Here is a 112,881-nt window from a genome sequence, read left to right as displayed (position 1 = left end):
GGTGCGATCCAGCGGCGGCTTCTTGTGCTGGAGAACCAGGGTGGCGCCGGCTTCTTCGGCGAGCCGGCGCTTGATCTGGCCGATCTGATGACCGTGTCTCCCGACGGGATGGGACGGATCAGCATCCTTGCCGCCGACCGGCTTATGAATGCACCGCGGCTTTACGCGACCTTCCTGCTGTGGCTGCTGTCGGAACTGTTCGAGGCGTTGCCGGAAGTTGGCGATCCCGAAAAGCCTAGGCTGGTCTTCTTCTTCGACGAGGCGCATCTTCTTTTCAACGATGCACCCAAGGCATTGATCTCGCGGGTCGAGCAGGTTGCGCGGCTGATCCGTTCCAAGGGGGTGGGGGTATATTTCATTACGCAGAACCCGGCAGACGTGCCCGATACGATCCTCAGCCAGCTAGGCAACCGAGTGCAGCATGCGCTGCGTGCGTTCACGGCGAAGGATCAGAAGGATCTGGCCAAGGCGGCCGAAACCTACCGCCCGAACCCGGCCTTCAGGATCGATGAGGCGATCCGCGACCTTGCCACCGGTGAGGCGGTGACCTCTTTCCTGGAGGCGAAGGGCATTCCCGGAATTGCGCAGCGCACCTTGATCCGGCCGCCTTCCAGCATGCTGGGCCCGATCGGGGATGATGTTCGGGCCTCGATCATCGCTGCGTCGCCGGTACGGGGAAAATATGACACGCCGCTGGACCGGGACAGCGCCTACGAGCGGTTGCGCGCCCGCACCGAAGCGGCTGCTGCCGAGGCCGCCCGTGCCAGGGAACGGATGGAGGAAGAAAAGCGCGAGTTCGAGCGAGCCCGGCGCTACGACGGCAGGAACAATGGCGAAGCTGGCGCAAAGCCGCGCACGTCGGGCGGGGGAAGCCGGTCGGATTCCATCAGCACGGCCTTCGCCAAGAGCTTTGCGCGTCAGCTGGGCACACGGTCGGGCCAGGCCCTGGTTCGCGGCATCCTCGGCTCGCTGTTCGGGAAACGCTAGACCGGCGGGCCGTCATGCCCTGATGGCAGGACGGGGCAGTGCGGTTCCTTCGCTATTCGGCAGCAATCCGGATGACCGGCTCCATCGTCGCCAGCACCTCGCGGCTGAGGTGGCACTTGATCTGGTGCCCCTCGGCAAGCGTCTGCACAGGCGGCACTTCGCGCTCGCACAGGCCGCCGGGCACCTGGGATTTCCAGCGGCAGCGTGTCTGGAACGGACAGCCCGGAGGCGGGTTCATGGCGCTGGGAATATCGCCTTCCAGAACGATCCGCTTGCGCGTCACGTGGGTGTCGGCAATCGGCACGGCTGAAAGCAGCGCCTCGGTATAGGGATGGTAGGGGGGCGAAAAGACCTGGTCGGTCGTACCCATTTCCACCACATGGCCGAGATACATCACCATCACCCGGTCAGACAGGTAGCGGACGATGCTGAGGTCGTGGCTGATGAACAGAAGCGTCGTGCGGTTTTCCCGCTGGATATCCATCAGAAGGTCGGTCACCGCGGCCTGCACGCTGACATCCAGTGCGCTCACGGGTTCATCGGCCACCACGACCTTGGCGCCACCGGCGAAGGCGCGGGCGATGCCCACGCGCTGCTTCTGCCCGCCGGACAGCTGGCGGGGCATCCGGTCGGCAAAGGCACGGGGCAGCTTCACAAGGTCGAGAAGCTCCAGCATGCGCTGGTGGCGTTCGGCATCGGACTTGCCGTACTTGAAGATCTCCAGCGCGCGGATGATCTGGCGGCCCACCGTCATCGAGGGGTTCAGCGTGTCGAACGGATTCTGGAAGACCATCTGCACCGAAGACACCGTGTCGGTATTGCGCTTCTGGATCGGGGTCGATTGCACATTCTCGTCAAACAGCATGATCGAGCCGGAGGTCGCGGTTTCCAGACCCATCAGCACCTTGGCGAAGGTGGACTTTCCGCAACCGGATTCGCCCACGATGGCCAGCGTTTCGCCTTCATGCGCCTCGAAGGACAGCGTTTCGTTGGCCTTGACGACCTTTCTTGCGCCGCCTCCGAAGGCGCCGGTCGAGACGGCGTAGTATTTCTTCAGATCCTGCATCTTCAGCACGACGCGACCGATCGGGGCCCGCTCCTTGACGTCGCGCTTTGCCGGCGGGGCGTCCCAGTCGATTTCCTGCCAGCGCAGGCAGCGGGTTTCGTGGCGGTCGTCACCGGGGACGGGGAACATCGGCACATCGGCTGCGTCGCAACGGCCCTTCTGGAAATAGTCGCAGCGCGGCCCGAAGTTGCAGCCCGGCGGGCGTTCGTGAGGCAGGGGGAAATTCCCCGGAATGCTGATCAGGGGCCTTGCGTTCTTGTCGGCGCCGGGCAGGGGGATGGAGCGGAAAAGCGCCTGGGTGTAGGGGTGGCGCATCTTGTCGAAGACCTCGGTCACGCTGCCGGTCTCGACCGCCTCGCCGGAATACATCACGCAGATCCGGTCGCAGACATCCAGGACGAGGCCGAGGTTGTGGCTGATGAACAGCATCGATGTGCCGTATTTCTCGCCCAGTTCCTTGACCAGATCGACGATGCCTGCCTCGACCGTCACGTCAAGCGCGGTGGTGGGTTCGTCAAGGATCAGCAGCGCAGGCTTGGCCATCAGCGCCATGGCGATGACAATGCGCTGCTGCTGGCCGCCGGACAGCTGATGAGGGTAGGAATGGATGATCCGGTCAGGGTCGGGCAGGCGCACGTCGGCGACGATCTGGCGGGCAAGCTTCCAGGCCTCGTCCTTCGGCATGCCGGAGTGGATCATCGGCACCTCGGCCAGCTGCGCGCCGATCTTCATAGCCGGGTTCAGGCTGGCCATGGGTTCCTGATAGATCATCGCGATTTCCGAGCCGCGGATATGCCGCAGTTCCTCGTCGCTCATCCTGGTCAGATCGCGGCCCTTGAACCTGATGCTTCCGCCGGTGATGCGGCCGGTCTTGCCCAGTTCGCGCATCACGGCCAGCGCCACGGTGGATTTTCCGCAGCCGGATTCGCCCACCAGCCCCATCGCCTCGCCGGCCATGACGGTGCAGGAGAAATCCATCACCGCGGGGATTTCGCGCAGGCGGGTGAAGAAGGAAATCGAGAGATGGTCGATTTCCAGGATCGGTTGCGAGGGGTCCCAGTCAGGCATGGCATACTCCTGTGACGGGCGGCAGAGCGAGGGTTTCACACCCCCGCACCCCCGTGGGATATTTGAGCAGAGAGGAAGACATCAGTCCCTCAGGCTTTCTTCGCGCAGGCCATCGGCCAGAAGGTTCAGGCCAAGCACAAGGCTCATCAACGCCAGCGCGGGCACCAGGGCGGCGTGGGGGAACATGGAAAGGGTCTTGCGCCCGTCGTCGATGGTCGAGCCCCAGTCAGGGCTGTCGGGCGCGACACCGAGGCCGAAGAAGCCCAGCGTGCCCAGCAGGATCGTTGTATAGCCGATGCGCAGGCAGAAATCGACGATGAGGGGGCCGCGCGCGTTGGGAAGGATTTCCCACAGCATGATGTACCAGGGGCCCTCGCCCCGGGTCTGGCCGGCGGCGACGTAATCGCGGGATTTGAGATCCATCACGATGCCGCGCACGATGCGGAAGACAGTGGGGGCGTTGACGAAAACGACCGAGACGAAGACGTTCAGCATGTTGGGCGACATGGTCCAGACGCCCAGCGGGTCGGCGTTGAAGGCAAGGCCCGAATAGGCCCAGGCACCGATGATCAGCACCGCTCCGACATACAGGTTGCGTTTCATCGGGTCGGTGAAGAAGCGCGCGTTCAGAAGCACCGTCAGGAAAATGATCGGGAACAGGAACAGCAGCGCCGCCAGCACCACCGGTATGCCGGTCTGGCGGATCTCGGGCGTCACGAGGAGGTAGAAGAGCAGGATCACCGGGAAGGCCAGGACGAGGTTGGCCAGGAAGGACAGACCCGTGTCCAGCCTGCCGCCGAAATAGCCCGCCGGAAGGCCAAGTGTGATCCCGACCATGAAGGCGAAAAGTGTGGCTGCGGGGGCGATCTTCAGCACCTCGCGCGCGCCCATCACCATGCGGCTGAACACGTCGCGCGCCAGATGGTCGCCGCCGAAGAGGAAGTGGCTGTATTGCCCCTCGGCCGCGTTGGCGAGAACGGTGCCCATAGGCTTGTTCTTCATGCCCGAGATCTGCAGATAGGGGTCGAAGGTGATGATGTGGTCGGCCAGAAGCGCCGTGAATACCCAAAACATCACGATGCCGAAACCGATCATCCCCACCGGACTGTCGAACAGTTTGCCGTAAAGCCCCAGCCTGCGCTTGAAGGCGATCGAGACGGCGAAGGTCACCACCAGCGCGATCCAGACCGGCAGGAACTGCGCGATCACGCGGCCAAGGATTGCGGTATAGGTCAGGTCTTCCATCTTGCCCCCTACGACAGCCGGATGCGCGGGTTCAGGAACACATAGCCGATGTCCGAGATCAGCTGGGTCACCAGCACCACGAACACCGCCACGACTGAACAGCCGAGCAGGAGGTTGATGTCGTTGTTGCCCGCGGCCTGAACCAGCGTCCAGCCGAAGCCCTTGTAGTTGAACAGGGTTTCCACGATGACGACACCGTTCAGAAGCCAGGGGAACTGCAGCATGATCACCGTGAAGGGTGCGATCAGCGCGTTTCTCAGCGCGTGTTTCAGCACCACCTGGCGGAAACTGGCACCCTTCAGCCGGGCCGTGCGGATGTATTGCGCGGTCATCACCTCGGTCATGCTCGCCCGCGTCATCCGGGCAATGTAGCCAATGCCGTAAAGCGCAATGGTCATCACCGGCAGCGTGAAGCTCCAGAAAGTGATGCGGTCGGGCGAGGCGGCGCCTTGGAACAGCACCTTGCCCTCGATCAGACCCCAGTCGGCCAGAAGCGGCGACAGGCCCGTGACCGGCGAGGCAAGGAGCGCGACCAGAATCACGCCCGAGACGTATTCCGGCGTCGCCGTGGTGGCGATGGAGAAAGTGGACAGCACGCGGTCGGTCCGGCTGCCCTCGCGCATTCCGGCCACCACCCCGATGATGAGGGATGAGGGGATCATCACGATCATCACCCAGAGCATCAGCCAGCCGGTTGCCGACAGCTTTTCGGCAAGGTTCGGCAGGACGGGGCCGCGGAAGAAGGTGGAATGTCCCCAGTTGCCCTGAAGGATGCCGCAATAGCGCGGCGCAGCGGTCGGGTCGGTGCCCGCGGCAAAGCAGCGGCCCCGGGGCACGCCCTTGTCATCGACCCGTGTCCAGCCGGGCACCACGCCCAGCCACTGGCCATAGCGCAGCAGCACCGATCCGCCGTGGCCATTCTGTTCGATCCAGGCGGCAACCGATTCGTCAGTCATCCGGACCGAGCCTTCGCTGCGGGCCAGTTTTTCCAGGTTCGGCGGCAGGTTGGTCAGGTAGAAGACGATAAATGTCAGCACAAAGGCCGTAAGGAGCATCAGTCCCAGGCGGCGGAGGATGAAGATGAGCATGTGTCTGGCTCTGCTCCCTGCGGGCTGGGCGGCCGACAGCGCGGGCGCACGGGCGGGAATGGGCTGGCCGGCGCGCCGGGCGCACCCGAAGGCGCGCCCGGACGGTCACCGGATCAGGCGAGCGACCACTTGTAGTGCTGGTGCTCGTTCGAGGGGTGCCGCTCGACGTTCACGCCCGGCCGGGCATGGGCGAAGAGCGAACGCCAGTACGGCTGGATGATGTAGCCTTCGTCCTGAAGGATTGCTTCCAGCTTGGCCATCACCTCGCGGCGGGCGTCGGCATCTGCCAGGGCCAGCGCCTCGACCATGAGCGCGTCGAACTCGGGGTTCGCCATTCCCGTCTCGTTCCACGATCCTGTCGAGGTATAGGCCAGCGACATGTTCTGCACCGCCAGCGGGCGGTGGTTCCAGGTCGTCGAGGAGAAGGGATACTTCTGCCAGTCGTTCCAGAAGGTCGAGCCCGGCATGACCGTGTGCTTGACGTTCAGCCCGGCATCCTTCAGCTGCGCAACCACGGCGGCGGTGGTCGCCGCCTCGAAGCCGTCGTCAAGCGAGATGATCTCGAATTCGGCATTGGCCAGACCGGCGGCCTCGATCGCGGGTTTCAGCCCAGCGGGGTTGATCACCTGCGGCGGCAGCTTGGCATATTCCGGGTGCACAGGGCAGGCATGGTGGTTTTCCGCCGTGGTGCCCAGGTTGTTGTAGCCCAGTTCCAGGACGACCGCCGGATCGACGGCCAGCTGGATCGCCTGGCGCACGGCCTTGTCCTTGTAGAGGTCGGACGTGGCCGAGTTCATCCGCACGACGATCGTTGCAGCCGTCACCACCTCAAGCTTGTTCCAGCCCAGCGCGTCGAGCTGTTCGATGAAGTCGCCGGTGGTTTCGTAGTTGCAGTCGATCTCGTCCGAACCGGCCAGCGCGACCATGGTCGAAGGGTCGGTGCCGAAGTCGATGTAGTGGATCTCGTCCAGGGGGGCGGTGCCGCCCCACCACTGATGGTTCGGTGCGCGCACCAGCACGGCCTTCTGGCCGACCGAAACTTCCTGCGGCACATAGGGGCCGGTGCCGATCGGGTTTTCGGCCGGATCCTGCCCGTCGATGAAGCTGGAATGCACCACGGCGCAGGGATAGTCGGCGACGTTGGGCACGATCGCCACGTCGGACTGCGAAAGGTTCAGCTGAACCGTGTAATCGTCAAGCTTGACCACGGCGCCCTCGCGCAGCTGCTTGGTCTCCGGGTCGGCAAGCGCCACGAAGCGGCTGGCGGTGGCGTTGCCTTCCACAGTGCCATCGGCCCAGCGGGCAAAGTTGCGCACAACGTCGTCTGCGGTGAAATCGTCGCCGTTGTTCCATTTCACGCCCTGACGGACCTTCAGCGTGTATTGGGTTGCGTCGGCATTGGCTTCCCAGCTTTCCAGCAGGCGCCCCTCGAAGGTTCCGTCGGCGTTGTACTGGATCAGGTATTCCAGCCAGCCGCGATAGATGTTGGAAATCTGCGGCCAGTCCGCCAGGCGCGGATCCTTGGTGCCTTTGACTTCCATCGCGCAGCGGATGATGCCGCCGATCTTCGGCTCTTGCGCCTTTGCCGGAGCCGAAAGCCCGATCAGACCGTAGGCGGCGGCGGCCGACACGCCAAGCGCGGTGGAACGGGTCAGGAATTCGCGCCGGCTGATCTTGCCGGCCCTGTACTCCTCGGCATGCATCAGGGCCCCCGGGTGCAGTCCGGCCTTGGCCTTGGTCGTGGTCATTTTGTGTCTCCCTGTAAGGTCTTTTTTAGGTTCTTGTTCCGGCCGCGACGGAACCCGTTCTGCCTCTGGCGACCATCTGACGGCCACCCAGGGCAGTGCTGCGTTCCCCGCGCCCCCGTCTGCCATTGCGCAACTTTTTGCGCCGCGCGTCAACGACTGCTTTCGTCGCATTGCACAACATTTGCGACATGAATCCGTCGAAAAACATTTGCCTGCTGTCGCAATCTGACAACACATGGGACCGGTTGCACCCGGAAGGCAGGTCTGCTCAAGGCATTCGGCGGAAAGCGGTCGGCGACTTGCCCGTCAGGTGCTGGAAGGCGCGGGTGAAATAGGCCGGCGAATTGAAGCCCAACTGTTCGGCGATACGCGCCACGGGCAGCTTCGTCTCGGTCAAAAGCTTGCGTGCCTCGAAGATTCGCCGATCCTGCAGGAGCGCGATGGCGGGGCGGCCGCAGGCGATGTTGCAGCAGCGCGTAAGGTGCGTGGGCGTCACCCCCAGAGCGGCGGCAAAATCTGCCACGCCCATGCCGGTGCGGAAGTTCCGTTCCAGCAGCGCCGTGTAGCGTGCGACAAGGCGCCGGGTGGCATCAGGCCGGGCGGATTCGGGTTCGGCCTTCTTCGCCTGGCGTTCCAGCCATACGCCCAGAAGTCCGACATAGGCCTCGGCGGCACGGTCATTAGCGGGGGTATCGCTTTCCAGTTCCCGCAGGATCGAATCGAGCAGGACGTTCACCTCCTGCTGGGCGTGAACCTCGCGGATGCGCAGGTGCAGGGGCGCCTTCGGCAGGGTGACCTTCGGATCGCGCCCGAAGAAGACGGCCGTACCGAAGACCTGCGGCCCGGCCTCGAATCCGTGCATCACCCCGGCGGGGATGAAGATCGCGTTGTGCGCGGTGTATCCGCGCGTCACCCCGGAAATGGTGATGCGGCCCTGACCCTTGGTGAACCACAGCAGGCAGGGTTCGGAAAGCGAGCGCATTGCTTCGACCCGCCAGCGCCCGCCGGCGGCAAGGCGCGGGATGGCGACAAGACGCAACTGGGACACGGGGCGTTCGATCGGGACGGGCGCGGGCTTGTTCATGGCAACGGGTCCGGCGGTGGATGACCGCAAAAGTAAAGCAGCCGTGCGGGCACAACCCAAGCGAAATTCTGGGCAAGACGCTCAAGTTATCCACAGGTGTTGCAGGTTCCTGTGGGTAAGCCTGTGGATCGCCTTCAGTTCGCGTCAAGTTCGCCCCGCAACCCATGATCAGGGAAGGGAAAGAACCGTCCAGTCCTTCATGTTCGATCTGAACCATGTCCTTTGCCGCTTCGCATATTGCCGGCTGGCCAGAGCAGCAGCAGCGACGGCTTGCTCCAGCGTCAGGTGACCTTGCAGGTGCGCAATCAGCTCTGGCCCTCCGATCGCCTTCGACGACGGTCGGCGGGCATCCCAACCGGCCAGGTTCGCCCGCGCCTCTTCCAGGGCGCCGGCCGCCATCATCTGCGCAAAACGGCGGTCGATGCGGTCGTTCAACCATGTTGTTTCGGGCATCAGGACAAGGGCTTCGGCCGACCTTCGCGGCAGCAGGGGCGGTGGCGTCTCGTTCTGCCAGGAGGCCAGCCCCCGGCCTGTGGCCCGCCAGACCTCCCAGGCGCGCTGGACACGGACCCCGTTCAGCGGGTCGATCCGGGCGGCTGTTTCGGGGTCAAGCTCGGCCAGCAGCGCCGCCCGCCCCTCGGCGGCCATCCGCGCGTCGGCCTCGGCGCGTATCGCGCGCGGGATCTCGGGGATCTCGGCCAGCCCGCGGGTCAGCGCGGTGAAGTTCAGCCCCGTTCCGCCGACGATCACCACCGGTCTTGCGAGCAGCGGCTTCAGCTCGCGCAGCCAGTGGCCGACCGAATAGGGCTGATCGCGCGCAACATGGCCGTACAGCGCGTGGGGCAGGGCGCTTTCATCCGCGGGCGAGGGGCGTGCGGTCAGGATGCGCCAGTTGGCGTAGACCTGCAACGCATCGGCATTGACTATCGTTCGGCCGTCGCGCGCGGCAATTTCCATCGCCAGCGCAGACTTGCCGCTGGCGGTCGGCCCTGCGATCAGCACGGGAGCCTCGCGCGAAATCCGGTCGATCAACATCGGAACCCCGGTTGAACCCGCCGCGGTTTTGCGACATTTTGCGCGCCAGTCCAAACACAAAACGAAATGCAGGGGGCGCCATGTCCGACACAGCCGGGGCCGCGGTCAGATACAGCCGCGTGATGCTGAAGATCTCGGGCGAGGCGCTGATGGGCGACCAGGGCTATGGCCTGCATCCGCCGACGGTGAACCGGATCGCCGAAGAGGTGAAGTCGGTCCGCGACATGGGTGTGGAAATCTGCATGGTGATCGGCGGCGGCAACATCTTTCGCGGCCTGCAGGGCAGCGCTCAGGGGATGGAGCGGACGACGGCCGATTACATGGGGATGCTGGCCACGGTGATGAACGCGCTGGCCATGCAGTCGGCGCTGGAGGCGATGGGGGTCTTCACCCGCGTCATCTCGGCCATACCGATGGATCAGGTCTGCGAGCCCTACATCCGCCGCCGCGCCGTGCGGCATCTGGAAAAGAAGCGGGTGTGCATCTTCGCGGCCGGAACCGGGAACCCGTATTTTACCACGGACACGGCGGCAACGCTCAGGGCCAGCGAAATGGCCTGCCAGGCGATCTTCAAGGGCACCAAGGTCGATGGCGTTTATGACAAGGATCCGAAGAAGCACCCTGATGCACGGCGCTACGACCATGTGACCTACGACGAAGTGCTTGAGAAGCACCTGGGCGTCATGGATGCGACCGCGATCGCGCTGGCCCGCGACAATGACCTGCCGATCATCGTCTTTTCGCTGGACGAACCCGGCGGTTTCCGGGGAATTCTGGCCGGGGAGGGCACCTATACCCGCGTTCAGGGCTGAGGCCCGCCCCCGCCGCTTAGGCCTATTCCCCGGCCCGGTGGCTCTGCTATAAGCCGGAAGCCCCGATGCGCCCAGGGGGCCCACGAAGTGAAGGACATGACCTATGGCTCATGAAGAGATCGAGATCGACACCGACGACCTGCAGCGCCGGATGGATGGCGCCATGACTGCGCTGAAGCAGGAATTCGCCTCGCTGCGCACGGGTCGCGCCAGTGCCTCGATCGTCGATCCGATCCAGGTGGAAGCCTACGGTCAGATGACCCCGATCAACCAGCTTGGCACGGTGAACGTGCCCGAGCCGCGGATGGTGGTGATCAACGTCTGGGACAGGGCCCTGGTCGGCAAGGTGGAAAAGGCGATCCGCGAATCCGGGATCGGCATCAACCCGGTCACCGACGGGCCGCTGATCCGCCTGCCGATCCCGGAACTGAATGAGGAGCGCCGGCGCGAACTGTCGAAGGTCGCGGCGCAGTATGCCGAACAGGCCAAGATCGCCATCCGCAACGTCCGCCGCGACGGGATGGACCAGATCAAGAAGGCCAAGGCCCTGGGCATGAGCGAGGATGATCAGAAGATGTGGGCCGACGAGGTGCAGGAAATGACCGACCGCGCCATCGCCGCCGTAGACAAGGCGCTGGAGATCAAGCAGGCCGAAATCATGCAGGTCTGACGGAGGGACGGGCCGGTGTCGAAGGATCTGGCGGGCGAAGTCGGGCTGAGGCCGGTCAATCACCTTGCAATCATCATGGACGGCAACGGCCGCTGGGCCACTAACCGGGGCTGGCCGCGTCTTGTCGGTCATCGCCGCGGTGCGGAACGGGTGCGCGACATTGTCAAGGCTGCCCCCGACCTGGGCATCCGCTGGCTGACGCTGTACGCCTTCTCGACCGAGAACTGGAAGCGGTCGACCGAAGAAGTGCTTGGCCTGATGGCAATCTTCGCCCGCTACATCGAGCGCGAGGCCGAGCGCCTTGCCAAGGCGGGGGTCCGGGTCCGGTTCATCGGCGAACGCGGGCGCCTTGATCTGAAGCTGCAGCGCCTGATGGCCGGGATCGAGGCGCGCACGGCTGGCTGCGATCGGCTGAACCTGACCATCGCGGTCAACTACGGTGGCCGTGACGAGATTGTGCGCGCAGCGCGCAAGCTGGCCGAGCAGGTGGCGGCTGGCCTGCTGGATCCGCGCGATCTGACCGAAGGGGCCTTCGCTGGGGCGCTGGATACGGGCGGCCTGCCTGACCCCGACCTTGTGATCCGCACCAGCGGAGAGACAAGGACAAGCAATTTCCTGCCCTGGCAGGCGGCCTATGCCGAATACGAATTCACCGGCACGCTCTGGCCCGATTTCACGGCCGAGGAACTGGCCGGGATCATCGCGCGGTTCGGCAATCGCGAGCGGCGGTTCGGGGGCGTGCTGCGGTGAGTGGGGTGCCGGCGCCTTCCGGCCGATGGTCTGACCTGCGGACCCGAATCCTTTCGGCCATATTCATGGTGTCGGTCGGTGCGGTCGAGATCTGGCTGGGCGGCACTGCCTTTGCCGCTCTTGTCATCGTGCTGACGGCGCTGATGGTCTGGGAACTGGCAACCATCACGGCCCCCCTGCGACGCCGGACGCCGGTGACGCTGGCGGTGGCGACCGGTGGGGCGCTGGCGGCCGCACTGGTCCTGCGCAGCGAAGTGGCGGTGCTGTTCCTTGTGGCGCCGACGCTGATGCTGGTGCTGACCCCGCGCCGCGACCGTCGCCTTGCAGGGGGCTATGCGCTGGCGATCATGCTGGCGGGCTACGGCCTGGTCACCCTGCGCCAGGAGGCCGGAACAATCGCCATCCTGTGGCTTGTCGCGGTGGTCGTAGCCTCCGACGTTCTGGGCTATTTCGCCGGGCGTCTGCTGGGCGGGCCGAAGTTCTGGGAACGGATCAGCCCCAAGAAGACCTGGTCGGGCACGGCGGCGGGCTGGATCGGTGCCGGGCTGGTGGGGCTTGCCTTTTGGCAGGCCGGCTATGGTGGCTGGCCGCTGGTGCCCTTGTCGATGCTGGTGGCCTTTGCCGGGCAGATGGGCGACATCCTGGAAAGCTGGGTCAAGCGGCGCGCTGGGGTCAAGGATGCCTCGCGGCTGATTCCCGGACACGGCGGCGTACTGGACCGCTTTGATGCGCTGATCGGCGCCGTGGTTCTGGTGATGCTGCTGCAACTGGTCGTTCCGGTCACGCCGATGATCGGGGGGCCGGGCTGATGCGAAGCATTTCGATCTTCGGGGTCACGGGCTCGATCGGAGAGCAGACGGTGGATCTTGTCCGCCGCGCTGGCGGGGCCGAGGCCTACCGGGTGGTTGCACTGACCGGCGGGCGCAACATCGCGCGGCTGGCCGAACTGGCGCGAGAGCTGCGCGCCGAGGTCGCGGTCTGCGCCGACCCGTCGGGCCTTGCCGAACTGCGCGACAGGTTGGCAGGTTCGGGTGTGGCGGCGGCGGCCGGGGCCGAGGCGATCGCCGAAGCCGCCGACCGCCCGGCAGACTGGGTGATGAGCGCGATCGTCGGTGCGGCGGGACTGGTGCCCGGGTTCCGGGCGCTGCGTCACGGGAAAAGCCTGGCCCTCGCCAACAAGGAAAGTCTGGTGACCGCAGGGCCGTTGCTGATGGCCGAGGCAGAGGCGCGAGGCGCGCGCATCCTGCCGGTTGACAGCGAACATTCGGCGATCTTTCAGGCCCTTGCGGGCGAAGACATCGCGACGGTAGAGCGGATCATCCTGACCGCTTCGGGCGGTGCGCTGCGCGACTGGCCGTTGGAGGCCCTGGCACGCGCCACGGTGCAGGAGGCGCTGGCCCATCCCAACTGGGCCATGGGCCAGAGGATCACCATCGATTCGGCCAGCATGTTCAACAAGGCGCTCGAGGTGATCGAGACGCGCGAGTTCTTCGGGGTGGAACCCGAACGGGTCGAGGTCATCATCCACCCGGAATCGCTGATCCATTCCATGGTCGGCTTCCGTGACGGGGCCATCATGGCGCATATGGGCGCACCGGACATGCGCCATTCCATCGGCTATGCGCTGAACTGGCCGGTGCGGGCCGACCTGCCGGTCGCCCGGCTGGATCTGGCGCAGATCTCTACGCTCACCTTCCGCGCGCCCGACCTTACGCGATACCCGGCGCTGCGTCTTGCGCGTGCGGTGATGGAACGGCGCGGGCTTGCAGGCGCGGCCTTCAATGCGGCGAAGGAAGTGGCCCTTGACCATTTCCTGGCCGGTGGAATCGGCTTCATGGACATGGCCGGGGTGGTCGAGGCTTCGCTGGATGCGCTGGAGCCCGACCTTGGCCGCACAAATGCGGCACCCGCCCTTGATGATATCCTGCAGATGGACCATCTGGCACGGACGAAGGCGGATGAAATCGCGCGCCGCAGGGCGGGTTCGAGGTAGGCATGGAAATCTTCGCGGCACTCGGCGGCACCGCCTGGACGGTGTTCTTTTTCATCGTTGCGCTGTCGATCATCGTCTTCGTCCATGAATACGGCCATTACATCGTCGGCCGATGGTCGGGCATACATGCCGAGGTGTTCTCGATCGGCTTCGGTCCCGTGCTCTTCAGCCACCGCGACCGCCGCGGCACGCGCTGGCAGATTGCGGCGATTCCCTTCGGCGGCTATGTGAAGTTCCTTGGCGATGCCGACGCATCGTCGGTGCGCCCTGTGAACATGCCCGGCCTGTCGCCGGCCGAACGGCGCCACACGATGGCGGGGGCGCCGCTCTGGGCGCGGTCTGCGACCGTGGCGGCGGGACCGGTGGCGAACTTCATCCTGACCTTCGTGTTGCTTGCCGGGATCCTGATGGTTGCCGGCCTGCCGCGGGAAGAACCGACGGTGGGCGAACTGCGCGCCCTTCCCTTCGGGGGAGCGGAGCTGCAGACAGGTGACGTCATCCTTGCCATCGAGGGACAGCCGACACCGGACTTGCCCAGCCTGGGCGCGCTGGCCGGGGTTCTTCCGGACAAGCTGACGGTGACCTACACCATCCGCCGCGGAGACCGCCAGATGGACGTCGGAGGTCCGCATCCCTTCCCGGCTGTCGTGGGGCAGGTGATCATCCGGTCGGCGGCCATGGACGCCGGCCTTCAGGCCGGGGATGTGATCCTGCGGGCCGGCGGGCAGGAGGTCACCACCTTCCGCCAGCTTCCCGACATCGTCGCCCAAAGCAAGGGTGCGCCGGTGCCGCTGACCGTCTGGCGCAATGGGCAGACCTTCGAACTGACGCTGGTCCCGCGCATCCGCAGCGTGGCGGATGAAACCGGCGCCTTCGTCGAGCGCTATCAGATCGGGATTGCCTCTGGCATGGCCTTCGTTCCGGCCACGCGGTCGCCCGGCCTGATCGAATCGATGTCCCTGGCCGTGGCGCAGATGTGGGGCATGACTGTCACTACCTTTTCGGGTCTTTGGCACATCATCACCGGTGCCATAAGTTCCTGCAACTTTTCGGGTGCGATCGGTATTGCCGAGACGATGGGCGATGCGGCGCGCAACGGGACGGAAAGCTTTGTCGGCATGCTTGCCGTGCTTTCGCTGGGTATCGGCATCATCAACCTGTTTCCGATTCCGGTTCTGGATGGCGGACATCTGGTGTTTCACGCCTACGAAGCGGTCATGCGCCGCCCTCCGTCAGAGCGTGCGCTGCGCGTGCTGATGACGATCGGGCTGACCATTGTGCTGTCGCTGATGCTGTTCGCGCTAAGCCGCGATATCCTTTGCATGTAAGCCGCCGCACCGCCGCAGGGTCGGTTTTCCCTGATCCGATGGCGCGGCACAGCGGGCACAATATGTGGGAAAGTTATCCACAAGGACCGCAGGCTTTTGACAAAGCTTGCCTTTCCAGCTAGTCAGAAAAAAAACAGGAACGGGCGAGGACGCAGGATGCAAGGGACCTTCCGTACGACCAGGGAACGGTCATCCGGGACGCGTGCGCGCGCCCGTCTTCTGGCAACGGCGGTTTTTCTTGGCACCGCAATGCTTTCGGCCCCGTTCCTGATGCCGGCCTATGCTCAGGTCTTTTCCTTTTCGAACGTCGTGATCGAAGGGAACAGCCGGGTAGATGCCGCCACGATCCTCAACTATGCCGGAATCAGGCGTGGCGAACAGGTGTCGGCTTCCGCGCTGAACGATGCCTATCAGCGCATCGTGAACTCCGGCCTGTTCGAAACGGTCGAGCTGATCCCCCAGGGCTCCACCTTGCTGATCCGGGTCGTCGAATACCCGATCATCAACGTGATCAGCATCGAGGGGAACCGCCGCCTGAAGGACGAACGTCTTGCCGAGGTTATCAAGTCGCAACCTCGTCGTGTCTATTCCCCCAGCCAGGCCGAGGCCGATGCCGCAGCCATCGCGGAAGCCTATCGCGCAGCGGGGCGCCTGGCCGCCAGCGTGACGCCCAAGATCATCCGCCGCTCGGAAAACCGCGTGGATCTGGTCTTCGAGATCACCGAAGGCCGTGTGGTCGAGAACGAGCGGATCGATTTCGTCGGGAACCGTGCCTTCTCGGATCGGCGCTTGCGCCAGGTGTTGCAGACCAAGCAGGCGGGGCTTCTGCGTACCTTCATCCAGCGCGACAGTTTCGTGGCCGAGCGGCTGGAACTGGACAAGCGCCTGCTGACAGAATTCTACCTGTCGCGTGGGTTCATCGACTTTCAGATCCTGGACGCCAGCGCCGAACTGACGCGTGAACGGGATGCGACCTTCATCACCTTTACCGTGCGTGAAGGGTTGCCGCATACCATCGGCAAGGTCACCGTCGTATCCGAGGTTGAGGGGTTGGATGCGGCCGAATTTCAGGCGGTCACGCGGATCCGCACCGGGCAGACCTACAGCCCGCTGCTGATCGATAACAACGTGACGCGGATGGAAACGCTGGCGCTGAAGAAAGGCCTCAATTTCATCCGTGTCGAACCGCGGATCACCCGTGACCAGCGCGGCCAGGCAGTTGACGTCGAATTCGCCATCGTTCGCGGCCAGCGTATTTTTGTCGAACGCATCGACATCGAAGGCAACCAGACCACGCTGGACGAGGTCATCCGCCGTCAGTTCCGCACCGTTGAGGGCGACCCCTTCAACCCGCGCGAGATCCGGCAGTCGGCCGAACGGATTCGCGCTCTGGGCTTCTTCTCGGACGCACAGGTGAACACCGAGCAGGGGTCCGGCCCGGATCAGGTGGTGGTGAATGTCGATGTCGAGGAACAGCCGACCGGCTCGCTCAGCTTCGGGGTCAGCTATTCGGTGGCCAACGGTACGGGGTTCAACATTGGGTTCTCGGAAACGAACTTCCTGGGCCGCGGCCAGCGCCTGTCGCTTAGCCTGAGTTCGGGGACGGACAATCAGAATTCAAGCTTCAGCTTCACCGAGCCTGCCTTCCTGGGGCGCGACCTCAGCTTCAGCCTGGGTGCCTATTACCGCACCTCGACCAGCGATTTCGCGGTCTACGATACGCGCAACATCGGCTTGACTGCCGGGCTTGGCTTCCCGATCGGGGAACAGTCTAGGCTGAACCTTCGCATGCGCTATTCGGATGACCTGCTGGAGAACTACACCGGCGATTCGCCGATCATCCAGAGTGAAGTTGACCTTGGCGCGCTGCGCACGCTGTCGCTGGGTTACAATTACGAGTATGACACTCGGATTACTGGCCTGAATCCGAAGGGTGGGGTTCTGCTGCGCTTTGGCCAAGATTTTGCGGGTCTTGCGGGCGATACAGAATATATCGAGACGACCGCGCTGGCCTTGGCCGAGACCAAGGTCTGGAACGAGGAAGTGACGATCCGTGCCGTGTTCGAGGGCGGGGCCATCACGACACTGGGTGACGGCACCAGCCGCGTGACTGAACGCTACTTCGGTGGCGGCAAGATCAGGGGCTTCGAACCCAAGGGGATCGGTCCGCGCGACCTTGGGGCTGACGATCAGGATGCCTTGGGCGGCAACATGTTCGCTGTGGCGCGCTTCGAGGCCGAATTCCCCCTTGGCCTGCCCGAGGAATATGGCATCACCGGCGGCGCCTTCTTCGATGTCGGTTCGGTCTGGAGCCTCGACAACGTGAACGGCACTCCTTCGCCTGACCAACCGGGTGGCATCGTCGATGACAGCTTCAATCCGCGGGCGGTGGTCGGCCTTTCGGTGTTCTGGACAACGCCGATCGGTCCGCTGCGGTTCAACTTCAGCAAGGCGCTGAAGAAGGAAGACTACGACAGGGAACAGACCTTCGACCTGACGATCTCGACGAGGTTCTGACGATGCGGGCGTGGCGCGCCCTGTGCGCCGTTGTCGTCCTGCTTTTCCTTGGCCAGCCTGTGCCTGCACAAGATGCGCCGATTCCGGGCGGCATCATCCTGACGCTGGATCAGGACCGGCTTTTCCTGGATTCGGCCTATGGCAAGGCAAGTGTCGAACGCGAACGCGCCGCCACCAAGGCGCTGGAAGCAGAGAACGCACGGATCGAGGCCGAACTTGTCGCCGAAGAGCAGGAACTGACCCGCAAGCGCGGCACCTTGCCTGCCGAGGAATTCTCGGCCCTCGCGGCCGAGTTCGATGCGAAGGTCGAACGCATCCGCGCCGAGCAGGATGAAAAGTCCCGCGATCTCGTTCGCGCCCGCGAGGCTGATCGTCAGGCGTTCCTGCGGGCGGCCATTCCCGCCCTGGCCGAGCTGATGGGCGAACTTGGCGCGGTGGCGATCCTGGACAAGAGTCAGGTGTTCCTGTCGCTGTCCGCAATCGACGTCACCGACGAGGCGATCGTGAAGGTCGATGCCGTGCTGCCGGCAGAGACCGCGCCCTGAACCGGCGGAAAACTTGTCACTTGCGACGCGAGTTGGTAGCTACGGCGAAAAGGCCGGGGACGACGGTCGCAAGGCAACGCAAGGGGACCAGTATGGATGCAGCCGCTACGACAACAGCCGATCTGGAGCTGATCCAGCGGATCATCCCGCATCGCTATCCCTTTCTGCTGATCGACAAGGTACGCGACATCGTGCTGAACGAAAGCTGCGTCGGCATAAAGTGCGTCACCCTGAACGAGCCGCAGTTCCAGGGCCACTTTCCGGGCATGCCCATCTTTCCCGGCGTGATGATCATCGAGGCTATGGCGCAGACGTCCGGCGTTCTGGTCGGGCTGTCGATGAACCTGGTGGACAAGGCGGCCAAGGTCTTCTTCATGGGCGTCGATGGTGTGAAGTTCCGCCGCAAGGTGGTGCCGGGCGACGTGATGGAGCTGCATGTGAAGGCGCTGCGCGGCGGTGGCCGCGTCTGGAAATTCGAAGGCAAGGCCTATGTCGAGGGCGAGCTGGCCTGCGAAGCGACCTTCATGGCGATGTTTGACGTTCCGAAAGAATGACCGTTCACCCCACAGCCCGCATCCACGCCTCGGCCGTGGTCGAGCCCGGCGCGGTGATCGGCGAGGGTTGCGAGATCGGCCCCTTTGCGGTGATCGGCCCCGAGGTGACGCTTGGCGCGCGCGTCACGGTCAAGAGCCACGCCGTCCTTACCGGCTGGACCGATATCGGCGAGGACAGCACGATCTTTCCCTTCGCCACGGTCGGCGAGGTGCCGCAGGACCTGAAATACCGTGGCGAACGTACGCGGCTGATCGTGGGCCGGCGCTGCCGGATCCGTGAGGGGGCAACGCTGAACACCGGGACCGAAGGTGGTGGCGGGGTGACGCGCGTCGGCGATGACGTGCTGATCATGACCGGCGCCCACGTCGGGCACGACGCCCAGATCGGCAACCGGGTGATCCTGGTGAATCATGTGGCGATCGCCGGCCATGTGGTGCTGGGTGACGATGTGATAGTCGGCGGGCTGTCCGGCATACACCAGTGGGTCCGGGTCGGGCAGGGTGCGATCATCGGGGCGGTGACGATGGTCACCAATGACGTCATACCCTACGGTCTGGTTCAGGCGCCGCGCGGCGAACTTGACGGGCTGAACCTGGTCGGGCTGAAGCGGCGCGGTGTGGACCGCTCCGAGATCACCGCGTTGCGCGCCGCCTATCAGACGCTGGCGCAGGAAGAGGGCAGCTTCCAGGACCGCGCCCGCAAGCTGGCCGAAGAGAGCGACAGCCCGCTTGTCCGTGAAATCGCCGACTTCATCCTGTCGAAGTCCGACCGCAGCTTCCTGACCCCGAAGGGCGGGCGGTGAGGACGGCGCTGATCGCGGGGCGCGGGCGCCTGCCGGCGGCGCTGGCGCAGGCGATGGCGGAACCACCTTTCGTCGCCGCGCCCGAGGGTTTCGTGCCCGCGGGTCTGGCAGTCGATCTGACCTTCCGCCTGGAGCGTCTGGTGCCTTTCCTGCGCGCGTTGGCCGATGCGGGCGTCAGCCGCGTGGTCCTGGCCGGCGCGGTCCAGCGCCCGCGTCTGGACCCTGCGCTGCTTGATCCGGCCACGGCCGAACTGCTGCCGCGGCTGATGCAGGCGATGCAGGCCGGCGACGACGCGACGCTGCGGGCGGTGCTGGAGATCTTCGACGAGTTCGGGTTTGCAGTGGCCGGGGTGGAAGAGGTGGCGCCGACGCTGTTGCCGGGCCCGGGGGTGCTTGCAGGAACCGTGACCCCGCGTGACGAGGCCGATGCAGCCCGCGCGGCAGAGATCGTGGCGGCCCTTGGCGCGGTTGATGTGGGACAAGGCGCGGTGGTGGCCCAGGGCCTGTGCCTGGCGGTCGAGGCTTTGCCGGGAACCGATGCCATGCTGGCCGAGGTCGCGCGGATCGGGGCCTTGCGGCCAGATCCGGCGCGGGGGCGGGGCGTGTTCTACAAGGCGGCGAAACCGGGGCAGGACCGGCGGATCGACTTGCCCACGATCGGCCCCGACACGCTGCGGGCCGTTGCGGCGGCCGGGCTGGGCGGCGTGGCCTTTCAGGCGGGCTCGGTGATCTGCCTGGATCATGCGGAGATGCGGCTTCTGGCCGGGGAGCTGGGCCTGTTCCTGTGGGCGCGCGCATGATGCGGGGCGGGAAGGCGCGAAGAGTGAACGAAGTCCAACGATGAGCAGCCCGCTGAAGCTGTTCCTGATCGCGGGCGAACCTTCGGGCGACCGTCTGGGCGCGGCGCTGATGGCGGGGCTCAAGTCACTTGCGCCGGTGGAGTTCTCCGGGGTCGGTGGGCCGCTGATGCAGGCAGAGGGGATGCAAAGCCTGTTCCCGATGGAAGAGCTGTCGGTGATGGGCATCGCCGAGGTTCTGCCGAAATACCTGCACCTGAAACGCCGCATCCGCGAGGCAGCCCAGGCGGTGCTTTCCAGCGGGGCGGATGCGCTGGTCACCATCGACAGCCCGGATTTCTGCCTGCGCGTGGCGAAGATGGTCAAGACTGCACGCCCGGGCTTGCGCACCATCCACTATGTCGCGCCCTCGGTCTGGGCCTGGCGGCCGGGCCGGGCGCGGAAGATGGCGCGGGTGATCGACCATGTGCTGGCGCTTCTGCCCTTCGAGCCGCCCTACATGACCGCCGCCGGCATGACATGCGATTTCGTCGGCCACCCGGTGGTGGCCGAGCCGCTTGCCTCAGAGGCCGAACGCGCCGCCTTTGCGGGCGAGGGGCCGCTTCTTCTGGCCCTGCCGGGCTCTCGGAGGGGAGAGGTCGCGCGACTGGCGCCCGTCTTCGGCGAGGTCGTCGGGCGGCTGAAGGCGGCCCATCCGGCGCTGCGTGTCGTTCTGCCCACGGTGCGCGGTGTGGCGCCTTTGGTCAGGGATCTGACGGCGGGCTGGCCGGTCGTGCCCGAGATCATAGAGGATCCGGCTGCCAAGCGTGGCGCCTTTGCCGCAGCTGATGTGGCACTGGCGGCCTCGGGGACGGTGTCGCTGGAACTGGCTGCCAATGGCTGCCCCATGGTCATCGCCTATGACATGCATCCGCTGACGCTGTGGCTGATGCGGCGGGCGGCGCTGATCGACACGGTCACGCTGGTCAACCTGGTCAGCGAGACACGGGCGGTGCCCGAATTCATCGGGCCGGACTGCCGGGCCGACAGAATTGCCCCGGCGCTGAAGGCGGTCCTGGCTGACCCGGCATCACAAAAGGCGGCGATGGCCCTGACGATGGAGCGGCTGGGGCGCGGGGGCGAGGCACCCGGCCTCAGGGCTGCGCGGTCGGTGCTGGCGGCGCTTCGTCGTTGATGATCGCCAGAACCTGCGGCATCACCGCGCCGGTCCTGTCGTTGATCAACGCGATCACCCCCGGCTCTTGCGCAGCGGTCAGCTGCGGCAGCTTTGCCATGGCCGAGCGCCCCTCTGGCGTGGCGTAGAAGTCGCGCAGCGCGGTGATTTCGCCAAGGGTCATGATGTCGGCCATGATTTCGGCCTGATCGCGCATCAGCGCCATCATCGGGTCGGTGAACGTGTCCAGATACAGGGCCCGGATCGCCGCCACCTGTTCGTCGCTGAGCGTCTGCCCGGCGGCGGCGACCTGTTGCAGAATCGGCTGATACATCGTCTCGATCACCGCTGCCATGTCGAAACCCTGAAGCGCCAGATCGACATAGTCGCGCGCGACGGCCACCCGGGCGTCGCGCGTTTCGGCAGGGGCGGGCAGCGGCATGGCCAGAAGTGCGGCCAGGATCAGCAGTCTCACCGGGCCTGCCCTTTCCAGATCCAGCCCCCGCCGAAGATGCGGCTGCCTTCGAGGGCGTAGAACACGCAGGCCTGACCGGGGCTTACGCCGTCCTCGGGCGACAGCAGTTCCACCTCGGCGGTCGTGAGGCCGGTCGGACGGATGATGGCCTCGCTTGGCGGGCGGGTCGATCGGACCTTGACCTTCAGCTGCCATTCGGCGCGGCTGTCGAAAGGCGCATCGCCCAGCCAGTTGATTTCCCGGACGGGAATGATCCGGGTGGACAGCGCCGACTTGGGCCCGACGATCACGCGCCGCGTTTCGGGGTCGAGCTTCACCACATACAGCGGCTCGCCCAGACCGCCGATGCCCAGACCCTTGCGCTGGCCGATCGTGTAATGGATCACGCCGCGGTGCTGACCCAGCACATTGCCGTCGAGGTTCACGATCTCGCCCGGGTCGGCGGCGCCGGGGCGCAGCTTCTCGATCACCGCGGCATAGTTGCCGTTCGGCACGAAGCAGATGTCCTGGCTGTCGGGCTTGTCCGCGACCGGCAGCCCGTATTTTGCCGCCAGCGCCCGGGTCTCGGCCTTGGATTTCAGGTGGCCCAGCGGAAAGCGCAGATAGGCCAGCTGTTCCGGCGTGGTCGAGAACAGGAAATAGCTTTGGTCCCGCGCCGGGTCGGCCGCCTGGTGAAGTTCGGGACCATGATCGCCCAGCTTGCGCTGGATGTAATGGCCGGTTGCCATGCAGTCGGCATCCAGATCCTTCGCCGTGGCCAGAAGATCCTTGAACTTCACCCGCTCGTTGCAGCGAATGCAGGGCACGGGGGTTGCGCCCGCCAGGTAGGCATCGGCGAATTCCTCGATCACCGCCTCGCGGAAGGTGTTCTCGTAGTCGAGGACATAGTGCGGAAACCCCATCGTCTCGGCCACGCGGCGCGCATCGTGGATGTCGCGGCCCGCGCAGCAGGCCCCTTTCTTCGCCAAGGCGGCCCCGTGATCGTAAAGCTGCAGTGTCACGCCGACGACATCATAGCCTTCTTCGGCCAACATGGCGGCGACGACGCTGGAATCGACGCCGCCCGACATGGCGACGACGACCCGCGTTTCGGACGGGGGCTTCGGCAGGCCGAGAGAATTGAGCGCCAGGTCGCGCGGCATGGGACAAATCCGGGGTCAGGGAATGTCAGGCAATATATGAAAATGCTCTGCACTCTCAATCCCCAGTTTCAGCATTGATTAAGCCTGTTCCGGCATCCTTCCTGTGCACGAAGGGGGATTGCCGATGTTTCTGAAACGTGTCGATGGTCCGCGGCAGGTCACCTTGCCTGACGGCAGCATCCTGACCCGGGCCGACCTGCCGCCTGCGGATACCCGGCGCTGGGTCGCCAGTCGCAAGGCGGTTGTGGTAAAGGCGGTGGTCCACGGTCTGCTTCCCCTGTCCGAGGCGCTGGAACGTTACGCCCTGTCCGAGGAAGAGTTCGCGCTATGGCGCGCGGCGGTCGAACGGCATGGCGACGCGGGGCTGAAGGTCACGTCGATCCAGAAATACAAACAACTTTAGATTGTTTTCTGCTCGCGCTCTGGCAAAGTAACCGTCGATTAACCAATGCCGCCCACAGTCGTTAACGATGACGGCACTGGAGCGGAGATTCCGATAAATGCGCATCCTGCTTGTGGAAGACGACCCGACGACTTCGAAAAGCATCGAGCTTATGCTGACACATGCCAACCTGAACGTCTATTGCACCGACATGGGCGAGGACGGGATCGATCTGGCAAAGCTTTACGATTACGATCTGATTCTTCTGGACCTGAACCTGCCGGACATGAGCGGGCATGAGGTGCTGCGTCAGGTGCGCCAGGCCCGGGTGGAAACGCCGATCCTGATCCTGTCGGGCGCGGATGACACGGAAAGCAAGTTGAAGGGCTTCGGCTTCGGTGCCGACGACTATCTGACCAAGCCCTTCCACCGCGAGGAACTGGTCGCCCGCATCCATGCAATCATCCGCCGGTCCAAGGGGCATAGCCAGTCCGTGATCCGCACGGGCAGGGTTGCGGTCAATCTTGATGCAAAGACCGTCGAGGTGGATGGCAAGGGCGTGCATCTGACCGGCAAGGAATACCAGATGCTTGAGCTGCTATCCCTGCGCAAGGGAACGACGCTGACCAAGGAGATGTTCCTGAACCACCTTTACGGCGGGATGGACGAGCCGGAGCTGAAGATCATTGATGTCTTCATCTGCAAGCTGCGCAAGAAACTGGCCGAGGCGACGGGTGGCGACAACTACATCGAAACCGTCTGGGGCCGCGGCTATGTGCTGCGCGACCCGGCTGCCGGAACCGGTGCAAGGCTTGCCGCCAGCGCCTGATCTTTACCTTGACCGCCCCCGGGCCTAACCTTCCGGCCGCATGGCATGGCGGGTGCGGATCGGGGGGCGGCAATGAAGGAAAAGCCGGTCGAGGCGCTGACGGAACGTGAAGCAGCTGAAGAGCTTGCGCGTCTTGCCGCTGCGATTGCGGCGGCGAACCGGGCCTATCATACGCTTGATGCCCCCGAGATTTCGGATGCCGAGTATGACGCGCTGAAACGCCGCAATGCCGCCATTGAAGCGCGCTTTCCGGCGCTGAAGCGGGCGGATTCCCCCAGCGACCAGGTGGGCGCCGCCTTGGCCGAAGGCTTCGGTAAGGTCGTGCATCGGGTACGGATGCTGTCGCTGGAAAACGCCTTTTCTGCGGAAGAGGTGACCGAGTTCGACGAACGCGTGCGCAAGTTCCTGAACCATTCCGGAGCTTTGGCCTACACGGCCGAGCCGAAGATCGATGGCCTTTCGCTCAGCCTGCGTTACGAGGAGGGAGAGCTGGTCGTGGCTGCGACGCGCGGCGATGGCGAGGTGGGTGAGAATGTCACCGAAAACGCCCTCACGATTGCCGACATTCCCCGGCGCCTGACCGGCGCGCCCCGGGTGCTGGAGGTGCGGGGCGAGGTCTACATGTCGCATGCGGATTTCGCCGCCCTGAACGACAGGCAGGCTGCCGCGGGAGAAAAGACCTTTGCCAACCCGCGCAACGCCGCCGCCGGCAGTTTGCGCCAGCTTGACGCCCGGATCACCGCCAGCCGGCCGCTTAAGTTCTTCGCCTATTCCTGGGGCGAACTTTCGGAACCGCTTGCCAAGACGCAATTTACGGCAATTGCGCGGCTCAAGTCATTGGGATTTCCGACGAATCCCCTGACAGTCCTGTGTGATGGGCCAGAGGCGATGCTGGCCCACTACCGGCTGGTCGAGGCGCAGCGCGCGACTCTGGGCTATGACATCGACGGCGTCGTGTACAAGGTGGACGATCTCGCGCTTCAGGCGCGCTTGGGGTTCCGCTCTTCCACGCCGCGCTGGGCCCTGGCGCACAAGTTCCCGGCGGAACTGGCCTGGACCGAGCTTCTGGGCATCGACATTCAGGTTGGCCGTACCGGGGCCCTGTCGCCTGTGGCGCGGTTGCGGCCGGTGACGGTAGGTGGCGTGGTGGTGTCAAACGCCACGCTGCACAACGAGGATTACATCGCCGGTCGCGACAGCAAGGGTCAGCCGATCCGCGGCGGCAAGGATATCCGCGTGGGTGACTGGGTGCAGGTCTACCGCGCGGGCGACGTCATTCCGAAGGTCGCGGACGTGGATCTTTCGCGTAGAAAGAGCGACTCAAAACCTTTTGTTTTTCCGGATAGATGCCCGGAATGCGGCAGCCCCGCCAACCGTGAGGAGGGCGACAGTGTCCGCCGCTGCACCGGCGGGCTGATCTGCCCGGCGCAGGCTGTCGAGCGTCTCAAGCATTTCGTCAGCCGCGGCGCCTTCGATATCGAGGGGCTGGGGGCAAAGCAGGTCGAGATGTTCTTCAACGATCCGATCCTGCCCGTGAAGACCCCGGCAGACATCTTCACCCTTGCAGCAAGAGATGCCGCCAACCCATTGCAGAAACTGAAGAACCGCGAAGGCTTCGGAGAGGTTTCCGTCGCCAAGCTGTTTGCCGCCATCGAGGCGCGGCGGACGATCCCGCTTGATCGGCTGATCTTCGCCCTCGGCATCCGGCATGTGGGCGAGGTGGCGGCCGGCCTTCTGGCGCGCCACTATGGCACCTGGGAAGCGTTCGAGACCGCCGTCACTCGTGCCGCGCCGGGCAACCCGGAGTGGCAGGAACTGACCTCGATCAACGGTATCGGTGCGGTGATGGCCCAAAGCCTGGCAGATGCCTTTCAGAACCCTGCCGAACGCGCGGCCATTGATGCGCTGGTCGCGCAACTGAGTGTACAGCCGGTCCAGGCCAGGGTTGCGACCGACAGCCCCGTGGCCGGAAAGACGGTTGTCTTCACCGGCACGCTGGAGAAGATGACCCGCGCCGAGGCCAAGGCGCGGGCAGAGGCGCTGGGGGCCAAGGTTGCCGGCAGCGTCAGTGCCAGGACCGACCTGGTGGTGGCCGGGCCCGGCGCCGGATCAAAGGCCAAAGAGGCCGAGCGCCTGGGGGTGCCGATCATCGACGAGGACGCCTGGCTGCGGCTGATCGGCGCATGACGCGGCCCGAGGCCCTGTTCCCGCTGTTTGCGGAACTTGAGACCCTGCCCGGCGTTGGCCCCAAGGCAGCGCAGGCCTTCAGGACGCTGGGGGTAGAGCGGCCCAAGGATCTGCTTTACCTGATGCCCCATTCGGTGGTGGACCGGGCGTTGCGCGCCTCGGTTCGTGATGTGACCCCGCCAGCCACGCTGACCGTCGAGGTAGAGGTCGGCCAGCATGTGCCGCCCCGCCGGAAGGGCGGGCCTTACCGGGTGCATGTCCGCGACCGGAAGCTGGAATTCACGCTCGTCTTCTTCCACGCCCGCACCGACTATCTGCAGAAGCTCTTGCCCACCGGCCAGCGGCGGCTGGTTTCGGGCAAGGTCGAGTTGTTCGACGGCATGGCGCAGATCGTGCATCCTGATCATGTGCTGCGACCCGACGAGGCAGACGAGATCCCGGCCTATGAGCCGGTCTATCCGCTGGCCGCCGGTCTGACGCAGAAGCTGGTGCAGAAGGCCGTGGCCGGCACTTTGGCGCGGGTTCCGGACCTGGGAGAGTGGATCGATGCCGGACTCAAGTCGCGCGAAGGATGGCCGGACTGGACAAGGGCGCTGCACATGGTGCACGCGCCTGATGGCCCGGCCGGGCTGGCCCCGGATCATCCCGCGCGCCAGCGTCTGGCCTATGACGAATTGTTCGCGCATCAGCTGATGCTGTCGATCGCGCGGGCAAGGCTGCGGCGCGGCAAGGGAATCGAGACGCGCGGCGATGGGCATCTGCGGGCAAGGGTTCTGAAGAGCCTGCCCTATGCGCCCACCGGCGCGCAGGTCCGGGCCGTTGCCGAGATAGAGGCCGACATGGCCCGCCCAGTGCGCATGAACCGCCTGTTGCAGGGTGACGTGGGGGCGGGAAAGACGCTGGTTGCCTTCCAGGCGCTCTTGATCGCGGTCGAGGCTGGCGGGCAGGGCGTGATGATGGCGCCGACGGAAATTCTGGCGCGGCAACATTTCGAGGGGCTGGAGCCGCTGGCCCGCGCCGCCGGGGTGCGGCTGGAGCTGCTGACGGGCCGCGACCGGGGGGCAGAGCGGGCGGCAAAGCTGGCCGACCTGGCAGCGGGGCGGATTCCGATCCTGGTCGGCACGCATGCGGTCTTCCAGAAGGACGTGGCGTTCCATGATCTGCGGTTGGCGGTCGTGGACGAACAGCACCGCTTTGGTGTGGCGCAGCGGATGGAACTGGCCGCCAAGGGCAGGGCGGTGGATGTGCTGGTGATGACTGCTACCCCCATTCCGCGCAGCCTGGCCCTGGCCACGCATGGCGACATGGATGTGTCCGTGCTGGATGAAAAGCCTGCAGGGCGCAAGCCAATCCGCACCGCCATGGTCTCGGCCGAGCGGCTGGACGAGGTGGTGGATCATCTGCGCAAGGCCGTGGCAGAAGGACGGCAGGCCTATTGGGTTTGCCCGCTGGTCGAGGAATCCGAAGTGGTGGATTACGCCAGCGCGGAAGAGCGGTTCCGTTCGCTGCGCGCGGCCTTGGGCGACCGGGTGGGCCTGGTCCACGGCCAGATGCCTCTGGCCGAAAAGGACGCGGCCATGGCGCGCTTCGTGGCCGGTGAGACCTCGGTGCTGGTGGCGACCACGGTGATCGAGGTGGGGGTGAACGTGCCCAACGCGACGATCATGGTGATCGAACGGGCCGAGACCTTCGGCCTTGCGCAGCTGCACCAGTTGCGAGGCCGCGTCGGTCGGGGCGAGGCGCAGTCGACCTGCCTGCTGCTTTACCAGCCACCGCTGAGCGAAACCGGCCGGCGGCGGCTGAAAACGATCCGCGACACCGAGGACGGATTCCGCATCGCCGAGGAAGACCTTGCGATGCGGGGCGCCGGCGATCTGATCGGCACGGCACAATCCGGCCTGCCACGGTTCCGCGTGGCGGATCTGGAGCGCCAGGCGGGCCTGATGGGGCTTGCCCAGTCCGATGCGCGCAAGCTGTTGCACGACGACCCGGGGCTGTCCGGCCCGCGTGGCGAGGCAGCGCGGGCACTTTTGTGGCTGATGGATCAGGACCGGGCCCTGCGCCTGATCTCTGTCGGCTAGGGGGCGTTCATCCCACGCTTCCGCCTGGCCTTAGCGGGCTTAGGCCTTGGATACGCCGGACTGGAAGATCTTTTTTCCGAAATGTTCGCTAATGTTCTTAAAAAGTTCTTTACAGCCGCGATCAGGTGTGAGAACAATTCGGCAACTTTCATGGAGGACGCGATGAAAGACGCCATGAAGATGCTTATCGCCCAGCCCCCGCGCGGCGCGATGGAGGATGTGGCTGGTCTTGCCGCACTGTTCGTGCTGCTTATTGCCGTGCTGGCCTTCCCGGGCCTTGCCTGACCCTTTCTGCCCCGCGCTCTGCCCCCATGGGTGACGGCCTCGCCGCTGCCTGGCCAGCCGTCCGCCGTATCCAGACGCGCCACTAACGCCGCCATCCCCGGATGCGCGGCGTCTTTTTTTCGGGGCTGGCCTAGGCTGCGGCCTGTGCGGCCTCTGCCGCCTCGCAGATCGCCTCCAGCGCCAGCAGGATCGAGGCGTGGCGGTTCTTGTAGTCGCGTGCCGGCAGCAGCACCTCGTAGCCGTCGAACGGTGCGGGCGGCACGGGGCCGTCTTCCTTCAGCATGGCCTTCAGCGCGTCGCGGGCGGCCTGAAGTTCGGGCAGCGTGCGGCCAATGGCGACCTGTCCGAGGATCGCCGCCGAGGCCTGGCCAAGGGCACAGGCCTTCACGTCCTGGGCAAATTCGGCGACACGCCCGTCGCGTAGCACGACGTCGGCCGTGACGGTCGAGCCGCAGAGCGGCGACCGGCGCCGGGCGCTGCCCTGCGGTTTCGTCAGACGTCCGTAATGCGGGATGTCAGCCGCCAGCGCCAGGATGCGGGCAGAGTATAGCTTGATCAGATCGCTGTCGCTCATGGAAATCCCCGGGCTGACCCCGTATGTAGACCCGCAACGCGCGCCTGCCAAGGAGAAGCCCATGCCCTTCGATCCGGCCACACTGAAGTATGATGCTGCGGGGCTGGTGCCTTGCGTGGCGCAGGACGCGGTTTCGGGCGAGGTGCTGATGGTCGCCTGGATGAACGCAGCCGCCGTCGCGCGCACCCTGGAGACTGGGCGGGTGACCTATTGGTCGCGCTCGCGCGCGGCCTTCTGGGTGAAGGGAGAAACCTCGGGGCATCATCAGCGGCTGGTCGAGCTGCGGGTGGACTGCGACCGCGACTGCCTCTTGGCGCTGGTCGAGCAGGAGGGGCCGGCCTGTCATACGAACCGGCGGTCCTGTTTCTACACGGCGGTCCGGGCGGGCGAGGAGGTCATCCTGTCCGAACCCATGGCCTGACGCCCCCCACCCCCATCCCCTCCCCACGAGGGGGAGGGGAGGCGCCTAGAGCCCGACCATGCGGCGGATGTCGGCGGGGGTGGCGCCTTCGGCCCGGTATTTCAAGATCGCGCGGGCATCGTCGCGCTTGGCCAGGCGCTTGCCCTGTTCGTCGCGGATCAGGCGGTGGTGGTGGTAAATCGGTGTCGGCAGGCCGAAGAGGTGTTGCAGGATCACCTGGACGGGCGTGAAGTCGAACAGATCCTCGCCCCGGATGACATGGGTGATGCCCTGGTCGGCATCGTCGAAGGCGGAGGCGAGGAAGTAGGCGACGACGCCCTCTCCCTTCCGCGCCAGGACCACATCGCCGATCTCGGCCAGCGCGCGGCCGGGGTCGATGCGGTGCCGCCCGGCATGGGCGGGGCCGGTTTCGGTGAAGGCGAGGTCGGCGCCCGAAAGCCGGTCGAGCGCGGCGGCGAGGTTCAGCCGCAGGGCGTCGCCCGGACGGCGGTCGGACATCGGGCGGCCGCGGCAGGTGCCGGGATAGACGGCGAAGGCCACGCCTTCCTGCGGGGCTGCAAGTGCCGCCCGGATGTCGGCGCGGGTGCAGGAGCAGGGATAGAGAAGTCCTGTATCGGCAAGGGCTTCGAGGCGGATGTTGTAGTCCTCGATCCTGGTGGACTGGCGCAGGATCGGGCCGTCCCAGGAAAGGCCGAGCCAGCGCAGATCCTCCTGGATCAGGGCGTCCCATTCGGGGCGGCAGCGGTCGAGGTCGGTATCCTCCATCCGCAACAGGAACCGGCCGCATTCGGCGCGGGCCATGTCATGGGCGAGGATCGCGGAAAAGGCGTGGCCGAGATGCAGCGGGCCGGTAGGGCTGGGGGCGAAGCGGGTTACGAAAGCCATTCCGTGAAAGCCTGCTTCGCCCGGTCGGTATAGGCCTTGTAGCGGTCGTGCCGCCCCCGCCGGCCGCCGCGCGCTTCGATCGGCGGGAAGAGGCCGAAGTTGACATTCATCGGCTGGAAGGTCTTCGCCTCGGCCCCGCCGGTGATGTGGGTCACCAGCGCCCCCATCGCGGTTTCCGGCGGCGGCGGGGGAAGCGTGCGCCCGAGCAGTTCATGCGCGGCCATGCGTCCGGCCAGCAGCCCCATGGCGGCGGATTCGACATAGCCCTCGACCCCGGTGATCTGGCCGGCAAAGCGGATATGCGGCCGTGACTTCAGCCGCATCTGTGTATCCAGCAGCGTGGGCGAATTGATGAAGGTGTTTCGATGGATTCCGCCGAGGCGGGCGAAGCTGGCGTTTTCCAGTCCTGGAATCATACGAAAAACAGTAGTTTGCGCGCCATACTTCATCTTCGTCTGGAAGCCGACCATGTTGTAGAGCGTGCCGAGCCGGTTGTCGCGGCGGAGCTGGACCACGGCATAGGGCTTTTCATCCGGGCGATGCGCGTTCGTCAGGCCCACGGGTTTCATCGGACCATGACGGAGCGTGTCGCGGCCGCGTTCGGCCATGACCTCGATCGGCAGGCAGCCGTCGAAGTAGCCGGCGGTCTCGCCTTCGTGGAACTCGGTCTTTTCGGCGGCGAGGAGGGCGTCGATGAAGGCCTCGTACTGGTCGCGGTTCATCGGACAGTTGATGTAGGCGCGGCGTTCATCCTCGGTCTCGCCCTTGTCGTAGCGCGACTGCATCCAGGCCACGGACATGTCGATCGTCTCGGCATAGACGATGGGGGCGATGGCGTCGAAGAAGGCCAGAGCCTCGGCCCCGGTCGCGCTGCGGATGCTTTCGGCAAGGGCCGGGCTGGTCAGCGGGCCGGTGGCGACGATCCAGCGACCGGCTGAAGGAAGTTCGGTAACTTCCGCATGTGACGTCGAAATCAGGGGGTGAGACTTCAGCCGCTCGGTGACGGCGCGGGCGAAGGGTTCGCGGTCCACCGCCAGCGCCCCGCCAGCGGGCAGGCGGTGGCGGTCGGCCATCTCCATTACCAGACTGCCGGCCTGGCGCATTTCCCAGTGGATCAGCCCCACGGCATTGCGTTCGTGGTCGTCCGACCGGAAGGAGTTCGAGCACACCATTTCGGCGAAATCGCCGGTCCGGTGGGCGAAGGTGGCGACCTTGGGGCGCATCTCGTGGATGACGACGGGCACGCCGAGATTCGCGGCGGCCCAGGCGGCCTCGGATCCGGCCATGCCGCCGCCGATGATGTGCAGGGGTTCCATGCGGGCGGATGTAGCTGCGCGGGGCAGGCGTTGCAAGCAGGGGCGCTGCCCCTCTGGGCCCTTCGGGCCCATTCACCCCGGGATATTTGGGAACGGAAGAAGGGCATGGCGTTCGGCGCGTGTGAAGGCCAGCGGGTCCTGGGCCGGGCGTCCAAGGATGGCGGCCTTGAGAAAGAAGCCGGGCGCGGGAAGGCCCTCGGGCGAAAGGCGCTGGCGGAGGACGGCGGCGCGGAAGGGGCGGCCGGCTGCTGCGTCTTCCTCCATCAGTCTTTCTAGCGCGTTTGTCAGCTCTTCCATGCGCAGGCCGAGGTCGCGGGCAAGTTTGCCATAGGTGATGGTCTGCCCCGCGGCGGCGAGCGCCGCGAGGCGGGCCTCAAGCGTCATCACCCTGATCGGCGACGCGGGCGACAGAGACAACCTCTTCATCCGCAGCGATGGAAAAGACCTTGACCCCTCCGGCGCTGCGCGAGCGGAAGCTGATCTGGTCCACGGGCACGCGGATCGACTGGCCGGTCGAGGTGGCGAGCATGATCTGGTCGGAGAGTTCGACCGGGAAGGAGGCGACGATCCGCCCGCCGCGGGGGCCAGGGGAGATGGCCTTGACGCCCATGCCGCCACGGCCGCGCACGGGGTAGTCGTGGCTGGAGGACAGTTTCCCCGAACCGCCCTTGGTGACGGTGAGGATCAGATCCTCGGCCGCCGACATCTCGGCATAGCGTTCGGGGGAAAGCTGGCCCGCGACGACGATCTCTTCCTCGTCGTCGGCGGTATCCTCCTCGGTCACGCCGGCCATCAGGCGGCGCTGTTTCAGATAGGCGGCGCGTTCCTCGGGCGTGGCCTCGAAATGGCGGATGATCGACATGCTGACCACATGGTCGCCCTCGGCCAGGCGGATGCCGCGCACGCCGGTCGATTCGCGCGAGCGGAAGACGCGGATTTCCGTGGTCGGGAAGCGGATGGCGCGACCGCCTTCGGTGACGAGCATCACGTCATCGTTCTCGTCGGCGATGGCAGCGTTCACGAGGCTTACGCCTTCGGGCAGCTTCATCGCGATCTTGCCGTTGCGCATCACGTTGGTGAAGTCGGAGAGATCGTTCTGCCGCACGTCGCCGTCCGACGTGGCGAAGACGATCTGAAGCTTACCCCAGTCCTCTTCGGGCACGTCCACCGGCATCAGCGCTGCGATGGTGATGCCGCTCTGGATCGGCAGGATGTTGACCAGGGCCTTGCCCTTCGCGGTGCGCCCCGCAAGCGGCAGGCGCCAGCATTTCAGCTTGTAGACCATGCCGTCGGTGGTGAAGAACAGAAGCGGCGTGTGGGTGTTGGCGACGAAGAGCGTGGTGACCACGTCGTCGTCCTTGGTCTGCATGCTGGCGAGGCCCTTGCCGCCGCGGTTCTGGGCGCGGAATTCGGCCAGCGGCGTGCGCTTTATGTAGCCGCCCGAGGTGATGGTCACCACCATGTCCTCGCGCTCGATCAGATCCTCGTCCTCCATGTCGCCGGACCAGTCGGCAATCTCGGTCCTTCGGGGAACGGCGAAGAGGGCCTTCACCTCGCGCAGTTCGTCCGAGATGATGCCCATGATCCGGTCGCGCGAGGAAAGTATGTCGAGGAAGTCCTTGATTTTCGACGCCAATTCTTCAAGCTCGTCGGTGACTTCCTTCACCCCCATCGCTGTCAGCCGCTGAAGCCGCAGGTCGAGGATCGCGCGCGCCTGGGCCTCGGACAGGTTGTAGGTGCCGTCGTCGTTCACCTTGTGGCTGGGGTCGTCGATCAGGCGGATGTAGTCGGCGATGTCATGGGCGGGCCAGCGGCGGGTCATCAGCCGGTCGCGCGCCTCGGCCGGGTCGGCAGAGGCGCGGATCGTTGCCACCACCTCGTCCACGTTCGACACAGCAACCGCGAGGCCGCAAAGGATATGGCTGCGCTCGCGCGCCTTGCGGAGTTCAAAGGCGGTGCGGCGCGCAACGACTTCCTCGCGGAAAGTAATGAAATGGCTGAGGAAATCGCGAAGGGTCAGCTGTTCGGGCCGGCCGCCGTTCAGGGCCAGCATGTTGCAGCCGAAGCTGACCTGCATGGTCGAGAACCGGAAGAGCTGGTTCAGCACCACGTCGGGCGTCGCGTCGCGCTTCAGCTCGATCACGACGCGCACGCCGACACGGTCGGATTCGTCCGCAATGCCGGCGATGCCCTCGATCTTCTTCTCGCGCACGAGTTCGGCGATCTTCTCGATCATCGCGGCCTTGTTCACCTGGTAGGGGATCTCGTCCACGACAATGGCCCAGCGGTCCTTGCGGATCTCCTCGACATGGGTCCTTGCGCGGATGATGACGCTGCCGCGCCCTTCCAGATAGGCCTTGCGCGCGCCGGAGCGGCCGAGGATCACCCCGCCGGTCGGGAAATCGGGGGCGGGGATGATCTCCATCAGCTGTTCGGTAGAGATGTCGGGGTTTTCGATCAGCGCGAGCGTGCCGTCGATCACCTCGCCCAGGTTGTGCGGCGGGATGTTGGTGGCCATGCCCACCGCGATGCCGCCCGCGCCGTTGACGAGCATGTTCGGGAAACGCGCCGGAAGGACGGTGGGTTCCTTGTCCTTGCCGTCGTAATTGTCCTGGAAATCGACGGTGTCCTTGTCGATGTCGGCCAGAAGAAAGGCGGCCGGCTTGTCCATCCGCACTTCGGTGTAGCGCATGGCTGCGGCATTGTCCCCGTCCATGCTTCCGAAATTTCCTTGCCCATCAAGGAGTTTCAGCGACATGCTGAAGGGCTGCGCCATGCGTACGAGGGCATCGTAGATCGCGCTGTCGCCGTGCGGGTGATATTTCCCCATCGTGTCGCCGACAGGTCTGGCCGACTTGCGGTAGGGCTTGTCATGCGTGTTGCCGCTTTCGTGCATCGCAAACAGGATGCGCCGATGGACGGGCTTCAACCCGTCGCGCAGGTCGGGGATCGCACGGCTGACGATCACGCTCATCGCGTAATCGAGGTAGGCCGTCTTCATTTCGGCGGCGATGTCGATCTGGGGGCCGTGATGCTCCGGGCGTTCTGCTTTGTTTTCAGTGTCTTCCGGGATATCGGCCATGTGGCGCGCGCCTTCCGTGCGGTCTCAAGATCTAGCAGGCGGAACGATACACCATTCAAGCTGTGGGGTGCAATGGCGGGCTGGCCGGTGCTGGCAGCCGGAAGTGGTGAGTGACAACATATTGTTTTCATTGATTTTTGAACCAGCTTTGTCATGATTCCGTCATGTGCCACGGGAAAGGAGGCATGCATGACCGGGCGCGAGACGGAACTGATGCTGAAGGGCTATGGGCTGACAACGGCCGAACTTTTCTACCGGATGCCGGATTATCGCAGTGTTCTCAACAGCTTCATCTGGCAGGAGTATGACCTTGCGCCGGATTATCCCGCGCTCTTCAGGTTCATCGAATTCTGGCAGGAAAAGATCGAGGGGCCGCTTCATTCGGTTCGCTTCACGCACAGGAAGCTGATCGCGCCGGGCGAATGGCGCAACGTCGTGGGCGAGTTCCGGCTGCATTAGGCAGGACACGTCCTGCGCCCGGCAGGGCCTTGCAGGCGGGGCGGACCGGGGGTAGGTCGCCAGTCATGACCAAGACCGGCCCGATCCCCGCTGCCCTTGTCAGCCTTGACGCCCTGGAGCGTGCCGGGCTTGCCGACCCTGCCGACCGATCAACACTGGAGGCGGTGGCGGAAGAGTTCCGGGTACGGATCAGCCCCGCAATGGCTGCCGTGGGCAGTGCCGGGGTCAGGGCGCAATTCGTGCCCGATGTGCGCGAGTTGCGTGTTGTTCCGGAAGAGCTGGCCGACCCGATCGGCGACGGTGCGCACAGCCCTGTTGCGGGGCTGACGCATCGCTATTCCGACCGTGCGATCCTGCACGCGACGCAGACCTGCGAGGTTTACTGCCGCTTCTGCTTCCGGCGGGAAACTGTGGGCGAGACCGGACATCTGGCCGAGGCAGAGTTCGGTCGGGTGCTGGAGTATCTGCGTTCGACCCCTGCGGTGCGCGAGGTGATCTTCACCGGTGGCGATCCGCTTGTCCTGTCGGCGCGGCGGCTTGCGTCGATGCTTGACCGGCTTGAGGGCCTTGGGACACTGGAGGTGCTGCGCTTTCACACCCGTGTACCGGTCGTTGCGCCAGAGAAGGTGACCGAGGCACTTGTCGCGGTGCTGGACCGCGCGCTGCCGGTCTGGCTGGTGATCCACACCAACCATCCGGACGAGATCACGCCCGGGGCAGCGGCGGCGCTGCGGCGGCTCAGCCGCGCCGGGGTGCCCCTTCTGTCGCAGACCGTGCTCCTGAAGGGCGTGAATGCCGATGTCGACACGCTGGAGGCGCTGTTCCGGGCGCTGATTCGGAACCGCGTGAAGCCCTATTATCTGCACCATCCCGACCTTGCGAAGGGAACCGGGCATTTCCGGGTCACGCTGGAAGAGGGGCAGGCAATCGCGGCGGCCCTGCGCGGGCGGCTGACGGGGATTGCGCAGCCGGTCTATGTGCTGGACATCCCGGGCGGGCACGGCAAGGTGCCGGTCGGCCCCGGCTATCTGCGCCGCGCGCAAGAACACTGGATCGTCACCGATCCGCAAGGGTGTGATCACGTCTACCGCGACCTTTAGTGCACCCCTTATCGTTTACTTGCTGGCGCTCTTCGCTGGCGGTCGGCCTGGGGAAGACTGCCAGCACCGGCTGGATGAGCGTCACTTGGCGCGGGTCGGGCGGTCGAACACCTTCTTGCCCATCAGGCTGCCCACCAGATCCACCATCAGCCGCGCCGTCATCCCGCGGTCGTCGAGGAACGGGTTCAGTTCCACAAGGTCAAGGCTGGTCACAAGCCCGCTTTCGTGCAGAAGCTCCATCACGAGATGTGCCTCGCGGAACGTCGTGCCGCCGGGAACGGTGGTGCCGACGGCCGGGGCGATCGAGGGGTCGAGGAAGTCAACGTCGAGGCTGACGTGCAGCATGCCTGCCTCCCTGCGCACGAGGTCCAGGAATTCGCGCAGCGGGGCCACCAGGCCGCGCTCGTCGATTACCCGCATGTCGTTGACCTGGATGTCGCGTTCAAGCATCGCGGCCTTTTCGGCCGGATCGACGGACCGGATACCGAACATGCAGATGCGGTGCGCCGGGACGGGTGCGGGAAAGGGCGGAAAGGCGTCAAACCCCTCACGCCCGTTGATATAGGCCAGCGGTGTGCCGTGCAGATTGCCGCTGGTGGTGGTCAGGGGCGTATGGAAATCGGAATGCGCGTCTAGCCAGAGCAGGAACAGCGGCCTGTTCTGGCGCCGGGCAAAGGCTGCGGCGCCTGCGACCGACCCGAGCGCCAGCGAATGATCGCCGCCCATGATGATTGGGAAGCCGCCCTCGGACAGGGCGTCATCCACGCGGTCCATCAGGATTTCCGTCCAGCCAACGGTTTCAGCCAGGGAATGGACAACAGGGTTCGGGCAGGTCACCTCGGGCAACTCTGGCAGGGACAGGTCGCCCCAGTCCTCGACCCCGTGGCCCTCGGCGGCGATCTCGCGCGCAAGGCCGGCTACGCGGTAGGCTGCGGGCCCCATCAGGCAGCCGGGGCGTCGTTGCCCGGTATCGATGGGCGCACCGATCAGGATGGTTCTGGGCATGGGGGCCTCCGTCTGTTCCTTCCTCGGTGTAACGGGCCGGATCCGCCGGTGGCAACGGTCAATCCGGCGACATCGACGGGGCGTCACGGGCGAAGTGCCAGGCTGGCGCGGCGAAGGGGCGCAGGGGATTTCCCCCTTCGCCCCAAGCGCCTATGATGAGACAAACACAGGGGGCGAACCGTGATCGTCGAATTCGGGCATTTCGCGCTGATCCTGGCGCTGATGGTGGCGCTGGTGCAATCGACGCTGCCGCTTTGGGGCGCGCAGCGGGGCGACGCGCGGCTGATGGCGCTGGCGGAACCGGCTGCGCTGATGCAGCTGGTTCTGGTCGCGGTGTCCTTTGCGGTGCTGACATGGGCCTTCGTCGTTTCGGATTTCTCGCTGGCAGTGGTGGTCGCCAATTCGCATACCGACAAGCCCATGCTCTACAAGGTAGCGGGCGTGTGGGGTAACCATGAAGGCTCGTTGCTTTTGTGGGTGCTGATCCTGGCCGTGTATGGCGCGGCTGTGGCGCTGTTCGGCGGCAATCTGCCGGCCAGGCTGAAGGCTCGGGTGCTGGCGGTGCAGGGCATGATCGGGGTCGCGTTCCTGCTGTTCATGCTGCTTACCTCTAACCCGTTCTGGCGCCTGGCGGCGCCGCCGCTGAACGGACAGGATCTGAACCCGCTGTTGCAGGATCCCGGGCTCGCCTTCCATCCGCCCTTCCTTTACCTGGGTTATGTCGGCCTGAGCATCGCCTACAGCTTTGCCGTGGCCGCCCTGATCGAAGGCCGGGTCGATGCCGCCTGGGGGCGTTGGGTGCGCCCCTGGACGCTGGCAGCGTGGATCTTCCTGACCATCGGCATCGCGCTGGGGTCGTGGTGGGCCTACTACGAACTTGGCTGGGGGGGCTTCTGGTTCTGGGATCCGGTGGAAAACGCCAGTTTCATGCCTTGGCTTCTGGCTGCCGCGCTTCTGCATTCTGCGATCGTGGTGGAAAAGCGCGAAAGCCTGAAGGCCTGGACGATCCTGCTGGCGATCATGGCCTTCGGGTTCAGTCTGATCGGCACCTTCATCGTGCGATCGGGGGTCATCACATCCGTCCACGCCTTTGCCAATGACCCGGAGCGGGGCGTGTTCATCCTGATCATTCTGGCGGTCTTTACCGGCGGAGCGTTGATGCTGTTCGCCCTGCGGGCAGGGGTGATGGAGGCGAAGGGCGTCTTTGCCCTGGTCAGCCGTGAAAGCGCGCTGGTGGCGAACAACATCATTCTTGCGGTTTCCGCCTTTGTCGTCTTCATCGGGACAATCTGGCCTTTGGTTGCGGAACTGTTGCTGGGGCGCACCCTGAGCGTGGGCGAGCCCTTCTTCAACGCGGCCTTTACCCCCTTCATGGTGGCACTGGCGGTGATCCTGCCGCCGGGCGCGATGCTGGCGTGGAAACGCGGGGCGCTGGGGCGCAGCCTGCGGGCCCTGTTGCCCGCACTGGTCCTGGCCCTGGCGCTTGGGGCGTTGGCCTGGACAATGCAGACGAACCGGACGGCGCTGGGGCCGATCGGGGTGGTCCTGGGCGCGTGGGTTCTGTTCGGTGCGCTGACCGACCTTTGGTCGCGGACCGGGCGCGAGGGGGTCGGCACGCGGATGGCGCGTCTGACGCGTCTGCCGCGCGCCGACTGGGGCAAGGCGGTGGCGCATGGCGGCCTGGGAATTACGATCTTCGCGGTGTCGGCAATGTTGGCCTGGAAGATCGAGGATATCCGCGTGGTGCAGGTCGGCGAGACCTTCCCCCTCGGCACCTACGAGGTGCGCCTCGATGACGTGCGCGAGGTCGAGGGGCCGAACTATGTGTCCACCATGGGCTTCATGACGGTGACCCGCAATGGTGCGCTGGTCGCCAGGTTGCAGCCAGAGAAGCGGGTCTATCCGGTGGCCGGGATGCCCACGACCGAGGCCGCCATAGATTACGGCTTGCTGCGCGACGTCTATCTGGTGCTGGGCGACCGGCAGCAGTCGGGTGGCTGGGCCGTGCGGAGCTATATCGAGCCCTTCGCCAACTGGCTGTGGGCCGGCTCGATCCTGATGGCGCTGGGGGGGCTGCTCAGCCTGTCCGACCGGCGCTACCGCGTGGCGGCCGGGGCGCGGAAGGTTCCGCTCGGGGTTCCTGCGGAATGATCGCGGCTTTCAACCGGTGGTGGGCGGGGTGTGCAGGCTGCGCCCTGGCGCTGCTGCTGCTGGCGACCCCGGCCCTTGCGGTTCAGCCCGACGAGATGCTGGCCGACCCGGTGCTCGAGGCGCGGGCGCGGGCGATCAGCCGCGAGATCCGCTGCCCGGTCTGTCAGGGAGAATCGATCGACGATTCGAACGCACCGATCAGCCGCGACCTGCGGATCATCATCCGCGAAAGGCTGGTGGCCGGCGATACCGACCGCGAGGTGGTGGATTACATCGTCGCCCGATACGGCGAGTTCGTCCTGTTCAATCCCCGGCCCGAAGGATCGAACCTGATCCTGTGGCTGGCGGGGCCGGTCCTGTTCCTGGTCGGGGTCGGGGTGGCGGTCACAGCGGCGCGCCGGCGCAAGGCCCCGGAGGCCACGCTGAGCGAGGCTGAAGAGGCGCGCCTGCGCGAACTCCTGAAGGAGTGACGCGGCGTTGGGGCTTTGGCCTGGCGCGCTCTGAGGCTAGCCTTTCTCCAGCGACAGGAGGGGCGCATGGCTTATGACTGGATCACGGTGACCGAGGATGCGGGCGTGACATGGATCACGCTGAACCGGCCCGAGGTGATGAACGCGCTGAATCGCGGGCTGCGACGCGAACTGACCATCGCACTGCGGCTGGGGCATCGTGGCCGGGTGATCGTACTGACCGGGGCGGGGCGGGCCTTCTGTTCCGGTCAGGATCTGACCGACGCGACCGGTCTGGAGGATGCCGGGTTCGAGGCCACGCTGAACGACGAATATGTTCCGATGATCCGGGCGATAACCGAGGCTCCGGTTCCCGTGATCGCTGCGGTCAACGGGGTTGCGGCAGGGGCGGGGGCCAATCTGGCGCTGGCCTGCGATCTGGTGATCGCGGCGGAAAGCGCGAGCTTCATTCAGGCCTTCACCCGGATCGGGCTGATCCCGGATGCGGGGGGCACCAGCTTCCTGCCGCGCCGGGTAGGCTTGCAGCGCGCGATGGGGGCTGCACTGCTGGCCGAGCCAGTGCCCGCGCGGCAGGCCGCCGACTGGGGGATGATCTGGGAGGCGGTACCGGACGCGTGGTTCACAGAGGTGGTGGCGGCGCGGGCGGCTAAGCTCTCCTCCGGGCCGACGTTGGCCTATGCCGCGTTGAAGCAGGCCCTGCGCGGCAGCTTCGATCAGCCGCTGGAGGCACAGCTGGCACTGGAAGCGCGCTTGCAGGGGGCCTGCGGGGCAAGCGATGATTTCCGCGAAGGGGTGGCGGCCTTTCTGGAAAAGCGCCCGCCACGATTCACGGGGGCATAAGCGCCACTCATCGCTTCCTTTCGGCCGCTCTTCGCCGGGGGGCGGCAGCGAAGAGCGACGGGACGGAGCGATGATCGCCCCGGTCAGACCCCGCGGGCCAGCGCGGCCACGCCGGTGCGGGCGATTTCCACCAGGCCCAGCGGGCGCATCAGTTCGACGAAGGCGTCGATCTTCTCGGGCGTGCCGGTCATCTCGAAAACGAAGCTTTCCAAAGTCGAATCGACCACGTTCGCCCTGAAGATCTCGGCCAGGCGCAGGGCTTCGATCCGGTGTTCGCCCTTGCCCCTGACCTTGACCAGGGCAAGTTCGCGCTGGACGCTTGGGCCTTCCACGGTCAGGTCATGCACGGCATGCACCGGCACCATGCGGGACAGCTGCGCCTCGATCTGGTCGATGACAGCCGGGGTTCCGCGCGTCACGATGGTGATCCGCGACCGGTGCCCGGTGTGATCCACCTCTGCCACCGTCAGGCTGTCGATGTTGTAGCCACGGCCCGAAAACAGGCCGATGACGCGCGCCAGGACGCCCGGTTCGTTTTCCACGATCACTGCAAGGGTGTGGCTTTCCTCGACCTCGCTCAAGGCCGAGCGGAGGTCATAGGCCGAGTGGCTGGACGAGCCCTTCTTGATGTTCAGTGCGGACATGATTGCCTTCTGTTCTGTTGCGCTGTCCCGGGTCGTCGGTAACAGCCGTAGGTTCCATTTTCGGGCCCGACCCCCTGCAAGGTTCAGACCGGACGAGCGGGCGCGCGCCTCGCCGAGGCGAGGTGCGCAAGACACAGGATCAGACAGACGCCAAGAAGCGGGGTCAGAACGACAGCTCCCAGAAGCGATTGATCAACCAGTTTCAGGAAGACATTCATCGCCAGCAGTCCACCGCCAAGCCACAGCGCAACAAAGACCGCAAGCGGCAGCGGCGCGGCCTTCAGAAGTCCGGCGCGCATCAGGAAAAGGGCGATGCCCGCCATCAGCGCCGCTTCGTAATACCACATGTAAACCGACGACAGCAGCATTGCCGTCAGAAGGCCGGCCGCCTTGGCATCGAAGCTGATGTTCCGGGACCGCCACAGCAGAAGGACGCAGACCGCGCAGGCCGCCGTGATGGCCCATTGCAGGCGCAGCGCAAGCCGGGGTTCGACCCCCGACATGGTCAGCAACGACAGCGGACCAACCATCAGCTCGACGCCGGCGATGCTTTGCAGCATCACCGCGCCCTGTTCGGCAATGGCCTGTGCCAACAGCGGCCAGTAGCCCGTGCCATACACCAGGGTCGGCAGGCCCGCGACCAGGGCTGCAGTCACGGCGGCCGCAACGATGCTGCGCCAGGCGCCCGCCCCAAGCAGAGCAAACGGGATCATCAGCCCCAGTTGCGGCTTCAGCGTGAGGCAGCCGATGCAGATGCCGGCCAGAACCCACCGCTGTGCACGCAGCGCCGCAAGGGCCGCAAGCAGGCCGGCCATCCAGAAAAGGCTGTTCTGGCCGATCATCAGCGCGGGCAGAAAGGCTGGCGCAAAGGTCAGCGCCATCCAGAGCGGCGGGACTCCTGCCACGAATGGCCGAAACGCCAGCGCCATGCAGATGAGCGAAAGCGCCGTCGAAAGGATGAGAGCATGGGCAAAGCTGAAGGCGCCGAGCGGGGCGATCAGCAGCAGATAGCCCGGTGGATATAGCCAGGGCATCCGTGCATCGGTCTTGGTGGCATGCAGGGCATTCAGCTGATCCTGATCGAATGCGGCCAGCCCGTCGCCCGAAAGTGCAAGCTGCGCGGCCGCCCAGAACACCTTGAAGTCGATCGCCAGCGCCGGCTGTTCCGGTGTGCCCGTCGTTGTCAGCGCCGAGGTCAGAACGGCCAGGACGAAGGTCATGGTCAGCAGCACCGACACCGCGGCGAACCAGAACCCGCCCCGGCCGGCGAAAACCGCCAGCCGGGCGTCCGCAGCCTGACGCGAGGCGGCATCCTGCATGGGTCAGACCAGCACTGCGCCCGACCGGAAGGCCTCGGCATCGGCCGACAGCAGCATCTCGTTGTGCGGCTTCCCGCTGGGGATCATCGGGAAGCAGTTCTCGTGCTTTTCCACCAGGCAGTCGAAGATCACCGGGCCGTCGTGGCGGATCATTTCCATGATCGCGTCATCCAGATCCTTCGGGTCGTCGCACTTGATGCCCTTGCAACCGAAGGCCTCGGCCAGTTTCACGAAATCGGGCAGGCTTTCGCTCCAGGACGAGGAATAGCGTTCGCCATGCAGCAGCTCCTGCCACTGGCGCACCATGCCAAGTCGTTCGTTGTTCAGGATGAACTGTTTCACCGGCGCGCGGAACTGCATGGCGGTGCCCATTTCCTGCATGTTCATTAGCCAGGATGCCTCGCCCGCGACGTTGATGACCAGCGCGTCGGGATGTGCGATCTGCACGCCGATGCTTGCCGGCAGGCCGTAGCCCATGGTGCCTAGGCCGCCGGACGTCATCCAGCGGTTCGGCTCCTCGAAGCCCAGGAACTGGGCGGCCCACATCTGGTGCTGGCCGACCTCGGTGCAGATGTAGCGGTCCATCCCCTTGGTCAGGGCCTCCAGCCGTTCCAGCGCATACTGAGGCTTGATCGTGGTGCTAGAGGGCTTGTAGCTCAGGCACTTGACCGCGCGCCACTCGTCGATCTGCTTCCACCACTTGGCCAGCCCGCGCTGGTCGGTGCGCGAGCCGCGGGCGCGCCACTGGCGCAGCAGTTCCTCCAGCACCTTCGTCACGTCACCGACGATCGGCACATCGACATGGATGACCTTGTTGATCGAGGAGGGATCGATGTCGATATGAGCCTTCTTCGAGCGAGGAGAGAAGTCCTTGACACGGCCGGTGATGCGGTCGTCGAACCGTGCGCCGATGTTGATCATCAGGTCGCAGCCGTGCATGGCAAGGTTGGCCTCATAAAGGCCATGCATACCCAGCATGCCGATCCAGTTCTTTCCACTGGCGGGGTAGGCGCCAAGGCCCATCAGGGTAGAGGTCACCGGAAAACCGGTTTCCGCCGCCAGTTCGCGCAGAAGCTGGCTGGCACGGGGGCCAGAGTTGATGACCCCGCCGCCGGTATAGAGGATCGGGCGTTCAGCCTGCTCCATCAGCTCTACCAGCCGGGCGATCTGGCCCGGATCGCCCTCGGTCCGAGGCTGGTAGTGGCTGACTTTCGCCTTCTCGGCGGGCGTGTATTCCGCGGTGGCGAACTGCACATCCTTGGGGATGTCGATCAGAACCGGGCCGGGGCGGCCGTGGGTGGCGACGTGAAAGGCTTGATGGATGGTTTCCGAGAGTTTCGCGGTGTCCTTCACCAGCCAGTTCATCTTGGTGCAGGGGCGGGTGATGCCCACCGTGTCTGCCTCCTGGAAGCCGTCGGTGCCGATCATGAAAGTCGGCACCTGTCCGGTCAGGACAACGATCGGGATCGAATCCATCAGCGCGTCGGTCAGGCCCGTGACAGCGTTCGTGGCCCCGGGCCCCGAGGTCACCAGCGCCACCCCCGGCTTGCCGGTGGACCGCGCATAGCCTTCCGCCATGTGCACCGCGCCCTGTTCGTGGCGCACCAGGATGTGGCGGATGTCGTTTTGCAGGAACAGCTCGTCATAGATCGGAAGCACCGCGCCGCCCGGGTAGCCGAAGACGACCTCGACGCCCTGATCCTTCAGCGCCTGGACCACCATCTTCGCACCGGTCATCTGCTTCGACATCTTTCGCGTCTCCTTACCGCAACAAAAAGCCCCCGGAAGTTTCCTTCGGGGGCGCATGGGAACCGTTATGGTCAACCGTCACCGGCCCATGCGCGTCCTTCCTACGATGACAAGAAGTCTGGCCATCGGCCCATCCCCTTCACGTTCGGTCGGAACAGTAGGGCGCGGTATGCCGGGCGTCAACGGGATTTGCAATACGAAAATGTCGCATTGGCAGGGCATTCTTGAACGAAAGTTACGATCTGACTGGTCGGGGCGCAACTTTCTCCAAGGCGCCGCCCCGCAGGCCCATCGGGCGGCCGCAGGGCGGGGTCAGGCCATGGCCCAGAGATAGCCGCCATACAGTGCCAGCAGGATCACCCCGGCGATCCGCGGCAAGCCGTTCAGCAGGATGGCGGCCACCGCCAGACCGACGGCGACGGCGGTCGCCACGGGCATGTCGATCACCGCAAAGCGCGGATCGACGGGAATGGGGGTGATCAGGGCGGTGATGCCGATGATCGAGAAGATGTTGAAGATGTTCGACCCGATCACGTTGCCGACCGCAATCTCTGTCTGGCGGCGCAGGGCGGCAATCACGCTGGTCGCAAGTTCGGGCAGCGAAGTCCCGACAGCGACGATCGTCAGGCCGATCACGGCCTCCGGGACGCCGAAAGTCTTGGCGATGATGACAGCATTATCCACCAGTAGCCGCGCCCCGATCACCAGCACGACAAGCCCGCCCAGCGTGAAACCCCACGCCAGAAGCTGGTTTTCGACCGGCGCATCTTCATCGGCGTCGATCTTGCCGTATAGGAAGGCCACCGCCAAGAAGGCCAAGAGGCCCAGCACGAGGATTGCCCCATAAAGTCGGGTGATCTCGGATCCGGAGAGCATGGCCCAGAAGATCGCCGTCGCCGCCAGCATGAAGGCCAGATCGCGCCAAAGCCGGCGAGCGGGGATGAAGAGCGGCGCGATGGCGGTCGAGACGCCCAGGATCAGCAGGATGTTGGCGATGTTGGAACCCACGACGTTGCCGATGGCAATGCCCGGCTGGCCTGCCAGGGCCGCCTGGACCGACACCAGAAGTTCGGGCGCCGATGTCCCGAAGCCGACGATGGTCAGGCCGATCAGCATCGGAGAAAAGTTGAAATGCCGCGCAACCGATGAGGCGCCCCGCACCAGGCCCTCGCCTCCGACAAACAGCATGACAAGGCCGAGCGAGAACAGAAGATAGGTCAAGATGGCTCCCCGATTTCCGTTTGGGGGGAGGTTTGGTCGCGGTCGCGTGATTGCAAGGGGGCGGTTGCGGAAAATCGCACGCGTCCGTGATCGTGCGGCGGCTCTGTGCCTATTGCGCCGCTTGAGCGACCGCGTTCTCGCTGTTGCCGTCCGGGCTGCCGACCCGGGGGCGCCCGGAAATGTACGCAATCCGTGACTGCCGGCCGCAGTCCTTCGGCCCCGAGGCGCCCGAGCGGCCCCCGTGGCCGCAGTCGGCGATCCCGGCATGTCCAAGGGACAAGGGCCCTGTTTCATTCCGGTGCTGCGCGGCCACGATTGACGGTGACGGCCAGACACGCCCGAACCCGGGGTAGAGCCTGTCACCGGGCGATTCCCGGCCTGTCATGAGCACTCTGCCTGACAAATGGGCAGTCTGGCGGGCCAAGGGCAGGGCACGCTTGCGATGGTAGCGCCATCATCGGGCATGGCATGCGCCAAGGCGGTAAGCTTTTCTGACCAGAAGCAGCCGACCAGCGCAGTTTCGGGTTCTCATCTTGCACGGGCTTCTTTAGGGTCTATCTCACATATGCGCGATGGGGCCACCGACCCCTGGTGCGCCAACAGTGGAGGAGATTGCATGGATCGTCGCTCGTTTCTGACCAAGGCTTCCTTCGGCGGGGTGGCCGCTGCCGGTGCGGCTGCGCTGGCCGCGCCCGCCATCGCCCAGGATATGCCGACCGTGACCTGGCGGGTCACGTCGTCCTTCCCGAAGTCGCTCGACACCATCTTTGGGGCGGCCGAGGTCATGTCGAAGTATGTCTCGGAAGCGACGGACGGCAAGTTCACGCTTCAGGTCTTTCCGGCCGGCGAACTGGTCCCGGGGCTCGAGGCTGCGGATGCCGTCGCCAATGGCACGGTCGAGGCCTGCCACACGGTGCCCTACTACTACTGGGGCAAGGATCCGACCTATGCGCTGGGTGCCGCGGTACCCTTCGGGCTGAACGCCCGGATGATGAACGCCTGGTTCTACTATGGCGGCGGCATCGACATGATGAACGAATTCTACGCCACGCAGAACCTGATCGCCTTCCCCGCCGGCAACACCGGGGTGCAGATGGCCGGCTGGTATCGCAAGGAGATCAACAGCCTAGCCGATCTTCAGGGTCTGAAGATGCGGATCGGAGGTTTTGCCGGCAAGGTGATCGAGAAGATCGGCGTCGTGCCGCAGCAGATCGCGGGCGGCGACATCTATCCGTCGCTGGAAAAGGGCACCATCGACGCCGCCGAATGGGTCGGCCCCTATGACGACGAGAAGCTGGGCTTCTACAAGGTTGCGCCCTACTACTACTATCCCGGCTGGTGGGAAGGTGGCCCGGCGATCGCGACCATGATCAACCTGGCCAAGTGGAACGAGCTGCCGAAATCATACCAGGCGCTGCTGAAGGCAGCCTGCGCAGTGGCCAACCTGGACATGCTGGCCAGCTACGACTGGAAGAACCCCACGGCGCTGAAGTCGCTCGTGGCGAACGGCGCCCAGCTGCGGCCCCTGCCGCAAGACGTGCTGTCGGCGGCCTTCGACGCGGCAAATGCCACCTATGCCGAGGTCTCGGCCACCAACGAGACCTTCAAGAAGATCAAGGAAAGCCAGGATGCGTTCCGCCGGGATGCTTACCTGAACGCCCAGATCGCCGAATACAACTACGACGTATTCATGATGACGCAGCAGCAGGCAGGCAAGCTGTAGTCCCCTGCCGATCGACAAAGGGATAGCCCCGGGGAGTGTCTCTCCGGGGCTTTTCTGTTCCGCCTTGCGGCCCTCAGGGGGTGACCACGGGTGGGCCTAGCTGCGGTGCGCCCGGCAGGCCTGGCAAGGCGCCGGGGGCTGGCGGCGCGGCGTCGGGTGCGGGCTCGGGGGTGGGCGTGCCGAAGTTCGGGGTGCCCAGGTTCGGGGCCCCGAGATTGGGTGCTCCGATCGAGGGCGCCCCTGGCAGTCCCGGCAGGCCGCCCGGGGCAGGCGGGGCGCTGGTGCCGCCAGGCGCCATAGGCTGGAAGCCCGGCACGGTGATCTGCACGGTCGATGGGTCCACCACCGGCCCCTTGTAGTGCATCACCATCTGCGGGAAGGCCACCACGGCCAGGATCATCAGCAGCTGGATGACAATGAAGGGGATGGCGCCCCGGTAGATCTCTCCCGTCCTGATCCCATCCATCTTCCTGCCGGTGATCTTGTCGATGTAGGGCACCCGGGCTGCGACGGACCGCAGGTAGAACAGCGCAAAGCCGAAGGGTGGAGTCAGGAAGCTGGTCTGCAGGTTTACCCCGATGATGACGCCCAGCCAGATCAGGTCGATCCCCAGCGTCTGCGCCGGGGCGATCAACAGCGGGATCAGGATGAAGGCGATCTCGAAGAAGTCGAGGAAGAAGCCCAGCACGAAGATGATGAGGTTCACCACCACGAGGAAGCCGTACTGCCCCCCCGGCACGGCAGTCAGCAGTTCTTCCACCCAGATATGCCCGTTGACGCCGTAGAAGGTCAGCGAGAATACCCGCGCGCCGATCAGCACGAACAGGACGAAGGCCGAAAGCCGCGTCGTGGCGGCCAGCGCCGATTGCACCATGGGAAAGTTGAAGCGCCGCTTGGCGAAGGCCAGGATCATCGCGCCGACCGCGCCCATGGCGCCGCCCTCGGTCGGGGTGGCCAGGCCGATGAAGATCGTGCCAAGCACCAGGAAGATCAGCGCAAGCGGCGGGATCAGCACCATGATCACCTGCTGTGCAAGCCGCGACAGCAGGTCAAGGCCCAGATAGCGGTCGATCAGCGCATATATGTAGACCGCCACTGTCCCGACTGCCGCGCCGGCCACGTCGGCATTGGCACCCCAGGCATCATAGTAAAGGTAGTGCGCCCCGTAGCCGATGGCCGCGCCTGCGACAAGCGCGACCAGAAGCGAGGTCACGCCGCCGCCCAGCGTCCGCGCCTCGGGCGGAAGCGCCGGCACCTTGTGCGGCTGGAAGATCGCGATCATCGCCACATAGCCCAGATACATGCCGGTCAGCACCAGCCCCGGCACAAGCGCGCCGCGATACATGTCGCCGACCGACCGGCCCAGCTGATCGGCCAGAATGATAAGCACCAGCGAGGGCGGGATGATCTGTGCCAGCGTGCCCGAGGCCGCAATCACCCCGGTTGCCGTGCGCCGGTCATAGCCATAGCGCAGCATGATCGGCAGCGAGATCAGACCCATGGCGATCACGCTTGCCGCGACGACCCCGGTCGTGGCCGCCAAGAGCGCGCCGACGAGGACCACGGCAAAGGCGAGGCCCCCGCGGATCGGCCCAAAAAGCTGGCCGATCGTGTCCAGCAGATCCTCGGCCATGCCGCTTCGTTCCAGGATGATCCCCATGAAGGTGAAGAAGGGGATGGCCAGCAATGTCTCGTTCGAGATGATGCCCCACAATCGTTGCGGCATTGTGCCCAGAAGCGGCCAGTCCAGCGTGATCTCGCCGTTGGAATAGGGGGCAAGCCAGACGCCGATCACGAAGAAGATCAGCCCGTTCGCCGCCAGCGAGAAGGCCACGGGGTAGCCCATCAGCAGGAAGAAGACCAGGCTGACGAAGATGATCGGCGCCATGTTGTGGGCGATGAGCTCGATCATTTGCGCACCTCGCCGGCATGGGCCTGCACGTCGGCCTTGATTTCTTCCACCTCTTGCAGCGCGTGATCCTGCGCCGAGACGAAGGGATGGGGATCCTCGATCAGCCCGCGCATGACGGCAATCTTCTTGATGATCTCGGCAAGGGCCTGGGCTGCCAGCATCACGAACCCTGCAAGAAGGATCGCGCGCGCCGGCCAGATGATCAGCCCGCCCGCGTTGGTCGAGACCTGCCCCGACCGCCAGGCCTGCATCGTGTAGGGCCAGAGATACCAGGCCATCAGCGCGGCGAAGGGAAGAAGGAAGAAGATGTGGCCGAGAAGGTCGATCCAGTGCTGCGTCCGGCGCGAGCGCGTGGCGTAGAAGACGTCGATGCGGATGTGCTCGTTCTGCTGCAGGGTGTAGGCGGCCGCGCCCATGAAGGCCGCGCCGAACAGATACCACTGCAATTCCAGCCAGGCGTTGGATGACAGGTTGAAGAACTTGCGGCTGACCGCATTGCCCGCGCTGACGAGGACCGCCAGCAGGATCAGCCACATGACACCCTTTCCTATGAACGCGTTCACGCGGTCGATTCCGCGCGAAATGGCAAGCAAGGCCTGCATCCGGCAAAGTCCTCCCCTGGATGGCCACCGGTTGATCCGGCAGGCCTTGTGTTCAGTCCGGCCTGGTCTGGCAAGCCAGTCGGGCCAGTTACAGTAGGTCGCAGCGACGGGTCAATCCCGACCCTTCGCATTCCGAAAACGTCATGGCGCCCGTCCCATGCCCGCAGGATGAAGCGGGCCACCGGGTCACGCAAGCCCCGGTTGGTCAGATGGGGTGGGCGCGGGCCGGATCAAGTCCGCGCGTCTGGTGCATTGGTGCGTTCCCCTGGTCACCCTGAGGCCCGGCTTTTCGGAATGGATCAGGATCATGGCGTGGCAGCCGGGCAGGGCCATCGCCAGGTCGGCATGGCGCGCCGTCATCAGGTGCGGGTATCGGGCAGGCTGATCCGCGCGACCTGTTCTGCGATGGGGTCCACCGAAAGTGGATGCAGGTCGGCGGTATGGTCCTCGGGGTTGCCGACGGGCTGCCAGACACCGCCCTTGTAGATTTCCAGCGCCGAGAAGCCGGCCTTGTAACCCATCTTGCGGCTGCCCGGCACCCAGTAACCCAGATAGACGTATGGCAACCCCGCCTCGCGCGCGATGGCAACGTGGTCAAGAATGACGTAGGTGCCCAGCGACAGGTCAGAGAGGTCGGGGTCGTAGAAGCTGTAGACCATGCTGAGGCCGTCATCAAAGACATCGGTCAGACAGACGGCGGCGAGGGGCCGCGAGCGTTCGCCCTCGGCCGGGGGGCGGGTATATTCGATCACGCGGCTCTTGATCGGAGTTTCCTCGATCATCGCGGCGAATTCGAAGATGTCCATGTCGGCCATGCCGCCGTCGGCATGGCGGTGGTCCAGATAGCGGCGGAACAGGGAGAACTGGTCCTCGGTCGCCCAGGGGCTGGTGGCATTGCGGCGCAGATCGGCATTCCGCCGGAGGATCCGCCGCTGGGTGCGAGATGGCTGGAAATCGGCCACCCGGATGCGCGCGGAAAGGCAGGCGGAACATTCGGCGCATGAGGGGCGGTAAAGCACGTTCTGGCTGCGACGGAAGCCCTGTTTCGACAACGTGTCATTCAGTTTCTGCGCATGTTCGCCTTGCAGCGCGGTGAACAGCTTCCGTTCCATCCTGCCCGGCAGATAGGGGCAGGGCTGCGGAGCCGTCACATAGAACTGGGGCGCAAGGGGCAGCGTGTGTCGCATGAGAACTGGAGAAGGCAAGGCGAACCGAGCCTAGCAAGCCTCGCGCCATCCGCCAAGCATGTAGTGCAGCGGCTTGCGCCGGACTGCCCCGCCCCGATTGCGGGGCAGGGCAAAGGGCCTCAGTACTCGCCGCGGCGCGTTCCGGGGTCAGGAGGTGGTGCATCGGCCCCGGTCGCATCTTGCGCGTCGGTGGTGCGGGCACGCTCCTCCATGAAGGCATCGAATTCGGCCTTGTCCTTGGAATTGCGCAGCCGCTGGAGGAAGGTCTCGAAGGCCTCCTGCTCTTCTTCCAGCCGGCGCAGCGCCTCTGCCTTGTAGCTGTCGAAGGCGTGGTTGCCGGTGGGCTGGCCCGCACGCATCGCGTGGCGCCCCCAGGCATGGTCGCGGTGGCGGCGCTGGCCGCAGGAACGTGCGAACATCTGTTTTCCCCAGATCATGTAGGCAAGAAGCGCAAGGCCTACCGGCCAGAACAGGACGAAGCCCAGGACCATTGCGGCGATCCAGGCCCATTTGCCGCGCTCGTCCAGCCAGTCCTCGCCACGGCGCAGCGCAGAGCGGATCCCGCCAGGCCGGGCGGTGTCGGTGGTGGTCATCATCGGCGGGTCTCCTCTTGGAATGTGAATTGAATTCACATCGCGAAGATGTGGCCTGATGAAGGGCGCTTCAAGGGGCAATGTGAAAGATTTTGACATTGCTCGGGTGGTCTGACGGGATGGCGCCGGCATGGGCGCTTCACCCTGCCGGGTGCCTTGCCGGCGGCGAAACAGCGCCCTGCCTTGGCGTTGCCCGGGTCTGCCTGCCGGATCCTTCCAAGGATTTTTCAGCCCGCGGCATCGGCAGCCGTTGACCCCCCGCCGGGTTGCCGCGCAAGGTCTGCGCCATGACCCTTGCCGCCCGCATCACCCGCACGCCCTTCGCCTTCGATCCCACCGCAGCATCCCACCTGCGCGCCAGTCTGCCCGACCTCGGCCCCGAGGTCATGGAGCTTGTGTCCGCAACCGCCGGGTGCAGCCCCTATCTGCGCGGGCTGATGGAGCGCGAAGCCGGATGGATGCCCGAGGCCGTGGCTGATCCCGAGGCGGCCCTCGCGGCCGTGCTGGCCGCGCCAGAGGCTGCGGCGCTTGATGCCCTGCCGGACGCACTGCGGCAGGCCAAGCGGCGCGTGGCGTTGCTGGTTGCGCTGTGCGATCTGGGCGGCGTCTGGCCGCTGGAGCAGGTGACCGGGGCGCTGACCACGCTTGCCGACCGGGCGGTGCATCTGGCGCTGACCCGCTTGGTGGCCGATGAGATCCGCCGCGGCAGGCTGCCCGGTGCCACGCCCGACGCTGTGCCCACCGCAGGCGGGATGGTGGCGCTGGCCATGGGCAAGATGGGCGCGGGAGAGCTGAATTATTCCTCGGACATCGACCTGATCTGCCTGTTCGACGAAACCCTCTATCCCGGCGAGGAACATGAGGCGCGCGCAAGCTTCATAAAGGTCGTGCGCCGCATGACGGCGATCCTGTCGGATGTGACCGACGGCTATGTGTTCCGCACCGATCTTCGGTTGCGCCCCGATGCCAGCGTGACGCCGGTCTGCCTGTCGATGGCCGCCGCCGAAGCCTATTACGAGGCCGAGGGCCGCACCTGGGAACGCGCTGCCTACATCAAGGCTCGCCCCTGCGGGGGCGACCTTGCGGCGGGCGAGAGGTTCCTGAAGGCGCTAACCCCCTTCGTCTGGCGCAAGCATCTGGATTTCGTGGCAATCCAGGATGCCCATGACATGCGCCTTCGCATCCGTGACCACCGGGGCCTGCACGGGCCGATCACGGTGGAAGGCCACAACATGAAACTTGGCGCCGGCGGGATCCGCGAGATCGAGTTCTTCACCCAGACCCGCCAGCTGATTGCCGGGGGCCGCGACCCTGACCTTCGCGATCGCACCACGGTCGGGGGGCTCGCCGCGCTGGCCGCCAAGGGCTGGGTGCCACCCGATGTCGCCAAGGAGCTGACCCAGCTTTACCGTGCCCACCGCGAGGTGGAGCATCGGCTGCAGATGGTGAACGACGCCCAGACCCATTCCCTGCCGACCACCCCCGAAGGCGTGGCACGCATTGCTGCCTTCTGCGGCCAGACAGAGGCCGAATTTCGCCGCGACCTGCTGGACCGGCTGCACCGGACCGACCGGCTGACCGAAGGCTTCTTCTCTCCCGCCGATATCGAGGAGGGGCCGGAACTTTCCGAAACCGCGCGCGAGATCACGCGGCGCTGGGAAAGCTACCCGGCGCTGAGAACGGACCGCGCGCAGGCGATCTTCCGCCGGTTGCGGCCCCGCTTCCTGAAGGGGCTGGCCCGGGCCGCGAACCCCGACGAGGCGCTGGCGGCACTGGACGGATTTCTCGCCAGGTTGCCCGCAGGCGTGCAGCTTTTCGCGCTGTTCGAGGCGAACCCGACGCTGATCGATCTGATCATCGACATCGCCGGATCGGCACCCGGGCTGGCGCAGTATCTGGCGCGCAATGCCTCGGTGCTTGATGGGGTGATCGGCGGCAGTTTCTGGGACACCTGGCCCGGCGTGGCGGGCCTTCGGGCAGAACTGGCCCGACGCCTCGCCCTGGCTTCTGATTACGAGGCTAGGCTCGATGCGGCACGGCGCTGGATGAAGGAATGGCATTTCCGGGTGGGTGTCCATCATCTGCGCGGGCTGATCGACGGGTTCGAGGCGGGCAAGCAGTATGCTGACCTTGCCGAGGCCGTGGTCGCATCCATCTGGGACGAGGTTGTGGCGGATTTCGCCCGCAAGCACGGCGCAATGCCAGGGCGAGGGGCGGTGGTTCTGGGCATGGGCAGCATGGGGGCGGCACGGTTGAACGCGGGGTCCGATCTCGACCTGATCGTGATCTACGACGCCCAGGGGGCCGAGGGCTCGGACGGGCCGCGCCCGCTGGCCACGCGGCCCTATTTTGCGCGTCTGACCCAAGCGCTGGTCACGGCACTGACCGCGCAGATGCCCGAGGGGCGGCTTTACGAGGTGGACATGCGGCTGCGGCCCTCGGGCCGGGCGGGTCCGGTGGCGACCAGCCTGCAAAGTTTCACCACCTATCAGGAGACCGAGGCCTGGACGTGGGAGCATCTGGCCTTGACCCGTGCGCGGGTTCTGGCGGGCGAGCCGGCGCTGGCGGACGAGGTAGAGGATTTTCGACGTGCGCTGCTGCGGCGCAAGGGGCAGGGGGCCGCCGTGCGCGCCGATGTGGCCAAGATGCGGGCGCGGCTTGCGGCGGCAAAACCGGCGCAGGGGCCCTGGGACGCCAAGAACGGGCCGGGCCGGATCATGGACATCGAACTGGCCGCCCAGACCGTGGCGCTGATCGCCGGCAGCCCGGCACGCAGTGTCGAACGGCAGATCGCGGCGGGAAAGGGCATCGGACTGCCGGAGTCCGACGCGCAAGCGCTTCTTTCGGCCTACAGGCTTCTGTGGCGGCTGCATGCGGCGGCGCGGCTGCTGTCCGACCGGACGCTTGACTGGGATTCCCTTGGCGAAGGCGCGCGGGCCTTTGTGCTGCGCGAGACCGGCGCGCAGGATGGCGCGGCCTTGGCGCGGCAGCTTGCAGCAGCGGTGACAGCGGCCGCGGCCGCCGTGGAACATGTGGTGGGGGAGACAGGCGATGGACTTGGCTGAGGCCGATCCGAAGGGGCTGGTGCGGGAAAGCTACCGGATCGAGGGGATCACGGCAGGAGAGTGCCGGTCGATCTTCATGGACTGGGCGCTGTCGATCCCGGCGGGTGCCCCTGTGGTCGAGGCGGTGCGCGTGCTGATTGCGGCCTATGGTGTCGGCGCGCCGGACCATCCGATGACCGAAGTGCTGCATCAGGCCCTTGCGGCACCCGAAACCCCACGTCGCAAGGGCGGTCGGGCGGCACGGCAGATGATCCGGGACTGAGCCGGCGCCTGCCCCGTCCAGCGCGGTTCCGGTCAAGAGCTGCGGGGCAGGGCGGAGGCCTCGCGGGCAAGCATGGTGATCGCCGCCCAGTCGCCCTGCGCCATCGCCTCTTTCGGGGCGACCCAGCTGCCGCCGACGCAGAGGATGTTCTTCAGACCCAGATAGTCGGGCGCGATCTTCAGGCTGATCCCCCCGGTAGGGCAGAAGCTGACCTGCGGAATGGGTGCGCCGATTGCCTTCAGATATGCCGCGCCGCCCGCCTGCTCTGCGGGGAAGAACTTCTGCACCGAATATCCCACTTCCAGCAGGGCCATGATCTCGGATGCCGTCGCCGCACCGGGCAGAAGCGGCAGGCCTTCGTCCTGGCAGGCGGCGATCAGGCGGTCGGTTGCGCCCGGCGATACACCGAAGGTCGCACCAGCGGCCTTCGCGGCCTTTACATCGGCAGGGGTCAGCAGGGTGCCGGCCCCGACCACGCCGCCTGGCACTTCGGCCATGGCACGGATCGCGTCGAGCGCGCAGGGCGTGCGCAGCGTCACCTCCAGCGCTGGCAGGCCACCGGCAATCAGCGCCTCGGCCAGGGGGCGGGCGTGGGCGAGATCGTCGATCACCAGAACCGGCACGACCGGAGCCAGACGGCAGATCTCGGCGGCCTTCAGCGATTGTTCTGCGGGGGTCATCGGTTCCCTTTCTGCGCCGATCGGCGCGGGTGGCAAGTCAGGGTGCCGTCGGCGGAAGCATTCTGGCAAGCAGCAATCCGGGTGCGCAATGCTGTCATGCTCGTTTCCAGGTACTCCTGCCAACAGCGAGGGGGTAGGCGGGCCTGGGGCGTCAGTTGACGGTCGATGCCCCGGTGTCGGCAGATCCGACGTTGCGGCGGAAAGCAGCGAAAAGCTCGCGGCCGATCCCGTATTCGTTGGCCGAAAGATCGGCGGTGACAGGCGCGCGGCTGTCAAAATCGGGGACAAGGGCGGTCAGCGTACCCGCTACGGCATCTAGCCGCACCATGTCGCCATCGCGCAATTTCGCCAGTGGTCCGCCCGCCGCCGCCTCGGGTGCAACGTGGATCGCCGCCGGCACCTTGCCCGAGGCGCCCGACATCCGCCCGTCTGTCACCAGCGCCACCTTCAGGCCCCGGTCCTGAAGGACCGACAGCGTCGGTGTCAGCGAATGCAGTTCCGGCATCCCGTTTGCCTTGGGCCCCTGAAAACGGACGACCACCACGGTATCCGAGGTGAACTCTCCCGCCTTGAAGGCGGCCTTCACCGCCTCCTGGCTATGGAAGATGCGCGCCGGGGCTTCGACGACGTGGCGCTCGGGTGCCACGGCCGAGACCTTGATCACGCCGCGGCCGAGGTTGCCGGTCAGCAGTTTCAGCCCACCCGAAGGTGCAAATGGATCGGACGCGGGGCGGACGACCTTGTCATTCAGGCTTGCCTTCGGTCCGTCGCGCCAGACGAGGCAGCCCCCATCCAGCACCGGTTCCTGCCGGTAGGCGGACAGACCATCGCCCGCGATGGTCTTGGCGTCGGGGTGCAGCAGGCCCGCGTCCAGAAGCTGACCGATCAGGAACTGTAGCCCCCCGGCCGCGTGGAAATGGTTCACGTCCGCCAGTCCGTTCGGATAGACCTTGGCCATCAGCGGCACCGCCTCGGACAGGTCGGCAAAGTCCTGCAGGTCAAGGATCACGCCCGAGGCGCGCGCCATGGCGGGCAGGTGCAGCACCAAGTTGGTGGAGCCCCCGGTCGCCATCAGACCGACGATGCCGTTCACATAGGCGCGTTCGTCCAGTATCTCGCCCACCGGGCGAAAATCGTTGCCAAGCGCGGTGATCTGGGCGGCCCGTTCGACCGCCGCCGCGGTCAGCGCCTCGCGCAGGGGGGTTCCGGGGTTCACGAAGCTGGCGCCGGGCAGGTGCAGGCCCATCACCTCCATCAGCATCTGGTTGGTGTTCGCAGTGCCGTAGAAGGTGCAGGTGCCGGGGCCGTGGTAGCTGGCCATCTCGGCGGCCATCAGCTCTTCGCGTGTGGCGCGGCCTTCCGCATAGGCGTTGCGGACGGCGGATTTCTGGTCGTTCGGGATGCCCGAGGTCATCGGCCCGGCCGGAACAAAGACGGCAGGCACATGGCCGAAGGTGGCCGCCGCCATGATCAGGCCCGGCACGATCTTGTCGCAGACACCCAGATAGAGGGCTGCATCAAAACAGTTGTGGCTCATCGCCACGCCTGCTGCCAGGGCGATCACGTCGCGCGAAAAGAGCGACAGCTCCATGCCCGGCTGGCCCTGGGTGACCCCGTCGCACATGGCCGGCACCCCGCCGGCGACCTGCACCGTCACGCCTGCCTTCCTGGCCGCCGCCCGGATCAGGTCGGGATAGCGTTCGAAGGGCTGGTGCGCCGAGAGCATGTCGTTGTAGGCCGTCACGATACCGAGGTTCGGCACCTTGGCCTCTGCCAGTGCTGCCTTGGTCTCGCCCATGGCGGCATAGGCATGGGCCTGATTACCGCAGCTCAGATGTGCCCGCACCGGCCCGTTCGAGATCGCCTTGCCCATCCGTTCCAGATAAGCGTCGCGCGTGGCTTCTGACCGGGCGCGGATGCGGTCGGTGACGCGGGCGATTGTCGGATTCAGGGGCATAGGATCCTCCGGCGGCTGGCTGTCGGGGATATAGCAACTGCTGTTAGCGCTAACAAGACCATTGCGCGCCACAAGGCTTACGCAGCGCAGCTTCCGCCTTCCGGTGGGCGCATGAACCGGCTATGGGAACGGCATGACCGACGATAACCTGAACCCGCCCCCTCTGCAAACCGGTCGTCGTGCGACCGTCCGCCTGAAGCCCCGGGCAGAGGCGAGAGCGATCCGCCACGGGTTTCCCTGGGTCTATGCTGACGAACTGGTGACCGATCGGCGAACGCAGGCCTTGCCGCCCGGGACGCTGGCGGTTCTGGAAGACGGCGACCGGCGCACGCTGGGCCTTGTCACCGTCAACACGCGGTCGAAGATCATCGCCCGGGTGCTGGACCGCGACCCCGAGGCCGTGGTGGACCGGGCGTGGTTCCAGGCGCGGCTGGTCCGGGCGCTGGCGTTGCGCGAACATCTGTTCGACGCACCCTTCTACCGGTTGGTTCATGCCGAGGCGGACGGTCTGCCCGGTGTCATCATCGACCGGTTCGGTGATGTCGCCGTGGTCCAGCCCAACGCCGCCTGGGCAGAAACCGCGCTGTCGGACATTGTCGCTGCCCTTGTTGCAGTCACGGGCGTCCGCACCGTCGTCAAGAACGGACAGGGCAGGGCACGGGGGCTGGAAGGCCTGGCCGAGGAGCTTGCGGTCGTGCATGGCCCCGTGCCACAAGGCCCGGTCCCGGTGCCGATGAACGGGGCGCTCTACATGGCCGACGTGTTGGGTGGGCAGAAGACGGGCCTGTTCTTCGATCAGCGTCCGAACCATGCCTTTGCGGCCCGCCTGGCCCGCGGCGCGCGGGTGCTGGACGTGTTCAGCCACGTCGGCGGCTTTGCGCTTGCGGCGCTGGCCGCAGGTGCCTCCTCGGCCCTCGCGGTGGATGCCTCTGCGGCCGCCCTGGGCCTCGCGGGGCAGGGGGCCGCGGCAGCCGGCTTTGCCGACCGACTGTCAACCCGCCAGGGCGATGCCTTCGAGGTTCTGGAGGCGCTGGGCGCAGAGGGCGCGCGTTTCGATCTGGTGATCTGCGACCCGCCGGCCTTCGCGCCCGCCAAGCCGGCGCTGGAAGCGGGCCTTCGGGCCTATGAACGCATCGCCCGGCTGGCTGCACCGTTGGTCTCCCCGGGGGGATTTCTGGTGCTGTGTTCCTGCAGCCATGCCGCTGACCTGACCGCCTTCCGCAACGCCAGCGCGCGCGGCATCGGGCGCGGCGGGCGTCGGGCGCAGATCATCCACACCGGCTTTGCCGGCCCCGACCACCCGGTTCTGCCGCAACTGGCGGAATCCTCGTACCTCAAGGCGCTGTTCTTCCGGCTGGATGGCTAGTATGGGCGCTGCCGCCCCCCCGATCAGGGCCGTGCTGGACGCCTGTGTGCTTTACCCGACCGTGCTGCGGGAACTGTTTCAAGGCGCTGCCGAGGCCGGCCTGTTCCAGCCGGTCTTTTCCGAGCGCATCCTGCGGGAATGGGTGCTGGCCACGGCAAAGCTTGGTCCCGCTGCCTCTGCGCTGGCTGCGGGCGAGGCTGCGGTCCTTCGCGCAGCGTTTCCGCGCGCGGTGGTGCGCGAGCACCCCGAGATCGAGGCCCGGCTTCTGCTGCCGGACCCGGACGACCGGCATGTGCTGGCTACCGCCATTGCCAGCGGGGCCGATGCCATCGTAACCTTCAACGCGCAGGATTTTCCGGGCCACGTCCTTGCGGCCGAGGGCGTCGTGCGCCGTGACCCGGATGGCTTTCTGTGGGAGCTGCATTCCCGCCACCCCGAGGTCATGGCGCGCATCGTCGATTGCGTCCGAGCAAAGGCCGAGGCGATCTCGGGCCAGCCGGTGGGGCTGAAGCCGCTGCTGAAGCGCGCGCGGCTTTTCCGGTTGGCCAAGGCACTGGGGGCCTGACCTTTGCCGGCATCGTGCGGGTCGGCCCGCTTCGGGGGCAGGCGCAGGGCGCGACTGGCCCTATCCCAGCCAGCGTGCCTCGTTCGCCTCGATCGCGGCGATGCGTTCTGCGGTCTTGGGGTGGCTCAGCAACCAGGCGGGGATGCCCTCGGCCCGGTTCTGGGTCAGGGCGTCCAGCTTGCGGAACAGCGACTTCTGCGGCCCTGTCCCGATTCCGGCCTTGATCAGCAGCGCGCTGGCATAGGCATCGGCTTCGAATTCGTCACGGCGGCTGAGCCGCGCCATCAGGGCTGTCGAGATCAGGTTTGCGATCCAGATGCCGACAAAGGGCAGGAACCGATTCAGCAGCGCCGAAAGCATCACGAAGACCGCGTTCTGGCCGGTGAAATCGATCATCCGCCGCCGCATGTGGCCCAGGGCGACATGCCCCATCTCATGCGCGATGACCGAGGCCAGTTCCTCGGCCGTGACCTCGCCGCGCGCCTTGCGGTTCAGGAACCCGCGCGTCAGGTAGATCTGCCCGTCGGGCGATGCCAGCCCGTTTACCGCATCGATCTCGAAGACGTTCACCCGGATGCCGGGCAGGCCCATTGCCGCCGCCATCCGGTTGGCCAGCCGAGTGATCGACGGGTCTGTCAGAGGGCGCGAGTTGGCCTCGAGTGTCTTCCTCGTGCGCCAGACCGAAAATCGCAGCATCGCCAGCGCATAGACGGCCACAAGGATCAGGGGAAGGAACTTGCTCATTAGCCGGATATAGTCAGTGCCCGGGTCCGCGCAATGCGGCCCTTCCGGCAGCGGTGTTGAACAGCCAGTAACCCAGTGCAACCACCGCGCCCGCCCCCCCGATCATGCCCAGAAGCGATCCGACCATGTCGCTTGCCGCCGCGATGTTGCCGCCGAAGGCAAAGCCCGCGCCGACATACAAGCCGGCCCAGGTGACTTCGCCCGCGACGCCGGCTACCGTGAAGCGGCGCCAGCCATAGCGGGTGCTTCCTGCGATCACGTTCACATAGGGTCCAAGCGGACTGAGCAGCCAGCGCGAAAGGAACACGGCCAGGGTGCCGCGCCGGTCCATCAGGTCGTCGGCCCTTGCCAGCAGCTTGTCGCGCGCCGGGTCGGCGCGTAGCCGCCCCAGCACCGAGGCGCCAAAGCCGCGCCCCAGCCAGTAGCCAAGCTGATCGCCCGCGACGGCACCGCAGGCGGCGGCCAGGATCGCCTGCGAAAGTGCAAGTTCGCCCGCGGCAACGAAGCCCCCGGCAGCAAGCATCAGCACCGAGGCCGGAATAGGCAGGGCAAGGCAGGACAGGAAGGTGGTCACGGCCAGAAGCCACAGCCCGTACTGCGGAACCTGCGCCAGCAGCCAGTCGGTCATTCCGTGGTTCCGGCTGAGCGCAGGCGGGCAATAGCTGCCTCTACCTCGGCGATCACCTGTTCCACCGGCACGCCGCGATCTTCGGCGATTTCCGACAGGGGCAGCGGATGACCCCTGACCTGGGGCGGAGGCAGGCCTGCCGCCGCATCCAGATCGCGCGGGTTCAGCCCCCAGGAACGGGCGACATAGCCCACGGTCATCCAAGGCTCGACGGGCATTTCGCGGTGGGTCGCCCAGTAGATGGTGAAGACGGTGAAACGCCCCGCAAAGAACAGCGTCACCGCACAGGCCAGCAGGAAGGCCGAGGTCAGCCAGGGCCGCGCGCGCCAGAGGGTCAACAGTCGGTTCATCGCAGCTCCCTGATCCCGCGGGCCAGGCCGTCCAGGGTCATCGGCACCATGCGGTTCTCGAAGATGTCCCGGATCAGCGCGGTCGAACGCGTATGACCCCATTCCGCCTCGGCCACCGGGTTGATCCACAGGTGGAACGGCCATTGCGCGCGGATTCGTCGCAGCCAGACCTCGCCCGCTTCGCGATTCCAGTGTTCGTTTGCCCCGCCAGGATGGGTGATCTCGTAGGGGCTCATTGCGGCGTCACCCACGACGATCAGCCGCCAATCGGGGCCATAGGTGCGGATCACGTCCCAGGTGGGGGTCTGCGCGTCCCAGCGGCGGCGGTTGTCGCGCCACAGCCCCTCGTAGACGCAGTTGTGGAAATAGAAGACCTCCAGATGCCGGAACTCGGCCTTGGCGGCGGCGAACAGCTCCTCCATAACCCGGACATGGGGGTCCATCGACCCGCCGATGTCGAGGAACAAGAGCACCTTCACCGCATTGCGCCGCTCGGGCCGGGTCTGCACGTCCAGCCAGCCCTGCGCCGCCGTGGCGCGGATCGTGCCATCGAGGTCCAGCTCCTCTGTCGTTCCCTCGCGCGCCCAGCGGCGCAAACGGCGCAGCGCCAGCTTCATCGTCCGCGTTCCGATCTCGGCATCGCCGTCGAGGTTGCGGAACTCGCGCCGGTCCCAGACCTTGACGGCGCGGCGGTGCCGGCTTTCCTCCTGCCCGATGCGCACGCCTTCGGGGTTGTAGCCCCAGGCGCCGAAGGGGCTGGTGCCGGCCGTGCCGATCCATTTCGACCCGCCCTGATGCCGGCCCTTCTGTTCGGCCAGGCGCTGGTGCAGCGTCTGCATCAGCTTCTCGAACCCGCCCATCGCCTGTATGGCGGCCCGCTCCTCGGCCGACAGATGCCGCTCGGCCAGCTTCTCCAGCCAGTCGTGCGGCAGGTCCAGGGCCTTCAGCACCTGATCCACGCCGATCGCCTCCAGCCCGGCGAAGCTGCGCGCAAAGGCGCGGTCGAAACGGTCGATGTGGCGTTCGTCCTTGACCATGGCGGCGCGGGCCAGGTGATAGAAGCCCTCCGGGTCATGGGTTGCAAGGCCCGCAGCCATGGCCTCGAGAAAGGTCAGGAACTCGCGCACCGTGACAGGCACCCCCTCTTCCCGCAACGACTGGAAGAACGGGAGGAACATCGCGTCAACCGGCTGCGTCGGGAATGGCAGAACCGACTTCCTTCAGGAAATCGGGCCCGAGCCTGTGAAGGCTGTGTCGCAGAGCCTTTGAAACCTCCGCCGTTGCCGGATTGGTCCGCATCGCGTCCATCGCCGGTCAGCCCCGGACCATGCGATCGACGCCAAGTGTCACGAACAGTCCGATCAGACCGAACAGAATGGCATAGACCGCTGCATATTGTGCGATGTCGGCGACGCCCCCGCCGCGCCGCCTGGCCTGCCAGCCGCCGCCCAAAGCCCCTAGAACCAGACCCGCGATCACGAACATTCCGCCCCTTTCCCGGGACGAGCCGTGCGTCCCCTCAGCCTTTCTCCGCCCGGTCGGCCACGGCGGCGATATCGCGCGTTCGGGCCCTGACCATGGTTTCGGAACCGAACCCATAGCGCGCGAACGGCTGGGTGTCGAGCCGCAGCACCGCCGCCGCGGCTGCGTCACCCCGCCGCTCCAGCGCTTCGGCCTTTATCAGCATGAGGGTCGCCAGAAGCGCGGGGTTCTGCTGGGTGCGGACCTGCGGGATCGCACGGTCGGCCAGACGAATGGCATCGTCGGCCCGTCCCCCCGCCAGGGCCATGGCGGCAAGCTGCATGTCGATGTGCGCCAGATGAACGTCGCCCCCCGGCAGCCGGGCATAGATTGCCGCAGCTTGCCTGAAGGCCTCCAGCGCCCGGGCGGGGTCGCTGCCAGCTGCCAGACGGCCCACGGCGAAATGGCTGAAGGCGGTCCGGCTGTCCTGCCATCCCGACCGCAAGGCAATCGCAAGCGCGCGCTCTGCCGCCGCCAGCCGTGTCCGCGGGGCACCCTTGCCGCCAAGCGCAGTCTCGATCGCCTGGGTCCAGTCGCGCGGCGGGCCGGCGGGAACCAGGCCTGGCACCCCGAAAAGGCGCAGCGCCACCTCGTCACGGCCCATGCCCGACCGGATCAGCGGCGAATAGGTCAGCCGCAGGATCTTCATGTCGAAGCCGGTCAGAACCGAGTGGAAATTGTCGTCGTTGAACACGCTGTCCGGCAGCCGGTACAGGTCGTTCAGCGGCCCCAGCGCCTGGGCCAGTTCCTCGTGCAGGCAGTCGCGCACCTCTTGCGGGCTGGTATCGGAGGGGATGAAGACCGCCACCCGTTCGCGGCGCGTGACCAGTGCCCAGTCCACCGCTTCCGAGCCGCGCTTGCGGCGATATTCTGCCAGCGAGGCGACGTTGGGAACCACGAAACACGCGGCCTGCGGCGCCAGCCGACGCAGGTCCGCCCGGCGGGCGAATTCGACCGTGATTGTCGCGGGCCCACTGGCGGGGGATATGTCGATCCCGGCTTCGCTGCGCAGCCGTCCGATCAGCGCGGCAAGGTCGGCAGGCGCCGTCGGCGGAACCTGACCCGTCAGTGCCACGCTGACCGGGCCCTCGAATCTGGTGAAGACCTGAAGCTGCCGCCCGCTTTCCATGGCGAAGGTCAGCTCGATGAAGTCCCGTGCAAGGGGCGAACTACCCCCTGCCGCAACCGGAAACGGCGAGAGCGAAAGGCTGCCGAAGCCGACCCCGGTTTCGTCCGCAGGGCCGTTCTTGGACACCTGCGCCGGCGGGGCGCAGGCCGCAAGCGCGGACAGGACAAGGGCAAGGCAGGACAGTCGCATCAACTGGACCACGATTTGGCGGTGCCCCGACAGAAGGGGCAAGTTCAGTGTCCAACCCTGCCTGGGCCAGAGTCAACGGGCGGAAAACCGGTATTTTCAAAACACTATACCTCGCGGCTAAAGTTTTTGGGGAAGGCCAGATCTATCCGCCGGCATTCACGCGATGTTACAGCAAAACCCGAGGTCTCCCGCGATCTGCGCAGGGGCCTTTCCACATCGTTGCGCGACGATTCGGCTAGCGCTGTGCCCTTGCCATGAAGGCCAGCCTTTCGAACAGCTGCACGTCCTGTTCGTTCTTCAGCAGTGCCCCGTAAAGCCGGGGCAGGGCTGTGCGTGCATCATTGCGCAGATCCTCGGGTGCAAGATCCTCGGCCAGCAGAAGGCGCAGCCAGTCAAGCACTTCCGAGGTCGATGGCTTCTTCTTCAGCCCCGGCACCTCGCGGATCTCGAAGAAACGGGTCAAGGCCTCGCTCAGCAGCCTTTCCTTGATGTCGGGGAAATGCACCCTGACGATGGCCGCAAGCGTCTCGGCGTCGGGGAAGCGGATGTAGTGGAAGAAGCAGCGGCGCAGAAAGGCATCCGGCAACTCTTTCTCGTTGTTCGAGGTGATGATGACCACCGGCCGCTGCCGGGCGCGCACCGTCTCGCCGGTTTCGTAGACGTGAAACTCCATCCGGTCGAGTTCCTGCAACAGGTCGTTCGGAAACTCGATGTCGGCCTTGTCGATCTCGTCGATCAGCAGCACCACCCGGCCCTCGGCCTCGAACGCCTGCCACAGCTTGCCCTTGCGGATGTAGTTGCGCACGTCGTTCACGCGCTTGTCGCCCAGCTGACTGTCGCGCAGGCGGCTGACGGCGTCGTATTCGTAAAGCCCCTGCTGAGCCCGGGTCGTCGATTTCACATGCCATTCGATCAGCGGCAGTCCCATGACCTGCGCAACCTGCCGCGCCAGTTCCGTCTTGCCCGTCCCCGGTTCGCCCTTGACCAGAAGCGGCCTTTGCAGCGTGACGGCAGCATTCACGGCCATGACCAGGTCATCGGTGGCAACGTAGGACGAGGTCGAGGAAAATTTCATCGCCGTTTCAAGATCCTGTCTGGCAGAATTTCACAAACCCTACCTGTGCCCAGAAAATGTCGCAACCGCTAGTGACAATCTTCATGGCATGGGCTACATGCGCCCCAACAGGAGCGCGGCATGACAGAAGCCCACCTGTCGGAGCGGTCCGGCACGAAGGAGAGAGGTTCGATGAAGGCTGAAGTTTTCCTGCCTGACGACTATCGTCCCGCCGAGGACGAGCCCTTCATGAACGAGCGGCAGCTTGAGTATTTTCGGCGCAAGCTTCTGACCTGGAAACAGGAGCTTCTGGAACAGTCTGCAGAAACAATCGACAGTCTGCAGGAATCGGCCCGCAACGTGCCCGACATTGCCGATCGCGCCTCCGAGGAAACTGACCGCGCGCTCGAACTGCGCACCCGCGACCGCCAGCGCAAGCTGGTCGCCAAGATCGACGCCGCGCTGCGCCGGATCGAGAGCGGCGAATTCGGCTATTGCGAGGTGACCGGTGAGCCGATCAGCCTGAAGCGGCTTGATGCCCGGCCGATCGCCACGATGACGCTGGAAGCCCAGGAACGGCACGAGCGGCGCGAGAAGGTGCACCGTGACGACTGACGCCTGCCCGGCGCATTGAATCGTTTTCGACGCCGGGCCATTGGTCCGGCGTTGTCACTTTGGAAAGGCATCCTGCATGAGCCTGATCGGACAATCCGTCACTGTGATCGGCGCGGGAGTTGCGGGATTGGCCGTTGCGCGCGCGCTGGCGCTGCGCGGGGCATCAGTCACCGTGCTGGAGCAGGCCGACGCGATCCGCGAGGTGGGGGCGGGTTTGCAGATCTCGCCCAACGGTGCGGCAGTGCTGCGGGCGCTGGGCCTGCAGGAGGCTCTGGATGCAGTCTCGATCCGGGCCGAGGCGGTGCGCCTGGTCGATGGCCCTACCGGGGAAGAGGTCACGCGGCTGGATCTGGCCAGGCTGCGGCCCGGCCAGGGCTACCACTTCCTGCACCGCGCCGATCTGATCACGCTGCTGTTGCGCGGCGCGCAAGAGGCGGGGGTGACCCTGCGGCTTCTGTCGCGGGTGCAGTCGGTCGAATTGGCCGGGCGGCCTTCGGTGACGCTTGAGGGCGGCGAGACATTGCAGCCCGCGCTGCTGATCGGTGCCGACGGGCTGCATTCGAAGGTGCGGCCGGCGTTGAACGGGGCGGAACAGCCGTTCTTTACCGGTCAGGTTGCCTGGCGGGCGGTCATTCCGTGTGAACAGGATGCGGCCCCGGTGGTCGAGGTTCACATGGGCCCGGGGCGCCACCTGGTCAGCTATCCGCTGCGCGGTGGGACACTGCGCAATATCGTTGCGGTCGAGGAACGCGCGAAATGGGCCGAGGAAAGCTGGACCCTGCGCGACGACAGCATGGACATGCGCCTGGCCTTCGCGGGATTTTCGCCGCGGGTCAGGGGCTGGCTTGATCAGGTGCAGGATCCCTGGCTCTGGGGCCTGTTCCGCCACCGGGTTGCCGCAATCTGGGGTCGGGCGATGGGGCAGGGCGGCGTCGCGATCCTGGGCGATGCCGCGCATCCGACGCTTCCCTTCCTGGCGCAGGGCGCCAGCATGGGCCTTGAGGATGCCTGGGTTCTGGCAGATACGCTGGCCCGCCACGATACCGTCGCCGCGGCGCTGGCCGCCTATCAGTCCGTCCGGAAGCCCCGCACCACAAGGATCGTTGCCGCAGCCAGTGCCAATGCCCGGGCCTATCACCTATCCGGCCTGCCGCGTCTTGTCGGTCATGCCGGTCTGCGCGTGCTTGGCCGCCTGTTCCCCGACGCGATGCTGTCGCGCTTTGACTGGCTGTATGACCATGACGTGACGCTGGCGGCCGGCGACGCGCCCTGAGCATTCGCTGCCCCCGTGGTGCCGGGCTGCGCGCGCGGCCGGTCAGGCCGCCAGCCGCACCCAGACCGGCACGTGATCGCTGGGTTTCTCGGTTCCGCGCAGGGCCTTGTCCACGCCTGCCTCTTCCAGACGGTCGGCGACCTGTGGGGAAAGCAGCACATGGTCGATGCGGATGCCGTTGTTCCGCTCCCACGCGCCGGCCTGATAGTCCCAGAAGGTATAGACGCCGGGGCCGGGCATCCGGGCCCGAACCGCATCGGTGAGCCCAAGGTTCACGATCCGGCGCAGGGCCGCCCGACTTTCCGGCAGGAAAAGTGCATCCGTCGCCCAGGCCTCGGGTCTGGCAGCATCCTCTGCCTGCGGGATGACGTTGTAATCGCCAAGAAACACGGCGTGTTCCTCTGCCGCCAACACCTCGCGCACCCGCGCTTCCATGCGCGCCATCCAGGAAAGCTTGTAATCGAACTTTGGTCCGGGTGCCGGATTGCCGTTTGGCAGATACAGGCCGCAGATCCGCAGCGGCCGCCCCCCTTCTACCACCGCCTCGATCCAGCGCGCCTGATCGTCGGTATCGTCACCGGGCAGGCTGCGCCGCAGGTCGGACAAGGGCAGTTTCGACAGGATCGCCACGCCGTTGAACGACTTCTGGCCGTGCGTTTCCACCCGGTAACCCAGCGCCTCCAGCGGCGCGCGCGGGAAGGCTTCGTCCACCGACTTGATCTCCTGCAGGCAGACCACGTCCGGCGCGGCTTCGGCCAGCCACGCCGTCAGCGCATCGAGCCGTGCCTTGATCCCGTTGATGTTGAACGTCGCAAGTTTCATGAGATCCCCCCGCCTTTGCCCATCTAGGCCCGGCCGGGCGCGGGGATCAAGCCGTCTGGCGCAGGGCTGGCCGTGCGGCGTGCAACCACAGAGCATCCAACCGGTCAAGCGCCAGGGGATCGAAACGGTCTTGCGCTTCCCAGTAGCGGCCCGACGGGACAAGGTAGCCAAGCTCTGCCTCCAGCGCCAGCGCACGATCGGCTGTCCGTCCGCAGAATTCCCGCACCCGGGCATGGGCCGCCGCAGCGCGAGGCACACGGGGAAAGATCAGACGCGACGGCCCCGCCGACAGGTTCACGATGGCACAGCCTTGCATCGCCGCCAGCACCATAAGTCGCGCCGACTTTGCCTCTAGCGAGCGCAGGGTGATGTCAGGCCGCAAGGGATCGGACGTGCCCACGCCATAGAAATGTGTCGGCCCCGAAGCCGGATAGTGCATGTCACAGCCAAAGACAGCAATGACCGCAGGCTGCAGCGCGTGAAGTGCCCAATACCCGGTGGTGAAAGCCATTGTTGCGCCAGCGTAAACAAAGCCGCCATAGACATTCTGGGCCGGCACAAAGTCGTTCTCGGTGATCACGGTCTGTCCAGGACCGGCCATTGGGCGACGCTCTTCGGGAAAGTCCCAGGGATAGACCGCGAAGTCCCAGTCAGGCCGCAGGCGCCACGCATTGTTTATTGCCACGACCCGATCAAAGGGTTCGCGCGGCCAACCGACCGACTCCGCCGCCATGGGCGCCGAGCCAAGCATCAGGACCACTGTCATTCCATCCCCCGTTTCCTTGCATGGGGGAGGTAAGCCGCAAGCGAAGGCCGGCCAGCGGAATCTGGTCTTCAGATCGAAAAGGACGTGCCGCAACCACAGCTTGAGGTGGCGTTCGGGTTCTGTACCACGAACCGCGCGCCGATCAGTTCTTCGGTGAAGTCTATGATCGCATTGCGAAGGAAGGGCAGGCTGATCTGGTCGATCAGCACCCGCTGGCCATCCTTTTCCAGCACCAGATCATCCGGCGCCGGGTCGTCCAGCCTGATCGAATACTGGAAACCCGAACAACCGCCGCCGTCCACTGCAACACGCAGCGGCCTCACCTCGCCGGTCAGTTCGGCAATTTCGGCCAACCGGGCGAAGGCCCGATCCGTCACCTTCGGAGGAAGCGTCAGTTCCATGGCTGTTCCCGTATCCATGCGCGCATGCGCCGAATATATGAAAGGCAACCGACCCGGACAAGGACAGCCCATGCTCGCCCCCTTTGCCTGCCTGCCCGAGACCAGCCGCGGCCGTCTCTGGCCCGAACGGCTTTCCTCCTTTCGCTCGCCCTACCAGCGCGACCGCGACCGGATCATCCATTCCTCGGCCTTTCGCAGGCTGAAGCACAAGACCCAGGTGTTCGTGGAACACGAGGGTGACTATTACCGCACCCGCCTGACCCATACGATCGAGGTTGCGCAGGTCGCCCGCACGATCGCCGGGGTGCTGGGCCTGAACACCGACCTCGCCGAGGCGGTGGCGCTGGCCCATGACCTTGGCCATACACCCTTCGGCCATACCGGCGAGGACGCGATGGAGCGGCTGATGGCACCCTATGGCGGCTTCGACCACAACGCCCAGGCGCTGCGGATCGTGACGCGGCTCGAACGGCACTACGCCGATTTCGACGGATTGAACCTCAGCTGGGAAACCCTTGAAGGCATTGCCAAACACAATGGGCCCGTCACCGGCCCCAACGCCGACCGCAAGCATGACGGCCCGCTGCCCTATGCCCTGGCCGAGGTCAACGCCCAGTGGGATCTGGAGCTTGACACCCATGCCAGCGCCGAGGCCCAGGTCGCCGCCATCGCCGACGACGTGGCCTATTCGCACCATGACCTGCACGACGGCCTGCGCTCGGGCCTCTTCACCGAGGCCGACTTGATGGACCTGCCCGTCACCGGCCCGGCTTTCGAGGAGGTGGACCGCCTCTATCCGGGGCTGGAGAAAATGCGCCGCCGGCACGAGGCGCTGCGCCGCGTCTTCGGCCGCATGGTCGAGGACGTGATCGCTGTGGCCCAGAACCGGCTGGCCAGCGCGCAGCCGAAATCGGTGGACGAGATCCGCCAGATGGGCACGACGATCATCCGCTTCTCCAAACCGCTTTACCAGGAGCTCAAGGCGGTGCGCAGCTTCCTGTTCCACCGAATGTATCGCGCCCCCAGCGTGATGGCGGTCCGGGCCGAGGTGACGCGGGTCGTCGAAGACCTATTCCCGCTGTTCCTGCGCCGGCCCGAACTGCTGCCACCCGAATGGCAGGCTGATGTCGCGGCTGCGTCCGACGAAACGCAGCTTGCCCGCGTGGTGGCGGACTATGTTGCCGGCATGACCGACCGTTTCGCCATTCAGGAACACCAGCGGCTCTGCGGCTGAACGCAAGGCACTGGAAGCGCGCGCTGGGGATGGCGCGTTCAGCCCCGGCGCAGGGCCGCCACAAGCCACAGCCCGGCCAGAAGCACAGAGACGATGACGTTCCAGCCTGCCATCGAGATGCCGAACATCTCCCACGCGATGGCGTCGCAGCGCACGGGTTGGGCCACATCGGCCGCCGGGTTCAGCAGGTCGGCTGTCGAGATTCCGGTGATGGACCCTGCGGTGCAGGTGGCCAGCCCCTCCCACCAGCCCTGCTCGACGCCGACATGGAAGACGCCGATTCCGGCCGTGGTCAGCGCCGCCAGCGCCCCAAGCCACAGCAGCCATCGCCAGCCCGTCGCCAGCGCCACGATCCCGATCAGGACGGCGGCAGCATGGGGCCAGCGTTGCCAAAGGCAAAGCTGGCACGGCGCCAACCCGCCGATGTACTGAAAGGCGAAAGCCCCCGCCAGCAGGCCGGCCGAACCAAGCAAGGCCAGCCATGTCAGGGTCTTGCGGGTCAGCGGCATGCTTCTGGCCTTCCATTTGGTCTTGTCGCGGCCCGACCATACGCCGTGCGCGGGCCGGGGGGAAGTCACGCTTCAGCGGGCTGCAATCGCGCTTTGCGCCGGCGAGCTTTCGCAATACACTTTTGCGGGGCGGACATCCCGGCTCCGGGGGCTTGCGTGCGGAGGGAACCCATGGACTGGAGAGGCCGCCGCGGCAGTTCCAACATCGAGGACCGGCGCCAGCAGCGCGGCGGCGGTGTCGCCCGGGCGGGCGGTATCGGCGGGGCAGGGGCCATCGTGGTGATCCTGCTTGCGCTGTTGCTTGGCGTCGATCCCGGCCAGTTCCTTGGGCCCGAAGGTCTTCAGACCCAGTCCCGTGCCAGCGCACCGGCCGAACTGACCGACGCTGACCAGGCCGAGGGCGACTTCGTTTCGGTCGTGCTGGCCGATACCGAGGAAATCTGGGCAAGGCTGTTCCAGGATCAGCTCGGGCGCACCTATCGCCCCGCGACGCTGGTTCTGTTCAAGGAGGCAACCCGTTCGGCCTGCGGTGGCGCGTCCGAGGCAACCGGACCCTTCTACTGCCCGGCAGACCGCAAGGTCTATCTCGACACGGCCTTCTTCACGACGCTGCATCAGCGCCTTGGCGCCGGTGGCGACTTTGCCGCGGCCTATGTCGTTGCCCACGAGATCGGCCACCACATACAGAACGAGCTTGGGATCCTGGGCCAGGCCAACCAGGTCCGCCAGCAGGTCGCCGAGGCAGAGTCCAACGCGATTTCGGTGCGCATCGAGTTGCAGGCAGATTGCCTGTCGGGCATCTGGGCGCGCGAGGCGGCCCAGAGCCTTGGTGTGGTTGATGCCGGGGATCTGGAGGAGGCGGTAAACGCCGCCCGGCAGATCGGGGACGATACGCTGCAAAGGAATGCCGGCCGTCGCCCGATGCCGCATACCTTCACCCATGGCACGTCGGAACAGCGCGCCCGGTGGTTCATGATCGGGCTCAAGTCCGGGAAAATGGCCGACTGCGACACGTTTGGCGCCACACGGCTGTGACGGGCGCGCATTGACGACCGGGGCAGGAGGCACTAGACGGAACTTCGGTGGCCCGAGTGGCGGAATGGTAGACGCAGCGGATTCAAAATCCGTCGCCGCAAGGCATGCGAGTTCGAGTCTCGCCTCGGGCACCAGCTTTCTGCATGTGCTGAGTGCTTGATTCGGCAGCGTAATTGCTGTTGGGTCGTCAGTCTGCGCGATTGACGGGAAACCGGTCCCGAACGGGAAACACTGCCAGCGCCGTTTCGCTGCCGAGCAGCGAAAAACCACCCAAGTTGGCTTTCGTGTCATGGTTGTTGTGTTGGGCCTTCCAGTCTGGGCGCGGCTGTCGCGCCACCTTGGACGACCGCGCAAGCAAAAGGCAGGAAATCCAAATATTTGGTTGATCGGTCCATCCGCGCAGTCCACCGGCCTCGGGTTGCCTTTGGTCAAGGTGTCGATAGTCCCGTTTCCGGCTTTTCATCCATAGGCAGAATCCCGGTCCGGTCCACCCAGACCGGTCCCGAATTTTCCCTTTGTGGCAAGGGAGTTGCGCGCTATTTGTGCGGCCGGAAGGTAGCGCCTCGTCACGGGGCGGAATGGCAAATGGTGGGGATGGCATGGACCGGCAGGATGGACAGCCCTTGAACAGGCGGGCGGATGCAGCGTGTGGCCAGCGCGTGGCGCGCACGACACCCTGCTTTACGCCGGGCACCCTGATCACCACCCATCGCGGCGAAATCCCGGTTGAACATCTGGCCGCCGGCGATCGCGTCGTCACCCGCGACAACGGGATCCAGACCGTGCGCTGGGTCGGCAAATCGCAGATGTTCCTGCAGGATTTTCGGGCCGAACCGCATCTTCTGCCGATCTTCATCCGGCAGGGTTCGCTGGGCAGGGGTCTGCCCGAGCGTGACATGATGGTGTCGCCCAATCACCGCATCCTGGTGGCGAATGAGAAGACTGCCCTGCGCTTTGCCGATCGCGAGGTTCTGGTAGCCGCGAAGCACCTGAGCACGCAGGGCGTCCATACGGTCCAGTCCAGTGGCACGACATACATCCATTTCATGTGCGACCGGCATGAGGTCGTGCTGGCCGACGGGATCTGGACGGAAAGTTTCCAGCCTGACGACCAGTCGCTGGGGGGCATGGGAAATGCCCAGCGGCTTGAGATCTTCGAGCTTTTCCCCGAGCTGAAGACCGAAGAGGGCCGCGCTGCCTATGCCTCTGCCCGGCCGACCATGACCACGACCGAAGGGACCGTCATTGCAGTCTAGGATGGCTGTGACGACTCCGGCGCCTTCGTGTCAGAAGGCAGTGGCTTTACATGTTTCTTACGGTTTTTGGGCAGGCAGGGCACAAAGAATGCCCGCAATCTGCCCGATCACGCGCCGACACAGGGCCGTGGTGTTTTGGCAGGCGTGCGGGGCTAGGGCAGAGGGCAGGTAAGGATGGCGACGATCTTCGGGTCTGGTAACAGTGACACCCTGTATGGTGATACCGATGCCAACAACAACGATGTCATCTTCGGCGGAACTAACTCAAACCCCAACGCCAGCAATGGCGACGACATCATCTATGGCCTGACCGGCAACGACACGCTGTATGGCGGCGGTGGCAACGATACGCTTTATGGCGGGGTAGGCAACGACCAGCTTTATGGTGATGGCGGCAACGATTACCTTGAAGGGGGGCCGGGGGCCGACCGCATAGACGGCGGTGCGGATATCGACACGGCAAGCTACGCATCCTCTGGCGCAGGCGTCAACGTGACGATCAACGCCACAACGGGCAACACCGGTGGTGACGCCCAGGGCGATAGCCTGTTCAATATCGAGAACCTGATCGGCTCTGCCTTCAACGATACCTTGACCGGTGATGCCGGCAACAACCGGATCGACGGCGGCACCGGGAATGACCTGATCTATGGTGCCGGCGGGGGCGACACGCTGTATGGCGGCGGTGGCGACGATACGCTTTACGGTGGCGACGGGGTCGACATCCTTTACGGAGATGACGGAAACGACATCCTTTACGGCGATGTCGGAGCGGACATCCTGTATGGGGGTGCGGGGAACGATACCCTCTACGGTGGGGCCGATGATGACACGCTTTATGGCGGAGCCGGGAACGACTGGTTCATCGGCGGGACGGGCAACGACCGCTTCGAGGGTGGCGATGGTCTGGACATCGTCGATTACGGGACCAGTACCGGCAACATAACCTACAACTTCGCCACCCCGACGATCAACGTCGGGGGCGGGCAGGGCACCGATACCCTGATCTCGATCGAGGGGATCAACCTCGGCAGTGGCAATGACAGCGTCACCGGCAATGCCGAAGACAACGTGATGTTCGGAAATGCCGGAAACGACACGCTTTATGGCGGTCTGGGGGCGGATTCACTGTATGGCGGCACGGGAAACGACGTGCTGGCTGGCGGGGGCGGCAACGACCTGCTGGATGGCGGCGATGGCAATGACCTGATTTATGGCGATGCCGACGACGATATCCTTTACGGTGGCGCGGGGAACGATCTGCTTTATGGCGGCACCGGAAATGACCGGCTTTACGCTGGCCCCGGCACAGACACGCTATACGGCGACGCCGGAAATGACGTTCTGGTTGCCGGTCCGAACGGCACTTTCCTGTTCGGTGGCACAGGTGACGACACCCTGGTTTCGGGCGCGGGCGCGGATTCGCTCAACGGCGGCCAGGGGATGGATTTTGTTGACTACTCTGCCTCTGGCGCCGGTGTCACGGTGGACCTTGCTGCCGGCACCGGTGCCGGGGGCCATGCCGCGGGTGACAGCCTGGGCGGTATCGACGGGATCTACGGATCAGCCTTCGACGACGTGCTTTACGGCTTTGACAACCAGGGCACGGGCGGCGGCGATATCTACACCAACATCTTCTATGGTGGCGCCGGCAACGACCTGATGTATGGCCGCGGCGGGGACGATATCCTCTACGGCGGTGCGGATCGCGACACGATCTACGGTGGCAGCGGGAATGACACCGTCGATGGCGGAGACGGCAACGACCTGCTGTATGGCGACACCGGCAATGATGTCGTCCGTGGCGGCGCGGGCAACGACACCATCTTCGGCGGTGCCGGCGTGGACACGCTGTATGGCGGCAGCGACCGAGACACCTTCGTCTTTCAGGTCGGGGATGCCGCCATCGGCGAAGTGGTCGTCGGGGGCGAGGGGGGCGACGACTTCGACATACTCGACCTGTCGGCCTATGGCGCGGCCTTCGGGTGGAGCCGCGTTGTCATCCAGTATACCAATGACGACCCAACGACCGAATCCGGCACTGTCACGCTTTATGCGGCGGATGGCGTCACGATCCTGGGGACCATCAATTTCAGCGAGATCGAACAGATCATCCCGTGCTTCACGATCGGCACGCTGATCGCCACGCCGGATGGGCTGCGTCCCGTCGAAAGCCTGCGGGCGGGTGATCTGGTCCTGACGCGGGACCATGGCCCGCAACCGCTGCTCTGGGTCGGGCGCCGAAAGCTGGCGCGCGCAGAGCTGCTAGCGCAGCCCGACCTCCAACCCGTGCTGATCGCCCGAGAAGCCCTAGGACCGCAGGCGCCTGCCCGTGACATGCTGGTGTCGCCGCAGCATCGCATCCTGATCGAGGGCGCGCGGGCCGAACTGCTGTTCGCAGAGCCCGAGGTGCTGGTGCCAGCACGGCATCTTGAAGGCAGCGTCAATGCGAGGCGGGTCGTGCCGGATACGGGGGTGACCTACATTCACCTCCTGTTCCATCGGCACGAGATCGTGCAGTCCGATGGCCTGTGGACCGAAAGCTTCCAGCCGGCCGTGCGGATGCTTTCCGCGATGGACAAGGCCGTCCGCGCCGAGATCGTTGCCCTATTCCCCGAAATCGATACTGTCGGTGTCGCCTTCGAGGGGGCCCGCCTTTCGATCAAGGCGCATGAGGCACGGGTTCTGTTCGCGGCCGAATAGTCCTCAGCCCTGGGCGGCACGCCAGGCGGCCCAATCCTCGGGGGTGTCTAGATCCAGCAGAGCCATCCGGTCGGGCAGGGGAATGACCCTGATACGGCCCTGGCTCTGGCGCAGGACGGAACGTCCGCCTTCGTCGCCGGTCACCCGCGCCAGTTCAGGCCAGAGATCGCGTGGAAATATGGCTGGGTGGCCGGGCTGACCATCCAGGGTTCCACCCCGGATGATCAGGTCGGGATCGGCCCGAAAGCGCGCGATCAGATCGGCCAGCACGGCAGTCGTGAAACCGGGCATGTCGGCGGGCAGAATCATCACCCCGTCCTCGGGCCCCGCATCCGGTTCAACTGCCGCCATCCCGCGCACCAGCGACCGCGACATGCCCAGAGCGGCGTCAGGCACCTCGACGATCCGAACCGGCAGGTCGGCAAGAACTTTCCGGCGGGCGGTCGCGCCGGATGGCAGGGTGACCGTGACAGGGGCGCCGGTGCCAAGCGCCCCGCGCGCCACATGGCGAAGAAGCGGCTGATGCCCGACCGGCAAAAGCAGCTTGTCGCCTCCCCGCATCCGCGAGGACGCTCCGGCCGCAAGGATCAGGATGTGCACGACGGCTGCCATTGCCGCAGGCTCATGCCGGCGAACGCCCCTGTCAAGCAGCACATGGGCAGGTGCGGGTATCGACTGCCAAGGCCGGCAACAACCCGCCGGAACAGTGGAAGAGCGCCCGCTATCCCCGCATCCGCGCGCCGTCACCATCCCACAGCGGGGCAAGGTGCACCTGGGCTTGTCGGCGTTCGCCAAGGATCTCGATCTCGCAGGCCAGCCCGTCCTGCACGCGGTCGGCGGGCAGGAAACCCATGGCGACGGATTTCCCCGTCCAGTGGCTGAAACCGCCGCTGGTGCAGAAGCCGACAACGCTGCCGTCCAGCCAGATCGGTTCCCATGCCACCACATCGGCATCGGTGGCATCGACGATGAAGCTGACCAGGCGGCGCTTCGGCCCCCTGGCCTTTTCGGCGAGGGCCGCGGCCTTTCCGATCCATTCTGCCGGCTTGTTCCAGCGAATGAAGCGGTCAAGTCCGGTCTCGGCGGGGGTGTAATCGGGGCTGAATTCGCGGCCCCAGCTGCCGAACCATTTGTCCAGGCGCAGCGACATCATCGCACGCATCCCGAAGGGACGCAGGCCCAGATCCTTCCCGGCCTCGGTCAGCACGTCCCAGAGATGGCGGACGGACATGTGGTCGGTGAAGATCTCATACCCCAAGTCTCCGGTATAGCTGACGCGCTGGACGATGCAGTTGGCCATGCCAACGGTCATCCGCTTCACGTCCATGAAGCGGAAGGCATCGGGCGACACGTCGCTGCGGGTGACGCGCGACAGCAGTTCGCGCGCCTTCGGCCCGGCGATCTGGAAGCCGGAACGCGCGTCCGAGATGTTTTCCACACGCACCCCGTCCATCGCATTCTGTTCGAACCAGCGTTCGTGCCAGCCCTGGGCGCCATAGCTGGCGGTAAGCTGGAATTCGGTTTCCGACAGGCACGAGACGGTGAAATCGCCGATGATCTTGCCGCTGTGGGCCAGCATCGGGGTCAGGCTCAGCCGCCCGGGCTGCGGGATCAGCCCGGCCATGATCCGGTCAAGCCAGTCCCGCGCCTTCGGGCCGGTCACGCGATACTTGCCGAAGTTCTGCACCTCGTTGATGCCCACGCCCTCGCGCACGGCCAGCACCTCCTGACGCGTCGCCTCCCAGGCGTTCGACCGCTTGAAGCTGGGCGTCTCATAGCGGGGCTCGCCCGGCAGGGCGTGGTAGTTCACAACCTCCAGCCCGTATTGCTGGCCCCAGACCGCGTTCATCCGGTCGAACACGTCATACATCGGCGTGGTGCGGAAGGGGCGGGCGGCGGGGCGTTCCTCGTTCGGATAGCTGACCGAGAAGCGCATCTGATAGTTCTCGATCACCTTCGGCACGGTGTAGCCGGGGCTGGTCCAGTTCCCGAAGCGCGCGACGTCAAAGCCGCGCGGGTCGCGTTCCACCTCGCCGTGGATCATCCATTGCGCCAGCGCCAGGCCCATGCCCCCGCCCTGGCTGAACCCTGCCATCACCGCGCAGGCCGACCAGTAGTTGCGCAGGCCCGGCACCGGGCCGATCAGCGGGTTTCCGTCCGGGGCAAAGGTGAAGGGTCCATGGATCACCCGCTTGACGCCACTGCGCTCCAGCACAGGGAAGCGGCGGTAGGCGAAGGCGACGCTGTCCTCGATCTTGTCGAACTGCTCGTTCAAGAGCTCGTGACCGAAGTTCCAGGGCGTGCCGTCCACGGCCCAGGGTTCGCACGGTTTTTCGTAGAAGCCGATGCAGAGGCCGCGGCCTTCCTGCCGCAGATAGCTTTCCCCGCCGGGATCCATCACATGCGGAAATTCGCGGCCCTGCTTGAGGATATCCATGATCTCGGGGATGTCGTCTGTGACCAGGTATTGGTGCGCCATCGGCAACAATGGCAAGTAAACACCTGCCATTGCCCCCACTTCACGTGCCCAGAGCCCTGCGGCATTCACCAGATGTTCGCAATGGATGGTGCCCTTTTCGGTCACGACCTCCCAGCCGTCCCGCGTGGGGTTCGTCGCCAGCACGCGGTTATGCAGCACGATCTCGGCCCCGCCCATGCGTGCGGCCTTCGCATAGGCATGCGTGGTGCCCGAGGGGTCGAGGTGGCCGTCCAGCGGGTCATAAAGAGCGCCAAGGATGCCGTCGAGGTTCACCAACCCGTCGGTAAGCTTTGCGATCTCCTCCGGCCCAAGGATTTCGGTATCCAGACCCATGTAGCGGTGCTTGGCGCGCTCGGCCTTCAGCATTTCGAACCTGGCCTGGTTGTCGGCCAAGGTAATGCCGCCGACATGGTGCAGCCCGCAGGACATGCCGGTGATTTCCTCAAGCTCCTTGTAAAGCCGGATCGTGTAACCCTGAAGCGCGGCCATGTTGGTGTCGCCGTTCAGGGTATGAAAGCCGCCGGCCGCGTGCCAGGTGGAACCCGAGGTCAGGTCCGACCGTTCGATCAGCATCACGTCTGACCAGCCGAGCTTGGTCAGGTGATACAACACAGAACAGCCGACGACCCCGCCGCCGATCACGACCACGCGCGAATGGGTTTTCATGGACGACTCCCTACCTGTCCCGCGCAATCTGGCCGGGGCAGTTCAGGCGATCATGCGGTTTTGCGACAAATAATGTCGCAGTTGTCACTTCTCGGGGATCAGCCCGCGTGGAGAAAACCGCAGGACCAGAAGCAGGATCACACCAAGCGTCAGAAGGCGGATATTTTCGGCCGATCCGACCAGATGCGCCTTCAAAGCCCCATCGGGCAGGCCCGCGGTAACCAGACCCATGATGTTCGGCCCCAGGAATTCGACCGCGAAATACAGCCAGCCGACCAGCAGCCCGCCAAGGACCGTTCCCCAGTTGTTGCCGGATCCACCGACAATCACCATCACCCAGATCAGGAAGGTAAAGCGCAGCGGCTGATAGCTGCCCGGGGTCAGCGCGCCTTCCATCGACGTGGCCATGGCGCCGGCAAAGCCGATCACGGCAGAACCCAGGATAAAGACCTGCAAGTGCCGGCGTGTCACATCCTTGCCCATGGCGGCTGCGGCAACCTCGTTGTCGCGGATGGCACGCATCATCCGGCCCCAGGGGCTATTCAGGGCCCGTTCGAAGGCCCAGATGATTGCCCCCAGAACCAGTATGAACAAGCCCGCATAAAGAAGCTTGACCACGATCGTCGAGGCGGCGACCGGGTTCCAGCCCCAGTCGGCCACAAAGGCCAGGAAACCTGGTTGCTGCTGCAGGTCCACTTCCAGCGGCACGGGCCAAGGGCGCGGCAGCTGGGTGACGTTCTTCACCCCGCGGGCAAGCCAGTCCTCGTTCTTGATGACCGAGACGATGATCTCGGCAATGCCGAGGGTGGCGATGGCCAGATAGTCCGACCGAAGGCCAAGTGCAGTCTTGCCGATGGCCCAGGCAACAGCCGCGGCGAGCAAGCCGCCGACCGGCCAGGCGACCAGCGAGGGAAGGCCAAGCCCGCCAAGGTTACCGGCGAACTGAGGGTTCACCGCCTCGACCGCCGCGACATTCGGGTCGAAGATCGCACGGAACAGGAAGAAGCCACCGATCAGGATCGCGGCGACGGAAAGGGACCGCACCCGCCCGCGCGGCAGCAGTCTCCACGCGACGATCGCAGCCGCCACAGACAGCGCGCCCAGAACCAGCGCCAGAAGAATGCCAAGGCCGCCCGCCTGCCAGTTCTCGACGTTGGGCCGGGCCGAAACCAGCACGACGGCCAGACCGCCAAGGGCGGTGAAGCCCATGGTGCCCACCGAAAACAGCCCCGCATAGCCCCACTGCATGTTCACGCCCATGGCCGCGATCGTGGCCAGTAGCGCGAAGTTCAGGATCGACAGCGACGTATTCCAGCTGTTCATGAAGCCGGTCAGCACATAAAGGGCCGCGACGGCGGCAAACAGCGCCAGATTGCGCGCGCTCATAGCGATTTCCCCTTGAACAGGCCGGTCGGCATGAACAGAAGCACGATGATCAGGATGGTGAAGCTGACCGCGAACTTGTAGTCGGTGGACATCAGCTGCAGCAGCCCGTCCGGCGCCATGCTTTCGGGCAGGGCATAAGTGACGATCTTCTTCCACGCATTGGTCAGCAGCAGCTCGGAAAAGGCGATGACGAACCCGCCCGCGATCGCACCCAGAGGGCTGCCCAGCCCGCCGACGATCGCCGCCGCGAAGATCGGCAGCAGAAGCTGGAAATAGGTGAAGGGCTTGAAGCTCTTGTCCAGTCCGTAAAGGACGCCCGCGATGGTTGCCAGCGCGGCAGCGATGATCCAGGTCACCGCCACGACCCGGTCGGGGTTGATGCCCGACAAGAGCGCCAGATCCTCGTTGTCGGAAAAGGCGCGCATCGACTTGCCGGTGCGGGTCTTCTGCAGGAACCAGAACAGCAGCGCCACGACGATCACTGCCGTCACCACGGTCACCGCCTGGGTGGTGCGTATTGCCAATGGCTCGGCAAGGCCGGTGGCTTCGCGAAATTCTTGCGCGCTGATCACGAAGCGGGCGCCATCGGCAAAGTTCTGGTCGTTCACCCCGATGATCAGTCGGACGATGCCGTTCATCACGAACATCACGCCCAGCGAGACGATGACCACGATGGTCGGGCTTGCCTTCTGACGGCGGTAGAAGCGGTAGACAACCCGATCGGTTGCCAGCACGAAGGCAGCGGTTGCGGCGATGCCGACGGGCAGGGCAAGCAGGGCGGTGGGCAGCGGTCCGAAGGTCACGCCCGCGCCTTGAAGTGCCCAGGTCACGAGGATCGTGACCATGGTTCCGAAGGCCATGGTGTCGCCGTGGGCAAAGTTGGAAAACCGCAGGATGCCGTAGATCAGCGTCACACCCAGCGCCCCAAGCGCCAGCTGCGCCCCGTAGGCGAGCCCCGGGATGAAGACGAAGTTCAGGAAGGCGACGAGGGCGTTTACAAGATCCATCTTGTCACTGCATCCGTGATCTGGGGCGGTTCGGTGGGCAGGTTCGGGTCATGTCAGCCGCCCAGGAAGCTGCGGCGCACTTCCGGGTCGGCCATCAGGGCCTTGCCGGTGTCGGTGAAGCGGTTGGCACCCTGCACCAGAACATAACCCTTGTCTGCGATCTCGAGCGCCTGGCGGGCGTTCTGTTCGACCATCAGGATGGAAATGCCGGTCCGGGCGACCTCGATGATGCGGTCGAACAGCTCGTCCATCACGATGGGGCTGACGCCGGCAGTCGGTTCGTCCAGCATCAGAACCTTGGGCTGGGTCATCAGCGCGCGACCCACGGCCACCTGCTGGCGCTGGCCGCCAGACAGTTCCCCCGCCGCCTGATAGCGTTTGGTCTTCAGGATCGGGAACAGTTCATAGACCTGCTCCATCGTCGTCCGAATGTCGTCGCGGCGCAGGAAGGCGCCCATTTCCAGGTTCTCCTCGACCGTCATCGAGGTGAAGATGTTGTGCGTCTGCGGCACGAAGGCCATGCCCTTGGCCACGCGTGCCTGGGGCGAAAGTTGGGTGATGTCCTCGCCGTCCAGCCGGACATGGCCCGCACGCAGTTTCAGCATGCCGAAGACGGCCTTCATCGCGGTGGACTTGCCCGCCCCGTTGGGGCCGACGATCACTGCGATTTCACCCCTTTCGACCGCAATTGTGCAGCCATGCAGGATATCGACCGCGCCATAGCCGCCGGTCATCGCCTCGCCGATCAGGAAGGGCTCAGACATGGAAGCCCTCCGCCTTGGCCTTGTTCTTCAACCCTGTGCCCAGATAGGCCTCGATCACGCGCTCGTCGCTTTTCACCTCGTCCACGGTGCCCTCGGCCAGAACCTTGCCTTCGGCCATCACGATCACCGGGTCGCAGAGACGCGCGATGAAGTCCATGTCGTGTTCGATCACGCAGAAGGTATAGCCGCGTTCCCTGTTCAGCCGCACGATGGCATCGCCGATCGTGTTCAGAAGCGTCCGGTTCACGCCAGCACCGACCTCGTCCAGGAAGACGATCTTGGCGTCCACCATCATCGTCCGCCCCAGCTCCAGCAACTTCTTCTGCCCGCCCGAGATGTTGGCGGCCTTCTGGTCGGCCAGATGGCTGATCGTCAGGAACTCCAGCACCTCGTCGGCCTTTTCGCGCAGCCGCTTTTCTTCGGCCGCAATGGTGCCCCGCCGGAACCAGGTGTTGAAGATCGTCTCGCCCGTCTGATTGGGCGGCACCATCATCAGGTTTTCGCGCACCGTCATCGACCCGAACTCGTGCGCGATCTGGAAGGTGCGCAGCAGGCCCTTGTGGAACAGCACATGCGGGGGCAGGCCGGTGATGTCCTCGCCGTCCATCAGCACCCGGCCCGAGGTCGGCGGCAGGCGTCCGGCAATCACGTTGAACAGGGTGGTCTTGCCCGCGCCGTTCGGCCCGATCAGTCCGGTGATCGAGCCTGTCCTGATGGTCAGCGACGCCCCGTCAACGGCACGAAAGCCCCCGAAGTGCCGGTGAAGGTCTTCGACTACGATCATCCATTTCCCCCAAGGCCCCGCCTCTGTTCGGGCGGGTTCATAAGCAGCGGCCCGGGGACATGCCCGGGCCGCGCTGGTCTGTCAACCGGTTTTCCGTATCAGCGGAAACCGACGGTCTCGTTCTTGCCGTTCCGGACCTCGATCACCCGGTAGCGGCCTGCGCTTTCGCCGGGCCCGATCAGGTGCACGGCGGTCGCGCCCTCGTAGTCGATGGGCGTCCCTGCCGCGATCAGATCCAGTGCCTTGGCCAGTTCGCCCGGATAGATCTTTTCGCCCGTGCCATCGGCCGGACCGTTGGCCACTTCCATGACCTTGTCCTTGTAGACCTTCGGATCGGTCGAGCCCGCCGCCGCCATGGCCAGCGCGATCAGGGCAGCCGCGTCATAGCTTTCCGGCGCATAGGCCGAGGTTCCGTCGAAGCCTGCCGCCTTGGCCATCTCCTCGAACGTCGCGGCACCGGCCGAATCCGAGCCCGCGATCTGGCCCCAAGAGCCGTCCAGCGCCGGCCCGATCGCCTGGGGCAGGCTGTCGCCGATCATGCCGCCCGGCAGGCCGAAGGTCGAGAAGGCACCGGTGTCCAGCGCGGCCTGGATGATGCCCTTGCCGCCCTGGTCCAGATAGCCCGCGACAACCAGCAGGTCGCCGCCGGCCGAGGCCAGCGCCGCAACTTCAGCCGAATAGTCGGCCTTTCCGTCCTCGTGCGCGGCGTTGATCGTGACCGTGCCGCCCTTGGCGGTGAAGGAATTGGCAATGGCTTCGGCCAGACCCTTGCCGTAGTCGTTGTTGGTGTAAGTCAGCGCGATCGACTTGATGCCCTTTTCGACCAGCATTTCGGCCATGACTTCGCCTTCGCGCGCATCCGACGGCGCGGTGCGGAAGAACAGGCCATCATCCTCGGCCGTGGTCAGCGCGGGCGAGGTGGCCGAGGGCGAGATCATGACCATGCCGTTCGGGCGAGCGACGTTCTGCAGAACGGCACCCGTCACGCCCGAACAGTCGGCGCCGACGATGCCCTTGACCATGTCCGAGGTGACCAGACGTTCGGCCGCGGCCGTGCCGGCCTGGGCATCGCCGCAGGTGCTGTCGCCGCGCACCGGCACCATCGTGGAGCCGCCGAGGAACTTGCCCGAATCCGACACTTCCTTCATCGCCATCTCGGCCGCCGCCGCCATGGCGGGGGCGAGGGATTCGATGGGGCCGGTGAAGCCGATCAGGATGCCGACCTTGACCTCTTCGGCCGCGGCGGCCCCGGCAAGCGCGGTGGCCGCTGCCGACGCCAGAAGCAGTTTTTTCATTGTTGTCTCCCTAATTGGATCGCAATCCTGCGGAAGACCCTAGTAGGCCAAAATCGAAAAGAAAAGCGGTTTGACGGGTCTTTCGGGGCACCAATCCCAACCAAGCCGTGACCTGTGGTGAGTGGACGTTTACCGCCATGCGACCTAGATTCAGGGGAAGCAACCGAAAGGAGAACCATGCGCCGCGCCCTTGCCCTGACCACGCTGGTGGCTTTTGCCGGTCACGCCCTGGCCCAGGACATTCTGGACACGTCAGCCGGCCCGATGTCCGTCATCCCGGTTGCGACCGGATTGCAGGAGCCATGGGCCATCGGCTTCCTGCCCGGCGGGGCTTTCCTCGTGACCGAAAGGGACGGGGTGCTGAAATACTTCGCGGCTGCGGGGGGCGAAGCGGTTACGGTCGAGGGGGGGCCCGAGGTTGCAGCCGAAGGGCAGGGCGGTCTGCTAGACCTGATGGTGCCGCGCGATTTTCCTGTCAGCCGAGAGGTCTGGCTCAGCTATTCCGCACCGCGCGACGCAGGGGCGGTCACGGCCGTGGGGCGCGGGATCCTGTCCGAGGACGGCAGCCGCCTGGTTGGCTTCGAGCAGGTCTTTGCCATTCCCGAAGGCGCAAGTGGGGGGCGGCACTTCGGCTCGCGCCTCGTGGAGGCGCCGGACGGGTCGATCTTCATGACTGTGGGTGACCGTGGCACCGGGCCCGGGGGACTGGAAGCGCAGGACCCGATGCGCGGTGAAGGCAAGGTGATCCATCTTGCCCGCGATGGCCAGCCCGCAACCGTATTGCCCGCTGCCCTGCCCGGTGTCTACAGCCTTGGCCACCGCAACGCGCAAGGTGCCGCGCTGGATCTGCAGGGCCGGCTGTGGACCGTCGAACACGGTGCGCGCGGGGGCGACGAGCTGAACGCGCCGGCACCCGGCAGGAACTATGGTTGGCCGGTCATCACCTATGGGGTCAATTACAACGGGCAGCCGATCGGCGCCGGCACGGAACGGGACGGCATGGAACAGCCCGTGCATTTCTGGGATCCTTCGATCGCGCCGTCGGGCCTGATGATCTATTCCGGCGCGCTGGTGCCGGAATGGCGTGGCGACATCTTCTTCGGTTCGCTGAACAGCGATTTTCTGGGCCGGCTTGACCCCGACACGCCGGCTGTCACCGGCTATGCCGAGGAACGGCTTGCGGGCGAGGCCACGCTTCGCGTGCGCGACGTGCGCGAGGCGCCAGACGGTTCGATCTGGTTCCTTTCGGTTCTGAACGGTGCGGCCTACAGGCTTGCCCCGGCAGACTGAAGACCGCGGCCGCATGGCCCTGGGGCATCGTTCCGGAAGGAAAGGACTTGAATTCCAGGCTGACCTTGCGAACATGCAGGGCGTTTTCAATCGCATGGAACAGTTTTCAATCGCATGGAACATTTGAGGCGCGGATGAATTTTGCCAAAGCTGTCAGCAATGTATATCGCAACTACTTCAACTTCAGCGGTCGGGCCCAGCGGTCCGAGTACTGGTGGTTCTTTCTGTTCTCCGTCATCGTCTCGTTCATCATCATGGTCGTCGAGACTGCCTTGGGTCTTGGCGAGGGGGCCATGATGCGCGGCGGTGGCGGGTTCGAGGCAAGCTACAACGGCGGCCCGCTGTCGATGCTGTGGTCTCTGGTCAACCTGATCCCGGCGCTGGCCCTTTCCGTTCGGCGGCTGCACGATACCGACCGGTCGGGCTGGTGGCTGTTGATCGGCCTTTTGCCGCTGATCGGGATCATCGTCCTTATCGTGTTCTTCGCCAGCAAGGGCTATCCCGGCGCGAACCGGTTCGGCGACGATCCGCGCGCCTGACAGGCACGGAGCAGCTGTTCAGATCGACAGACGTGCCGGTGCCCCGCCGGGCAGCCCCTGGGTGCCGCGTTCACGATAGGGTGTGGTGTGATAATGGCTGCGGTAGCATTTCGAGAAATGCGAAGGGCTGGCAAAACCGCAGGCCAGCGCCACGTTGATCACGCTCATGTCGGTCTGCATCAGCAGGTTCCGCGCCTTCTGCAGCCGCAGTTCCATGTAATAGCGTTTGGGGCTGCGGTTCAGATAGCGGCGGAACAGCCGTTCCAGCTGGCGCGTGGACATGCCCACTTCCTCGGCCAGATCGGCGGGTGACATCGGATCCTCGATGTTTCCTTCCATCATCTGGATGACCTGGCTGAGTTTCGGGTGTCGCACACCGATCCTGGTCGGGATCGACAGGCGCTGGGTGTCCTGATCGGTGCGGATCGTGGAATAGATCAGCTGGTCGGCGACCGTGTTCGCCAGGTCCTCGCCATGGTCGGCGGCAATGACCTTCAGCATCAGGTCGATGGACGAGGTGCCCCCCGCAGTGGTCCAGCGGTTGCCGTCCATCACGAAGACCGATTTCGTCAGCTTCACCGCCTCGAACTCCTCAAGGAAGCCGTCCTGGTTTTCCCAGTGGATCGTGGCCTTCTTTCCGTCCAGCAGGCCGGCCTTGGCGACGGCATAGGCCCCGGTGCACAGCCCCCCGATGGTTGCCCCCCGCCGCGCCTCGCGCCGAAGCCAGTTGATGATGCCCCGGGTCGTCGCCTTCTGCACATCGACACCGCCGCAGACCAGCACGATGTCGTCACGCTCGATCTCGTCCAGCCCCATGTCCAGCTTGAACGCCGCGCCGTTCGAACAGGTGGCATATTCCCCGCCTTCGCCAGCCAGAACCCAGCGGTAAAGTTCCTGCCCCGAAACGCGGTTCGCGATGCGCAGGGGCTCGATCGCACCGGCAAAGGACAGCATGGTGAAACGGTCGAGAAGCAGAAAGACGAAACGCCGGGGCGTTGCTTCCTTGGCGATTGGAGTGGCTTTGCGCAGAAGATTCGACATCTTGCGACCTGAACGTGTCGTTTGCATGCTACGGAACCGCAAATTCCGGGCAGCCGCAAGGGCCGAAACGGGCAGTTTTCGCCCAATCTCCCTTTGCCAAGGCGGAAACGGTTGCGTATACCGCAGGCCGATCTGCCGATGACTGGAGTAGGACCGATGACCAAGGGATGGACGAAAGCCGCCTGGCGCGCGAAGCCGCGGGTCCAGATGCCGGATTATCCCGATCAGGGTGCACTGAACGCGGTCGAGGCTCAGCTGGCGAAGTATCCCCCGCTTGTCTTCGCCGGCGAGGCGCGGCGGCTGAAGAAGCAGCTTGCACTTGCGGCCGAGGGCAAGGCCTTCCTTCTGCAGGGCGGCGACTGCGCCGAAAGCTTTGCGGAATTCAGCGCCGACAACATCCGCGATACCTTCCGGGTGATGCTGCAGATGGCGGTGGTGCTGACCTATGCCGCCAAGGTGCCGGTCATCAAGGTCGGCCGCATGGCCGGCCAGTTCGCCAAGCCGCGCAGCGCCCCGACCGAGGTCATCAACGGTGTGGAGCTGCCTAGCTACAAGGGCGACATCATCAACGGCTTCGAGCCCACGCCCGAGGCGCGCATCCCCGACCCGGCGCGGATGTTGCAGGCCTATACCCAGGCGGCGGCCAGTCTGAACCTGCTGCGCGCCTTCAGCACCGGCGGTTTTGCCGACATCCACCGGGTGCATTCCTGGACGCTGGGCTTTGCCGAACATGACAAGGCCGAACGCTATCGGGAAATGGCCAACCGCATCTCTGATGCGCTGGATTTCATGAATGCGGCCGGGGTCAACAGCGACACCGCGCAAGAGCTGGCGCGCGTCGATTTCTATACCAGCCACGAGGCGCTGCTCCTGGAATACGAAGAGGCGCTGTGCCGGGTGGATTCGATCACGGGTCAGCCGGTCGCAGGCTCGGGCCACATGATCTGGATCGGCGATCGCACACGGCAGCCCGACGGGGCGCATGTCGAATTCTGCCGCGGCGTGCTGAACCCGATCGGGCTGAAATGCGGCCCCACCACCACGGCCGAGGATCTGAAGGTGCTGATGGCCAAGCTGAACCCGGAGAACGAGCCGGGCCGGCTGACGCTGATCGCGCGCTTTGGCGCGGGCAAGGTGGGTGACCATCTGCCGCGGCTGATCAAGACCGTGCGCGAGGAAGGCGCGAACGTCGTCTGGTCCTGCGACCCGATGCATGGCAACACGATCAAATCCTCGACAGGCTACAAGACCCGCCCCTTCGACAGCGTCCTGCGCGAGGTGCGCGAGTTCTTCGCCATCCACAAGGCCGAAGGCACGGTGCCGGGCGGGGTGCATTTCGAGATGACCGGCAAGGACGTGACCGAATGCACTGGTGGCCTGCGCGCCGTGTCGGACGAGAACCTGGCCGACCGCTATCATACCGCCTGCGACCCGCGGCTCAATGCCAGCCAATCGCTGGAATTGGCCTTCCTGGTGGCTGAAGAACTGTCCTCGCAGCGCGAGGCCGACCGGCGCGTGGCGCTTTAGCCACCGTAACGGGCACGGCGTCGCGGCGGCGGGGGCCACCTTGCCGCCGCAGTCATTCGTCTGAGCAGTGAACCAGCTTCAGGTAGCGGCGGCTTGGGGTGGCCCCAATCCCGACAGTTTCCGACGCCGAAGTGCGTGGCACGACGGGTAGTTCCGCGATCCGGCGCAGGATGCGGAACCTTGACCCTGGTGGCACCAGGTTGCTGCCAAGGCACCCCAGCACCAGCCGTTTTTCGGGGCCATCGGTCAGGGGCAATAGCAGCAGCTGCGCGACGGGCTGCACACAGCACCTGTCCAATGTCAGGACCAGCGTGGCCAACCTTCTGTCTGCTGCAACGCATTCGACCACTTCGGCCAGGGTTTCCCGGGCCTCGGCGGAAAAAAGACAGCACAGGGGAAGGCCGCGCAGGTCCGTTCCGGCAATGCTGGCCAGCGTCGAGCCGGCGAAACGTAGATGCGCAATCCCCTTGCCGAGGGGTTCGGCAAGGAACACACGGTTCAGCACGCCGGCCAGTCTGCGCGCGTCCAGTTGCGCACGGTCCGGGACATAGCCCGGCTTGCGCAGGTTTTTCCAGCAGGCCAAGACATCCGCGGGACCGGGAATCAACTGCAATGCCCTGCTTGGATGGGGCGGGTGGGAACGACCCCGGTCAGGAATCCTTGCATCCATCGCATACCTTGCCGAACGGACCTTGCGACTTGCGGCCCATCCGTGGCCACGCCATGAAGACAAGCTACGGCGGATCGCCAAGAATCGGACGAAAATCTAATCAATGGTAAATACCGGGCCTCTCGGGGCTGAAAGGACCGCATGATTTCGATGACAGGCTTTGCCGCAAGGCGCGGCACAGGGGCGGGCCACGCCTGGGTCTGGGACCTACGTTCGGTCAACGGCAAGGGGCTGGATCTGCGCCTGCGCCTTCCTGACTGGATCGACGGGCTGGAACTGGCAGTCCGTGCGGAATTGCAGAAGGCTGTGCCGCGCGGAAATGTCACCCTGACGTTGAAGGTCATGCAGGACGGCGGCGGCGATGATGGCGTTTTCCGGCTGAACCGGCGCCAGCTGGCGGCGGCTCTGGCGGCCCTGGGCGAAGTGGAAGCAGCCGCGGTGGCGGCAGGTGTCACCCTCCGCCAGCCGACGGCGACCGATGTGCTGACGCTGCGCGGCGTCCTGGACCAGAGCAACGAAACCCAGGACACCGCCCCCCTGCGCGCCGCGATCCTGGCCGACCTTCCGGGCCTGCTTGCCGACTTTGCAGCAATGCGCGAGACCGAAGGTGCGGCACTGGCCGCCGTTCTTGCCGCGCAACTTGACCGGATCGAGGCCCTGACCGCCGAAGCGCAGCGCGAGGCCGTCGCGCGGTCGGCGGTCCAGGCCGACACGCTGCGCGAGGCGGTTACCCGCGTGATGGCGGCGACCGACGCGGTGGACGCGGGCCGGCTGGCTCAGGAACTGGCGATGCTGGCCGTGAAGACCGACGTGACCGAGGAGCTGGATCGCCTGTCGGCCCATGTCGCCGCAGCCCGCGCCCATCTTACCGAAACCGCCCCGGTGGGCCGCAAGCTGGATTTCCTGATGCAGGAATTCATGCGCGAAGCGAACACGCTGTGTTCCAAGGCGCAGTCTCTGGCGCTGACCCGGATCGGCCTTGACCTGAAAACCGTCATCGATCAGATGCGCGAACAGGTGCAGAATGTGGAATGACCAATGACGCGGCGCGGGCTGCTTCTCATCCTTTCCTCGCCCTCGGGCGCCGGCAAATCGACGCTCAGCCGGATGCTGATGGCCTGGGATCCGACGATGCGCTTTTCGGTCTCGGCCACGACCCGCCCCCCCCGTCCGGGCGAGGTGGACGGGCGGGAATACTATTTCCGCTCGCGCGAGGAATTCGAGGCCATGGTGAAGGCCGGCGAGATGCTGGAACACGCCGAGGTCTTCGGAAACCTGTACGGCTCGCCAAAGGGCCCGGTGCTGGCGGCGATGGAAGCGGGCACCGATACCGTCTTCGACATTGACTGGCAGGGTGGCCAGCAGATCAAGCAGGCCATGCGCGGCGATGTCGTGTCGATCTTCATCCTGCCGCCGTCCATTGCCGAACTGGAACGGCGACTGCGGACCCGCGCCCAGGACAGCGACGAGGTCATCCGCGGTCGCATGGCCAAAAGCCGCGACGAGATAAGCCACTGGGCGGAGTACGACTATGTGCTGGTCAACGATGATCTTGAGGCAACCTTCGACAAGCTCAAGACCATCCTGACGGCGGAACGCCTGAAACGCGAACGCCAGCCGGACCTGTCGGCCTTTGTCCGCTCGTTGAACGAGGAGTTCGAGGCCCGATGATCTATGCGCTTGACGGCATCTCTCCGCAGATCGACCCGACAGCCTGGGTGGCGCCGGATGCCAACCTGATCGGCCGCGTCGTGCTGGAGGCAGAGGCCTCGGTCTGGTTCGGCGTGACGATCCGTGGCGACAACGAGGAAATCCGGGTGGGCCGCGGCTCGAACGTGCAGGAGAACTGTGTCCTGCATACCGACATGGGCTATCCACTGGTTATCGGCACGGATTGTACCATCGGACACAAGGCCATGCTGCATGGATGCATGATCGGCGACGGCAGCCTGATCGGGATGGGGGCGACGATCCTGAATGGCGCTCGGATCGGCCGGGGCTGTCTGATCGGTGCTTGCGCACTGGTGACCGAAGGCAAGGAAATACCTGACGGGTCGCTGGTCATGGGCGCGCCGGGCAAGGTGGTGCGCGTTCTGGACCAGGCTGCCCGTGACCGCCTTCTGCTGTCAGCGGCTGGCTATCGGGCCAATGCTGCCCGTTACCGCCAGGGGCTGCGCCCGGCCTGAGGTTCAGGCCTCTTCCACCATTTCCAGCGTGATGCCTTGCCGGACGGCATGGCTGCGCAACTCGCGCAGGACGATCTGCCGGTTGGGCAGTTTGGGCGCCACGATGCGCAGCACGCGGCGATAGCCCGCCGATCCAAGTGTTTCGATCATTTCCAGGGCATCGAAATCGTCGCAGAACAGCGGCGCAACCACCAGTTCCAGCGTATCGGGCAGCGGCAGGTGTTCGGCCAGTTGCACATACGGGATAGACGCGGCTTCATCGGGCCGGAGCACGCCTTCCGGGAATGTCGCCTGGGGAATGCCGATCACCAGGCATCTCAACCTCTGCGACATCGTTAGCTCCACCTCCGTCATGAGGGGCGCCGGGCAAGCGTCTGGATCGCCTGGAGTTTCCACCGGTGCCGACCTTCGATCCGGGCAAAGGCCGGCAGCGAACTAATTCACTTACAGTGCAGAAAGATTACCGCTATTTCCTGACCTGGCAAGACGCGTGAGGCAAAAAGTTGACCCGGCTGGCCGGGCAGGGGCGCAGGATGGATTGGGACAGGGTGCTTGCAGGGCTGCCGATGCCGGCGATGCTGGTGGAGCGCGAGGACCGGGTCGAAGCCGGGAACGGCCCGCTCATCGCCCTTCTGGGCGACGGAGTCGTCGGTCGCAACCCCGCCATGGCCGTGCGGGCGCCTTCGGTGCTGGCCGCGATCGGCGCCGTCACGCGGCAGGGTGGCGTGCAGGAGGCCCGCATGACCCTGCGGCGCGACGGGCAGGAGCAGGTGTTCCAGGTCACCGTGTCGGATCAGGGCGAGGGCCGCGTGTTGTGCGTCTTTCGCGATGTCAGCGAGGAGGAGAAGGCCGGAGAGATGCGGCGCGACTTCGTGGCCAATGTCTCTCATGAGTTGCGCACCCCTCTGACCGCGCTGATGGGCTTCATCGAGACGCTGAAGAATGCCGCGCGCGACGATCCCAAGGCGCGCGACATGTTTCTGGGCATCATGGAGCACGAGGCGGGGCGCATGAACCGGTTGGTTCGCGACCTGTTGCAGCTTTCGCGCGTCGAGGCGGAAGAGCGGGTCCGTCCCCGCGACAGGGTGGAACTGAAGCCGCTTCTGGAAAACGTGATCGGATCCCTGAAAGGGGTGGCCGAGCGGTCGCGCGCGCGGGTGGAGTTGGCGGGTGATCCGGTGACCGTGCCGGGGGATGCCGACCAGCTGACGCAGGTCTTCACCAATCTGATTGAGAATGCGCTGAAATACGGAAGGGAAGGGCAGGTCGTGCGGATCACGCTCAGCCCCGAGGACACCGTCCGCGGCCCGGCGATCCGCGTCGATGTCGCGGACGAAGGCGAAGGCATCGACCCGATCCACATCCCGCGCCTGACCGAACGGTTCTACCGTGTCGACAGCCACCGCAGCCGCGAGATGGGCGGAACGGGCCTGGGCCTTGCCATCGTCAAGCACATCGTCAGCCGCCACCGCGGCTGGCTGCGGATCGAAAGCGAGAAGGGCGAGGGCAGCCGGTTCTCGGTGGTGCTGCCGCTGGGTTGAGGCGGCGGGGCAGCAAGATCCGATCTGTCCAGGTTGGGCAAATGCGGATCATCGACGGCCCCGCAAGATGCCCTAAGGCTGCGCCGTAGGTTGCGCTTCCGCGCAGCTTTACGGACGGCCGCTGTTCAGTGTCTGGGCAGCGCCGCGTGCTGATCAACGCAGCGGTGCGGAAGCGCACCCAACGCCAGGATCTGCGATGCAGAGCCAGAAATAGCGACGCGGACCTTCGCCTTGTGCAATGGATGGTCCGTGGCGGATGCCCGGAGCTTTGGTCGGCACTACCGAGACCGCGACGTGGCGAGGTGTCATCATGTCGGGTCAACCCGGAGAAACCGGAGCTTCGGCCCGGGTGTCCCCTCACAACCTCCCCAACCGCTCCGTCAGCAGCCGGTAGAACCCCTCCCGGTCCACGCCGCCCATGAAGAGCGCGTTGGGCGCGCGGTCGGTCACGCGCCACCAGTCGGCGACGGTCATGCCGAGGGTGAGGGGGCTTTGCGTCTCGATTTCCACGTTGATGTGCCGGCCGGTGAAGAGGGCGGGTTCCAGCAGATAGGCGATCACGCAGGGGTCGTGCAGGGGGGCGCCTTCGCTGCCGTATTTGGCGGTGTCGAAGCGTTCGAAGAAATCGGTCCAGCTGGCCACCGCCTGGCCGACGGGCGTGCCGAGGGACCGCATCCCCTCGACCCAGGCACGGCTGGTCAGCGCCTTGTGGGTGACGTCAAGCGGCATGACCACCAGCGGAACGCCGGATCGGAACACGATGTCGGCGGCTTCGGGATCGACGTAGATGTTGAATTCTGCCGCCGGGGTGATGTTGCCGCCTTCGAAGCAGCCGCCGCCCATCAGGACGATCTCGGCCACACGCGAAACGATATCCGGGGCGCGCTGGAAGGCGGTGGCGATGTTCGTCAGCGGGCCAAGCGGGCAGAGGGTGATCGTGCCGGGGGCATGGGCGCGCAGCGTGTCGATCAGGAAATCGACGGCGTGTTCGGGTTGCAGCGGATGCGTTGGGTCGGGCAGGGCGATACCGTCAAGCCCTGTCGTGCCGTGGACATGTTCGGCAGTGACGAGTTTGCGCTTCAGCGGTGCCTCGCAACCGGCATAGACCGGGGTGTCCTTTCGGGCAAGTTCGACGACGGTGCGCGCGTTTTTCTGGGTCAGCGGCAGGGGCACGTTGCCGGCAACGGCGGTGATGCCCAGAACCTCGAGCTCGGGAGAGGCGAGGGCGAGCAGGATGGCGACGGCGTCGTCCTGGCCGGGGTCGGTATCGATGATGATCTTGCGGGGCATGGGTGTGACTCCTTTGCCGGGAATAAGGCGACATGGAAGAAAATTTGTCCAGATGGTCAGGAAATAGCGAGGGACATTGATCCTTGACCCGTGGGGGATTCCGCCGCTCCTATCGGGGAAGGCAACCCCGGAGCCTGCCCATGCGCCCAATGATCCTGGTGCTGCTGCTTTTCGCGCCTGTCATGGCGTGGCCCTATACGGTCGAGCAGATGCTTGCGCCATTCGACGCCCGTGTGCTGACCGCACAGGAAAAGCGGCTGCTGCAGACCGGACTGGCCTTCTCCGGGCATTACAACGGGATGATCGACGGTGACTGGGGCGAAGGAAGCCAGCGCGCCCTGGAACGCCATGTGCAAACCCTGACCGGCGAGACAGTGGTGACAAACATGGCCGTGTTGCTCGTTACCCTGGAAACCTTTGCGTTGATCGAGGAAGAGGGATGGGAGCGGCAGCACAATTCGACACTCGACATGTCCTTCCTGGTGCCGACGCAGGCGCTGATGGCAGGGGCGCCGTCCGATACCTTTGCCAACATGACGGTACGGGGCCGTTCGATCGGCTATTCGCTGACGGCGCGCGACGGGCCGGAGACAGCGGGGTTCCATGACTATGCCTTGCGGCAGGCGGTGGGCGTGCCCTACATCCTGCGCCGGCCGCTGGTATGGGTCACGTCCGTGCGGACGGCCACGGGCATAAGCCTTTACACCCGTTCGGATTTCCGGCGGGGGCGCTGGTCCACGATCATGGTGTCGGCCCGCGACGACGACGCCGGCGCCTTTGCCGCTATCACCGGCAGCATCGCGCCGGGTCATGCGCCCGCGATCGGAATTTCTCCCGGACGACTGTCTGCCGGCATCGAGACGCTGGCCCGTGTGCTGGCAGAAGATGAAGGGAAAGAAGCGCCATGGTTGCGCCGCCCGCCGGGCGAGGCAGGCGGCATGACGGCCTCGACGCCAGCCCCGGCAATGGGGTTCGGGTCCGGGTTCGTCGTGTCGTCTGCGGGCCACGTTCTGACCAACCGGCATGTCGTGAACGGTTGCCGGCGAGTGGCGGTCGATGGCCGACCGGCCGCACTGATAGCCGAGGACCGGACCTTCGACCTTGCGCTGTTGCGGGTCGAGGAGTTGTCAGGGGTGGCCCCTGCGGTGTTTGCGCTGGAACCGGCGCGCCTGAATTCGGATGTCACGGTGGCAGGCTTTCCGCTGCCCGACCTGCTGGGCGGGCTGAACGTCACGCGGGGGGCGGTGACCAGCCTGAAGGGTGTTGGTGGCGACGGGATCAACATGCAGATCTCGGCGCCCGTGCAGCCGGGCAACTCGGGCGGGCCGGTGCTGAATGCGGCGGGGCAGGTGGTCGGCGTCGTGGTGGCCAAGCTGGATGCCGGGGCCGTGGCACGGCTTTACGACGATATTCCGCAGAACGTCAATTTCGCAATCCGGGGCGAGATCGCCAAGCTGTTCCTCGCGCAGAATGGTGTCGATCCGCTGGTCGAGATGGCCGGAATCCCCGTCGCGCCGGAAGATCTGGCCGAGACGGCCGCAGCCTTCACCCGCCTTGTTGCCTGCAACTGAAGGGGATGCGCCCCGGGTTGCGACCGGGGCGCCATTGGCAAGTCAACAGATCAGCCGTCGAAGTTGACCGTTTCCATGATCTTCAACGCCGCAGCGCGGGCCTTGGCGATCTGGTCCAGGGGCGTCGGGTCGGCCGTGAAATCGCCCCAGGACGCGACCAATGCCGAGCGTTCGACGCCGGGTTTCACCGGATATTCGTTGTTGGTTTCGGCATAGATCTTCTGCGCGGTATCGCCCGCCAGCCATTCCATGAACTTCAGCGCGTCTTCCTTGTTCGGGGCGGATTTGGTCATTGCCACGCCAGAGATGTTCAGATGCGTGCCGCCATTCTCGAAGACCGGGAAGGTCACGTTCACCGCCTCGGCCGCCGCGCGTTGTTCGGGATCCGCCATCATCTGGCCGATGTAATAGGTGTTGCCGATCGCGATGTCGCATTCGCCGGCGGCAATGGCCTTGACCTGGTCACGGTCGCCGCCATCGGGCTTGCGCGCGAGGTTGGCCTTCAGACCCTCGGCCCATTTCGTGGCCTCTTCCTCGCCGTGATGCACGATGTAGGCGCCCAGCAGCGCGATGTTGTAATCATTCAGCCCGGACCGCGAGCAGAGCCTACCCTTCCACTTCTCCGTGGCCAGATCCTCGTAGGTGGTGATCTCCTTCGGATCCACCCGGTCCTTCGAGGCATAGACGATCCGCGCGCGTGCGGTCAGCCCGAACCAGTGGTCATTCGGGTCACGCAGGGTCTCGGGGATGTTGGCCTCCAGCACCTCGGATTGCACAGGCTGGGTCACCCCGGCATCCACGATCTGCATCAGGCGGGCGATGTCCACCGTCAGCACCAGATCGGCGGGCGAACGGTTGCCCTCGGCCACCAGCCGTTCGGCCATGCCCTTGTCCACGAAGGCCACGTTGACCTTGATCCCCGTCTCGGCCGTGAAGGCATCGACCAGCGGCTGGATCAGTTCCGGCTGCCGGTGGGAATAGACGTTGATTTCCTGCGCCAGAAGGGGCGTGGAGCAGGCGAGAAGTGCCAGGGTCGAAAGACGAAGCATGGCTGAGTCCTTTTGTCGGGTTTATGCGGCGGTTAAATCCGACTGTTTTACTTGGGTCAAGAGGCCGAGTGATTTTGTCGGCATTTTTCCGCAATGGCCAGCGGCATCAGCCCTGCCGCTTGTCCTCGGCCTTGGCACGGTTCCATAGCGCGTCCATCTCCTCCAGCGTGCTGTCGGCAGGGCGGCGTCCAGATTCAGCCAGCCAGTCCTCGATCCGGGCGAAGCGGCGGGTGAACTTGGCATTGGCAGCTCGCAGCGCGGCCTCGGGGTCCACGTTCAGGTGGCGGGCCAGGTTGGCCATGACGAACAGAAGGTCGCCGATCTCCTCGGTCAGGGCCTCGTGGGAAAGGCTGTCTCGGGCTTCGACCACCTCGCGCGCCTCTTCGATCAGCTTGTCCAGCACTTCGGCAGTCGAAGGCCAGTCGAAGCCGACGCGGGCGGCGCGGTTCTGCAATTTCAACGCGCGGGTGAGGGCGGGCAGGGCGAGCGCCACGCCATCCAGCGTGCGGGCGGCCCCGCGTTCGCGGGCCTTCTGCGCCTCCCAGTCGCGGGTCTGCTGTTCGGCGGTCTTGTCGCGGCTTTCGGAGCCGAAGACATGCGGATGGCGGGCGATCATCTTGTCGGAGATCGCGGCCACCACATCGGCGAAGGTGAAATGTCCGGCCTCGGCGGCCATCTGCGCGTGATAGACCACCTGGAACAGGAGATCGCCCAGTTCACCCTTCAGTTCGCCCAAGGCCTGCCGCTCGATCGCATCGGCCACCTCGTGCGCCTCTTCCAGCGTGTAGGGGGCGATGGTGGCGAAGCTTTGTTCGATGTCCCAGGGGCAGCCTGTCTGCGGGTCGCGCAAGCGCGCCATGATGGCCAGAAGGCGGTCGATGCCGGAGGGGGGGAGAGTGTCGGTGGTCAAGGGATGCCTGCTGTTTCGTCCGGGGGCAGTCTAGGGATTTCGCGCAAGCTGTCACGCTTCGCCTGCGGCCGGAATCCAACGGCGGGGGGTCCCCCTGATGCAAGGGTCAGCGCCAGTCAGAAGCGCAGCCCGACGCGCAGCGAGAGCGTGTCAAGATCGACGTCAACCGCCCGGTCCGGCGATGTGAGGTCGGTGCCCGCGTTGCGCATCAGATATTCGAGGCCGATCGTCAGTCTGTCGGATGCCGCCACGTCGATGCCGAGGCCATAGCTTGCCCCGCGAGCCGTGAATCCTTCGTCGCCCGGCGCAGTGAAATGGACCTGCGAATAGCCGAGCAGGCCATACACCAGAACCCGGTCGGACGAAAAACCCAGCCTGCCCTTCAGATCGATGGCACGATTGATTTTTGCGTCCGGCTCGATCGCAAAGCCGGTGTCCTTCAGGCTGGAAACTGACAGTTCAGCGCCGTAGACCAGCACACCCTGCTGGAAAAGATAGCCGGCATGCACTGAAGCCACTCTGCCGTCTGTCATTTTGGTGGTCGTGGATGGCAGCTCCGGCTGGATGGATTCACCCAAGGCATAGTCGGCCGAAGTCTTGCCGTAGCCCAGACCTGCATAGGCGCCCGACCAGTCAAGAGTTGTGGGTGGTGCGGACACAGTAGGGGGCGGCTCGGACGCGATCGTAACCGGACCACCTGCAAAGGCGGGTGCAGGTCCGGTAATGGCACAAAACAGGTAAGTCAGCAGAATGCGCATCCCGGAGACCCCCTTCGTGCAAGGCGATGCTGCGAAGTCTACAGTCAGCGTGGCTCTACTGTAAACCGAAGTGTCGCAAGGCAGGGTGGATGCGGCGCTTATGCCTGCAGGACAGAGGTGCCGGCGTTTCGCCGATTGCGGGCCAAGCGGTTTTGCGATTTGATCAAACGGAACATCGAAGGAGTTATCAATGCCCGTCCTGAACCGCATCGCCTCTTATGCCGACGACATGAAAGCGTGGCGGCGCCATCTGCACAGGCATCCGGAACTTGCGTTCGATTGCCCCGAGACGGCGGCCTTCATCGTGGAGCGTCTGCGCGAGATGGGGGTGGACGAGATCCATCAGGGCATTGCCAAGACCGGGATCGTTGCGCTGATCAGGGGGCGGGCGGACGGCCCGGTGATCGGCCTGCGCGCCGACATGGATGCGCTGCCGATCCAGGAGATGACCGGGGCGGAACATGCCAGCACCGTGCCGGGCAAGATGCATGCCTGCGGCCACGACGGACATGTGACGATGCTGCTGGGCGCGGCGAAGTATCTGGCCGAGACGCGGAATTTCGCGGGCACCGTTGCGCTGATCTTCCAGCCGGCCGAAGAAGACGGCGGCGGAGGCCAGGTGATGGTGCAGGAAGGGGTGATGGATCGGTTCGGCATCACGCAGGTCTATGGCATCCACAATGCGCCCAACGTGCCCTTCGGGCATTTCACCACCACGCCCGGGCCCTTGATGGCCAGCGTGGACACGGCCTTCGTCTACATCACAGGCAAGGGCGGGCATGGCGCCACGCCGCATGAATGCGTCGATCCGGTGGTGGCGGTCGTCGGCATGGTGCAGGCGGTGCAGACGATCATTCCACGCAATGTGCATGCCCTGGACGAGGCGGTGATCTCGGTCACGCAGATCCACACCGGGACGGCATCGAACATCATCCCGGAAGAGGCGATGTTCTGCGCCACGATCCGCTGCTTCAAGCCGGATGTGCGAGCGCTCTTGAAGAAGCGCTTCCACGAGATCGTAGAGGGCCACGCGGCGGCCTACGGCGTCAAGGCGCGGATCGACTACGACTGGGGCTATCCGGCGACGATCAACCACGAGGACCAGACCGAATTCGCCGCCGAGGTGGCGCGAGAGGTTGCCGGACCCGATGCCGTGGATGCGCGGGCCAACCGCGAGATGGGGTCGGAGGATTTCAGCTACATGCTGGAGGCGCGGCCGGGGGCCTATCTGTTCCTGGGCACCGGGCCCGGGGCGGGGCTGCACCATCCTGCCTATGACTTCAACGACGAGGTGGCGCCGGTCGGAGCGAGTTTCTTTGCCCGTCTGGTGGAGCGGGCTCAGCCCCTGCGCTGACCGTGCAGCGCCGGGATCAGGCCAAAGCCGATCTGACCGGCCAGGCCAAGCGCGCCGGGCGGGGTGGCGAGGTCGGACAGGAACCTGGCGGGCGTCTGGCCGAAGGCGAGGGCCAGGGAAAGTTCGGCCAGCATCAGCAGGACGAAGGCCAGCCCGCCCAGGGCCAGCCGCTCACGCCGCGCCATCGGCCAGCGCCTCAGCACAAGTCCGGCGACCAGCCATGACAGGGCTAGGACCAGTGGCACTTCCAGCGCCACGGCAAGAAGCGGCCCGGTCTGGGGGGCAACCAGCGTGACACGCAGCGCGCCGAGGACGAAAGCCACGGCGAAGACCGCGGCAAAGTAGCTGACAGCGGCTGCGACGATACTTGGCATGGGACGTGCAGACTGGCGGGATGCGGGTGGCAGCAGTAGGCTTGCGGTGCATTTCACAAATGCAGTTTCGCATGAAATCCCTTGCCTGTCTTGTGCTTGTCGCCGGCCCGGCTGTGGCCGAGGAACATGTCGGCTTCCGGTCCCCCACCGGCAACATCCATTGCGCAATCCACGCCTGGGCCGGCGGGGCCGAGGCGCGCTGTGACCTGATGGAACTGACGCCATCCCACCGCAAGCGCCCGGCGGGCTGCGATCTGAGGTGGGGGATTTCTTCCATGTCGGGGCAAGGGGCGCGGCCGGCCTGACATGCCATGGTGACACGGTGATCGACCGGCGCAATCCGGTGCTTGGCTACGGGGAGGCGTTATCTTTAGGCGGCATCTCCTGCGTCTCGGCCCGGACAGGAATGGCCTGCACCAATGCGGAAGGCCACGGCTTCAGCGTATTGCGAGGGCGGCAGAAGCTGTGCTGATCCGACTATACCAGGCGCAGGGCGCGGCATAGCCGCATGGAGGCGGCCAGGAGAACTTGCCCGAATCGGCGATCGGCCCAAGGCGACAGTGGCTGCATGGTCCTAATGGGGCCACATCAATCTTTGGACACCATATCTTGGCTCACCGCAACCTTTGGGGCCCGCTGGGGACTGGCCCGATTTTGATCAAAGTGCTATTATTCAAATGTGTAACAGCCGGGAGTGAACCATGACCGTCCTAGCCATGAACTCGCCTTTGCCGACCGATCTGTGGGAGATGGACCGGGCGCATGTGCTGCATCCCTGGACGAATTTCGGCCCATTCGAAAAGGAGGGTTCGCTGGTTCTGACGCGGGGCGAGGGCTGTTACCTGTGGGACGCCGAAGGGCGGCGCTATCTGGACGCGGTGGGGGGGCTGTGGTGCACCAACATCGGGCTGGGGCGGAAGGAGATGGCGCAGGCCATCGCCGAGCAGGCCGAGCGGCTGGCCTTCACAAACACCTTCGTCGATGTGACGAACGACCCTTCGGCGCTCTTGGCCGCGAAGCTGGCGGAACTGGCGCCGGGCGACCTGAACCGGGTGATGTTCACCACCGGCGGCTCGACCGCGGTGGATACGGCGGTGCGGGCGGTGGCCTATTACCAGACCTGCATGGGCCGGCCCGGCAAGACCGACATCGTTGCGCGGGACTACAGCTATCACGGCTCCACCTACCTGGCGCAGTCGGTCGGCAAGCGGCCGGGCGACCGGGTGCCGGAGTTCCGCTACAAGGAGGACGGGATCCATCACCTTTCCGTCCCGAACCCCTATCGCCGCCCCGAGGGCATGACAGAGGCGGAGTTCTGCGACGCTCTGGTGGCCGAGTTCGAGGCGCTGATCGGCCGGGTCGGGGCGGACCGGATCGGCGGCTTCATCGCCGAGCCCATTCAGGCGAGCGGCGGGGTGATCGTGCCGCCTGACGGCTATCTGAAGCGGATGTGGGAAATCTGCCGGCGCCACGACATCCTGTTCATCGCCGACGAGGTGGTCACGTCTTTCGGCCGCCTTGGCCACTGGTTTGCGTCCTGGGAGATGTTCGGCGTGCAGCCCGACATGATCTGCACCGCCAAGGGGCTGACTTCGGGCTATGTGCCCTTGGGCGCGCTGATCGTCAGCGACCGGATGTGGGACGCCATGGCGCAGGACGGCAGCCGCTGGTTCACCGCCGGCTTCACCTATTCCGGCCATCCGGTCGCCTGCGCTGCAGGGCTGAAGAACATCGAGATCATGGAGCGCGAGGGCCTTCTGGCGCAGGCGGACAACGTCGGCCGCTATTTCGAGGACCGCATGGCGCCCCTGGCCGACCTGCCGCTGATCGGCGACGTGCGCGGGCGGCGGCTGATGCTGTGTGTGGAAAGCGTGGCCGACAAGGCGACCAAGGCGGTGCTGCCGGAGGCTGCAAACGAATCCAAGCGCATCTCGAACGCGGCCGAGGCGATGGGCCTTCTGGTCCGCCCGATGGGGCATCTGAACGTGATGTCGCCGCCACTGGTCATCACCGAGGCGCAGATCGATTTCGTGGCCGAGACGCTGGAACGTGCCATCCGCCAGGTGACGGACGAACTGGTGCGCGAGGGCTTCCGGCTGGGGTGATTTGATCAAAGGCTTGACAACCGGGCGGGGCAGGGGTTTCCTGCCCTTCCCGGATCCGCGCGTCTCCGCTGAACGACTGCGCTGCAAGACCCGAGACCATCATGGCCCTTGAAGACGCCAAGACGCAGGTCGATACTGCGTTCACCCGCCCCACGCAGCGGGGTTATGCCTTTGAAAACGCCTTCGGCGGCGCGACATCCTTCCTGCGCCGGACATACACGAAGGACCTGACCGGGGTCGATCTGGCGATCACCGGCGTGCCCTTCGACCAGGCGGTGACACATCGCGCCGGCACCCGCTTTGGCCCCCGGGCGATCCGCGAGGCATCGTCGCTGCAACCCTACGATCCGCCCTATGGCTGGCCGACGAACCCGCTGGAAGAGATGAACATCATCGACTACGGCGATCTGGCCTTCGACTATGCAAAGGTCGCCGATTTCCCTGACCGACTGACTGACCACATCCGCACCATCCTGAAGGCAGGGGCGGGCACGGTCACGCTGGGGGGCGACCACTACATCACCTATCCGATCCTGAAGGCCTATGCCGAAAGGTTCGGCCCCCTTGGCGTGATTCACTTCGACGCCCATTCAGACCTGTGGCCCGACGATGACCTCACCCGGATCGACCACGGGACGATGCTGTACAAGGCGGTCAAGACCGGGCTGGTCGATCCCAAACGGTCGGTGCAGATCGGCATCCGCACCACGACCGAAGATTACCTGGGCCTGCACGTCATCGACGCGCGCGAGGTGCACGAAAAGGGTGTGGCCCATGCCGTTGCGCTGGCACGGGACATCGTGGACGAAAGGCCGGTCTATCTGACCTTCGACATCGACTGCCTTGACCCCTCGGTTGCACCGGGCACGGGCACGCCGGTCTGGGGCGGTCTGCACAGCTGGCAGGCGGCGGCGATGCTGCGCGACCTTGCCGGGATCAACCTGGTCGGTGGCGATGTGGTCGAGGTTTCGCCACCCTATGACACGACCGGGGCGACTGCCATCGCGGGGGCGCATGTGGCCTACGAGCTGATCTGCCTTTATCACTGGGCACGGACGCAAAGATGAAAGGGTGGGGCATGGCGGTTCCGTGGCTGGTCCTGGCGACGCTGGTCGCTGGGGGGGCCTACGTCCGTCTTGCCCCGTCGGACCCCTCAGTCTGGCACATCGACCCGTCGATGGCCTTGCCCGCCGGGGGGCTGCCGGTCACGCGCCCAGGTCAGGCGCCGCAGATTGCCACGACGCAGAACACGGCCGTCGTGCGGGTCGAGATGCCGGGATCAGCGCCCGAGGTTCTGGCGCGCCTGGACGCAATAGCGCTGGCCACGCCGCGCACCACCCGGCTTGCCGGTAGCCCGGAACAGGGGCGGATCACGTGGATCACCCGCTCTGCACTTTGGGGCTTTCCCGACTACACCACAGCGCAGGCGGCGACCCCGCAGGAGGGTAGCACCGAAGTAACCCTGTTAGCCCGCTCGCGCTTCGGAAAGAGCGACCTGGGGGTTAATGCGGCGCGGTTGCGTGAATGGCTGTCGCGCCTTTGATCTGATTTCCAGCGCGAACATCCTGTCGGGCGGTCAAGTGGTTCGGGCAGAACCGGACGTCTGGCGTGCAACCCCGCAGGTCTGCCCCCTTGACCGCCCCCCGCTTCCGCGCCAAACCGCGCCCATGGTTCCCTTGGACAAACTTGCCCAGATCGTCGAGCGTTTCGAGTTTCTCGAGGCGCAACTGAACGCAGGCGCCGCCCCGGCCGAGATCGCCCGGATCAGCCGTGAATACACCGAGCTGAAGCCCGTGGTCGAACAGATTCGGGCCTATCGCCAGGCGCTGGCCGATCTGGCCGAGGCCGAAGCGATGCTTGCCGACCCGGAGATGAAGGCCCTTGCGGAAGAGGAACTTCCGCGCCTCCGGTCGCGCCTGCCCGAGATGGAGCAGGCGCTGCGGCTGGCGCTTCTGCCGAAGGATGCCGCCGATGCCCGCCCCGCTATCCTGGAAATCCGCCCGGGCACCGGGGGCGAGGAGGCGGCGCTGTTCGCGGCCGACCTTGCGCGGATGTATCAGCGCTATGCCGAACGCATGGGCTGGCGCTGGGAGGTGCTGGAGCAACAGACATCCGATCTGGGCGGGTTGAAGGAACTGGTCGCGCTGGTCTCGGGCGACGGAGTCTATGCCCGGCTGAAATATGAAAGCGGCGTCCACCGGGTGCAGCGGGTGCCGGAAACCGAGGCGGGCGGGCGTATCCATACCTCGGCCGCCACCGTGGCGGTGCTGCCCGAGGCCGAAGAGGTGGATATCGACATTCCGGCCTCGGACATCCGCATCGACACCATGCGGTCCAGCGGCGCGGGCGGTCAGCACGTCAACACCACCGATTCGGCTGTCAGAATCACCCACATTCCCACCGGAATTGTGGTGACCTCGTCCGAGAAATCGCAGCACCGGAACCGCGAGATCGCCATGCAGGTGTTGCGGTCGCGGCTTTACGAAGCGGAACGGGAACGGCTGCATGCCGAACGCTCGGCCGACCGGAAAAGCCAGGTGGGAACCGGCGACCGCAGCGAGCGGATCCGCACCTACAACTTCCCGCAAGGCCGGATGACCGACCACAGGATCAACCTGACGCTTTATGCCCTGCCGCAGATCATGGGCGGGGATCTGGGCGAGGTGATTGACGCGCTGGTGGCCCATGATCAGGCCGAACGGTTGGCGGAGATGGAGGCGTGACAGCGGCCGAGGCGTTGCGCCTGGCCGTGCCCCGGCTGGCCGCAGCGGGGGTAGAGGACGCGGGCCGCGATGCACGGTTGTTGCTGGCCCATGCGCTGGCCGTGTCGCCCGACCGCCTGACCCTGCACCTGCCCGACGAGATGACCGCGCCGCAGGCGCGGGCATACGAGGAGGCACTGCTTGCGCGCATCGCACGCCAGCCGGTTGCGCAGATCACCGGGCGCAGGCTGTTCTGGGGTCTGCCGTTCCGCGTCACCCGTGACACGCTGGACCCCCGCCCCGAGACCGAGGTGCTGGTCGCCGAGGCGTTGTCCCGCCCCTTTCGCAGAATTCTCGACCTTGGGACCGGGACCGGCTGCATCCTTCTGTCTTGCCTCAGCGAAACCCCCGATGCCCAGGGATTGGGTGTCGATGTTTCCGAGGCTGCGCTTGCGGTTGCGATGGAAAATTCACGCAACCTTGGCCTGTCCGACCGGGCGCGGTTCCTGCGGTCGGACTGGTTTTCCGCCGTTGATGGGGTCTTCGACCTGATCTTGGCCAACCCGCCCTACGTCGCCCAGGCCGAGATGGAGGGGCTTTCCCCCGAGGTGCGCGACTGGGAGCCGCATCTCGCGCTGACCCCCGGTGGCGATGGACTGGATTCCTACCGCACCATCGCAGGCGGCGCGGCGGCAAGACTCATGGCGGGCGGGCGTATTCTGGTCGAGATCGGGCCGACACAGGGGCAGGCGGTGGCCGCACTGTTCCGCGAGGCTGGGCTTACGGATGTGCGAATCCTGACTGACCTCGACGGACGCGACCGCGTGGTGGCGGCAGAAAAGCCCGTTGGCAACCGTTGCATCGCTGCCTGAGCGCCGCCGAATTCGCAAGGCGGTTGAATTTATCGCTTGTCAGCCGCCGTGGCCTGTGATTACTGGACCCAAGCTTCGGGCGGGGTCGAACCTGCCCCAGCCCAATGCCGGCCTTGCTGACTTCATTCAGGCTGCCCGTGGCGGGCAGCGGTCGCGGGCCAAAGCCATCAAAAGGACAAGATGCGCTCTTCCAAGAAACGCTCGCGTTCCAACCAGAACCGCCCGCGCAGCCTCGGCAACATTGTCAACCGCGTCTTCGATTCCTCGGGTCCTGAGGGCAAGGTGCGCGGCACGCCGCAGCAGATCATCGAAAAATACCAGATGCTCGCCCGCGATGCGCAGCTGTCGAACGACCGGGTTTCGGCCGAGAATTTCCTGCAGCATGCCGAACATTACACGCGCATGCTGGCCGAGGCGATGCGCGAGATGGCGGCCGAGCAAGAGGCGCGCCAGCAGCAGGCCCAAAGCAACGGCGGGCAGCATGGCGGCCAGAACGGGGGGCACGGCTTCCGCGCCGACCGTCAGGGCGATGGTCGTGATCGGGGCGATCGCGGCGAAAGGCGTCAGGAGTTTGCCCGCGAGTTCCGCGATGATCGCGATTCCGGCGGTGCAGACCAGCCGCGCGTGGTGGATGTGATCGACCTTGGCAGCGACGAAGGCAGCAGCCTGATCGAAACGCCCGAGTCTGCACCGCGCCCTCGTGCCGAACCTGCCGAGCCCGTGGCCGAGGCGCAGGCCGGGTCCGCTGTTGCCGAAACGCGCGAGGAGCGCAGCCAGAACCGCCGCCCGCGGGGACCGCGCAAGCCCAAGTCGGAAGGCAAGTCCGAAAGCAAGTCGGACGGCGAGCCGCCTAAAGAAGCGGCCGAATAGCCCAAACAGCCGGCACAGGAATGACAAGGCCCCGAAGTCGGGGCCTTTCGTCTGTCTGTCGGGTCTGGTTGAGACCGCGCCTGGCGTCCATCTTATGCCCTTCCGTCCGCCTAAAGGCATTCCGCGCCGTCGATGACCAGGGCATGGCCGGTCATGAAGGCCGACTGGTCCGAGGCAAGAAAGACGATCCCGTGGGCGATTTCTTCCGGCGTGCCCCAGCGACCCATCGGGATGGCTTGGGCGACGTAATCCTCCAGCGCGCGGCGGCCGCCCATCTGGCGTTCGAAACCGTCGTTGAACGGGGTGTCAACGAAGCCGGGACACAGCGCATTGCAGCGAACATTGTGGCGTGCGTAGTCCACCGCCATCTGCCGCGTCATGGCAATCACAGCATGCTTTGTCGTCGCATAGGCGATCATCCCGCGGTCATACTGCACGCCCGAGTTCGACGACGTGATGATGATAGAGCCCTTGCCCTGCGCCTTCATCACCGGCATGGCCGCCCGTGCCGCCACGAAATGTGATCGCACGTTCAGCCGCCAGGAGGCATCCATCTGCTCGGGCGTCACCTCTTCCAGCCGTCCCGGAATCTGGATGCCGGCATGCGAATGCAGGATGTCCAGCCGCCCGTGCCGGGCTGCCGTGCCAGCAATCTCTGCCGAAAGCATGTCGTCGTCGTTGACATCCAGCGCCAGCGCCTCGGCCCGGCCACCGCTTTGCGCGATCTCTTCGGCGACGACGCGCGCCCGGTCGCCGTCTCGGTCGGTCACAATGACAAGCGCACCCTCGGCGGCCATGGCAAGGGCCCCGGCCCGGCCGATGCCGGAACCGCCCCCAGTCACGAAGGCCACGCGATCCTGAAGAAGCATCCGGGAACTCCCTGGCATCATGCCGCCTTGCGTCCGCGTTGCAGGATGGCCTGCGCTGCGATCAGCATGACCAGCGAGACGGCAAGCACCATCGTGCCGATCGCGTTGATTTCCGGCGTGACGCCGCGGCGGATCGAGGAAAAGACATAGACCGGCAGCGTGGTCTGCGACCCGGCCACGAAGAAAGCGATGATGAAGTCATCGAAGCTGAAGGTGAAGGCAAGAAGGAACCCCGCAAGGATGCCGGGGAAGATCTGCGGAAGTGTCACCTGGCGGAAGGTACCCCACGGCGTGGCGCCAAGGTCGGCCGAAGCCTCGATCAGGCTGCGGTCCATGCCGGCCATCCGGGCCCGCACGATGATGATGACCAGCGCCATGGTGAACAGCCCGTGCGCCGCGATCAGCGAGCCATAGCCCAGCGACAGCTGCGGTGCCTTCCCGGCCAAGGGCCACAGCGCCTCGATCAGAGGGTTCAGCCAGCCGAAAAGCGTGACCAACGCAATCAGCGTGGCGATGCCGATCACGATCCCCGGCACCATGACCGCGATGTAGATCAGCGCGTCAAAGGCCATGCGCACCCGCCCCCTGACCGATTGCAGGGCCAGGGCTGCCATGGTTCCGAAGAGGGTTGCCAGCAGCGCCGAAGCAAGGGCCACGGTCAGGCTGGTCTGCAGCGCGTCCATCACGAAGGGGTTGGACAGCGCCTTGCCGTACCACTGGGTCGAAAAGCCCTGGAACTGTGCCGCGTGGCGTCCGGCATTGAAGCTGAACAGTGCGATCACCCCGATCGGGATGTAGAGGAACAGATAGACGGCAAGGGCGTAAAGTCTCATACCGCAGGCCCCTACATCAAGGACACGTCGTCGCGCCCGCCGGCCCAGCGGCGAGTGAAACGCATGTAGGCAAGAACCGTGATCAGCATCACAAGCACAAGCGCCACGGCGACAGCAGACCCGAAGGGCCAGTTGCGCGACTGCAGGAACAGGTCCACCAGCGCATTGCCGATGAAGAACACCTTGCCCCCGCCCAGCATCGCCGGGATCAGGAATTCACCCATCAGCAGGATGAAGACCAGCATGCAGCCAGTGGCCACGCCAGGCATGGACAGTGGCAGAGTGACCTGCAGAAAGCTGCGCCACGGTGGGCTGCCAAGGTCGGACGAGGCCTCCAGCAGGCGTTTGTCCAGGCGTTCCAGGGCGACGTAGATCGGAAAGACCATCAGCGGCAGGTAGCCGTAGACGATCCCCACCAGCACCGCGAAGGGCGTGTTGATCAGCCGGGGATTGCCAAGCCCGAGGGCGTTCAGAAGCGCCGGGATGCCCTGGCCACCCAGAAGATAGATCCAGGCATAGCTGCGGATCAGAATCGAGGTCCAGAACGGCACGATCACCAGGATCAGCAGGACCGTCCTCCACCGCGGCGAGGTCTTCAGCGCAAGGAAATAGGCCAGGGGATAGGCGATCAGCAGGCAGATCAGCGTGCCGAGGGGCGCCAGGATGAGCGTGTTCTTGAAGGCCGCCCAGCGGCTGCCGAGGTTCAGGAAATTGTCGAAGGTGAAGGCGGGCGCATAACCGCCCGCCGCCCCCCGTTCGCCGAAGGAATAGACAAATACGACGATCAGCGGCAGGACCAGCATGCACAGGAACCATGCCCCGGCGGGGGCAAGGAAAAGCCATGTGCGAAGGGCCTGCCGCTGCATGGTCTTACGCGGACTTGAAGCGCGCCATCAGCTCGGCGCGGTTGGGGTCTGTCAGAGTGACGGCCGCGCCGAATTCCAGCGCGTCCAGCAGTTCCTGCGCCGGATACATGATCGGGTCGTTCAGCATCTCGGGCGGCAGGATGGCGTTCACGCGGGCATCCGCCACCGGATAGCCGTGGAACATCACCTCTTTCGCGTTCACCTCGGGCGTGAGCAGGTAATTGATCAGCGCATAGGCCGCATCGCGGTGCGGGGCACCCTTCGGAATGGCGAAGAAGTCGGACCACAGCTCGCCGCCTTCCTTGCCCAGCACATAGTCGATCTCCGGCATGTCGCGGTGCAGCTGCAACCCGTCGCCTGTCCAGGCGATCGACATCCAGGCATCGCCCGACCTCATCGAGGGCTGATAGTCCGAGTTGATGCCGAAGAGGTGGGGCTTGACCTCAAGGAGCAGCCTTTCGGCATCGGCCAGCTCCTTCGGATCGATCGAGTTGAAGGAATAGCCGAAATATTTCAGCGCATTGCCGATCGTGGTCAGCTGATAGTCATGCACCATCGTCCGGCCCGAGAATTCGGCCTTTGTCATGTCCCAGAATTCCTTCCAGGTCGTCGGCTTGGGCAGGTCGCCCAGCATGCTGGTGTTGACCACGAATCCGGTGGTGCCCCAGTTGCGCGGCACGGCATAGACCACGCCGTTCACGGTGCCTGCTTCCGCAAAGCGGGCGTCAAAGCTGGCGGGATCGTAATTCGGCAGCTTGGACAGGTCGAGGGGCTCGATCAGGTCTTCCTCGACATAGGTCGAGATCGTGTAGTTGGTGGGCACGAACACATCCCAGCCCGAACCGCCGGCCTGAAGCTTGGCCAGCATCTCCTCGTTCGAGCCGAAGACGTTCAGATCGACAGCCGCGCCGGTTTCGGCGGTGAAGGCCTCGAAATTGGCAGGATCGTGATAGTTGGGCCAGCTGGCTACCACCACGCGGTCGCCGATCGAGCCCTGGGCCCGGGCGGCCGAGCGCAAGCCCGGCATCGCGGCACCCAGCACGCTGGTCGCCACCCCCAGACCGGTCACGCCCAGGAAGTGCCGCCGCGTGACCGAGCCCTTCTTGTAGCGATAGAGCTCGGCCATGAATTTCTCGCGCGAGATGAAGTCATTCCGGTCTGTCATCGTCATTCTCCCAGTTGGTTCCTGTTGTCCTTCAGTCATCCTCGAGGATCAGCGCCGCCCCTTCGGACCATGATGCAAAGGCCTGATCGCCCGGTTCGAACCCGCCTTCGCTGGCTTCTGCCTGGCGTGACACGAGCACGAGGAATTCGCCCAGATCGCCATTTCGGACGAGATACTCGGTATGTTCGCCCAGGAAGATGCGGTTGACCACCGTGACCGGAAGGGCGTGGCCGGCGGGTTTGCGGGTAAGGGCAATCTGCTCGGGCCGCAGGCTCGCGCTGGCACGCTGGCCTGCGGCAATCCCGACCGGGGCAAGTCCCGCGATCACGTGTCCCCCCGCAGCGGCAAGTTCCGTCCGGCCGGCAGAGACTGCCGTGACGGTGCCGGGAAAGAAGTTGGACTTTCCCACGAAATCCGCCACATAGCGGCTGGCGGGCCGGTCGTACAATTCGCGCGGGCTGCCCACCTGCACGATCCGCCCGCTGCGCATGATGCAGATCCGGTCGGACATCGAGAGCGCCTCCTCCTGGTCGTGGGTGACAAGGATGAAGGTAATGCCAAGCTGGCGCTGCAGGGTCTGAAGCTCGATCTGCATGTCGCGGCGCAGCTTCTTGTCCAGCGCGGCCATCGGTTCGTCCAGCAGCAGAAGCTTGGGCTGGTTGACAATGGCACGGGCCAGCGCCACGCGCTGCTGCTGGCCGCCCGACATTTCCCATATGCGGCGCGGTCCGAAGCCGGGCAGGCGCACCGTTTCCAGCGCCCGTTCGACGGCGCGGGAGATTTCGTCCTCGGGCGGGCGGGGGCGGCGCTGGCGCAAGCCATAGGCGATGTTCTGCGCCACGGTCAGATGCGGAAACAGCGCATAGTGCTGAAAGACCATGTTCACCGGCCGCTGGTGCGGCGGCACGTCATTGACGCGCTGCCCGTCCAGCAGGATGTCACCCGAGGTCGGGCTTTCGAACCCCGCCAGCATCCGCAGCGCCGTCGTCTTGCCGCAGCCCGACGGGCCCAGGAACGACAGGAACTCGCCCCGGCGGATCGCCAGGTTCAGGCCCTCGGCCGCGACGACGGCGCCGTAGTGCTTGCTTGCATCGCGAAGCTCGGCGATCGGGGCGTCCCTCTCCTCCGAGGCAGGTTTCAGTTTGCTTTCCATCACGCCGAGTATATGCCTTTAGATGTGGTTCAGCGTAGAAACGATGCCGAAGGATGTATATACCACAAATGGCATATCGGAATGCTGAGGGGGCGCGAAATGGATAGGGCGAGTCTGCTGTCACGAACGGGCGCAATGATCGCGGCGATCGGCGGGGACCGCTTCGCCCCCGCTCTTACCGGACTATTGCAGGCCATGGCGCCCTATACCTATACGGTGGTCTTCGGCTACCGGGGGCAGGACCGGCCGCTTGATCTGTATGACGATTTTCCGGCCACCAAGCGGCAGGTGTTCGTGACCGACTATCAGGAAGGGCCCTATCTGCTGGACCCCTTCTACCTTGCCGCGACGCGGCCTGTAGAGGCGGGCTTGTACCGGATGCGCGATCTGGCGCCCGACCGCTTCTATCAGGGCGAATATTTCCGCAACTACTACATCCAGACGGGGCTGGCTGAGGAGATCGGCTATTTCATCGATATACCCGGGGGGGCCATGGTCGTGCTGTCGCTGATGCGCGATGAAAGGCCATTTACCTTGCGCGAGATGAAGGCACTGGAAGACGTGCGCCCGGTCGTCGAGGCCTCGATCCGGCGCCATTGGGCCGATCTGCCTGCGCGGTTCGGTGCTGTGTCGCAGGGAGCGGATGGCCCTGCCATGCGGACCGAGATCGAAAGGTCGTTCCAGAGTTTCGGCGACGGTGTCTTGACCGCGCGCGAGCGGGAAATAGTCGAGCACACGCTGAAGGGCCACTCGGCCGAAGCGGTCGGCCGGATCCTGGGCATTTCGCCGGGCACGGTCCGGATTCACCGCCGCAACATCTATGCGAAATTGCGCATCAGTTCGCAGGGAGAACTGTTCTCGCGCTTCATCCAGACGCTGGGGCGGATCTAGTTAAGCGTCCCAGTATACATGGCAACTGCATGACGTCCTAGGCTCAGGACTCACAAGCAATAGATGACAGTTG

At 65.4% G+C, this 112,881-nt stretch carries 108 protein-coding genes and 1 tRNA gene (1 of these 109 only partly in view); 54 read left to right on the top strand and 55 right to left on the bottom strand.

What is annotated here, in order from left to right:
* Positions 1-987 carry the 3' portion of a helicase HerA-like domain-containing protein gene (locus tag EZM81_RS08640; protein ID WP_136645436.1) on the top strand. Its footprint begins 576 nt before the window's first position, so 987 of the gene's 1,563 nt are visible here — the last part of the coding sequence; its start codon lies off the left edge, out of view; its stop codon occupies positions 985-987.
* Between the two features lie 52 nt (positions 988-1,039).
* On the opposite strand, the gene EZM81_RS08635 is transcribed toward EZM81_RS08640, so the two are convergent.
* From EZM81_RS08635 to miaA, 6 genes are all read right to left on the bottom strand, one after another.
* Complete coding sequence (locus EZM81_RS08635) at positions 1,040-3,121, bottom strand: ABC transporter ATP-binding protein (RefSeq protein WP_136645435.1); 2,082 nt, start codon at positions 3,119-3,121, stop codon at positions 1,040-1,042.
* Between the two features lie 81 nt (positions 3,122-3,202).
* Positions 3,203-4,366, bottom strand: a complete 1,164-nt coding sequence (locus EZM81_RS08630) for an ABC transporter permease (protein ID WP_135448654.1) — start codon at positions 4,364-4,366, stop codon at positions 3,203-3,205.
* Positions 4,367-4,374: 8 nt separating this feature from the next.
* The gene (locus EZM81_RS08625; RefSeq protein WP_135448652.1) at positions 4,375-5,454 is read right to left on the bottom strand and encodes an ABC transporter permease; all 1,080 of its coding nucleotides are present in this window, start codon (positions 5,452-5,454) and stop codon (positions 4,375-4,377) included.
* 113 nt (positions 5,455-5,567) lie between these two features.
* A complete protein-coding gene (locus EZM81_RS08620; RefSeq protein WP_135448650.1) occupies positions 5,568-7,202 on the bottom strand; it encodes an ABC transporter substrate-binding protein in 1,635 nt (544 codons plus the stop codon).
* A gap of 268 nt (positions 7,203-7,470) precedes the next feature.
* Positions 7,471-8,286, bottom strand: coding sequence for an AraC family transcriptional regulator (locus tag EZM81_RS08615; RefSeq protein ID WP_136645434.1), 816 nt, complete (start codon positions 8,284-8,286; stop codon positions 7,471-7,473).
* 168 nt (positions 8,287-8,454) lie between these two features.
* On the bottom strand, positions 8,455-9,321 hold the full coding sequence (miaA, locus tag EZM81_RS08610) for a tRNA (adenosine(37)-N6)-dimethylallyltransferase MiaA (protein WP_136645433.1): 867 nt from the start codon (positions 9,319-9,321) through the stop codon (positions 8,455-8,457).
* A gap of 80 nt (positions 9,322-9,401) precedes the next feature.
* Here miaA and pyrH point away from each other — a divergent pair, with 80 nt between their 5' ends.
* From pyrH to lpxB, 12 genes are all read left to right on the top strand, one after another.
* Entirely contained in the window at positions 9,402-10,133 is a 732-nt protein-coding gene (gene pyrH / locus EZM81_RS08605) for a UMP kinase (protein WP_136645432.1), read from the top strand.
* Positions 10,134-10,236: 103 nt separating this feature from the next.
* Positions 10,237-10,803 (top strand): ribosome recycling factor, encoded by a 567-nt coding sequence (gene frr, locus EZM81_RS08600; RefSeq protein ID WP_136645431.1) that lies wholly within the window; start codon positions 10,237-10,239, stop codon positions 10,801-10,803.
* Between the two features lie 15 nt (positions 10,804-10,818).
* The gene (uppS, locus tag EZM81_RS08595) at positions 10,819-11,553 is read left to right on the top strand and encodes a polyprenyl diphosphate synthase (protein WP_371685733.1); all 735 of its coding nucleotides are present in this window, start codon (positions 10,819-10,821) and stop codon (positions 11,551-11,553) included.
* On the top strand, positions 11,550-12,362 hold the full coding sequence (locus EZM81_RS08590; RefSeq protein ID WP_256371615.1) for a phosphatidate cytidylyltransferase: 813 nt from the start codon (positions 11,550-11,552) through the stop codon (positions 12,360-12,362). Before uppS ends, EZM81_RS08590 begins: the two co-directional genes overlap by 4 nt.
* On the top strand, positions 12,362-13,546 hold the full coding sequence (gene dxr, locus EZM81_RS08585; RefSeq protein ID WP_136645429.1) for a 1-deoxy-D-xylulose-5-phosphate reductoisomerase: 1,185 nt from the start codon (positions 12,362-12,364) through the stop codon (positions 13,544-13,546). The genes EZM81_RS08590 and dxr overlap by 1 nt, the downstream gene beginning before the upstream one ends.
* A 2-nt stretch (positions 13,547-13,548) precedes the next feature.
* Positions 13,549-14,874, top strand: coding sequence for an RIP metalloprotease RseP (gene rseP, locus EZM81_RS08580; RefSeq protein WP_136645428.1), 1,326 nt, complete (start codon positions 13,549-13,551; stop codon positions 14,872-14,874).
* A 156-nt stretch (positions 14,875-15,030) separates the two neighbouring features.
* A complete protein-coding gene (bamA, locus tag EZM81_RS08575) occupies positions 15,031-17,391 on the top strand; it encodes an outer membrane protein assembly factor BamA (protein ID WP_136645427.1) in 2,361 nt (786 codons plus the stop codon).
* 2 nt (positions 17,392-17,393) lie between these two features.
* Entirely contained in the window at positions 17,394-17,936 is a 543-nt protein-coding gene (locus tag EZM81_RS08570) for an OmpH family outer membrane protein (RefSeq protein WP_136645426.1), read from the top strand.
* A 92-nt stretch (positions 17,937-18,028) separates the two neighbouring features.
* Positions 18,029-18,490: a 3-hydroxyacyl-ACP dehydratase FabZ gene (gene fabZ / locus EZM81_RS08565; protein ID WP_135448630.1), complete on the top strand. Its 462-nt coding sequence runs from the start codon at positions 18,029-18,031 to the stop codon at positions 18,488-18,490.
* Entirely contained in the window at positions 18,487-19,293 is an 807-nt protein-coding gene (gene lpxA / locus EZM81_RS08560; RefSeq protein ID WP_135448628.1) for an acyl-ACP--UDP-N-acetylglucosamine O-acyltransferase, read from the top strand. Before fabZ ends, lpxA begins: the two co-directional genes overlap by 4 nt.
* On the top strand, positions 19,290-20,093 hold the full coding sequence (locus EZM81_RS08555; protein WP_256371614.1) for an LpxI family protein: 804 nt from the start codon (positions 19,290-19,292) through the stop codon (positions 20,091-20,093). Before lpxA ends, EZM81_RS08555 begins: the two co-directional genes overlap by 4 nt.
* Before the next feature lie 52 nt (positions 20,094-20,145).
* Entirely contained in the window at positions 20,146-21,264 is a 1,119-nt protein-coding gene (gene lpxB, locus EZM81_RS08550; protein WP_136645539.1) for a lipid-A-disaccharide synthase, read from the top strand.
* Here the strand turns inward: lpxB and EZM81_RS08545 are convergent.
* On the bottom strand, positions 21,224-21,718 hold the full coding sequence (locus tag EZM81_RS08545) for a DUF2059 domain-containing protein (protein ID WP_136645425.1): 495 nt from the start codon (positions 21,716-21,718) through the stop codon (positions 21,224-21,226). The genes lpxB and EZM81_RS08545 overlap by 41 nt on opposite strands.
* The gene (gene mnmA / locus EZM81_RS08540; protein WP_136645424.1) at positions 21,715-22,860 is read right to left on the bottom strand and encodes a tRNA 2-thiouridine(34) synthase MnmA; all 1,146 of its coding nucleotides are present in this window, start codon (positions 22,858-22,860) and stop codon (positions 21,715-21,717) included. The genes EZM81_RS08545 and mnmA overlap by 4 nt, the downstream gene beginning before the upstream one ends.
* A gap of 124 nt (positions 22,861-22,984) precedes the next feature.
* On the opposite strand from mnmA, the gene EZM81_RS08535 reads away from it, so the two are divergent.
* The 5 genes from EZM81_RS08535 to EZM81_RS18665 all read left to right on the top strand — a co-directional run bounded on the left by EZM81_RS08535 (position 22,985) and on the right by EZM81_RS18665 (position 28,624).
* Entirely contained in the window at positions 22,985-23,263 is a 279-nt protein-coding gene (locus EZM81_RS08535) for a DUF1153 domain-containing protein (protein ID WP_135448622.1), read from the top strand.
* 97 nt (positions 23,264-23,360) lie between these two features.
* Positions 23,361-24,071, top strand: coding sequence for a response regulator transcription factor CtrA (gene ctrA / locus EZM81_RS08530; RefSeq protein ID WP_136645423.1), 711 nt, complete (start codon positions 23,361-23,363; stop codon positions 24,069-24,071).
* A gap of 72 nt (positions 24,072-24,143) precedes the next feature.
* A complete protein-coding gene (gene ligA, locus EZM81_RS08525) occupies positions 24,144-26,258 on the top strand; it encodes an NAD-dependent DNA ligase LigA (RefSeq protein ID WP_136645538.1) in 2,115 nt (704 codons plus the stop codon).
* A complete protein-coding gene (recG, locus tag EZM81_RS08520) occupies positions 26,255-28,339 on the top strand; it encodes an ATP-dependent DNA helicase RecG (protein ID WP_136645422.1) in 2,085 nt (694 codons plus the stop codon). Before ligA ends, recG begins: the two co-directional genes overlap by 4 nt.
* A 162-nt stretch (positions 28,340-28,501) precedes the next feature.
* Positions 28,502-28,624, top strand: a complete 123-nt coding sequence (locus EZM81_RS18665) for a hypothetical protein (RefSeq protein WP_256371613.1) — start codon at positions 28,502-28,504, stop codon at positions 28,622-28,624.
* A 130-nt stretch (positions 28,625-28,754) separates the two neighbouring features.
* On the opposite strand, the gene EZM81_RS08515 is transcribed toward EZM81_RS18665, so the two are convergent.
* Positions 28,755-29,198 (bottom strand): iron-sulfur cluster assembly scaffold protein, encoded by a 444-nt coding sequence (locus tag EZM81_RS08515; RefSeq protein ID WP_135448614.1) that lies wholly within the window; start codon positions 29,196-29,198, stop codon positions 28,755-28,757.
* 61 nt (positions 29,199-29,259) lie between these two features.
* On the opposite strand from EZM81_RS08515, the gene hisI reads away from it, so the two are divergent.
* Positions 29,260-29,619 (top strand): phosphoribosyl-AMP cyclohydrolase, encoded by a 360-nt coding sequence (gene hisI / locus EZM81_RS08510; RefSeq protein WP_136645421.1) that lies wholly within the window; start codon positions 29,260-29,262, stop codon positions 29,617-29,619.
* Between the two features lie 45 nt (positions 29,620-29,664).
* Here the strand turns inward: hisI and gluQRS are convergent, their stop codons facing one another.
* From gluQRS to gyrA, 4 genes are all read right to left on the bottom strand, one after another.
* The gene (gluQRS, locus tag EZM81_RS08505) at positions 29,665-30,504 is read right to left on the bottom strand and encodes a tRNA glutamyl-Q(34) synthetase GluQRS (RefSeq protein WP_136645420.1); all 840 of its coding nucleotides are present in this window, start codon (positions 30,502-30,504) and stop codon (positions 29,665-29,667) included.
* The gene (gene trmFO, locus EZM81_RS08500) at positions 30,492-31,820 is read right to left on the bottom strand and encodes a methylenetetrahydrofolate--tRNA-(uracil(54)-C(5))-methyltransferase (FADH(2)-oxidizing) TrmFO (protein ID WP_135448608.1); all 1,329 of its coding nucleotides are present in this window, start codon (positions 31,818-31,820) and stop codon (positions 30,492-30,494) included. The genes gluQRS and trmFO overlap by 13 nt, the downstream gene beginning before the upstream one ends.
* A gap of 72 nt (positions 31,821-31,892) precedes the next feature.
* On the bottom strand, positions 31,893-32,204 hold the full coding sequence (locus EZM81_RS08495) for a hypothetical protein (RefSeq protein WP_211195399.1): 312 nt from the start codon (positions 32,202-32,204) through the stop codon (positions 31,893-31,895).
* Positions 32,194-34,902, bottom strand: coding sequence for a DNA gyrase subunit A (gyrA, locus tag EZM81_RS08490; RefSeq protein ID WP_136645419.1), 2,709 nt, complete (start codon positions 34,900-34,902; stop codon positions 32,194-32,196). The genes EZM81_RS08495 and gyrA overlap by 11 nt, the downstream gene beginning before the upstream one ends.
* Before the next feature lie 189 nt (positions 34,903-35,091).
* On the opposite strand from gyrA, the gene EZM81_RS08485 reads away from it, so the two are divergent.
* Both EZM81_RS08485 and EZM81_RS08480 read left to right on the top strand, forming a co-directional pair.
* Positions 35,092-35,361 (top strand): usg protein, encoded by a 270-nt coding sequence (locus EZM81_RS08485; protein ID WP_135448604.1) that lies wholly within the window; start codon positions 35,092-35,094, stop codon positions 35,359-35,361.
* A gap of 65 nt (positions 35,362-35,426) precedes the next feature.
* Positions 35,427-36,461, top strand: coding sequence for a lysine-2,3-aminomutase-like protein (locus tag EZM81_RS08480; RefSeq protein ID WP_136645418.1), 1,035 nt, complete (start codon positions 35,427-35,429; stop codon positions 36,459-36,461).
* Between the two features lie 81 nt (positions 36,462-36,542).
* Here EZM81_RS08480 and rocF read toward each other — a convergent pair whose 3' ends face one another.
* Positions 36,543-37,466 (bottom strand): arginase, encoded by a 924-nt coding sequence (gene rocF, locus EZM81_RS08475; protein WP_135448599.1) that lies wholly within the window; start codon positions 37,464-37,466, stop codon positions 36,543-36,545.
* Positions 37,467-37,646: 180 nt separating this feature from the next.
* Between rocF and EZM81_RS08470 the strand changes: the two genes are divergently transcribed.
* The 3 genes from EZM81_RS08470 to EZM81_RS08460 all read left to right on the top strand — a co-directional run bounded on the left by EZM81_RS08470 (position 37,647) and on the right by EZM81_RS08460 (position 40,927).
* Positions 37,647-39,617 (top strand): heme lyase CcmF/NrfE family subunit, encoded by a 1,971-nt coding sequence (locus tag EZM81_RS08470; protein ID WP_136645417.1) that lies wholly within the window; start codon positions 37,647-37,649, stop codon positions 39,615-39,617.
* Positions 39,614-40,087, top strand: coding sequence for a cytochrome c-type biogenesis protein (locus EZM81_RS08465; protein WP_136645416.1), 474 nt, complete (start codon positions 39,614-39,616; stop codon positions 40,085-40,087). The genes EZM81_RS08470 and EZM81_RS08465 overlap by 4 nt, the downstream gene beginning before the upstream one ends.
* Before the next feature lie 66 nt (positions 40,088-40,153).
* Positions 40,154-40,927 carry an enoyl-CoA hydratase-related protein gene (locus tag EZM81_RS08460; protein ID WP_136645415.1) on the top strand — a complete coding sequence of 258 codons (774 nt, stop codon included), beginning with the start codon at positions 40,154-40,156 and terminating at the stop codon, positions 40,925-40,927.
* An 83-nt stretch (positions 40,928-41,010) separates the two neighbouring features.
* On the opposite strand, the gene ilvN is transcribed toward EZM81_RS08460, so the two are convergent.
* From ilvN to EZM81_RS08440, 4 genes are all read right to left on the bottom strand, one after another.
* On the bottom strand, positions 41,011-41,571 hold the full coding sequence (ilvN, locus tag EZM81_RS08455) for an acetolactate synthase small subunit (RefSeq protein ID WP_135448591.1): 561 nt from the start codon (positions 41,569-41,571) through the stop codon (positions 41,011-41,013).
* 83 nt (positions 41,572-41,654) lie between these two features.
* Positions 41,655-42,890, bottom strand: a complete 1,236-nt coding sequence (locus EZM81_RS08450) for a glycosyltransferase family 87 protein (protein WP_136645414.1) — start codon at positions 42,888-42,890, stop codon at positions 41,655-41,657.
* 3 nt (positions 42,891-42,893) lie between these two features.
* Positions 42,894-44,639, bottom strand: coding sequence for an acetolactate synthase 3 large subunit (locus EZM81_RS08445; protein WP_136645413.1), 1,746 nt, complete (start codon positions 44,637-44,639; stop codon positions 42,894-42,896).
* Positions 44,640-44,951: 312 nt separating this feature from the next.
* On the bottom strand, positions 44,952-45,860 hold the full coding sequence (locus EZM81_RS08440) for a calcium/sodium antiporter (RefSeq protein ID WP_136645412.1): 909 nt from the start codon (positions 45,858-45,860) through the stop codon (positions 44,952-44,954).
* Between the two features lie 616 nt (positions 45,861-46,476).
* On the opposite strand from EZM81_RS08440, the gene EZM81_RS08435 reads away from it, so the two are divergent.
* A complete protein-coding gene (locus EZM81_RS08435; RefSeq protein WP_136645411.1) occupies positions 46,477-47,583 on the top strand; it encodes a TRAP transporter substrate-binding protein in 1,107 nt (368 codons plus the stop codon).
* 73 nt (positions 47,584-47,656) lie between these two features.
* Here the strand turns inward: EZM81_RS08435 and EZM81_RS08430 are convergent, their stop codons facing one another.
* The 4 genes from EZM81_RS08430 to EZM81_RS08415 form a co-directional block, all read right to left on the bottom strand.
* A complete protein-coding gene (locus tag EZM81_RS08430; RefSeq protein ID WP_135448580.1) occupies positions 47,657-49,495 on the bottom strand; it encodes a TRAP transporter large permease subunit in 1,839 nt (612 codons plus the stop codon).
* Positions 49,492-50,097, bottom strand: a complete 606-nt coding sequence (locus EZM81_RS08425) for a TRAP transporter small permease subunit (protein WP_135448578.1) — start codon at positions 50,095-50,097, stop codon at positions 49,492-49,494. The genes EZM81_RS08430 and EZM81_RS08425 overlap by 4 nt, the downstream gene beginning before the upstream one ends.
* A gap of 359 nt (positions 50,098-50,456) precedes the next feature.
* Complete coding sequence (locus EZM81_RS08420) at positions 50,457-51,284, bottom strand: arginyltransferase (protein WP_135448576.1); 828 nt, start codon at positions 51,282-51,284, stop codon at positions 50,457-50,459.
* A 119-nt stretch (positions 51,285-51,403) separates the two neighbouring features.
* On the bottom strand, positions 51,404-51,880 hold the full coding sequence (locus EZM81_RS08415; protein ID WP_371685732.1) for a DUF2852 domain-containing protein: 477 nt from the start codon (positions 51,878-51,880) through the stop codon (positions 51,404-51,406).
* A gap of 284 nt (positions 51,881-52,164) precedes the next feature.
* Here EZM81_RS08415 and EZM81_RS08410 point away from each other — a divergent pair, with 284 nt between their 5' ends.
* The gene (locus EZM81_RS08410) at positions 52,165-54,942 is read left to right on the top strand and encodes a glutamine-synthetase adenylyltransferase (protein WP_136645410.1); all 2,778 of its coding nucleotides are present in this window, start codon (positions 52,165-52,167) and stop codon (positions 54,940-54,942) included.
* On the top strand, positions 54,929-55,204 hold the full coding sequence (locus tag EZM81_RS08405; protein WP_135448572.1) for a hypothetical protein: 276 nt from the start codon (positions 54,929-54,931) through the stop codon (positions 55,202-55,204). The genes EZM81_RS08410 and EZM81_RS08405 overlap by 14 nt, the downstream gene beginning before the upstream one ends.
* Before the next feature lie 32 nt (positions 55,205-55,236).
* On the opposite strand, the gene EZM81_RS08400 is transcribed toward EZM81_RS08405, so the two are convergent.
* Together EZM81_RS08400 and edd are read right to left on the bottom strand one after the other, a co-directional pair.
* A complete protein-coding gene (locus EZM81_RS08400) occupies positions 55,237-55,884 on the bottom strand; it encodes a bifunctional 4-hydroxy-2-oxoglutarate aldolase/2-dehydro-3-deoxy-phosphogluconate aldolase (protein ID WP_135448570.1) in 648 nt (215 codons plus the stop codon).
* 151 nt (positions 55,885-56,035) lie between these two features.
* Positions 56,036-57,841, bottom strand: a complete 1,806-nt coding sequence (gene edd, locus EZM81_RS08395; protein ID WP_136645409.1) for a phosphogluconate dehydratase — start codon at positions 57,839-57,841, stop codon at positions 56,036-56,038.
* A gap of 133 nt (positions 57,842-57,974) precedes the next feature.
* Here edd and EZM81_RS08390 point away from each other — a divergent pair, with 133 nt between their 5' ends.
* Together EZM81_RS08390 and EZM81_RS08385 are read left to right on the top strand one after the other, a co-directional pair.
* Positions 57,975-59,207: an RSP_2647 family RNA methyltransferase gene (locus EZM81_RS08390; protein ID WP_136645408.1), complete on the top strand. Its 1,233-nt coding sequence runs from the start codon at positions 57,975-57,977 to the stop codon at positions 59,205-59,207.
* A gap of 22 nt (positions 59,208-59,229) precedes the next feature.
* Complete coding sequence (locus EZM81_RS08385; protein ID WP_135448780.1) at positions 59,230-59,772, top strand: RSP_2648 family PIN domain-containing protein; 543 nt, start codon at positions 59,230-59,232, stop codon at positions 59,770-59,772.
* 60 nt (positions 59,773-59,832) lie between these two features.
* Here EZM81_RS08385 and EZM81_RS08380 read toward each other — a convergent pair whose 3' ends face one another.
* The 7 genes from EZM81_RS08380 to EZM81_RS08355 form a co-directional block, all read right to left on the bottom strand.
* A complete protein-coding gene (locus tag EZM81_RS08380) occupies positions 59,833-60,516 on the bottom strand; it encodes a M48 family metallopeptidase (protein ID WP_136645407.1) in 684 nt (227 codons plus the stop codon).
* Between the two features lie 13 nt (positions 60,517-60,529).
* Positions 60,530-61,144, bottom strand: a complete 615-nt coding sequence (locus tag EZM81_RS08375) for a DedA family protein (protein WP_136645406.1) — start codon at positions 61,142-61,144, stop codon at positions 60,530-60,532.
* Positions 61,141-61,494 (bottom strand): hypothetical protein, encoded by a 354-nt coding sequence (locus EZM81_RS08370; RefSeq protein WP_135448560.1) that lies wholly within the window; start codon positions 61,492-61,494, stop codon positions 61,141-61,143. The genes EZM81_RS08375 and EZM81_RS08370 overlap by 4 nt, the downstream gene beginning before the upstream one ends.
* Positions 61,491-62,672 (bottom strand): VWA domain-containing protein, encoded by a 1,182-nt coding sequence (locus EZM81_RS08365; protein ID WP_136645405.1) that lies wholly within the window; start codon positions 62,670-62,672, stop codon positions 61,491-61,493. The genes EZM81_RS08370 and EZM81_RS08365 overlap by 4 nt, the downstream gene beginning before the upstream one ends.
* A gap of 136 nt (positions 62,673-62,808) precedes the next feature.
* Positions 62,809-62,979, bottom strand: coding sequence for a hypothetical protein (locus EZM81_RS18265; RefSeq protein ID WP_167850920.1), 171 nt, complete (start codon positions 62,977-62,979; stop codon positions 62,809-62,811).
* A gap of 34 nt (positions 62,980-63,013) precedes the next feature.
* Positions 63,014-64,333 (bottom strand): DUF2927 domain-containing protein, encoded by a 1,320-nt coding sequence (locus EZM81_RS08360; RefSeq protein WP_136645536.1) that lies wholly within the window; start codon positions 64,331-64,333, stop codon positions 63,014-63,016.
* 235 nt (positions 64,334-64,568) lie between these two features.
* Entirely contained in the window at positions 64,569-65,408 is an 840-nt protein-coding gene (locus EZM81_RS08355; protein ID WP_135448556.1) for a MoxR family ATPase, read from the bottom strand.
* 171 nt (positions 65,409-65,579) lie between these two features.
* On the opposite strand from EZM81_RS08355, the gene dksA reads away from it, so the two are divergent.
* Together dksA and EZM81_RS08345 are read left to right on the top strand one after the other, a co-directional pair.
* Positions 65,580-66,002: an RNA polymerase-binding protein DksA gene (dksA, locus tag EZM81_RS08350; protein ID WP_136645535.1), complete on the top strand. Its 423-nt coding sequence runs from the start codon at positions 65,580-65,582 to the stop codon at positions 66,000-66,002.
* A 76-nt stretch (positions 66,003-66,078) separates the two neighbouring features.
* Positions 66,079-67,275, top strand: a complete 1,197-nt coding sequence (locus EZM81_RS08345) for an FAD-dependent oxidoreductase (protein WP_136645404.1) — start codon at positions 66,079-66,081, stop codon at positions 67,273-67,275.
* A gap of 42 nt (positions 67,276-67,317) precedes the next feature.
* Here EZM81_RS08345 and xth read toward each other — a convergent pair whose 3' ends face one another.
* The 3 genes from xth to EZM81_RS08330 all read right to left on the bottom strand — a co-directional run bounded on the left by xth (position 67,318) and on the right by EZM81_RS08330 (position 69,258).
* Positions 67,318-68,097 (bottom strand): exodeoxyribonuclease III, encoded by a 780-nt coding sequence (gene xth, locus EZM81_RS08340; protein WP_135448552.1) that lies wholly within the window; start codon positions 68,095-68,097, stop codon positions 67,318-67,320.
* Between the two features lie 46 nt (positions 68,098-68,143).
* A complete protein-coding gene (locus EZM81_RS08335; protein ID WP_136645403.1) occupies positions 68,144-68,863 on the bottom strand; it encodes a hypothetical protein in 720 nt (239 codons plus the stop codon).
* 68 nt (positions 68,864-68,931) lie between these two features.
* A complete protein-coding gene (locus tag EZM81_RS08330) occupies positions 68,932-69,258 on the bottom strand; it encodes an iron-sulfur cluster assembly accessory protein (RefSeq protein ID WP_136645534.1) in 327 nt (108 codons plus the stop codon).
* A 76-nt stretch (positions 69,259-69,334) separates the two neighbouring features.
* Between EZM81_RS08330 and EZM81_RS08325 the strand changes: the two genes are divergently transcribed.
* On the top strand, positions 69,335-70,498 hold the full coding sequence (locus tag EZM81_RS08325; protein ID WP_136645402.1) for a deoxyguanosinetriphosphate triphosphohydrolase: 1,164 nt from the start codon (positions 69,335-69,337) through the stop codon (positions 70,496-70,498).
* A gap of 38 nt (positions 70,499-70,536) precedes the next feature.
* Here the strand turns inward: EZM81_RS08325 and EZM81_RS08320 are convergent, their stop codons facing one another.
* Entirely contained in the window at positions 70,537-71,001 is a 465-nt protein-coding gene (locus tag EZM81_RS08320) for a disulfide bond formation protein B (protein ID WP_135448776.1), read from the bottom strand.
* 177 nt (positions 71,002-71,178) lie between these two features.
* Here EZM81_RS08320 and EZM81_RS08315 point away from each other — a divergent pair, with 177 nt between their 5' ends.
* The 4 genes from EZM81_RS08315 (at position 71,179) to EZM81_RS18720 (ending at position 76,001) form a co-directional block, all read left to right on the top strand.
* On the top strand, positions 71,179-72,042 hold the full coding sequence (locus tag EZM81_RS08315) for a neutral zinc metallopeptidase (RefSeq protein ID WP_135448548.1): 864 nt from the start codon (positions 71,179-71,181) through the stop codon (positions 72,040-72,042).
* A gap of 50 nt (positions 72,043-72,092) precedes the next feature.
* A tRNA-Leu gene (locus tag EZM81_RS08310) sits at positions 72,093-72,176 on the top strand.
* Between the two features lie 525 nt (positions 72,177-72,701).
* A complete protein-coding gene (locus EZM81_RS08305) occupies positions 72,702-73,298 on the top strand; it encodes a Hint domain-containing protein (RefSeq protein WP_371685731.1) in 597 nt (198 codons plus the stop codon).
* A 174-nt stretch (positions 73,299-73,472) separates the two neighbouring features.
* Entirely contained in the window at positions 73,473-76,001 is a 2,529-nt protein-coding gene (locus EZM81_RS18720; protein WP_136645400.1) for a Hint domain-containing protein, read from the top strand.
* A gap of 3 nt (positions 76,002-76,004) precedes the next feature.
* Here the strand turns inward: EZM81_RS18720 and EZM81_RS08295 are convergent, their stop codons facing one another.
* From EZM81_RS08295 to EZM81_RS08265, 7 genes are all read right to left on the bottom strand, one after another.
* Positions 76,005-76,613: an NTP transferase domain-containing protein gene (locus EZM81_RS08295; protein ID WP_136645399.1), complete on the bottom strand. Its 609-nt coding sequence runs from the start codon at positions 76,611-76,613 to the stop codon at positions 76,005-76,007.
* A gap of 109 nt (positions 76,614-76,722) precedes the next feature.
* Positions 76,723-79,146: an FAD-dependent oxidoreductase gene (locus EZM81_RS08290; protein ID WP_136645398.1), complete on the bottom strand. Its 2,424-nt coding sequence runs from the start codon at positions 79,144-79,146 to the stop codon at positions 76,723-76,725.
* Positions 79,147-79,230: 84 nt separating this feature from the next.
* On the bottom strand, positions 79,231-80,532 hold the full coding sequence (locus EZM81_RS08285) for a branched-chain amino acid ABC transporter permease (RefSeq protein WP_135448538.1): 1,302 nt from the start codon (positions 80,530-80,532) through the stop codon (positions 79,231-79,233).
* On the bottom strand, positions 80,529-81,539 hold the full coding sequence (locus tag EZM81_RS08280; RefSeq protein WP_136645397.1) for a branched-chain amino acid ABC transporter permease: 1,011 nt from the start codon (positions 81,537-81,539) through the stop codon (positions 80,529-80,531). The genes EZM81_RS08285 and EZM81_RS08280 overlap by 4 nt, the downstream gene beginning before the upstream one ends.
* Before the next feature lie 53 nt (positions 81,540-81,592).
* A complete protein-coding gene (locus EZM81_RS08275) occupies positions 81,593-82,303 on the bottom strand; it encodes an ABC transporter ATP-binding protein (RefSeq protein WP_135448533.1) in 711 nt (236 codons plus the stop codon).
* Positions 82,296-83,087 (bottom strand): ABC transporter ATP-binding protein, encoded by a 792-nt coding sequence (locus EZM81_RS08270; RefSeq protein ID WP_136645396.1) that lies wholly within the window; start codon positions 83,085-83,087, stop codon positions 82,296-82,298. Before EZM81_RS08270 ends, EZM81_RS08275 begins: the two co-directional genes overlap by 8 nt.
* A gap of 98 nt (positions 83,088-83,185) precedes the next feature.
* Positions 83,186-84,382, bottom strand: coding sequence for an ABC transporter substrate-binding protein (locus EZM81_RS08265; protein WP_135448529.1), 1,197 nt, complete (start codon positions 84,380-84,382; stop codon positions 83,186-83,188).
* A gap of 177 nt (positions 84,383-84,559) precedes the next feature.
* On the opposite strand from EZM81_RS08265, the gene EZM81_RS08260 reads away from it, so the two are divergent.
* Positions 84,560-85,672 (top strand): PQQ-dependent sugar dehydrogenase, encoded by a 1,113-nt coding sequence (locus EZM81_RS08260; RefSeq protein ID WP_136645395.1) that lies wholly within the window; start codon positions 84,560-84,562, stop codon positions 85,670-85,672.
* Positions 85,673-85,806: 134 nt separating this feature from the next.
* The gene (locus EZM81_RS08255; protein WP_136645394.1) at positions 85,807-86,211 is read left to right on the top strand and encodes a DUF805 domain-containing protein; all 405 of its coding nucleotides are present in this window, start codon (positions 85,807-85,809) and stop codon (positions 86,209-86,211) included.
* Between the two features lie 18 nt (positions 86,212-86,229).
* Here EZM81_RS08255 and EZM81_RS08250 read toward each other — a convergent pair whose 3' ends face one another.
* Positions 86,230-87,252, bottom strand: a complete 1,023-nt coding sequence (locus EZM81_RS08250) for a GlxA family transcriptional regulator (RefSeq protein ID WP_136645393.1) — start codon at positions 87,250-87,252, stop codon at positions 86,230-86,232.
* 156 nt (positions 87,253-87,408) lie between these two features.
* Between EZM81_RS08250 and EZM81_RS08245 the strand changes: the two genes are divergently transcribed.
* Positions 87,409-88,779 carry a class II 3-deoxy-7-phosphoheptulonate synthase gene (locus EZM81_RS08245; RefSeq protein WP_136645392.1) on the top strand — a complete coding sequence of 457 codons (1,371 nt, stop codon included), beginning with the start codon at positions 87,409-87,411 and terminating at the stop codon, positions 88,777-88,779.
* A 52-nt stretch (positions 88,780-88,831) separates the two neighbouring features.
* Here EZM81_RS08245 and EZM81_RS08240 read toward each other — a convergent pair whose 3' ends face one another.
* Entirely contained in the window at positions 88,832-89,362 is a 531-nt protein-coding gene (locus EZM81_RS08240) for a PAS domain-containing protein (RefSeq protein ID WP_169052336.1), read from the bottom strand.
* A gap of 237 nt (positions 89,363-89,599) precedes the next feature.
* Between EZM81_RS08240 and EZM81_RS08235 the strand changes: the two genes are divergently transcribed.
* From EZM81_RS08235 to EZM81_RS08225, 3 genes are read left to right on the top strand one after another with little or no spacing between them, the layout of a single operon-like run.
* Positions 89,600-90,484, top strand: a complete 885-nt coding sequence (locus EZM81_RS08235; protein WP_136645533.1) for a YicC/YloC family endoribonuclease — start codon at positions 89,600-89,602, stop codon at positions 90,482-90,484.
* A 3-nt stretch (positions 90,485-90,487) separates the two neighbouring features.
* The gene (gene gmk / locus EZM81_RS08230) at positions 90,488-91,120 is read left to right on the top strand and encodes a guanylate kinase (protein ID WP_135448514.1); all 633 of its coding nucleotides are present in this window, start codon (positions 90,488-90,490) and stop codon (positions 91,118-91,120) included.
* Positions 91,117-91,635, top strand: a complete 519-nt coding sequence (locus EZM81_RS08225) for a gamma carbonic anhydrase family protein (RefSeq protein WP_135448512.1) — start codon at positions 91,117-91,119, stop codon at positions 91,633-91,635. The genes gmk and EZM81_RS08225 overlap by 4 nt, the downstream gene beginning before the upstream one ends.
* A 3-nt stretch (positions 91,636-91,638) precedes the next feature.
* Here the strand turns inward: EZM81_RS08225 and EZM81_RS08220 are convergent, their stop codons facing one another.
* Complete coding sequence (locus tag EZM81_RS08220) at positions 91,639-91,944, bottom strand: hypothetical protein (protein ID WP_211195398.1); 306 nt, start codon at positions 91,942-91,944, stop codon at positions 91,639-91,641.
* A 224-nt stretch (positions 91,945-92,168) separates the two neighbouring features.
* Here EZM81_RS08220 and EZM81_RS08215 point away from each other — a divergent pair, with 224 nt between their 5' ends.
* Positions 92,169-93,176 carry a cell wall metabolism sensor histidine kinase WalK gene (locus tag EZM81_RS08215; protein ID WP_136645389.1) on the top strand — a complete coding sequence of 336 codons (1,008 nt, stop codon included), beginning with the start codon at positions 92,169-92,171 and terminating at the stop codon, positions 93,174-93,176.
* A 357-nt stretch (positions 93,177-93,533) separates the two neighbouring features.
* Here the strand turns inward: EZM81_RS08215 and EZM81_RS08210 are convergent, their stop codons facing one another.
* Positions 93,534-94,466, bottom strand: coding sequence for a nucleoside hydrolase (locus tag EZM81_RS08210; protein WP_136645388.1), 933 nt, complete (start codon positions 94,464-94,466; stop codon positions 93,534-93,536).
* Between the two features lie 140 nt (positions 94,467-94,606).
* Here EZM81_RS08210 and EZM81_RS08205 point away from each other — a divergent pair, with 140 nt between their 5' ends.
* Positions 94,607-96,037: a serine protease gene (locus EZM81_RS08205; protein WP_136645387.1), complete on the top strand. Its 1,431-nt coding sequence runs from the start codon at positions 94,607-94,609 to the stop codon at positions 96,035-96,037.
* A gap of 50 nt (positions 96,038-96,087) precedes the next feature.
* Here EZM81_RS08205 and EZM81_RS08200 read toward each other — a convergent pair whose 3' ends face one another.
* The 3 genes from EZM81_RS08200 to EZM81_RS08190 all read right to left on the bottom strand — a co-directional run bounded on the left by EZM81_RS08200 (position 96,088) and on the right by EZM81_RS08190 (position 98,754).
* The gene (locus EZM81_RS08200) at positions 96,088-97,086 is read right to left on the bottom strand and encodes a Fe(3+) ABC transporter substrate-binding protein (RefSeq protein ID WP_136645386.1); all 999 of its coding nucleotides are present in this window, start codon (positions 97,084-97,086) and stop codon (positions 96,088-96,090) included.
* Between the two features lie 106 nt (positions 97,087-97,192).
* The gene (gene mazG / locus EZM81_RS08195) at positions 97,193-97,996 is read right to left on the bottom strand and encodes a nucleoside triphosphate pyrophosphohydrolase (protein WP_256371612.1); all 804 of its coding nucleotides are present in this window, start codon (positions 97,994-97,996) and stop codon (positions 97,193-97,195) included.
* A 116-nt stretch (positions 97,997-98,112) separates the two neighbouring features.
* Entirely contained in the window at positions 98,113-98,754 is a 642-nt protein-coding gene (locus EZM81_RS08190; RefSeq protein WP_169052334.1) for an outer membrane protein, read from the bottom strand.
* A gap of 190 nt (positions 98,755-98,944) precedes the next feature.
* Between EZM81_RS08190 and EZM81_RS08185 the strand changes: the two genes are divergently transcribed.
* Positions 98,945-100,108, top strand: a complete 1,164-nt coding sequence (locus tag EZM81_RS08185; protein WP_136645384.1) for a M20 aminoacylase family protein — start codon at positions 98,945-98,947, stop codon at positions 100,106-100,108.
* On the opposite strand, the gene EZM81_RS08180 is transcribed toward EZM81_RS08185, so the two are convergent.
* Positions 100,093-100,482 carry a hypothetical protein gene (locus EZM81_RS08180; protein WP_136645383.1) on the bottom strand — a complete coding sequence of 130 codons (390 nt, stop codon included), beginning with the start codon at positions 100,480-100,482 and terminating at the stop codon, positions 100,093-100,095. The genes EZM81_RS08185 and EZM81_RS08180 overlap by 16 nt on opposite strands.
* A gap of 71 nt (positions 100,483-100,553) precedes the next feature.
* On the opposite strand from EZM81_RS08180, the gene EZM81_RS08175 reads away from it, so the two are divergent.
* The 8 genes from EZM81_RS08175 (at position 100,554) to EZM81_RS08145 (ending at position 107,031) form a co-directional block, all read left to right on the top strand.
* Entirely contained in the window at positions 100,554-100,787 is a 234-nt protein-coding gene (locus EZM81_RS08175; RefSeq protein ID WP_136645382.1) for a hypothetical protein, read from the top strand.
* On the top strand, positions 100,742-100,954 hold the full coding sequence (locus EZM81_RS18750; RefSeq protein WP_371685730.1) for a DUF6636 domain-containing protein: 213 nt from the start codon (positions 100,742-100,744) through the stop codon (positions 100,952-100,954). Before EZM81_RS08175 ends, EZM81_RS18750 begins: the two co-directional genes overlap by 46 nt.
* 229 nt (positions 100,955-101,183) lie before the next feature.
* Positions 101,184-102,587 carry an aminotransferase gene (locus EZM81_RS08170; protein WP_248298166.1) on the top strand — a complete coding sequence of 468 codons (1,404 nt, stop codon included), beginning with the start codon at positions 101,184-101,186 and terminating at the stop codon, positions 102,585-102,587.
* Between the two features lie 101 nt (positions 102,588-102,688).
* Positions 102,689-103,654 carry an agmatinase gene (gene speB / locus EZM81_RS08165; protein WP_135448496.1) on the top strand — a complete coding sequence of 322 codons (966 nt, stop codon included), beginning with the start codon at positions 102,689-102,691 and terminating at the stop codon, positions 103,652-103,654.
* On the top strand, positions 103,651-104,130 hold the full coding sequence (locus EZM81_RS08160; protein WP_240783956.1) for a DUF1499 domain-containing protein: 480 nt from the start codon (positions 103,651-103,653) through the stop codon (positions 104,128-104,130). Before speB ends, EZM81_RS08160 begins: the two co-directional genes overlap by 4 nt.
* A 124-nt stretch (positions 104,131-104,254) precedes the next feature.
* A complete protein-coding gene (gene prfA / locus EZM81_RS08155) occupies positions 104,255-105,310 on the top strand; it encodes a peptide chain release factor 1 (protein WP_135448494.1) in 1,056 nt (351 codons plus the stop codon).
* Positions 105,307-106,161 (top strand): peptide chain release factor N(5)-glutamine methyltransferase, encoded by an 855-nt coding sequence (gene prmC / locus EZM81_RS08150; RefSeq protein WP_136645381.1) that lies wholly within the window; start codon positions 105,307-105,309, stop codon positions 106,159-106,161. Before prfA ends, prmC begins: the two co-directional genes overlap by 4 nt.
* 180 nt (positions 106,162-106,341) lie before the next feature.
* Complete coding sequence (locus tag EZM81_RS08145) at positions 106,342-107,031, top strand: DUF4167 domain-containing protein (protein ID WP_136645380.1); 690 nt, start codon at positions 106,342-106,344, stop codon at positions 107,029-107,031.
* Positions 107,032-107,141: 110 nt separating this feature from the next.
* Here the strand turns inward: EZM81_RS08145 and EZM81_RS08140 are convergent, their stop codons facing one another.
* Genes EZM81_RS08140 through EZM81_RS08120 form a run of 5 tightly spaced genes read right to left on the bottom strand, consistent with a single transcriptional unit; the run spans position 107,142 to position 111,917 of the window.
* Positions 107,142-107,900 carry an SDR family NAD(P)-dependent oxidoreductase gene (locus EZM81_RS08140; RefSeq protein WP_135448488.1) on the bottom strand — a complete coding sequence of 253 codons (759 nt, stop codon included), beginning with the start codon at positions 107,898-107,900 and terminating at the stop codon, positions 107,142-107,144.
* Positions 107,901-107,917: 17 nt separating this feature from the next.
* A complete protein-coding gene (locus EZM81_RS08135; protein ID WP_135448486.1) occupies positions 107,918-108,733 on the bottom strand; it encodes an ABC transporter permease in 816 nt (271 codons plus the stop codon).
* Between the two features lie 11 nt (positions 108,734-108,744).
* A complete protein-coding gene (locus EZM81_RS08130) occupies positions 108,745-109,599 on the bottom strand; it encodes an ABC transporter permease (protein WP_135448484.1) in 855 nt (284 codons plus the stop codon).
* Positions 109,600-109,603: 4 nt separating this feature from the next.
* On the bottom strand, positions 109,604-110,764 hold the full coding sequence (locus EZM81_RS08125) for a PotD/PotF family extracellular solute-binding protein (RefSeq protein ID WP_135448482.1): 1,161 nt from the start codon (positions 110,762-110,764) through the stop codon (positions 109,604-109,606).
* A 31-nt stretch (positions 110,765-110,795) separates the two neighbouring features.
* Entirely contained in the window at positions 110,796-111,917 is a 1,122-nt protein-coding gene (locus EZM81_RS08120; RefSeq protein WP_135448480.1) for an ABC transporter ATP-binding protein, read from the bottom strand.
* Between the two features lie 135 nt (positions 111,918-112,052).
* On the opposite strand from EZM81_RS08120, the gene EZM81_RS08115 reads away from it, so the two are divergent.
* Complete coding sequence (locus EZM81_RS08115) at positions 112,053-112,808, top strand: helix-turn-helix transcriptional regulator (RefSeq protein WP_248298165.1); 756 nt, start codon at positions 112,053-112,055, stop codon at positions 112,806-112,808.
* Positions 112,809-112,881: the final 73 nt, after the last annotated feature.

The sequence above is a fragment of the Tabrizicola sp. YIM 78059 genome, assembly GCF_004959785.1.
Taxonomy (GTDB): domain Bacteria; phylum Pseudomonadota; class Alphaproteobacteria; order Rhodobacterales; family Rhodobacteraceae; genus Tabrizicola; species Tabrizicola caldifontis.
This window is presented reverse-complemented; position numbering and strand designations above follow the sequence as displayed.

Coding starts and splice junctions, on each gene's coding strand:
- EZM81_RS08635 (WP_136645435.1), bottom strand. CDS start 3,121: ATGCCTGACTGGGACCCCTCGCAACCGATCCTGGAAATCGACCATCTC.
- EZM81_RS08630 (WP_135448654.1), bottom strand. CDS start 4,366: ATGGAAGACCTGACCTATACCGCAATCCTTGGCCGCGTGATCGCGCAG.
- EZM81_RS08625 (WP_135448652.1), bottom strand. CDS start 5,454: ATGCTCATCTTCATCCTCCGCCGCCTGGGACTGATGCTCCTTACGGCC.
- EZM81_RS08620 (WP_135448650.1), bottom strand. CDS start 7,202: ATGACCACGACCAAGGCCAAGGCCGGACTGCACCCGGGGGCCCTGATG.
- EZM81_RS08615 (WP_136645434.1), bottom strand. CDS start 8,286: ATGAACAAGCCCGCGCCCGTCCCGATCGAACGCCCCGTGTCCCAGTTG.
- miaA (WP_136645433.1), bottom strand. CDS start 9,321: ATGTTGATCGACCGGATTTCGCGCGAGGCTCCCGTGCTGATCGCAGGG.
- pyrH (WP_136645432.1), top strand. CDS start 9,402: ATGTCCGACACAGCCGGGGCCGCGGTCAGATACAGCCGCGTGATGCTG.
- frr (WP_136645431.1), top strand. CDS start 10,237: ATGGCTCATGAAGAGATCGAGATCGACACCGACGACCTGCAGCGCCGG.
- dxr (WP_136645429.1), top strand. CDS start 12,362: ATGCGAAGCATTTCGATCTTCGGGGTCACGGGCTCGATCGGAGAGCAG.
- rseP (WP_136645428.1), top strand. CDS start 13,549: ATGGAAATCTTCGCGGCACTCGGCGGCACCGCCTGGACGGTGTTCTTT.
- bamA (WP_136645427.1), top strand. CDS start 15,031: ATGCAAGGGACCTTCCGTACGACCAGGGAACGGTCATCCGGGACGCGT.
- EZM81_RS08570 (WP_136645426.1), top strand. CDS start 17,394: ATGCGGGCGTGGCGCGCCCTGTGCGCCGTTGTCGTCCTGCTTTTCCTT.
- fabZ (WP_135448630.1), top strand. CDS start 18,029: ATGGATGCAGCCGCTACGACAACAGCCGATCTGGAGCTGATCCAGCGG.
- lpxA (WP_135448628.1), top strand. CDS start 18,487: ATGACCGTTCACCCCACAGCCCGCATCCACGCCTCGGCCGTGGTCGAG.
- mnmA (WP_136645424.1), bottom strand. CDS start 22,860: ATGCCGCGCGACCTGGCGCTCAATTCTCTCGGCCTGCCGAAGCCCCCG.
- EZM81_RS08535 (WP_135448622.1), top strand. CDS start 22,985: ATGTTTCTGAAACGTGTCGATGGTCCGCGGCAGGTCACCTTGCCTGAC.
- ctrA (WP_136645423.1), top strand. CDS start 23,361: ATGCGCATCCTGCTTGTGGAAGACGACCCGACGACTTCGAAAAGCATC.
- ligA (WP_136645538.1), top strand. CDS start 24,144: ATGAAGGAAAAGCCGGTCGAGGCGCTGACGGAACGTGAAGCAGCTGAA.
- recG (WP_136645422.1), top strand. CDS start 26,255: ATGACGCGGCCCGAGGCCCTGTTCCCGCTGTTTGCGGAACTTGAGACC.
- EZM81_RS18665 (WP_256371613.1), top strand. CDS start 28,502: ATGAAAGACGCCATGAAGATGCTTATCGCCCAGCCCCCGCGCGGCGCG.
- EZM81_RS08515 (WP_135448614.1), bottom strand. CDS start 29,198: ATGAGCGACAGCGATCTGATCAAGCTATACTCTGCCCGCATCCTGGCG.
- hisI (WP_136645421.1), top strand. CDS start 29,260: ATGCCCTTCGATCCGGCCACACTGAAGTATGATGCTGCGGGGCTGGTG.
- gluQRS (WP_136645420.1), bottom strand. CDS start 30,504: ATGGCTTTCGTAACCCGCTTCGCCCCCAGCCCTACCGGCCCGCTGCAT.
- trmFO (WP_135448608.1), bottom strand. CDS start 31,820: ATGGAACCCCTGCACATCATCGGCGGCGGCATGGCCGGATCCGAGGCC.
- EZM81_RS08495 (WP_211195399.1), bottom strand. CDS start 32,204: ATGACGCTTGAGGCCCGCCTCGCGGCGCTCGCCGCCGCGGGGCAGACC.
- gyrA (WP_136645419.1), bottom strand. CDS start 34,902: ATGGCCGATATCCCGGAAGACACTGAAAACAAAGCAGAACGCCCGGAG.
- EZM81_RS08485 (WP_135448604.1), top strand. CDS start 35,092: ATGACCGGGCGCGAGACGGAACTGATGCTGAAGGGCTATGGGCTGACA.
- EZM81_RS08480 (WP_136645418.1), top strand. CDS start 35,427: ATGACCAAGACCGGCCCGATCCCCGCTGCCCTTGTCAGCCTTGACGCC.
- rocF (WP_135448599.1), bottom strand. CDS start 37,466: ATGCCCAGAACCATCCTGATCGGTGCGCCCATCGATACCGGGCAACGA.
- EZM81_RS08465 (WP_136645416.1), top strand. CDS start 39,614: ATGATCGCGGCTTTCAACCGGTGGTGGGCGGGGTGTGCAGGCTGCGCC.
- EZM81_RS08460 (WP_136645415.1), top strand. CDS start 40,154: ATGGCTTATGACTGGATCACGGTGACCGAGGATGCGGGCGTGACATGG.
- ilvN (WP_135448591.1), bottom strand. CDS start 41,571: ATGTCCGCACTGAACATCAAGAAGGGCTCGTCCAGCCACTCGGCCTAT.
- EZM81_RS08450 (WP_136645414.1), bottom strand. CDS start 42,890: ATGCAGGATGCCGCCTCGCGTCAGGCTGCGGACGCCCGGCTGGCGGTT.
- EZM81_RS08445 (WP_136645413.1), bottom strand. CDS start 44,639: ATGTCGAAGCAGATGACCGGTGCGAAGATGGTGGTCCAGGCGCTGAAG.
- EZM81_RS08435 (WP_136645411.1), top strand. CDS start 46,477: ATGGATCGTCGCTCGTTTCTGACCAAGGCTTCCTTCGGCGGGGTGGCC.
- EZM81_RS08430 (WP_135448580.1), bottom strand. CDS start 49,495: ATGATCGAGCTCATCGCCCACAACATGGCGCCGATCATCTTCGTCAGC.
- EZM81_RS08425 (WP_135448578.1), bottom strand. CDS start 50,097: ATGCAGGCCTTGCTTGCCATTTCGCGCGGAATCGACCGCGTGAACGCG.
- EZM81_RS08420 (WP_135448576.1), bottom strand. CDS start 51,284: ATGCGACACACGCTGCCCCTTGCGCCCCAGTTCTATGTGACGGCTCCG.
- EZM81_RS08415 (WP_371685732.1), bottom strand. CDS start 51,880: ATGATGACCACCACCGACACCGCCCGGCCTGGCGGGATCCGCTCTGCG.
- EZM81_RS08410 (WP_136645410.1), top strand. CDS start 52,165: ATGACCCTTGCCGCCCGCATCACCCGCACGCCCTTCGCCTTCGATCCC.
- EZM81_RS08405 (WP_135448572.1), top strand. CDS start 54,929: ATGGACTTGGCTGAGGCCGATCCGAAGGGGCTGGTGCGGGAAAGCTAC.
- EZM81_RS08400 (WP_135448570.1), bottom strand. CDS start 55,884: ATGACCCCCGCAGAACAATCGCTGAAGGCCGCCGAGATCTGCCGTCTG.
- edd (WP_136645409.1), bottom strand. CDS start 57,841: ATGCCCCTGAATCCGACAATCGCCCGCGTCACCGACCGCATCCGCGCC.
- EZM81_RS08390 (WP_136645408.1), top strand. CDS start 57,975: ATGACCGACGATAACCTGAACCCGCCCCCTCTGCAAACCGGTCGTCGT.
- EZM81_RS08380 (WP_136645407.1), bottom strand. CDS start 60,516: ATGAGCAAGTTCCTTCCCCTGATCCTTGTGGCCGTCTATGCGCTGGCG.
- EZM81_RS08375 (WP_136645406.1), bottom strand. CDS start 61,144: ATGACCGACTGGCTGCTGGCGCAGGTTCCGCAGTACGGGCTGTGGCTT.
- EZM81_RS08370 (WP_135448560.1), bottom strand. CDS start 61,494: ATGAACCGACTGTTGACCCTCTGGCGCGCGCGGCCCTGGCTGACCTCG.
- EZM81_RS08365 (WP_136645405.1), bottom strand. CDS start 62,672: ATGTTCCTCCCGTTCTTCCAGTCGTTGCGGGAAGAGGGGGTGCCTGTC.
- EZM81_RS18265 (WP_167850920.1), bottom strand. CDS start 62,979: ATGTTCGTGATCGCGGGTCTGGTTCTAGGGGCTTTGGGCGGCGGCTGG.
- EZM81_RS08360 (WP_136645536.1), bottom strand. CDS start 64,333: ATGCGACTGTCCTGCCTTGCCCTTGTCCTGTCCGCGCTTGCGGCCTGC.
- EZM81_RS08355 (WP_135448556.1), bottom strand. CDS start 65,408: ATGAAATTTTCCTCGACCTCGTCCTACGTTGCCACCGATGACCTGGTC.
- dksA (WP_136645535.1), top strand. CDS start 65,580: ATGAAGGCTGAAGTTTTCCTGCCTGACGACTATCGTCCCGCCGAGGAC.
- EZM81_RS08345 (WP_136645404.1), top strand. CDS start 66,079: ATGAGCCTGATCGGACAATCCGTCACTGTGATCGGCGCGGGAGTTGCG.
- xth (WP_135448552.1), bottom strand. CDS start 68,097: ATGAAACTTGCGACGTTCAACATCAACGGGATCAAGGCACGGCTCGAT.
- EZM81_RS08335 (WP_136645403.1), bottom strand. CDS start 68,863: ATGACAGTGGTCCTGATGCTTGGCTCGGCGCCCATGGCGGCGGAGTCG.
- EZM81_RS08325 (WP_136645402.1), top strand. CDS start 69,335: ATGCTCGCCCCCTTTGCCTGCCTGCCCGAGACCAGCCGCGGCCGTCTC.
- EZM81_RS08315 (WP_135448548.1), top strand. CDS start 71,179: ATGGACTGGAGAGGCCGCCGCGGCAGTTCCAACATCGAGGACCGGCGC.
- EZM81_RS18720 (WP_136645400.1), top strand. CDS start 73,473: ATGGCGACGATCTTCGGGTCTGGTAACAGTGACACCCTGTATGGTGAT.
- EZM81_RS08295 (WP_136645399.1), bottom strand. CDS start 76,613: ATGGCAGCCGTCGTGCACATCCTGATCCTTGCGGCCGGAGCGTCCTCG.
- EZM81_RS08290 (WP_136645398.1), bottom strand. CDS start 79,146: ATGAAAACCCATTCGCGCGTGGTCGTGATCGGCGGCGGGGTCGTCGGC.
- EZM81_RS08285 (WP_135448538.1), bottom strand. CDS start 80,532: ATGAGCGCGCGCAATCTGGCGCTGTTTGCCGCCGTCGCGGCCCTTTAT.
- EZM81_RS08280 (WP_136645397.1), bottom strand. CDS start 81,539: ATGGATCTTGTAAACGCCCTCGTCGCCTTCCTGAACTTCGTCTTCATC.
- EZM81_RS08275 (WP_135448533.1), bottom strand. CDS start 82,303: ATGTCTGAGCCCTTCCTGATCGGCGAGGCGATGACCGGCGGCTATGGC.
- EZM81_RS08270 (WP_136645396.1), bottom strand. CDS start 83,087: ATGATCGTAGTCGAAGACCTTCACCGGCACTTCGGGGGCTTTCGTGCC.
- EZM81_RS08265 (WP_135448529.1), bottom strand. CDS start 84,382: ATGAAAAAACTGCTTCTGGCGTCGGCAGCGGCCACCGCGCTTGCCGGG.
- EZM81_RS08260 (WP_136645395.1), top strand. CDS start 84,560: ATGCGCCGCGCCCTTGCCCTGACCACGCTGGTGGCTTTTGCCGGTCAC.
- EZM81_RS08255 (WP_136645394.1), top strand. CDS start 85,807: ATGAATTTTGCCAAAGCTGTCAGCAATGTATATCGCAACTACTTCAAC.
- EZM81_RS08250 (WP_136645393.1), bottom strand. CDS start 87,252: ATGTCGAATCTTCTGCGCAAAGCCACTCCAATCGCCAAGGAAGCAACG.
- EZM81_RS08245 (WP_136645392.1), top strand. CDS start 87,409: ATGACCAAGGGATGGACGAAAGCCGCCTGGCGCGCGAAGCCGCGGGTC.
- EZM81_RS08235 (WP_136645533.1), top strand. CDS start 89,600: ATGACAGGCTTTGCCGCAAGGCGCGGCACAGGGGCGGGCCACGCCTGG.
- gmk (WP_135448514.1), top strand. CDS start 90,488: ATGACGCGGCGCGGGCTGCTTCTCATCCTTTCCTCGCCCTCGGGCGCC.
- EZM81_RS08225 (WP_135448512.1), top strand. CDS start 91,117: ATGATCTATGCGCTTGACGGCATCTCTCCGCAGATCGACCCGACAGCC.
- EZM81_RS08215 (WP_136645389.1), top strand. CDS start 92,169: ATGGATTGGGACAGGGTGCTTGCAGGGCTGCCGATGCCGGCGATGCTG.
- EZM81_RS08210 (WP_136645388.1), bottom strand. CDS start 94,466: ATGCCCCGCAAGATCATCATCGATACCGACCCCGGCCAGGACGACGCC.
- EZM81_RS08205 (WP_136645387.1), top strand. CDS start 94,607: ATGCGCCCAATGATCCTGGTGCTGCTGCTTTTCGCGCCTGTCATGGCG.
- EZM81_RS08200 (WP_136645386.1), bottom strand. CDS start 97,086: ATGCTTCGTCTTTCGACCCTGGCACTTCTCGCCTGCTCCACGCCCCTT.
- EZM81_RS08190 (WP_169052334.1), bottom strand. CDS start 98,754: ATGCGCATTCTGCTGACTTACCTGTTTTGTGCCATTACCGGACCTGCA.
- EZM81_RS08185 (WP_136645384.1), top strand. CDS start 98,945: ATGCCCGTCCTGAACCGCATCGCCTCTTATGCCGACGACATGAAAGCG.
- EZM81_RS08180 (WP_136645383.1), bottom strand. CDS start 100,482: ATGCCAAGTATCGTCGCAGCCGCTGTCAGCTACTTTGCCGCGGTCTTC.
- EZM81_RS08175 (WP_136645382.1), top strand. CDS start 100,554: ATGAAATCCCTTGCCTGTCTTGTGCTTGTCGCCGGCCCGGCTGTGGCC.
- EZM81_RS08170 (WP_248298166.1), top strand. CDS start 101,184: ATGACCGTCCTAGCCATGAACTCGCCTTTGCCGACCGATCTGTGGGAG.
- speB (WP_135448496.1), top strand. CDS start 102,689: ATGGCCCTTGAAGACGCCAAGACGCAGGTCGATACTGCGTTCACCCGC.
- EZM81_RS08160 (WP_240783956.1), top strand. CDS start 103,651: ATGAAAGGGTGGGGCATGGCGGTTCCGTGGCTGGTCCTGGCGACGCTG.
- prfA (WP_135448494.1), top strand. CDS start 104,255: ATGGTTCCCTTGGACAAACTTGCCCAGATCGTCGAGCGTTTCGAGTTT.
- EZM81_RS08145 (WP_136645380.1), top strand. CDS start 106,342: ATGCGCTCTTCCAAGAAACGCTCGCGTTCCAACCAGAACCGCCCGCGC.
- EZM81_RS08140 (WP_135448488.1), bottom strand. CDS start 107,900: ATGCTTCTTCAGGATCGCGTGGCCTTCGTGACTGGGGGCGGTTCCGGC.
- EZM81_RS08135 (WP_135448486.1), bottom strand. CDS start 108,733: ATGAGACTTTACGCCCTTGCCGTCTATCTGTTCCTCTACATCCCGATC.
- EZM81_RS08130 (WP_135448484.1), bottom strand. CDS start 109,599: ATGCAGCGGCAGGCCCTTCGCACATGGCTTTTCCTTGCCCCCGCCGGG.
- EZM81_RS08125 (WP_135448482.1), bottom strand. CDS start 110,764: ATGACAGACCGGAATGACTTCATCTCGCGCGAGAAATTCATGGCCGAG.
- EZM81_RS08120 (WP_135448480.1), bottom strand. CDS start 111,917: ATGGAAAGCAAACTGAAACCTGCCTCGGAGGAGAGGGACGCCCCGATC.
- EZM81_RS08115 (WP_248298165.1), top strand. CDS start 112,053: ATGATCGCGGCGATCGGCGGGGACCGCTTCGCCCCCGCTCTTACCGGA.